At 55.5% G+C, this 102,313-nt stretch carries 93 protein-coding genes, 6 tRNA genes and 1 pseudogene (1 of these 100 only partly in view); 59 read left to right on the top strand and 41 right to left on the bottom strand.

The features are described from left to right. Positions 1-100 precede the first annotated feature (100 nt). Together uraA and hda are read left to right on the top strand one after the other, a co-directional pair. Positions 101-1,390 (top strand): uracil permease, encoded by a 1,290-nt coding sequence (gene uraA / locus WH279_RS21085; RefSeq protein WP_133845901.1) that lies wholly within the window; start codon positions 101-103, stop codon positions 1,388-1,390. A gap of 116 nt (positions 1,391-1,506) precedes the next feature. Further along, the gene (gene hda / locus WH279_RS21080) at positions 1,507-2,214 is read left to right on the top strand and encodes a DnaA inactivator Hda (protein ID WP_133845903.1); all 708 of its coding nucleotides are present in this window, start codon (positions 1,507-1,509) and stop codon (positions 2,212-2,214) included. Between the two features lie 23 nt (positions 2,215-2,237). Here the strand turns inward: hda and arsC are convergent, their stop codons facing one another. Both arsC and WH279_RS21070 read right to left on the bottom strand, forming a co-directional pair. Further along, entirely contained in the window at positions 2,238-2,591 is a 354-nt protein-coding gene (gene arsC / locus WH279_RS21075) for an arsenate reductase (glutaredoxin) (protein WP_339458424.1), read from the bottom strand. Between the two features lie 18 nt (positions 2,592-2,609). Beyond that, positions 2,610-4,073: a beta-barrel assembly-enhancing protease gene (locus WH279_RS21070; RefSeq protein WP_200644207.1), complete on the bottom strand. Its 1,464-nt coding sequence runs from the start codon at positions 4,071-4,073 to the stop codon at positions 2,610-2,612. A 673-nt stretch (positions 4,074-4,746) separates the two neighbouring features. On the opposite strand from WH279_RS21070, the gene WH279_RS21065 reads away from it, so the two are divergent. The 3 genes from WH279_RS21065 (at position 4,747) to WH279_RS21055 (ending at position 8,518) form a co-directional block, all read left to right on the top strand. After that, complete coding sequence (locus WH279_RS21065; protein WP_339458420.1) at positions 4,747-5,349, top strand: DsrE family protein; 603 nt, start codon at positions 4,747-4,749, stop codon at positions 5,347-5,349. A gap of 421 nt (positions 5,350-5,770) precedes the next feature. Beyond that, the gene (locus tag WH279_RS21060) at positions 5,771-7,381 is read left to right on the top strand and encodes a sensor domain-containing diguanylate cyclase (protein WP_339458418.1); all 1,611 of its coding nucleotides are present in this window, start codon (positions 5,771-5,773) and stop codon (positions 7,379-7,381) included. A gap of 81 nt (positions 7,382-7,462) precedes the next feature. Next, entirely contained in the window at positions 7,463-8,518 is a 1,056-nt protein-coding gene (locus WH279_RS21055) for an AI-2E family transporter (protein WP_200643926.1), read from the top strand. Positions 8,519-8,572: 54 nt separating this feature from the next. Here the strand turns inward: WH279_RS21055 and bcp are convergent, their stop codons facing one another. Both bcp and WH279_RS21045 read right to left on the bottom strand, forming a co-directional pair. Then, positions 8,573-9,040, bottom strand: coding sequence for a thioredoxin-dependent thiol peroxidase (bcp, locus tag WH279_RS21050; RefSeq protein WP_133845909.1), 468 nt, complete (start codon positions 9,038-9,040; stop codon positions 8,573-8,575). A 71-nt stretch (positions 9,041-9,111) separates the two neighbouring features. After that, on the bottom strand, positions 9,112-9,663 hold the full coding sequence (locus tag WH279_RS21045; protein WP_200643927.1) for a glycine cleavage system transcriptional repressor: 552 nt from the start codon (positions 9,661-9,663) through the stop codon (positions 9,112-9,114). Between the two features lie 143 nt (positions 9,664-9,806). Here WH279_RS21045 and dapA point away from each other — a divergent pair, with 143 nt between their 5' ends. The 6 genes from dapA (at position 9,807) to ypfH (ending at position 16,404) form a co-directional block, all read left to right on the top strand. Next, positions 9,807-10,685, top strand: a complete 879-nt coding sequence (gene dapA, locus WH279_RS21040) for a 4-hydroxy-tetrahydrodipicolinate synthase (protein WP_339458411.1) — start codon at positions 9,807-9,809, stop codon at positions 10,683-10,685. A 15-nt stretch (positions 10,686-10,700) separates the two neighbouring features. Next, positions 10,701-11,729 (top strand): outer membrane protein assembly factor BamC, encoded by a 1,029-nt coding sequence (gene bamC, locus WH279_RS21035; RefSeq protein ID WP_339458409.1) that lies wholly within the window; start codon positions 10,701-10,703, stop codon positions 11,727-11,729. A 161-nt stretch (positions 11,730-11,890) separates the two neighbouring features. Further along, on the top strand, positions 11,891-12,604 hold the full coding sequence (gene purC, locus WH279_RS21030; protein ID WP_133845913.1) for a phosphoribosylaminoimidazolesuccinocarboxamide synthase: 714 nt from the start codon (positions 11,891-11,893) through the stop codon (positions 12,602-12,604). Positions 12,605-12,771: 167 nt separating this feature from the next. After that, positions 12,772-13,632, top strand: a complete 861-nt coding sequence (ypfJ, locus tag WH279_RS21025; RefSeq protein ID WP_200643930.1) for a KPN_02809 family neutral zinc metallopeptidase — start codon at positions 12,772-12,774, stop codon at positions 13,630-13,632. A gap of 5 nt (positions 13,633-13,637) precedes the next feature. Continuing rightward, positions 13,638-15,635 carry a tRNA(Met) cytidine acetyltransferase TmcA gene (locus WH279_RS21020; RefSeq protein WP_339458405.1) on the top strand — a complete coding sequence of 666 codons (1,998 nt, stop codon included), beginning with the start codon at positions 13,638-13,640 and terminating at the stop codon, positions 15,633-15,635. A gap of 82 nt (positions 15,636-15,717) precedes the next feature. Further along, entirely contained in the window at positions 15,718-16,404 is a 687-nt protein-coding gene (gene ypfH, locus WH279_RS21015; protein ID WP_339458403.1) for an esterase, read from the top strand. A gap of 98 nt (positions 16,405-16,502) precedes the next feature. Here the strand turns inward: ypfH and WH279_RS21010 are convergent, their stop codons facing one another. The 3 genes from WH279_RS21010 to WH279_RS21000 are packed head-to-tail and all read right to left on the bottom strand — an operon-like array spanning position 16,503 to position 18,215. Further along, complete coding sequence (locus WH279_RS21010; RefSeq protein ID WP_062744795.1) at positions 16,503-16,691, bottom strand: YpfN family protein; 189 nt, start codon at positions 16,689-16,691, stop codon at positions 16,503-16,505. Between the two features lie 10 nt (positions 16,692-16,701). Next, a complete protein-coding gene (gene dapE, locus WH279_RS21005; RefSeq protein WP_133845916.1) occupies positions 16,702-17,829 on the bottom strand; it encodes a succinyl-diaminopimelate desuccinylase in 1,128 nt (375 codons plus the stop codon). A gap of 2 nt (positions 17,830-17,831) precedes the next feature. Next, positions 17,832-18,215 (bottom strand): ArsC family reductase, encoded by a 384-nt coding sequence (locus tag WH279_RS21000; protein ID WP_339458400.1) that lies wholly within the window; start codon positions 18,213-18,215, stop codon positions 17,832-17,834. Positions 18,216-18,470: 255 nt separating this feature from the next. Here WH279_RS21000 and WH279_RS20995 point away from each other — a divergent pair, with 255 nt between their 5' ends. Both WH279_RS20995 and ypfM read left to right on the top strand, forming a co-directional pair. Further along, complete coding sequence (locus WH279_RS20995) at positions 18,471-18,665, top strand: hypothetical protein (protein ID WP_133845918.1); 195 nt, start codon at positions 18,471-18,473, stop codon at positions 18,663-18,665. A gap of 285 nt (positions 18,666-18,950) precedes the next feature. Continuing rightward, the gene (gene ypfM, locus WH279_RS20990) at positions 18,951-19,010 is read left to right on the top strand and encodes a protein YpfM (RefSeq protein WP_118665656.1); all 60 of its coding nucleotides are present in this window, start codon (positions 18,951-18,953) and stop codon (positions 19,008-19,010) included. 103 nt (positions 19,011-19,113) lie between these two features. Here the strand turns inward: ypfM and acrD are convergent, their stop codons facing one another. From acrD to narQ, 3 genes are all read right to left on the bottom strand, one after another. Further along, the gene (acrD, locus tag WH279_RS20985; protein ID WP_339458398.1) at positions 19,114-22,227 is read right to left on the bottom strand and encodes a multidrug efflux RND transporter permease AcrD; all 3,114 of its coding nucleotides are present in this window, start codon (positions 22,225-22,227) and stop codon (positions 19,114-19,116) included. A 202-nt stretch (positions 22,228-22,429) separates the two neighbouring features. After that, positions 22,430-23,077, bottom strand: a complete 648-nt coding sequence (locus WH279_RS20980; RefSeq protein ID WP_339458396.1) for a response regulator — start codon at positions 23,075-23,077, stop codon at positions 22,430-22,432. Then, a complete protein-coding gene (gene narQ, locus WH279_RS20975) occupies positions 23,077-24,759 on the bottom strand; it encodes a nitrate/nitrite two-component system sensor histidine kinase NarQ (RefSeq protein WP_339458394.1) in 1,683 nt (560 codons plus the stop codon). Before narQ ends, WH279_RS20980 begins: the two co-directional genes overlap by 1 nt. A 251-nt stretch (positions 24,760-25,010) precedes the next feature. On the opposite strand from narQ, the gene WH279_RS20970 reads away from it, so the two are divergent. From WH279_RS20970 to WH279_RS20955, 4 genes are all read left to right on the top strand, one after another. After that, the gene (locus WH279_RS20970) at positions 25,011-25,286 is read left to right on the top strand and encodes a DUF1471 domain-containing protein (protein WP_200643973.1); all 276 of its coding nucleotides are present in this window, start codon (positions 25,011-25,013) and stop codon (positions 25,284-25,286) included. A gap of 351 nt (positions 25,287-25,637) precedes the next feature. After that, positions 25,638-27,086 carry an L-asparagine permease gene (gene ansP, locus WH279_RS20965; protein ID WP_133845922.1) on the top strand — a complete coding sequence of 483 codons (1,449 nt, stop codon included), beginning with the start codon at positions 25,638-25,640 and terminating at the stop codon, positions 27,084-27,086. 263 nt (positions 27,087-27,349) lie between these two features. Beyond that, positions 27,350-27,931, top strand: a complete 582-nt coding sequence (nudK, locus tag WH279_RS20960) for a GDP-mannose pyrophosphatase NudK (protein WP_339458391.1) — start codon at positions 27,350-27,352, stop codon at positions 27,929-27,931. 143 nt (positions 27,932-28,074) lie between these two features. Then, positions 28,075-29,169: a DUF1176 domain-containing protein gene (locus tag WH279_RS20955; protein ID WP_339458389.1), complete on the top strand. Its 1,095-nt coding sequence runs from the start codon at positions 28,075-28,077 to the stop codon at positions 29,167-29,169. Positions 29,170-29,343: 174 nt separating this feature from the next. Here WH279_RS20955 and WH279_RS20950 read toward each other — a convergent pair whose 3' ends face one another. Continuing rightward, the gene (locus WH279_RS20950) at positions 29,344-30,126 is read right to left on the bottom strand and encodes a MipA/OmpV family protein (protein ID WP_339458387.1); all 783 of its coding nucleotides are present in this window, start codon (positions 30,124-30,126) and stop codon (positions 29,344-29,346) included. Positions 30,127-30,247: 121 nt separating this feature from the next. On the opposite strand from WH279_RS20950, the gene WH279_RS20945 reads away from it, so the two are divergent. The 4 genes from WH279_RS20945 (at position 30,248) to WH279_RS20930 (ending at position 36,421) form a co-directional block, all read left to right on the top strand. Next, entirely contained in the window at positions 30,248-30,943 is a 696-nt protein-coding gene (locus tag WH279_RS20945) for a response regulator (protein WP_339458386.1), read from the top strand. Then, a complete protein-coding gene (locus tag WH279_RS20940; protein WP_339458385.1) occupies positions 30,940-32,136 on the top strand; it encodes a sensor histidine kinase in 1,197 nt (398 codons plus the stop codon). The genes WH279_RS20945 and WH279_RS20940 overlap by 4 nt, the downstream gene beginning before the upstream one ends. Positions 32,137-32,219: 83 nt before the next feature. Next, positions 32,220-33,362 (top strand): efflux RND transporter periplasmic adaptor subunit, encoded by a 1,143-nt coding sequence (locus WH279_RS20935; protein ID WP_339458384.1) that lies wholly within the window; start codon positions 32,220-32,222, stop codon positions 33,360-33,362. Next, a complete protein-coding gene (locus tag WH279_RS20930; RefSeq protein ID WP_339458383.1) occupies positions 33,359-36,421 on the top strand; it encodes an efflux RND transporter permease subunit in 3,063 nt (1,020 codons plus the stop codon). The genes WH279_RS20935 and WH279_RS20930 overlap by 4 nt, the downstream gene beginning before the upstream one ends. 43 nt (positions 36,422-36,464) lie before the next feature. On the opposite strand, the gene tkt is transcribed toward WH279_RS20930, so the two are convergent. From tkt to rpiB, 3 genes are all read right to left on the bottom strand, one after another. Then, complete coding sequence (tkt, locus tag WH279_RS20925) at positions 36,465-38,465, bottom strand: transketolase (RefSeq protein ID WP_339458381.1); 2,001 nt, start codon at positions 38,463-38,465, stop codon at positions 36,465-36,467. Positions 38,466-38,531: 66 nt separating this feature from the next. Continuing rightward, positions 38,532-39,482 carry a transaldolase gene (gene tal, locus WH279_RS20920; RefSeq protein WP_200643943.1) on the bottom strand — a complete coding sequence of 317 codons (951 nt, stop codon included), beginning with the start codon at positions 39,480-39,482 and terminating at the stop codon, positions 38,532-38,534. A 280-nt stretch (positions 39,483-39,762) separates the two neighbouring features. Beyond that, positions 39,763-40,221: a ribose 5-phosphate isomerase B gene (gene rpiB / locus WH279_RS20915; RefSeq protein WP_133845932.1), complete on the bottom strand. Its 459-nt coding sequence runs from the start codon at positions 40,219-40,221 to the stop codon at positions 39,763-39,765. A gap of 421 nt (positions 40,222-40,642) precedes the next feature. Between rpiB and WH279_RS20910 the strand changes: the two genes are divergently transcribed. From WH279_RS20910 to maeB, 7 genes are all read left to right on the top strand, one after another. Then, positions 40,643-41,983: an MFS transporter gene (locus WH279_RS20910; protein ID WP_200643945.1), complete on the top strand. Its 1,341-nt coding sequence runs from the start codon at positions 40,643-40,645 to the stop codon at positions 41,981-41,983. Next, positions 41,980-43,740: a dihydroxyacetone kinase family protein gene (locus tag WH279_RS20905; protein WP_339458374.1), complete on the top strand. Its 1,761-nt coding sequence runs from the start codon at positions 41,980-41,982 to the stop codon at positions 43,738-43,740. The genes WH279_RS20910 and WH279_RS20905 overlap by 4 nt, the downstream gene beginning before the upstream one ends. Beyond that, on the top strand, positions 43,737-44,522 hold the full coding sequence (locus WH279_RS20900; protein ID WP_339458372.1) for a triose-phosphate isomerase family protein: 786 nt from the start codon (positions 43,737-43,739) through the stop codon (positions 44,520-44,522). The genes WH279_RS20905 and WH279_RS20900 overlap by 4 nt, the downstream gene beginning before the upstream one ends. After that, positions 44,523-45,335, top strand: a complete 813-nt coding sequence (locus WH279_RS20895; RefSeq protein WP_339458371.1) for a sugar phosphate isomerase/epimerase family protein — start codon at positions 44,523-44,525, stop codon at positions 45,333-45,335. It abuts the gene before it with no gap. Further along, complete coding sequence (locus WH279_RS20890) at positions 45,332-46,189, top strand: phosphogluconate dehydrogenase C-terminal domain-containing protein (protein ID WP_339458370.1); 858 nt, start codon at positions 45,332-45,334, stop codon at positions 46,187-46,189. Before WH279_RS20895 ends, WH279_RS20890 begins: the two co-directional genes overlap by 4 nt. Positions 46,190-46,290: 101 nt before the next feature. After that, positions 46,291-47,253, top strand: a complete 963-nt coding sequence (locus WH279_RS20885; protein WP_133845937.1) for a sugar-binding transcriptional regulator — start codon at positions 46,291-46,293, stop codon at positions 47,251-47,253. A 240-nt stretch (positions 47,254-47,493) separates the two neighbouring features. After that, positions 47,494-49,773 (top strand): NADP-dependent oxaloacetate-decarboxylating malate dehydrogenase, encoded by a 2,280-nt coding sequence (maeB, locus tag WH279_RS20880; RefSeq protein ID WP_339458369.1) that lies wholly within the window; start codon positions 47,494-47,496, stop codon positions 49,771-49,773. A gap of 741 nt (positions 49,774-50,514) precedes the next feature. Here the strand turns inward: maeB and hemF are convergent. Then, positions 50,515-51,423, bottom strand: a complete 909-nt coding sequence (gene hemF / locus WH279_RS20875) for an oxygen-dependent coproporphyrinogen oxidase (protein ID WP_339458368.1) — start codon at positions 51,421-51,423, stop codon at positions 50,515-50,517. Between the two features lie 38 nt (positions 51,424-51,461). Then, positions 51,462-52,343 carry an N-acetylmuramoyl-L-alanine amidase AmiA gene (gene amiA, locus WH279_RS20870; RefSeq protein ID WP_339458367.1) on the bottom strand — a complete coding sequence of 294 codons (882 nt, stop codon included), beginning with the start codon at positions 52,341-52,343 and terminating at the stop codon, positions 51,462-51,464. A 208-nt stretch (positions 52,344-52,551) separates the two neighbouring features. Between amiA and WH279_RS20865 the strand changes: the two genes are divergently transcribed. The 12 genes from WH279_RS20865 to WH279_RS20810 all read left to right on the top strand — a co-directional run bounded on the left by WH279_RS20865 (position 52,552) and on the right by WH279_RS20810 (position 63,065). Then, positions 52,552-52,977, top strand: coding sequence for a GNAT family acetyltransferase (locus WH279_RS20865; RefSeq protein WP_200643953.1), 426 nt, complete (start codon positions 52,552-52,554; stop codon positions 52,975-52,977). A 9-nt stretch (positions 52,978-52,986) separates the two neighbouring features. Next, positions 52,987-53,433 carry a DUF2919 domain-containing protein gene (locus tag WH279_RS20860; protein ID WP_200643954.1) on the top strand — a complete coding sequence of 149 codons (447 nt, stop codon included), beginning with the start codon at positions 52,987-52,989 and terminating at the stop codon, positions 53,431-53,433. A gap of 69 nt (positions 53,434-53,502) precedes the next feature. Continuing rightward, on the top strand, positions 53,503-54,123 hold the full coding sequence (locus tag WH279_RS20855; protein ID WP_339458364.1) for an RpoE-regulated lipoprotein: 621 nt from the start codon (positions 53,503-53,505) through the stop codon (positions 54,121-54,123). Positions 54,124-54,238: 115 nt separating this feature from the next. After that, entirely contained in the window at positions 54,239-55,135 is an 897-nt protein-coding gene (locus WH279_RS20850) for a Dyp-type peroxidase (RefSeq protein WP_339458362.1), read from the top strand. Between the two features lie 233 nt (positions 55,136-55,368). Continuing rightward, entirely contained in the window at positions 55,369-56,382 is a 1,014-nt protein-coding gene (locus tag WH279_RS20845) for a sulfate ABC transporter substrate-binding protein (protein WP_133845945.1), read from the top strand. 3 nt (positions 56,383-56,385) lie between these two features. Beyond that, positions 56,386-57,219, top strand: a complete 834-nt coding sequence (gene cysT / locus WH279_RS20840) for a sulfate/thiosulfate ABC transporter permease CysT (protein WP_339458359.1) — start codon at positions 56,386-56,388, stop codon at positions 57,217-57,219. Beyond that, entirely contained in the window at positions 57,219-58,094 is an 876-nt protein-coding gene (gene cysW / locus WH279_RS20835; protein ID WP_133845947.1) for a sulfate/thiosulfate ABC transporter permease CysW, read from the top strand. The genes cysT and cysW overlap by 1 nt, the downstream gene beginning before the upstream one ends. After that, positions 58,084-59,172 (top strand): sulfate/thiosulfate ABC transporter ATP-binding protein CysA, encoded by a 1,089-nt coding sequence (gene cysA / locus WH279_RS20830; RefSeq protein ID WP_339458357.1) that lies wholly within the window; start codon positions 58,084-58,086, stop codon positions 59,170-59,172. Before cysW ends, cysA begins: the two co-directional genes overlap by 11 nt. Before the next feature lie 80 nt (positions 59,173-59,252). Continuing rightward, entirely contained in the window at positions 59,253-60,131 is an 879-nt protein-coding gene (cysM, locus tag WH279_RS20825) for a cysteine synthase CysM (RefSeq protein ID WP_200643958.1), read from the top strand. Positions 60,132-60,296: 165 nt separating this feature from the next. Beyond that, the gene (locus WH279_RS20820; RefSeq protein WP_133845950.1) at positions 60,297-60,977 is read left to right on the top strand and encodes a response regulator transcription factor; all 681 of its coding nucleotides are present in this window, start codon (positions 60,297-60,299) and stop codon (positions 60,975-60,977) included. After that, positions 60,974-62,326 (top strand): ATP-binding protein, encoded by a 1,353-nt coding sequence (locus WH279_RS20815; RefSeq protein WP_339458353.1) that lies wholly within the window; start codon positions 60,974-60,976, stop codon positions 62,324-62,326. Before WH279_RS20820 ends, WH279_RS20815 begins: the two co-directional genes overlap by 4 nt. 43 nt (positions 62,327-62,369) lie before the next feature. Then, on the top strand, positions 62,370-63,065 hold the full coding sequence (locus tag WH279_RS20810; protein ID WP_339458351.1) for a GntR family transcriptional regulator: 696 nt from the start codon (positions 62,370-62,372) through the stop codon (positions 63,063-63,065). A gap of 59 nt (positions 63,066-63,124) precedes the next feature. Here the strand turns inward: WH279_RS20810 and crr are convergent, their stop codons facing one another. The 3 genes from crr to ptsH form a co-directional block, all read right to left on the bottom strand. After that, positions 63,125-63,628: a PTS glucose transporter subunit IIA gene (gene crr / locus WH279_RS20805; protein ID WP_200643962.1), complete on the bottom strand. Its 504-nt coding sequence runs from the start codon at positions 63,626-63,628 to the stop codon at positions 63,125-63,127. A gap of 43 nt (positions 63,629-63,671) precedes the next feature. After that, positions 63,672-65,399 carry a phosphoenolpyruvate-protein phosphotransferase PtsI gene (gene ptsI, locus WH279_RS20800; RefSeq protein ID WP_133845954.1) on the bottom strand — a complete coding sequence of 576 codons (1,728 nt, stop codon included), beginning with the start codon at positions 65,397-65,399 and terminating at the stop codon, positions 63,672-63,674. A 216-nt stretch (positions 65,400-65,615) separates the two neighbouring features. After that, positions 65,616-65,873, bottom strand: coding sequence for a phosphocarrier protein Hpr (gene ptsH, locus WH279_RS20795; protein WP_034916267.1), 258 nt, complete (start codon positions 65,871-65,873; stop codon positions 65,616-65,618). A gap of 137 nt (positions 65,874-66,010) precedes the next feature. On the opposite strand from ptsH, the gene WH279_RS20790 reads away from it, so the two are divergent. Next, complete coding sequence (locus WH279_RS20790; protein WP_339458348.1) at positions 66,011-66,292, top strand: hypothetical protein; 282 nt, start codon at positions 66,011-66,013, stop codon at positions 66,290-66,292. Here WH279_RS20790 and cysK read toward each other — a convergent pair. Beyond that, positions 66,267-67,238, bottom strand: a complete 972-nt coding sequence (cysK, locus tag WH279_RS20785; RefSeq protein WP_339458346.1) for a cysteine synthase A — start codon at positions 67,236-67,238, stop codon at positions 66,267-66,269. The two genes, WH279_RS20790 and cysK, sit on opposite strands and share 26 nt — an antisense overlap. 195 nt (positions 67,239-67,433) lie before the next feature. Further along, positions 67,434-68,195, bottom strand: coding sequence for a sulfate transporter CysZ (gene cysZ, locus WH279_RS20780; RefSeq protein ID WP_339458344.1), 762 nt, complete (start codon positions 68,193-68,195; stop codon positions 67,434-67,436). A gap of 220 nt (positions 68,196-68,415) precedes the next feature. Here cysZ and zipA point away from each other — a divergent pair. The 3 genes and pseudogenes from zipA to WH279_RS20765 all read left to right on the top strand — a co-directional run bounded on the left by zipA (position 68,416) and on the right by WH279_RS20765 (position 71,669). Then, a pseudogene (gene zipA / locus WH279_RS20775) lies at positions 68,416-69,356 on the top strand (cell division protein ZipA). Between the two features lie 71 nt (positions 69,357-69,427). Continuing rightward, entirely contained in the window at positions 69,428-71,440 is a 2,013-nt protein-coding gene (gene ligA, locus WH279_RS20770) for an NAD-dependent DNA ligase LigA (protein ID WP_339458342.1), read from the top strand. A gap of 1 nt (position 71,441) precedes the next feature. After that, positions 71,442-71,669 (top strand): DUF3820 family protein, encoded by a 228-nt coding sequence (locus tag WH279_RS20765; protein WP_133845959.1) that lies wholly within the window; start codon positions 71,442-71,444, stop codon positions 71,667-71,669. Between the two features lie 6 nt (positions 71,670-71,675). Here WH279_RS20765 and WH279_RS20760 read toward each other — a convergent pair whose 3' ends face one another. Then, entirely contained in the window at positions 71,676-72,698 is a 1,023-nt protein-coding gene (locus WH279_RS20760) for a bile acid:sodium symporter family protein (RefSeq protein ID WP_339458338.1), read from the bottom strand. Between the two features lie 94 nt (positions 72,699-72,792). On the opposite strand from WH279_RS20760, the gene WH279_RS20755 reads away from it, so the two are divergent. Then, positions 72,793-73,713 carry a LysR family transcriptional regulator gene (locus WH279_RS20755; RefSeq protein ID WP_339458336.1) on the top strand — a complete coding sequence of 307 codons (921 nt, stop codon included), beginning with the start codon at positions 72,793-72,795 and terminating at the stop codon, positions 73,711-73,713. On the opposite strand, the gene WH279_RS20750 is transcribed toward WH279_RS20755, so the two are convergent. The 5 genes from WH279_RS20750 to WH279_RS20730 all read right to left on the bottom strand — a co-directional run bounded on the left by WH279_RS20750 (position 73,710) and on the right by WH279_RS20730 (position 74,619). Then, positions 73,710-74,054: a FlxA-like family protein gene (locus WH279_RS20750; RefSeq protein WP_200643972.1), complete on the bottom strand. Its 345-nt coding sequence runs from the start codon at positions 74,052-74,054 to the stop codon at positions 73,710-73,712. The two genes, WH279_RS20755 and WH279_RS20750, sit on opposite strands and share 4 nt — an antisense overlap. A gap of 157 nt (positions 74,055-74,211) precedes the next feature. Next, a tRNA-Lys gene (locus tag WH279_RS20745) sits at positions 74,212-74,287 on the bottom strand. A 4-nt stretch (positions 74,288-74,291) separates the two neighbouring features. After that, positions 74,292-74,367: transfer RNA gene (locus WH279_RS20740), tRNA-Val, on the bottom strand. Positions 74,368-74,413: 46 nt separating this feature from the next. Further along, positions 74,414-74,489, bottom strand: a tRNA-Val gene (locus WH279_RS20735). A 54-nt stretch (positions 74,490-74,543) separates the two neighbouring features. Then, positions 74,544-74,619 (bottom strand) — tRNA-Val (locus tag WH279_RS20730). Between the two features lie 258 nt (positions 74,620-74,877). Between WH279_RS20730 and gltX the strand changes: the two genes are divergently transcribed. After that, positions 74,878-76,287 (top strand): glutamate--tRNA ligase, encoded by a 1,410-nt coding sequence (gene gltX / locus WH279_RS20725; protein ID WP_339458333.1) that lies wholly within the window; start codon positions 74,878-74,880, stop codon positions 76,285-76,287. Between the two features lie 43 nt (positions 76,288-76,330). Here gltX and WH279_RS20720 read toward each other — a convergent pair whose 3' ends face one another. Together WH279_RS20720 and WH279_RS20715 are read right to left on the bottom strand one after the other, a co-directional pair. Further along, complete coding sequence (locus WH279_RS20720) at positions 76,331-76,681, bottom strand: YfeC-like transcriptional regulator (protein WP_133841218.1); 351 nt, start codon at positions 76,679-76,681, stop codon at positions 76,331-76,333. Between the two features lie 154 nt (positions 76,682-76,835). Continuing rightward, positions 76,836-77,624 carry a formate/nitrite transporter family protein gene (locus WH279_RS20715; RefSeq protein WP_133841219.1) on the bottom strand — a complete coding sequence of 263 codons (789 nt, stop codon included), beginning with the start codon at positions 77,622-77,624 and terminating at the stop codon, positions 76,836-76,838. 350 nt (positions 77,625-77,974) lie between these two features. Between WH279_RS20715 and WH279_RS20710 the strand changes: the two genes are divergently transcribed. Both WH279_RS20710 and WH279_RS20705 read left to right on the top strand, forming a co-directional pair. After that, positions 77,975-78,050: transfer RNA gene (locus tag WH279_RS20710), tRNA-Ala, on the top strand. A gap of 50 nt (positions 78,051-78,100) precedes the next feature. Continuing rightward, positions 78,101-78,176, top strand: a tRNA-Ala gene (locus WH279_RS20705). A gap of 220 nt (positions 78,177-78,396) precedes the next feature. On the opposite strand, the gene WH279_RS20700 is transcribed toward WH279_RS20705, so the two are convergent. Beyond that, on the bottom strand, positions 78,397-79,581 hold the full coding sequence (locus WH279_RS20700; RefSeq protein WP_133841220.1) for a NupC/NupG family nucleoside CNT transporter: 1,185 nt from the start codon (positions 79,579-79,581) through the stop codon (positions 78,397-78,399). Between the two features lie 440 nt (positions 79,582-80,021). Between WH279_RS20700 and WH279_RS20695 the strand changes: the two genes are divergently transcribed. Continuing rightward, the gene (locus tag WH279_RS20695; protein WP_339458330.1) at positions 80,022-81,260 is read left to right on the top strand and encodes an Nramp family divalent metal transporter; all 1,239 of its coding nucleotides are present in this window, start codon (positions 80,022-80,024) and stop codon (positions 81,258-81,260) included. A 111-nt stretch (positions 81,261-81,371) separates the two neighbouring features. Here WH279_RS20695 and WH279_RS20690 read toward each other — a convergent pair whose 3' ends face one another. Both WH279_RS20690 and mgrA read right to left on the bottom strand, forming a co-directional pair. Beyond that, the gene (locus tag WH279_RS20690; protein ID WP_339458328.1) at positions 81,372-81,680 is read right to left on the bottom strand and encodes a DUF2502 domain-containing protein; all 309 of its coding nucleotides are present in this window, start codon (positions 81,678-81,680) and stop codon (positions 81,372-81,374) included. Between the two features lie 193 nt (positions 81,681-81,873). Continuing rightward, a complete protein-coding gene (gene mgrA, locus WH279_RS20685; RefSeq protein ID WP_200642838.1) occupies positions 81,874-82,863 on the bottom strand; it encodes an L-glyceraldehyde 3-phosphate reductase in 990 nt (329 codons plus the stop codon). 206 nt (positions 82,864-83,069) lie between these two features. Between mgrA and WH279_RS20680 the strand changes: the two genes are divergently transcribed. Beyond that, positions 83,070-84,722 carry an alpha-keto acid decarboxylase family protein gene (locus WH279_RS20680; protein WP_339458326.1) on the top strand — a complete coding sequence of 551 codons (1,653 nt, stop codon included), beginning with the start codon at positions 83,070-83,072 and terminating at the stop codon, positions 84,720-84,722. 167 nt (positions 84,723-84,889) lie between these two features. Further along, positions 84,890-85,855: a glucokinase gene (glk, locus tag WH279_RS20675; RefSeq protein ID WP_200642840.1), complete on the top strand. Its 966-nt coding sequence runs from the start codon at positions 84,890-84,892 to the stop codon at positions 85,853-85,855. Positions 85,856-85,888: 33 nt separating this feature from the next. On the opposite strand, the gene WH279_RS20670 is transcribed toward glk, so the two are convergent. From WH279_RS20670 to WH279_RS20660, 3 genes are all read right to left on the bottom strand, one after another. Then, the gene (locus WH279_RS20670; protein ID WP_339458323.1) at positions 85,889-86,617 is read right to left on the bottom strand and encodes a LytR/AlgR family response regulator transcription factor; all 729 of its coding nucleotides are present in this window, start codon (positions 86,615-86,617) and stop codon (positions 85,889-85,891) included. Between the two features lie 14 nt (positions 86,618-86,631). Continuing rightward, positions 86,632-88,314 (bottom strand): sensor histidine kinase, encoded by a 1,683-nt coding sequence (locus WH279_RS20665; protein WP_234472379.1) that lies wholly within the window; start codon positions 88,312-88,314, stop codon positions 86,632-86,634. Positions 88,315-88,499: 185 nt separating this feature from the next. Then, complete coding sequence (locus tag WH279_RS20660; protein WP_339458322.1) at positions 88,500-89,750, bottom strand: DUF1479 domain-containing protein; 1,251 nt, start codon at positions 89,748-89,750, stop codon at positions 88,500-88,502. Between the two features lie 123 nt (positions 89,751-89,873). Here WH279_RS20660 and WH279_RS20655 point away from each other — a divergent pair, with 123 nt between their 5' ends. Beyond that, a complete protein-coding gene (locus WH279_RS20655) occupies positions 89,874-90,401 on the top strand; it encodes a GNAT family N-acetyltransferase (RefSeq protein ID WP_339458320.1) in 528 nt (175 codons plus the stop codon). A 118-nt stretch (positions 90,402-90,519) separates the two neighbouring features. Next, positions 90,520-91,755 (top strand): alanine transaminase, encoded by a 1,236-nt coding sequence (alaC, locus tag WH279_RS20650; RefSeq protein WP_133841229.1) that lies wholly within the window; start codon positions 90,520-90,522, stop codon positions 91,753-91,755. A gap of 43 nt (positions 91,756-91,798) precedes the next feature. On the opposite strand, the gene ypdK is transcribed toward alaC, so the two are convergent. The 3 genes from ypdK to WH279_RS20635 all read right to left on the bottom strand — a co-directional run bounded on the left by ypdK (position 91,799) and on the right by WH279_RS20635 (position 94,608). Then, positions 91,799-91,870 (bottom strand): membrane protein YpdK, encoded by a 72-nt coding sequence (gene ypdK / locus WH279_RS20645; protein WP_156288194.1) that lies wholly within the window; start codon positions 91,868-91,870, stop codon positions 91,799-91,801. A 99-nt stretch (positions 91,871-91,969) separates the two neighbouring features. Next, on the bottom strand, positions 91,970-92,998 hold the full coding sequence (locus WH279_RS20640) for an HlyD family secretion protein (protein ID WP_339458317.1): 1,029 nt from the start codon (positions 92,996-92,998) through the stop codon (positions 91,970-91,972). Positions 92,999-93,000: 2 nt separating this feature from the next. After that, entirely contained in the window at positions 93,001-94,608 is a 1,608-nt protein-coding gene (locus WH279_RS20635) for an MFS transporter (protein ID WP_339458315.1), read from the bottom strand. A gap of 166 nt (positions 94,609-94,774) precedes the next feature. Between WH279_RS20635 and WH279_RS20630 the strand changes: the two genes are divergently transcribed. The 4 genes from WH279_RS20630 (at position 94,775) to WH279_RS20615 (ending at position 97,418) form a co-directional block, all read left to right on the top strand. Further along, positions 94,775-95,560, top strand: a complete 786-nt coding sequence (locus WH279_RS20630) for an IclR family transcriptional regulator (protein ID WP_133841232.1) — start codon at positions 94,775-94,777, stop codon at positions 95,558-95,560. 12 nt (positions 95,561-95,572) lie between these two features. Continuing rightward, a complete protein-coding gene (locus tag WH279_RS20625; protein ID WP_133841233.1) occupies positions 95,573-96,022 on the top strand; it encodes a universal stress protein in 450 nt (149 codons plus the stop codon). Positions 96,023-96,071: 49 nt separating this feature from the next. Then, positions 96,072-96,881, top strand: a complete 810-nt coding sequence (locus WH279_RS20620; RefSeq protein WP_339458312.1) for a hypothetical protein — start codon at positions 96,072-96,074, stop codon at positions 96,879-96,881. 255 nt (positions 96,882-97,136) lie between these two features. Next, positions 97,137-97,418 (top strand): hypothetical protein, encoded by a 282-nt coding sequence (locus WH279_RS20615; protein WP_339458809.1) that lies wholly within the window; start codon positions 97,137-97,139, stop codon positions 97,416-97,418. A 110-nt stretch (positions 97,419-97,528) separates the two neighbouring features. On the opposite strand, the gene WH279_RS20610 is transcribed toward WH279_RS20615, so the two are convergent. After that, positions 97,529-97,684 carry a hypothetical protein gene (locus WH279_RS20610; RefSeq protein ID WP_339458310.1) on the bottom strand — a complete coding sequence of 52 codons (156 nt, stop codon included), beginning with the start codon at positions 97,682-97,684 and terminating at the stop codon, positions 97,529-97,531. Between the two features lie 478 nt (positions 97,685-98,162). Beyond that, complete coding sequence (locus tag WH279_RS20605; protein WP_339458308.1) at positions 98,163-99,386, bottom strand: L-lactate MFS transporter; 1,224 nt, start codon at positions 99,384-99,386, stop codon at positions 98,163-98,165. A gap of 343 nt (positions 99,387-99,729) precedes the next feature. Here WH279_RS20605 and WH279_RS20600 point away from each other — a divergent pair, with 343 nt between their 5' ends. After that, positions 99,730-101,658, top strand: coding sequence for a methyl-accepting chemotaxis protein (locus WH279_RS20600; RefSeq protein WP_339458306.1), 1,929 nt, complete (start codon positions 99,730-99,732; stop codon positions 101,656-101,658). A 45-nt stretch (positions 101,659-101,703) separates the two neighbouring features. Here the strand turns inward: WH279_RS20600 and WH279_RS20595 are convergent, their stop codons facing one another. Then, positions 101,704-101,913 (bottom strand): hypothetical protein, encoded by a 210-nt coding sequence (locus WH279_RS20595; protein WP_133841237.1) that lies wholly within the window; start codon positions 101,911-101,913, stop codon positions 101,704-101,706. Between the two features lie 213 nt (positions 101,914-102,126). Between WH279_RS20595 and WH279_RS20590 the strand changes: the two genes are divergently transcribed. Continuing rightward, positions 102,127-102,313, top strand: the 5' end (the start) of a protein-coding gene (locus WH279_RS20590; protein WP_339458304.1) for a mechanosensitive ion channel family protein. It continues 1,061 nt past the right edge of the window; 187 of the gene's 1,248 nt are visible here — the first part of the coding sequence; the start codon lies at positions 102,127-102,129; the stop codon falls past the right edge of the window.

The following is a 102,313-nucleotide window of genomic DNA, read 5'->3' as shown; positions in this document are numbered from 1 at the left end:
AAACTCCGTGGGGGGGGGCCCCCCCCGCCCCGATAAGCATCAAACCGACCAGAGAGTCGGTTTTTTTATAGCAAAAGCAAACTCAAGGGGTAATAACATCATGACGCGTCGCGCAATTGGCGTACACGAGCGGCCACCGCTGCTGCAAACCATTCCACTCAGCTTCCAGCATCTGTTCGCCATGTTTGGCGCGACGGTCCTGGTACCCATCCTGTTTCATATCAACCCGGCTACGGTGCTGCTGTTCAACGGCATCGGCACGCTGCTGTACCTGTTTATCTGTAAAGGTAAAATCCCGGCTTATCTGGGCTCCAGCTTTGCCTTTATCTCCCCTGTACTGCTGCTGTTACCGCTGGGCTATGAAGTGGCGCTGGGCGGGTTCATCATGTGTGGTGTGCTGTTCTGCCTGGTGGCGCTGATCGTCAAAAAAGCCGGTACGGGCTGGCTGGATGTGATGTTTCCGCCAGCGGCGATGGGCGCGATTGTGGCGGTGATTGGCCTGGAACTGGCGGGCGTGGCGGCGAATATGTCCGGTCTGTTACCTGCCGATGGCAGCATGGCTGACAGCAAAACCATCATTATCTCGATGGTCACCCTGGGCGTAACGGTGTTTGGCTCCGTGCTGTTCCGTGGTTTCCTGGCAATTATCCCGATTCTGATCGGTGTTCTGGTGGGCTACGCACTGTCCTATGGCATGGGCATTGTCGACTGGACGCCGGTGGCGAAAGCCCACTGGTTTGCCCTGCCAACCTTCTACACCCCGCGGTTTGAGTGGTATGCCATTTTCACGATTCTGCCTGCGGCACTGGTGGTGATTGCCGAACATATCGGCCACCTGGTGGTAACGGCGAATATTGTGAAGAAAGACCTGCTGAAAGACCCGGGTCTGCATCGTTCAATGTTTGCCAATGGTATCTCGACCATTTTCTCCGGCTTCTTTGGCTCAACGCCCAATACCACTTACGGCGAAAATATCGGCGTGATGGCGATTACCCGCGTGTACAGCACCTGGGTGATTGGCGGCGCAGCGATTCTGGCCATCATGCTCTCCTGCGTGGGTAAGCTGGCTGCGGCAATCCAGGCCGTGCCGGTCCCGGTGATGGGCGGCGTATCGCTGTTGCTGTACGGTGTGATTGCGGCATCGGGTATTCGCGTACTAATTGAATCGAAAGTGGATTACAACAAAGCGCAGAACCTGATCCTGACCTCCGTGATCCTGATCATCGGCGTCAGTGGGGCGAAAGTACACATTGGTGCCGCTGAGCTGAAAGGCATGGCACTTGCCACCGTGGTGGGTGTGACGCTCAGCCTGATATTCAAAGCGATCAGTCTGTTGAGCAAGGAAGAAGAGGTGATTGAGGTGCAGGACGAACGTCGCGACGCACAGTAAATCGCAGGGGCAGCTCTGGCTGCCCCTGCCTCATTGCATCTCCCGACCTTAGCGTTTCATGATCCTGAACGACTTGTGGTAGAATTTTCCCGTTTTCTGCCTGCTCAAACCCTGAGGTGAATCTGAACACGCCGGCACAGCTCTCACTGCCACTTTACCTGCCCGACGATGAAACCTTTGCCAGCTTCTGGCCGGGGGAAAATCCGTCGCTGCTGGCTGCGCTTCAGGGCGCACTGCATCAGCAACACGGGAGTTACTTCTACTTCTGGTCCCGCGAGGGCGGAGGACGCAGCCACCTGTTGCATGCCGCCTGTGCCGAACTGTCGGCTAAAGGTGAAGCGGTGGGCTATGTTCCTCTCGATAAACGCACCTGGTTTGTGCCTGAAGTGCTCGATGGCATGGAGCAGCTCGCGCTGATCTGCATCGACAATATCGAGTGCATTGCCGGGGATGAACCCTGGGAAATGGCGATCTTCGATCTGTATAATCGCATTCTGGAAACCGGTAAAACGCGACTGCTGATCACCGGAGATCGCCCACCGCGTCAGCTCAACCTGAAGCTGGCGGATCTGGCCTCACGTCTCGACTGGGGGCAGATCTATAAGCTGCAACCGCTTTCCGATGAAGATAAATTGCAGGCCTTACAGCTGCGTGCAAAATTACGCGGTTTTGAACTACCCGAAGATGTGGGCCGCTTCCTGCTGAAACGGCTCGATCGTGAAATGCGTACGTTGTTTGTGACGCTGGATCAGCTCGATCAGGCCTCCATCAGCGCCCAGCGCAAACTGACTATCCCCTTCGTGAAAGAGACACTGGCGCTGTAGTCCCTCTGCGCCAGGCTTTCCCTTTAAAGAATCTCCAGCACCTGTTCCGGTGGTCTGCCGATGCGTGCTTTACCTCCATTGGTAACAATCGGGCGTTCAATCAGCTTCGGCTCAGCGACCAGTGCGGCCAGCAACTGCGCTTCCGTTAACGTTAAATCGTCCAGACCGGCAGCTTTATACTGCGCTTCTTTAGTCCGCATCAACTGACGCGCGCTGGTGAATCCCAACTGCTGCAACAGCGTTTTCAGCGTAGCGACATCGGGTGGGGTCTCCAGATAAAGGATGACCTCAGGCGTTATTCCCTGGCCTGTCAGCAGCGCGAGCGTTTCGCGGCTCTTGGAGCAGCGCGGGTTGTGGTAAATCTGTACCTCTGACATGGTTATCCTCAGGATTTGTTATGATTTCTGGTACTGACGGAAACGTTCCTGCAAATGGCGCAGCTGGTCGATGCGTGCGTCATAACGCGCCTGCTTCAGGCTGCCCAGTTTCACGGCTGCACTGGCGCTGCTCAGGCTGCGGATGGCCTGGTCGAGCTGGCCGCTTAACGCCAGGCCTTCAGCTCGCGCCGCCTCTTCTTCATCCGTCAGCCCCTGAGCCGCCGAGGCCTGAGCCAGCAAGTCCCAGCCGTTGGGGTCGTCCTTGTTCGCCCAGGTGTAGCGGTAGAGCACTTTGCTGGCATTGGCCGGTTGTTTGGCCTCTACATAGGCGTTGGCCAGGTTAATCTGCAATACCGGATTGCTGTTCACCGATTTAACCGCCAGCAGGCGGTTAATCGCCTGTTGAGGCTGCTTCAGCCCGATATCGATGTCGGTCATGATATCGAGGTACCACAGGTTGTCCGGTTGCTTCGCCAGCAGGGGCGCAATGAGGGTACGCGCCTCCGTAAACTTACTTTCCCCCAGCAGCAACACTGCTTTACCGTACAGCGCGGCAGACTGTTCACGGCTGTTACCGTGCGCCAGGGTCGTCAGCAGATCGGTGCCCAACTGGTTCTGTCCGGTTGAGAACATCCCCAGCGCCCTGACTTTGGCCATGTAGTAATCCTGCGAGGACTGTACCACCACCGGTTTCATCTGATTGGCGCGGTTACGCGCATCGGCCAGGCGACTGTCAGGCAGTGGGTGCGTCAGCAACATTTCCGGTGGTTTTGACGCAAAGCGGGAGCCGTCCGCCAGCTTCTGCAAGAAGTTGGGCATCGCTTCCGGGTCAAAACCGGCGCGTTGCAGCACCTGAATGCCGATACGGTCCGCTTCCTGTTCATTTTGCTGGGTAAAACTGATGATGCCCTGTTGAGCCCCTGCCAGGGTGCCGCTCAATGCCGCCATCCCCGCCTGCGGGCTGGCCATTGCCAGCAGAATGGACCCCAGCGCGCCCACCCAGGTCAGTGGCGCATTACGCTGCTGTTCTTCCATCGCGCGCGCCAGGTGACGCTGAGTCACGTGAGAGATTTCATGCGCCATGACGGAGGCCAGCTGGCTTTCATTATCGCTGTAGCGGAACAGGGCGGAATGCAGGACAACGTTGCCGCCAAAGAAAGCAAAGGCGTTAATTTCATCGTTACGGATCAGGTAAAAATGGAACGGGGTTTTTACCGACCAGGCGTGGGTCACCAGGCGCTGCCCTAACTGATTGATATATTGATTCAGCAGCGGGTCGTTGATGATAGGGGCACTGGCACGCAGCTGGCGCACATAAAAATCGCCCATCGCCAGTTCCTGATTAATCGACAGTGTGCCGCCTGCGGTGGTACCGATATCCGGTAGGTTATCGCTGATATCGGCGCGAGCCGGAAGTACGCTACCCGCCAACAGTGTCACCATCAGGGAAGCCAGCAGGCTTTTCTTTAATCGGATGAACATACGTAAACCCTAACAAGGAAGTCCAGTTTTTGACCGGCAACGTGCCGAAATGTTCTGCTTGTACGTAGAAAAAGACGCACTAATTCCACATCTTAAACCACAGCCCGGGGCGAATGAAATGGCTAAAATAGTGACGTCTGTGGGAACGCGTCGATTACGCACACGATGTTGCGGTAAAAAACTGAACAGGGCCGGGTGGGATTGCTCCCCGACAGAGCGCGTGGATGTCGCCATCATGACTGAAATGGGTTGGTTACGACTTTAAAGTTAGGTAAATTTAATCAGTTTTATTGAAAGTGGCATGCTAATTGACCAGGTTAATTCCTAAAAACTCCCTTGTCGGGGGGGAGGGCAACGTAAGACAACATAAGCGAAATTTTCATTGTGCAGGCCGCCCGGTGAACAATGGCGATCCAGTAAAAAACATGACGTTATTCAGGCCGTCACGGTAATAACAATGCTCGGAATGCGAGCGGGACCCGTGACTGTGGTTTGGCATGGACCTGCCTGGTAACGTTTGTTTACGGGGATTGTTAGCTGATGCTGCACAGTGACGTTCCGGCACTGTTTTAGAGGGGGACTATCCAGCCTGTATGATGAAAAACGCCGGTAAGCGTTTGTGATGAGGCTGTGTAATATCGCAGTCACAACGGTGTTTTGCGGAGAGTTTCTTATGCGTTCTGTGGTGTCTTATGTTCTGATTGCGGCTGTGGCCGGTTTTGTTGGGGCCAGTTTTACTAAAGCGCCTGAGCTTATTGATAAGATCAGCAATCGTGTTGCACCGGTCAGCGATCCTGAAGGATTTTGGTCAACGCCGGCCATTGAAGGCTATGGGAAAATACACTACGAGTCAGATGTTGCTTACAAACCCAACATCAATGACAGTAATAAAATTGTTTTCCAGATTACCCGGGCCGAAAACGCACCACAGGATCCGAACCTGGGGCTGGAACGTGTGGCGCGTGTGGTGAATCTGTATGTGGCCTCCGGCGTTCCGGCAGACAAACTGAAGTTTGTGGTGTCAGTAACGGGTGAGGGCACGCCCGCCATGCTGAACAATGAGCAGTATCACCGGATTTATGGCATCGATAATCCTAACCTGAAACTGATTGGTGCCCTGCGTGCCAAAGGGGTGGATGTGTCCGTGTGCGATCAGTCTGTGGCCTTCCATCATTTCCAGAGCAACTGGATTGACCCGTCGGTCACCCATGCACTGTCCAGCCCAACGACCGTATCGACCCTTGAAAACCAGGGATATGCTTTCCTGGCGATGTAAACGGCTGTTCCGTGGGGGGGGGCGGGCCCCCCCCCCCCCCCACCCCCCCCCCCCCCCCCCCCCCCCCCCCCCCCCCCCCCCCCCCCCCCCCCCCCCCCCCCCCCCCCCCCCCCCCCCCCCCCCCCCCCCCCCCCCCCCCCCCCCCCCCCCCCCCCCCACCCCGATTTCCCTGCTCTTCTCCGCGTGGCTGCGCCGTGCGAATACCTCACTTTAAGTAAAATATTATTGGCTCTGTACGCTTCAGAATATTCCCAAATCGGCTGAGAGGTGTACAATTGGCACGTGCTTTACCAGGGCATAACTCGCACTCAAAGACATACTCCGCATTCTTAACACTTAACGTGTGAAGCCGATGGGGTGTATTAACGCGCATAATAAAATATAAGGCGCAAATGATGATGTTTCTCACCAGGGTGAGTCCATGTTGAGGCTATTGCGGCCAAAAACGGACTTGCGCACTCTTATTACGTTGCTGGCTGTCGCCAGTATCGTGATCACTCTCGCTAATTCTCTGTACGCCAGCTGGCGTGTGCAGCGCGATGTGCTGATCGGTAACACACTGGAATCAAACCGGGTTTATGCCACTAAGCTGGCATCTACTACCGAAGTATTTTTCCAGCTGGCTGAGTCACAGCTCTCTTACAGCGCTAAAGTGCTGGGTAATGGCCTGGGTAACGATGCCACTCTGCAGGATGAAGTCGATCGCCTGCGCGAACAAACCAACAGTTTTAATTCTGTGGTGATTGTTGATGCCAACGGCTGGGTGCGCGCGATCTCGCCGGAGTCGTTGATGCTGAAAGGCATGCATCTCAGCTCCAGCGCCTCAAAACAGGCGCTCACAGAGCGCAAGCCGCTGGTCAGCCCGCCAACGATGTCTGCTGCCAATAATCTGCTGGTGTTTATCTCCTGGCCGATCTGGTCGAAAACCGGTAGCTTCCTCGGCTACGTCGGTGGCTCTATTTACCTGAAGAAAAAAAGCATCCTTAACATTCTGCTGGGCGAGCAGTTCTATCGCGACGGTTCGTCATTGTATGTGATCGATGAAAAGAACCAGGTGTTGTATCACCAGGATCGCCAGCTGATCGGGAAAACCATTGATCCGTTAATCGGTAACGAACAGCGTAAAAAATCCAGTAATGGCCACCAGCAGGTGACCGCCGAAAGCGGTGATCCGATGCTGGCGGGCTATGCCAATGTACCGACGGCAGGCTGGACCATCGTGGCGCTTAAACCCACGGAGGCAACGCTGGCCCCGCTCAACAGCCTGTTGCTGAAAGTGCTGAAACATTCGGTGCCGTTTGCTCTGCTGACGCTGATTATTGCGCTGATCCTTGCACAACGCATTGCACTGCCGCTGTGGCAGCTGGCGCGCAAGGCCAGCCAGATGGATACGCAGAATGTCTCTAAAGAGATCAACAGCATCCGTTCCTGGTATTACGAGGCTTCGCAGATCAAACGCGCGTTGCTGGTCGGGATTTCACTGATGCAGGATAAAATTGGCCGCCTGAAAAGTGAAGTACAGACCGACCCGATGACCAGCCTGCTCAATCGCCGTGGCCTGAATGCGGTACTGGACTATTTTCTGGCGACCAGCCAGCCTTTTGCCGTGCTGGCACTGGATATCGACTACTTTAAACGGGTGAACGATACGTTCGGCCATGATGCCGGTGACACGGTGATCAAAACCGTGGCACATCAACTGGAGCAGAGTGCCAGGCAGACCGATGTGATCTGCCGCAATGGCGGTGAAGAGTTCCTGATGATTCTGCCGGGCGCCGATCGCGATGTGGCAATGATGATTGCTGAACGTGTACGTAAGCGCATTGAAGCGCTATCGCTGGATCCTGTCGGCCATATTACCATTTCAGTGGGCGTGGCTTTCTGGTCACCGGAAAGTGGCAATACGATGGATCAGACCTTCAAGCTGGCGGATGATGCCCTGTACCAGGCAAAAAATGCCGGACGTAACCGGGTGATTGTCGCGAAAAATATCAATGAACCGCCTGCCGCTGTGCAGGTGCTACCGCAGTAGTTTTTACGCCCGCTCTTGTCCTCACAAGGGCGGGCCGTATCAGGTACACTCTTTTCTATTCTTTTTCAGGCAAGGACTCCCATGCTGGAACTTCTTACGCAATGGTATCGCCGCCGCTTCAGCGATCCCCAGGCGATTGCGCTGCTGGTGATTTTAATCGCTGCATTTTGCATTCTGTTTTTCTTTAATGGCCTGCTGGCCCCACTCTTAGTGGCGCTGGTGCTGGCTTATCTGCTGGAATGGCCAACGGTGCGGCTGGAGCGGCTTGGCTGTTCGCGCACCTGGGCAGTAACGCTGGTGCTGATCGTTTTCGCAACGCTGCTGCTGGTTCTGATGCTGGTGGTGGCCCCCGTAGCCTGGCAGCAGGGCATTAATCTGACCCATGAGCTGCCCACCATGCTGACCCGCCTGTATCAGTTTGCCATGCGTCTGCCGGAGCGTTTCCCTACGCTGATGGATGTGGGGATTATCGATATCGTGGTGGAAAACCTGCGCAGCCGTCTTAGTGGCGTAGGTGACCAGTTGGTGAAATATTCTCTCGCCTCGCTGGTGGGGTTGATGACACTGGCGATCTATCTGGTGCTGGTGCCGCTGATGGTGTTCTTCCTGCTAAAGGACAAAGAACAAATGCTGAGCGCCATTCGCCGCGTGCTGCCGCGTAACCGTGGGCTGGCCGGTCAGGTATGGGTTGAGATGAACCAGCAGGTGTCTAACTATATTCGCGGAAAAGTGCTGGAGATGGTCGTGGTCGGGGTGGTGAGTTGGCTCGGCTTCCTCGCGATTGGCATGAACTATGCCCTTTTACTGGCCGTGCTGGTCGGTGTTTCCGTGCTGATCCCCTACATTGGTGCGATGGTGGTGACGATTCCTGTCGTGGGGGTTGGGCTGGGGCAGTGGGGATTGTCCGGCGACTTCTGGACCATGATGATTGTGTATCTGGTGATCCAGGCGCTGGATGGCAATATTCTGGTGCCTGTGCTGTTCTCAGAAGCCGTGAACCTGCATCCGCTGGTGATTATCCTCTCGGTGGTTATTTTTGGCGGGTTATGGGGGTTCTGGGGCGTGTTCTTTGCCATCCCGCTGGCGACGCTGGTCAAAGCGGTGGTGCACGCCTGGCCTGATGAGTTGGCCAAATAATCACGGGGTAAATCGTTACGGGTCGACCGGAAAAGGCCGACCCGCACGTTCAAATCATGCTGACTTGAGGTAATCCATCACAATATCGTGGTGGTTGCTGGTTTTGAAATCATCAAAGACTTTCTCGACTTTTCCATCCGCACCGATCAGGAAGCTGGTACGGTGAATCCCATCATAGGTTTTCCCCATAAAGGTTTTCTCGCCCCAGATACCAAACTGTTCAGAAACCTGGTGGTCTTCATCGGAGAGCAGGGTGAAGTTCAGCAGCTCTTTCTCAACGAAGCGCGACAGTTTTTCCGGCTTATCGGTGCTAATGCCCAGGACGTCAACGCCAGCATTTTTCAGCTCATCCATGCTGTCACGCAGACCGCATGCCTGTACGGTGCAGCCTGGTGTCATCGCTTTCGGGTAGAAATACACCAGAACGCGCTGTCCCTGGAAGTCGGCTAAATTTACTTGTTCGCCATCCTGATCGGGCAAGCTAAATTTCGGTGCGGTATCACCGGCTTTCAGTGGATTCATCACAACTCTCCGTTTTTTATCATCATGCTATGGGTAAATGTGCGCACTTTCTCTCTCGCGGTTGGCCAGATTTACGCTCCGTGATGAGAAACCGCCTTAATAGTGCCTTGAGCATTGAGTTCTGTACAGAGTCGGTTAAAAGCTTGCTCAATAAATGAAGCATCCTGACTGGCCGGACTGTGGGCGGTTATCTGAATATAGAGCAGTGGAGGCTGATTTTCATCTGCTGGCTGCGTGCGTGAGACGAGCTCTGCGATATTCATTTGATGCGAATCAAACAGGTCGGTAAAGCGTTCAATGATATGCGGGGAGTCGGTCACATCCACCTGGACCCACACCGTGACGGGCATCGGAGGACGTGTGCTGGCGCTGGTGCGTTTCATCACGATCAGCAGTTCCAGTTCGGCTCCTTTTAATGGCAGAGTCGATTCAATCAGGGTGATCGCATTCCAGCTACCGGATAACAGCATGATAAAGGTGAATTCGTCGCCCAGCATAGCAAGCCGGCTATCTTCAATGTTACATCCGCAACTGCTGACATGACGGGTGATGGCATTGACGATCCCTGGGCGGTCTACCCCAAGGGCAGTGATAACCAAATGGTGTTGCGATGACTGTGGCAAAATCAAGCTTCCTGTCCAAATACTAATAACTATAAGGTAAACATAAAAAAAACTGCTGACAAGCGCTTGAGCCGCCCTGCGCGCTTGCTTTTACTGCTCGTACAAACGTACCATGAAGCACTTGTTTGTCGAGGGGATGGCTAATGTTCACGGGAAGTATTGTTGCACTCGTTACGCCGATGGATGACAAAGGTAATGTCTGCCGTGCGAGTCTGAAAAAACTGATTGATTACCATATTGCCAGCGGCACCGCGGCAATTGTTTCTGTAGGAACGACAGGCGAATCTGCCACCCTCAGCCATGATGAACATGGTGATGTGGTGATGCTGACGCTGGAACTGGCAGATGGCCGTATTCCGATTATTGCCGGGACCGGTGCAAATGCCACGGCTGAAGGCGTCTCTCTGACCAAACGTTTCGAAAATTCCGGCGTTGTCGGTTGCCTGACTGTCACCCCTTATTACAATCGTCCTACTCAGGAAGGGTTGTATCAGCATTTCAAAACCATCGCAGAAAGCACCGATCTTCCGCAGATGCTGTATAACGTACCGTCACGTACCGGCACCGATTTACTGCCGGAAACCGTCGGTCGGCTGGCCAAAATTAAAAATATTATCGGAATCAAAGAGGCCACCGGGAACTTATCGCGGGTAAGTCAGATCCAAGAGCGTGTAAATGAAGATTTTGTTCTGGTGAGCGGCGATGACGCCACCTCGCTGGACTTTATGCACCTGGGCGGGCACGGCGTTATTTCCGTCACGGCGAACATTGCCGCGCGTGAAATGGTAGAACTCTGTGCTCTGGCACAGCAGGGCAACTTTGCTGAAGCACGTCTTCTGAACCAGCGCCTGATGCACCTGCATCAGAAACTGTTTGTTGAACCGAATCCTATCCCGGTGAAATGGGCTGCGAAACGATTAGGATTAATAGCAACCGATACGCTGCGTCTGCCTATGACGCCGCTGACCGATGCCGGTCGTCCGGTTGTTGAGCAGGCACTGAAAAACGCTGGCCTGCTTTAAATTTAGGGAGAATTAATGGCTTACTCAGTACAAAAGTCCACGGTAGCGAAAGTGGTGGGACTGTCGTTGGTGATGCTGCTTGCAGCATGTTCTAACGACCAACGTTACAAGCGTCAGGTGAGCGGTGACGAATCCTACCTGCAGGCAGCCGATCTTAGCGATCTGCGCGCACCTGCTGGCATGATCCTGCCGCTGCAAAATGGCGACTTTGAAATACCAAACGTCAGCAGTAAAGGGCAGGTGGGTAAGCAGTTGGATATTCGTCCACCCGCTCAGACGCTGGCGCTGATGAACGGTACGCGTAGCCAGTTTGCCGGCAATACCGGTACGCTGCTGGTCGATACCCGCAGTGCACTCTGGCCGCAGGTGGTTGATGTGGTGCAGGCCGCCAAGTTCCCGATCGCTGACCGTCAGGATGCTCGTCAGTCGCTGACCACCGATTGGGTGCAGTGGAACCGTGCTGATGAAGACAACCAATATCGTGGTCGTTATCAGTTAAGCGTTCAGCAGCAGGGCGGTCAGCAGGCGCTGACGGTGAAACTGCTGGAATTGCAGCAGCAGGACAACGTTGTGACGTCCCCGGTGCAGATCCAGCGTTACACTGCGCAGATGTTGAACGAGATCAGCACCGGCCTGGATAAGATTGAAACCGGCCGTGAAGATGCCGCCGCCAGCCGCAGCCCAACGCAGATTGATGTGCAGAGTGGGGCGGATGATACCGGCCTGCCTAACCTGATCCTGCGTGCGCCATTCAACGTTGTCTGGCAGCGTCTGCCAGCGACCCTGAACCGCATGGGTATGGAAGTCACGGATAACAACCGTTCACAGGGCAGCCTGAACGTGACGTACAAAGCGCCGGGCAGCAGCACCTTTGATGAACTGGGTGCCAAAGATCCTGAACTGAAAAATGGTGACTACAAACTTCAGGTCGGTGACCTGGATAACCGTAGTAGCCTGCAGTTCCTTGATCCGAAGGGGCATCCGCTCACCCAGTCGCAGAATGATGCGCTGGTGGCGGTGTTCCAGGCCGCATTCAGCAAGTAAGCCAGGAAGGCCAGAGATTCTCTGGCCTTTTTTATTTGGTATTACGTAAACGATTGCTTCGGTTTTTTACCCGTGGAACATATAATTCCGCCAGGAAAAATTTTAACGGGACGGCACCGCCGCCCTGATAGTGTCACTTATATCGTTTGGAGTTAAACAAGATGCAGAAAAAAGCTGAGTTGTATCGCGGCAAAGCGAAAACCGTTTACAGCACCGAAAACCCGGATCTGTTGGTACTCGAATTCCGTAACGATACGTCAGCGCTGGACGGTGAGCGTATCGAACAGTTTGACCGTAAAGGAATGATTAACAACAAGTTCAATTATTTCATTATGACAAAACTGCAGGAAGCCGGGATCCCAACACAGATGGAAGCCCTGCTCTCTGATAACGAAGCGCTGGTGAAGAAGCTGGATATGGTGCCGGTGGAATGCGTAGTGCGTAACCGTGCGGCCGGATCTCTGGTAAAACGTCTGGGCGTGGAAGAGGGCCTGGTGCTCAATCCACCGTTGTTTGACCTGTTCCTGAAAGACGATGCGAAACATGACCCAATGGTCAACGAGTCTTACTGTGAGACCTTCGGCTGGGTCAACAGAGAAAATCTGGCCCGTATGCGTGAGCTGACCTACAAAGCGAACGACGTCCTGACTAAGCTGTTCTCGGATGCTGGTCTGATCCTCGTCGACTTCAAGCTGGAGTTTGGTCTGTTCAAAGGCGAAGTGGTGCTGGGTGATGAGTTCTCCCCGGACGGTGCGCGCCTGTGGGATAAAGAAACCCTGAACAAGATGGATAAAGATCGCTACCGACAGAGCCTGGGTGGTCTGATCGAAGCGTACGAAGAAGTGGCGAATCGTCTGGGTGTGAAGCTGGACTGATTGCCGGGCGCGGTTTATCCGCCCCATGACACTTCATGACTGAAAGGTCAGGCTTGCCTGGCCTTTTTTTGTTATATCCTTCCTGCTCCCCGCGTTTTCTGGTGTTCCCCGCTGCGTCAGACTAAAATCGACTGATATGTTGTTGTGATGATCACGAGGGAAAATCTATGCGCTGGCAAGGGCGTCGCGAAAGCGACAATGTGGAAGATCGCCGTAACGAATCCGGGACGGTTGGCGGTGGGCGTATACGTATTCCCCGTGGCAAAGGGGGCATTGTTCTGCTGATTCTGGTGGCGATCGCCAGCTACTATGGCTACGATCTGACGCCATTGCTAACCGGGGACACCACCTCCATGTCACAAACGACTCAGCAGCAGCGCCGGGTCACGCCGAAAGAAGATGAAGCGGCGCAGTTTACCCGTACCGTTTTCGCGCTGACGGAAGATACCTGGCAGAAGCTGTTCCAGCAAATGAATAAGACCTGGCAGCCGCCCACGCTGGTGATGTATCGCGGCCAGACCTCAACCGCCTGTGGCAGCGGACAGTCGGCAATGGGGCCGTTCTACTGCCCGGCAGACAGCAAAGTGTATATCGACCTCTCTTTCTATGACGAAATGACCAACAAACTGGGTGCTGGCGGAGAGTTTGCTCAGGGCTATGTTATCGCTCATGAAGTGGGCCACCATGTGCAGCACCTGTTGGGCATTGATAAAAACGTTCGTCAGTTGCAACAGAACGCCGGACGCGCCGAAGTGAATCAGCTGTCAGTGAAAATGGAATTGCAGGCCGACTGTTTTGCCGGCGTCTGGGGCCACTACATGCAGCAGGAAAATATCCTGGAAACAGGTGATCTTGAGTCGGCGCTCAATGCTGCCCAGGCCATTGGTGATGACCGTCTGCAACAGCGCAGCCAGGGGAGAGTGGTGCCGGACAGCTTTACGCACGGCACTTCGCAGCAGCGTTACACCTGGTTTAAGAAAGGTTTCGACAGCGGCAATCCTGGCCAGTGTAATACCTTTGCGGGTTAACGCGGGTGTATGACCTGATAACGGCAACGGCGCAGATTGAACGACAGGGCTGGCGCCGTCTGCTGGTGATCAGCGGTGAGCCTGTGTGGTGCGCACAGCAGGCCGCTGATGTGATGGCACAATTGCCCGGCGACTGGCTGTGGGCGGGGAAACCCGAAGGCACCGGGCTTTGCTGTGAGCCGCAGGCCATCCGCACGCTGCTGGGGCGGGAGTTCCACCATGCCGTGTTTGATGCCCGTGACGGCTTTCATGCTGAGGCTTTTGCCGCGCTGGCGGGTACCCTGCGTGCCGGCAGCTGGCTGCTGCTGCTGGTACCCGAATGGGACGGCTGGGCGCAGCGCCAGGATGCCGACTCACTGCGCTGGAGTGAGGGAGACACGCCCTGTGCCAGCACACACTTTGTGCATCATGTTCAACAGTCGATACTGGCCGACCCGCGCGTTGTGCTGTGGCGTCAGCCTTTTCCCCAAACGCTTTCCCCTGTTGCTATCCGGCCCGACTGGCAGGCGGATCATCGCGCGCAGCAGGACATTCTCACCGAGCTTCTCAATGCCACCCCCGGGATTTATGCACTGACCGCTGCCCGCGGGCGTGGAAAATCTGCACTGGCGGGGATGCTGGCGGCTCACTGGCCGGGGCGTTGTCGGGTGACCGCGCCTGGCCGGGTGTCGACGGATGTGCTGGCGCAGTTTGCCGGAGAATGCTTCCAGTTTGTGGCACCAGACCGGCTGCTGGCAGACGCAGAACAGCTTGTACCCGGCGTTGACTGGTTGCTGATTGACGAGGCTGCCGCCATTCCGGCACCGCTGTTGCAGCGGCTGGTGACATTATTCCCCCGGGTGCTGCTGACCACCACCGTGCAGGGCTACGAGGGCACCGGGCGTGGCTTTATGCTGAAGTTCTGCGCCTCACTGCCCGCGGTGACGCACTACCAGCTTGATGAGCCGCTGCGCTGGGCGGCTAACGATCCTCTGGAGCAGATTGTCGCCGGGATGCTGCTGTTCGAGGATGGCAGCGCTGAGCCGCAGCAGGGAGCAATACACTACAGCGCGCTGGAGCAGGATGACTGGTTGCGGCAGCCGGCGCGTATGGCGGCGATCTATCAACTGCTGACCAGTGCCCACTATCGCACTTCGCCGCTGGACCTGCGCCGCATGATGGATGCACCGGGCATGCATTTTCTGGTGGCCACGCAGGCAGAGAGCGTGCAGGGCGCGCTATGGCTGGTCGATGAAGGCGGATTATCCTCGGAGCTGGCGGCGGCGGTATGGGCAGGCAAACGGCGTCCGCGCGGTAATCTTGTTGCTCAGTCGCTGGCAGCCCATGGCGGCTCACTGGTTGCGCCGCAGCTACGTTCACGGCGTATCAGCCGCATTGCCGTCTCAGCGCGGCTGCGCGGACGCGGCATCGGACAGCAGCTGATCGCCCATGCGCTTGAGCATGCACAAGGGCTGGACTATCTCTCCGTCAGCTTTGGTTTTACCGTACCGCTGTGGCGTTTCTGGCAGCGCTGTGGTTTTAAGCTGGTGCGTATTGGCAGCCAGCGTGAAGCCAGCAGCGGCTGTTACGCGGTGATGGCGGTGCTGCCGCTTAGTTCTGCGGGGCAGCGCCTGACCGCCGCTCTGGTACAGCAGCTGGCGCGGGACGGTTACTGGCTGCGCCAGCAGGTCGATGATCAGGACCTGCCGCTGGCAGACCAGAGGGATATGACGCTGACGGAGGATGACTGGCAGGTGTTGTCCGGTTTCGCCTGGGCACAGCGGCCCTTTGAGGCCAGTTTTGCTGCGCTGGGGCGTCTGGTCAGCCAGCATGTCGGTACACTGCCGCTTCTGCATGCTGCATTGCTGGAGGGACAGTCAGCGGCCGACATTTGTGCGCGATTCACTCTGAGCGGACGTAAAGCATTGCTGGTGGCGTGGCGACAGGAGGTACAGCAGGCACTGATCGGGCTGGATGCCTCCCGGGCGCAACAGTGCGAGCAGTGGATCAACTCGTTGCAATAAATCCAACATCATCGTCAAAAATACCCCATTTTCATTATCGTTGAGGGGCGTATGATCGTCTTATCGCATTAAGGAGATCCTGATGAAATATGACCATGTTGTCGTCCAGAACCCCTCGTTACCCCCGAGCCAACTGTTTTTGCTGTATCACGCTGCGGGCGATAATCCGGTCGCCATGAGTGAAATTGGCCGCTGGTTTACCGGCGCATTTCCCCGTGCGTTGGTGGTGAGCATCGGCGGGCCGGAGCAGAATGCGGAAGGGGGATTCCAGTGGTTTGATCCCTCTGCGGCCGAACCCCAGCAGGCGGTGGCGGAGGTGATGGACGGGTTTATCGCTAGCGTTCGCCACTGGCAGCAGCAAAGCGGTGTCAAAGCAGATGCTACGGCGCTGATTGGCTTTTCTCAGGGGGCAACGATGGTGCTGGAAGCGGTGAAGTCACAGAGCGGGCTGGCTGGGCGGGTGGTGGCGTTTAGCGGCCGCTATGTCACGTTGCCACAGCAGGCGGGCACACGCACCACCATCCATCTGATCCACGGCGATAATGATACTGTGCTGCCGTTGACCCATGCGCTGGACGCGGAGGAGCGGTTAACGGCGCTCGGGGGCGATGTCACACTGGATATCGTCCCCGACCTTCCCCATGCCATTGATGACCGCGCGATGCAGTTTGCGCTCGATCGCCTGCAATTTACCGTGCCGCGTCGCTACTTTGATGAAGCGTTTAGCGGCAGTAAACCGGGCGATGAGGATGTTGTGGCGTTGATGTGATGTGAGGGATCTGGGCGGACCGCAAAAGAAAGTCCGCCCCTGCAATGAACGCACAAAGGCCGATCATCTGTTTCGATCGGCCTTTGTGTTTCATGGTGCTATTTCTTTTTCGGCCAGTCGTCTTCGTCATCCCACTTATCGTTGAAATCACGATGCGGAGGCAGTTCAGGTTTGTTATCGAGAAACTTTTTGTGATCGATACGCTTCAGGTCTTTGTAGACGTTCATCAGAATACCAATCATCAGCAGGATCACCAGGATCCACCAGTAATGTTTTATAAATTCCATCATCTCACCTTTATGCGATCAGCTGTTCCATGATCCGCTGGTACATGCGGCTAAGGAGCTGCAGGTCGGCGGCTTTGACGCACTCATTGATTTTATGAATGGTGGCATTCACCGGGCCGAGTTCCACAACCTGTGCGCCCATACGGGCAATAAAGCGTCCGTCAGAGGTGCCGCCAGTGGTTAACAGTTGCGGCTTGATCTCATTATAGTGCTCAACCGCGTTGACCACCGCATCCACCAGTTTCCCGCGTGACGTCAGGAAAGGTTGCCCGGAGAGTGTCCACTCAATGCTGTAACGCAACTGGTGGCGGTCGAGCAGCTCCTGCACTTTCTGCTGAATCAGTACATCGGTCAGCTCGGTACTGAAACGGAAATTGAACTGCACAAAACAGTCGCCGGGAATGACATTGTTGCTCCCGGTGCCAGCCTGGACGTTGGCAATCTGCATGCTGGTCGGCGGGAAGAATTCATTACCGCGATCCCACTCGGTAGCGACCAGCTCGTTCAGCGCAGGCATCGCCCGATGTATCGGGTTATCAGCCAGGTGCGGATAAGCCACATGGCCCTGAACGCCGTGGATAGTCAGATTGGCGGTAATCGAGCCGCGACGACCATTTTTGACCACATCGCCCACCACTTCGGTGCTGGAGGGTTCGCCCACCAGGCAGTAGTCCATACGTTCGTTGCGCGCCATCAGCGCTTCCACCACCTTAACGGTGCCATGAGTCCCGCTGGCCTCTTCATCGGAAGTGATCAGGAAAGCCAGACGCCCTTTATGATTCGGGTGTGCTGTGACAAAGCGTTCAGCGGCAACGGTCATCGCGGCCAGCGACCCTTTCATATCAGCCGCGCCACGGCCAAATAACATGCCGTCGCGGATCGTCGGTTCAAACGGGGGATTGATCCACAGATTTGCATCGCCGGTGGGCACCACGTCAGTGTGGCCGGCAAACGCCAGCGTTTCGCCTTCGCCGCGCCATGCCCAGAAGTTCAGCGTGTCGCCCATATTCATCGGTTCGATAGTGAAACCCAGCGCCTGGAGACGGGCAATCAGAATCGCCTGGCAACCCGCATCGTCAGGGCTGAGGGAAGGGCGACGAATAAGCTGCTGCGTCAGCTCAATGACCGGACAGTGCATAATTATGACTTCTCCTGGATAAACGGCGTATAGGTGGTTTCACTAAAGCCCAGCAGCATAGAGCCGTCTGGCGCACAGAGCAACGGGCGTTTAATGATTGCAGGCTGTACCAGCATCAACTTCAGCGCAGTTGCTGGATTATCCACCGCATTACGCTCCGACTCTTCCAGTTTCCGCCAGGTAGTACCCCGGGTATTGAGCAGCGCCTGCCAGCCGAGCGCATCGATAAATTGCTGAAGCAAAGCGGCATCCAGCCCGTCTGCGCGGTAGTCATGGAACTGATAGTCCACGCCCTGGCTTTCCAGGTATTTTCGGGCTTTTTTGATGGTGTCACAGTTTTTAATGCCATACATCGTTAACGTGTTTTTTGCGGTGTTGTCTGTCATGAAAAAGGGATTCCTGCGCCAGTGAATATGTGTCTGACATTCAGTCTACAGCGGATGGCACCAACAGGCAGCCCTTAGGGTGAGGAAAGGCGGAGACATCTTAAGAACGTTTGATGCGCAGTCAGTAAAAGTCAGACTTCTGTACCCTTCTGTTTTTTGTGGGATTCATCTATATTCGGGAGAGCTCAACGTAGCATCATGGCTATGAGCACCGTTTACCGGGGCAGAAAGCCCGCGATCGAGAGGAGGGGAGCGATGAACTACATGAAAGAGTCTGCCGCACATACGGTAGAAGAGACCCAGTCGACTATTGTGCTGAAGCGTAAAAAGAAAACCCGCTGTGAAGAGTTCGCACATGTTGTTGACGCGGTGATGCGTGAGCATCCCGATGCTAAAACGCATATTGACAGTGAGAGTGGTGGTTATGACAAAGTGATCATTCTCAAGTAATGATGCAGCCGGCCCCGCCAGGGGTCGATGTTTTATCTTGCTGGCAAGGCAGTGACAGGTAGTGCCCCCCGATGGCTGATTTATTTTTGGTCAACAGCGCAAAAGCCCATTCTGTGCTACTGCTAATAATTTCCTGCGAAATCATTACCTACGAACTGTGCGTTGCCGCACAAATCCATCACGTGCCCTTTAAAGGGTTTCCGCCGATAGCAGCAATTGTGATCCCCGTCTTTCTTTTGCTTAGGAATGCTCTTAAAATGAACCTACAAAAAAAGAGAGGATATTATGATTGATTTAGAACTGGGGAACTGGAAAGACTTTATCGAAACGATGTTACGTAAGTAATGAATTTGAGAAAAGAAAAGCACGGCGACCGCATCAAAATGCTTTACCTTCAGTTACCGAAATTATAAAAGGCAGCCCTTCACCGGCTGCCTTTTTACTTTATTTACTGAGACTTATCTTTCAGCGGGAAACGTCGGCGAACCAGCACAAAGAACAGCGGGACGAAGAATATCGCCAGCACAGTAGCCGAGATCATCCCGCCCATTACCCCTGTTCCCACCGCATGCTGGCTGCTGGAACCTGCTCCATTGCTAATCACCATCGGCAGCACACCGAAGATAAAGGCCAGAGAGGTCATCAGAATCGGCCGCAGACGCTGGCGCGAGGCTTCCAGTGTCGCTTCGACCAGATCGCGCCCGCGCGTATTAATCTCATTGGCAAACTCGACAATCAAAATGGCGTTCTTGGCTGACAGGCCGATCACCGTCAGTAAACCAACCTGGAAGTAAACATCGTTTTCCAGCCCGCGTAACCAGGTGGCGACCAGCGCCCCAATCACGCCTAATGGAACTACCAGCATCACCGAGAACGGGATTGACCAGCTCTCGTATAACGCGGCCAGACAAAGGAACACCACCAGTAACGACAGCGCATACAGGGCAGGTGCCTGGGCACCGGTCATACGCTCCTGAAGCGATGCCCCGGTCCACTGCAGGCCAATCCCGGCGGGCAGTTGGCTGACCAGCTTCTCCATCACCTCCATTGCAGCCCCGTTACTGACGCCCGCGGCGGATTCACCCACAATCTCGACCGCAGAATAACCGTTGTAACGTTCCAGACGTGGGGAGCCACTCTCCCAGTGTGAACGGGCAAAGGCGGTAAAGGGCACCATCTGACCGCTGCTGTTGCGTACATACCATTTGCTGATGTCGTCTGGCAGCATACGGAATTTTGCATCGGCCTGAACATAGACCTTTTTCACACGCCCGCGGTCGAGGAAGTCATTCACATAGGTTGAGCCCCAGCCCGTTTGCAGCGTGGCATTAATATCATCAAGCGATACGCCCAGCGCCTGGGCTTTACGCTGGTCAATATCAATACGCAGCTGCGGGCTGTCATCCAGACCGTTGTGGCGTACCCGGGTCAGCTGCGGATTTTTCTGTGTCATCTCCAGCAGCGTATTACGCGCGTTCATTAGAGCGTTATGGCCCAGCCCTGCGTGATCCTGCAACTCCATATCAAACCCGGCGGAGTTACCCAGGCCGGTGATCGCTGGCGGGCTGCTGGCGATCACTTTTGCCTCGTTGATTTTTTCGAAGGCTTTGGTGGCGCGTTCGATAATGGCGAAGGCGGTGTTGTGGCTGTCGGTACGATCCTGCCAGTCTTTCAGTCGCACAAACATACGCGCCACGTTTTGCCCGTTACCGCCCGGCCCGGCACCGACCGTGGCAAACACCGACAGCACGTTGTCTTTCTCTTCTGTCAGATAATATTTCTCCACCTTTTCCACCACTTTCATGGTCTGTTGCAGGGTGGAACCTGGTGGCAGCTGGACCTGAGTCGTGAAGATGCCGCGATCTTCCAGCGGCAGGAATGACGTCGGCAGGCGGAGAAACAGGAAGGCCATAATGCCAATCAGCGCCAGATAGAGCAGCAGCCAGCGGCCGCCTTTGGCGAGAATTTTCCCCACGCCACGCTCGTAGCGATCGGCGCTACGGTTGAACATGCGGTTAAACCAGCCAAAGAAACCGCGCCGCCCGTGATGATGGCCCTTCGCCAGCGGTTTAAGCAGTGTGGCGCAGAGGGCCGGGGTGAGGATCATTGCCACCAGCACCGACAGCACCATGGCGGATACAATGGTCACAGAAAATTGACGATAGATCGCACCGGTGGTGCCGCCAAAGAACGCCATCGGAATAAATACCGCCGACAGTACCAGGGCAATACCCACCAGCGCCCCCTGTATCTGTCCCATCGATTTACGCGTGGCTTCCCGCGGGGATAACCCCTCTTCACTCATTATTCGTTCGACGTTTTCCACCACCACGATGGCATCATCCACCAGCAGGCCGATGGCCAGCACCATCGCAAACATCGTCAGGGTATTAATGCTGTAGCCAAAGGTGTAAAGCACGCCGAAGGTGCCCAGCAGTACCACCGGAACGGCAATCGTCGGGATCAGCGTGGCACGGAAATTTTGCAGGAACAGGTACATGACAAGGAAGACCAGCAGCACCGCTTCAAACAGCGTTTTCACCACATCCTCGATGGAGGCTTTGACAAACGGCGTGGTTTCATAGGCAATTTCGGCTTTGAGTCCGTGCGGGAAGTAGTGGGACAGTTCGTCAAGGCGGGCGCGTACCAGCGTATCCGTCTGCAGCTCGTTGGCACCGGATGCCAGCTTAATCCCCAGCCCTGACGCCGCCATGCCGTTATAGCGGCTGAGGTAGTCATATTTCTCCGCGCCCAGTTCAATCTGCGCCACGTCACCCAGCGTGACGACCGAGCCATCCGAATTGACCTTGAGCGTAATAGCGCGGAACTGTTCCGGTGTCTGCAACAGCGACTGGGAGTTAATGGTGGCATTCAGTGCCTGGCGGTCAACGGAGGGCAGCCCACCGAGCTGGCCCACAGCGACCTGACTGTTTTGTGATTCGATGGCGCTGACGACATCGCCCGTGGTCATGGCATAGTTAATCAGCTTGTCAGGATCGAGCCAGATGCGCATCGCATATTGTGAACCGTAAGCATCGACCTGGCCCACTCCGTCAATCCGGCTGAGAGGATCCTGAATATTACTGGCCACATAGTCAGAAATATCCTGCTTATCCATGCTGCCGTCGGTGGAAACGAAAGCCACCATCAGAATATTGGTGTCGCCGGTTTTATTGACCGTCACCCCCTGAGACTGCACATCCTGCGGCAGTTTACGCAGCGCGGTCTGCAGCTGATTCTGCACCTGCTGGCGCGCTTCGTCAGGGTTAGTCCCGGCTTCGAAGGTCAGCGTGATGGTTGCCTGGCCGGTATTGCTGCTCTGCGACGACATGTACATCAGGTTATCGATGCCCGTCATGTTCTGCTCAATCACCTGGGTCACGGTGTTTTCAAGTGTTTCAGCAGAGGCACCAGGATAATTCGCGGTGATGCGGACGTTGGGGGGAGCCAGGTCAGGATATTGTTCAATGGGCAGGGAAACAATCGCCAGCCCACCCGTCAGGCACATAAGGATCGCCAGTACCCAGGCAAATATCGGGCGGTCGATAAAGAAATTCGCCATCTCAAGCTCCGCAGCATGTTGTCTGAAAAAGAAGAAAAGAATGCCTGTGTTCCCTGCGGCGTTTGAGCGTTCACTGCGGAGCAAATTTCTCTAATTATTCAACGCGCTCCGGCAGTGAATCACTTTACTCGTGGTTGCGCGAACAATCGTGGAGAAATTGAGGAGAATATGTAAATTATCGTGCTGACCCGACGCGTTTTCGTTACACACCGGCGTGATGCGACGCCAGCCACAGCACGGTAGCCGCTACCCTGGAGCGTACATTTAGTTTGCGTGTGACGTTGCGCATATGCACTTTGACCGTTTGATCTGAAATCTCCAGCTTCTCTGCCACCTCTTTATTGGAAAGACCCAACGCCACCGCTTTCATCACATCCCGTTCACGAAGCGTCAGGTTGATGAACGGGTCGGCCTTTCCGTTATCGTGGTAACGCAATGCCTCTAATGGCGCACTGAAGGCGCTACCGCCTTTGGCCACCAAAATAATGTGATGCAGTAACGTTTCCGGTTCGCTGTCTTTCAGGAGGTAACCATTGACGCCAGCCTCCAGCAGGGCGGCAATGTCGCGGCGATGGTCAGAGACGGTCAGCACGATGACACGTGAAAGGATATTCTCGGCTCTCAGTGCATGCAGTGTCTCCAGCCCGGATAACCCCTTCATATTCAGGTCTAACAGGATTAACGCCGGGTGCAGTTCCCGTGCGCTGATCAGGGCGTCTTCACCGTTACTGACGTCAGCCACAATGTTAAAAAGGGGTTCCAGCGCCAGTAGCTGGCGAATGCCCTGACGCATCAACGGATGATCGTCGACAATCATCACACTGATTTTTTTATGCTCTTCCATGATCATTATTCCTTTCCCGGTCCGCTTTCAGTGAGCGGTTTAAAGTGCAAAGACACGCAGGTGCCTCCGTTCGCATGACGCGCAATCGTTAATTCGCCGTTCAGCAGGGCAGCGCGTTCATGCATAATATTCAGGCCGTAATGTCCTTCCGGCTCTTCGATTGTGGCCATACCCACGCCGTTATCGCAGATGGTGAGGGTTATCCCTTCTGTGGGATGGTTATCGCCACTGACACAGATTTCCGTTGCATGAGCATGACGTACCGCATTGAGCAGGGCTTCACGTACGATCTGTAATACATGGATATGCTGTTGGGCCACCAGCTGGACATCCATCTGGCACGCTAGTGTGATGGCGGCCGTGCTTTGTGGGCGCAGTGGGGCGATCACCTGTTCCAGCGCCCGCGCCAGGCTGGCAGGCTCAATGCTCAGACGGAAAGTGGTTAACAACTCACGTAGCTGACGGTTAGCCGTGGATAGCGCCTGCTCAAACTCTTCCACGATAGCCCGCTCGGTTGCTGCATCAGCGTTGAGTGCGCGCTTTAACCTGACCAGTTGAATTCGTAAAAAGGTCAGGGATTGTGCCAGCGAGTCATGCAGTTCACGGGCAATCGCCGCCCGCTCTTGCAGCAGCAGCAGGCTTTGTACCTGCTGCTGGGCCTGCCACAGTTCCAGCGCATGGACCAGCAGCGAAGCCACACTGTTCATCAGCGGCGACTCGTTATGATCGGCCTGCCAGCGCAGTTCTCCGCAGACAGGCTGCTGCGGGTGCCGGCGTAACGGCAGCATTTGCCACTGTCTGTCGGCCAGAATGTGACCGACAGACAGTGAGCCAAACTCGGGCGTAGACAAGGCAATGAAACTGAGCTTTTCATGCTCAGACACCAGCTGCAGCGTCTGCAAAAACGCCTCCTGCCCTTTCATGCTATGGCTGAGCTGCTGCGAACAGGCATACAGCAGGCTGAGACGGCGGTTAGCGCGTGTTAAATCAGCGGTTTTTTCCTCAACGTTCAACGACATTGCCCGCCATGACTTTTCCAGCTCGCCTGACATCCGGGTAAACGCCCGCGCCAGCACGCCAAGCTCATTGGGCAGGTGGGTACTGAGCGGGGGCAGATGAAAATCGGTCTGTTCAATCGCTTCGCTGGCGCTGACCAATTGCTGCAACGGCCCAACCACGCTCTGCCGTATACGGCGCAGAATGAGATACACCAGCAGCGCGATCGCCACAAATCCCAGCAAACAGGTCAGGGCAGCCAGGCGCATCTTGCGTTCCGCCCAGTGCTGCAACGCCAGCACGAACCGATCGATTTGCGCGACCTGATGGATTACCTGACCCGGGTTCCCGGCCATCTGAGAGGCGGGGTGTTGTGCCGCCATCAGCAGTTCCCGATAGCGCTGACGCACGGTAGCAGGCACATAGAAACGATCCAGCGCCGTGAGGGCAGGTGAGTGTAAGGTGCGCTGATAGTCCGCCATATGCTGCGCATAAAGCGGAGAGTGGGCGGTGACGTCCCAGTTCAGTCGCCAGACCTGCATACGCAGTGACCCCGCCAGATTGACCGCTTCCGCATCGCGCAGGCTGCCGGACAGCATTAATAGCGCCAGGCCGCTTGAGATAACGGAGAGCACGACTATCGCAAACAAGGCGCGGGCGAGGCTGGAGGTCAGTGAGCGTGTGAGGGGCAAAGTAATTATCCTTAGTTTAATAAGGGTGATTATAACGTCATGTCATCGTTTACAGAAGGGCCAGGCCGGGCCTGTCATGGGCGGTTACATCCCCGGGGTTTTGACATACTCCTTTACGTTTCTTGGCGCGTAAACGCTCTACGTCAACAATGTTTTAATGCCTTTACTGAATGCTCACTCTGCTTTTCATTGAATCGGTAATAATCAATCCCGTCACTACATCATTAATTAACGCATTGAGGAGCATCATGATGAACAAGACTTTCCCCGCTTTGATTGTGGCGACCTTGCTCGCTGCGACCTCATTTTCTACCCTGGCGGCCACGCAGGTCGATAAAAGCCAGGCGACCAGCTTACAAAGCATTGGCACCGTTTCCGTTTCAGGCGTCAGAGGCTCGCTGGATGATGCCACTCACCAGCTAGCGAAAAAAGCCGATGCGATGGGTGCCAGCAGTTATCGCGTGATTGGTGTTGACACTCCCGGCGACTCCAGCCAGTGGAGCGGAAACGCCGAGATTTATCGTTAAGACCCGTTTTACCCCAGCCCAGTAATCCCTGTGTAGTCCCCTGTATGTCCCTGTGTAGTTCTTAGTGTTTTCACTGACCGACCGCAAATTGTGGTCGGTTTTTTTATGCGCCATCCGACAAAAATTACAAAAGCTCACGATTTCCAGCGTGGATTTTTTGCGTCGATTAATCAGAACGGTTAGGATGCATCGCCACGATTTCCCTGCTTGCGTCATCAATAAAACTACAGCAGGCAGGCGGATCGACCAGCGATGCATCACGCTACGCAATCGTTTGGTTGGCCTATAAGAAAACAGGATACCCGGGACAGGGTGCCGCATCACATTGTGGACAGGACAACAGGATAGAAAATGAACGCTGAAAAAAAATCTGGCGCTGAAAAACGCGCAGCAAAAAGACGTTGGTTAAACTCGCATGATTCTGGCTACCATAAAGCGATGGACAATCGCCACGTTCAGATGATTGCCATCGGTGGTGCGATTGGTACAGGGCTGTTCCTGGGCGCCGGTTCCCGCCTGCAAGCCGCCGGGCCTGCACTGGCCATCGTCTATCTGGTCTGTGGTATTTTCTCTTTCTTCATTCTCCGTGCGCTGGGTGAACTGGTGTTACACCGCCCATCAAGCGGCAGTTTCGTATCTTACTCCCGTGAATTCCTCGGTGAAAAAGCCTCTTATGTTGCGGGCTGGATGTATTTCGTCAACTGGGCAATGACCGGTATTGTCGATATCACCGCCGTTGCACTGTATATGCACTACTGGGGCGCATTTGGTGATGTGCCACAGTGGGTGTTTGCCCTCGGTGCGTTAGCCATTGTGGGTACCATGAACATGATCGGTGTGAAGTGGTTTGCCGAGATGGAGTTCTGGTTTGCGTTGATTAAAGTGCTGGCGATTGTGATCTTCCTGGTCGTCGGTGTGGTGTTCCTCGGCAGCGGTAAGCCGCTGGATGGTAACGCGACCGGTTTCCACCTGATCAGCGATAACGGCGGCTTCTTCCCGAATGGCCTGATGCCGGCACTGGTATTAGTTCAGGGCGTGGTCTTTGCTTTCGCCTCCATTGAACTGGTGGGAACGGCGGCAGGGGAATGTAAAGACCCGAAAACCATGCTGCCAAAAGCGATCAACAGCGTGATCTGGCGTATTGGTTTGTTCTACGTCGGTTCCGTGGTGCTGCTGGTGCTGTTGCTGCCGTGGAATGCCTACCAGGCAGGGCAGAGCCCGTTTGTTACCTTCTTCTCTAAGCTGGGTGTGCCTTACGTAGGCAGCATCATGAATATCGTGGTGCTGAGTGCGGCGCTGTCCAGTCTGAACTCGGGTCTCTATTCAACAGGGCGTATCTTGCGCTCGATGTCGATGGGCGGATCTGCACCGAAGTTCATGTCTAAAATGAGCGGCCAGCAGGTGCCTTATATGGGTATTCTGGTGACCATCGGTGTTTACATCATTGGTGTTTACCTGAACTACGTGGTGCCTTCACGCGTCTTTGAAATCGTGCTGAACGTGGCGGCGCTGGGTATCCTGTCCTCCTGGGCCTTTATCGTGGTGTGTCAGATGCGTCTGCGCAAAGCGATCAAAGAAGGCAAGGCAGAAGATGTCAGCTTCAAGCTGCCGTGGGCACCGTTTACCTCCTGGTTAACGCTGTTGTTCCTGTTCAGCGTGCTGGTGCTGATGGCGTTCGACTACCCGAACGGTACTTACACTATCGCGGCGATCCCCCTGATTGCAGTGGTGTTAGTTCTCGGCTGGTTTGGCGCGCGTAAGCGTGTTCATGCTCTGGCTCAGGAAGAACAAAACCACTAATCTTGACGGGCGCGGCATGCCACCCCCCTTCATTCTCAACGCGCGTAGGGGTCAGGCATGCCACGGCCCCTACAATATCAACGCACGTAGGGGGCAGGCATGCCACGGCCCCTACAATATCAACGCACGTAGGGGGCAGGCATACCACGGCCCCACAATCTCAACGCACGTAGGGGTCAGGCATGCCTGACCCGTTTCAGATAGTTTTCCAGGTTATTGCGATCTAAGATAGCAGGCTCCTGAAGTATCACCACGGAGCCTGTATGTCAGCTAAGATCGACCTCATCAAGAATAAAGTTCTGTCCGAGAACTGGTTCGTTCTGCGTAATTTCACCTACGATCTCACCGCCAAAGATGGCACCACCCTGCGTCACAAACGCGAAGTTTACGATCGCGGTAATGGCGCGACTATCCTGTTGTATAACCGCGATAAAAACAGCGTGGTGCTGACGCGTCAGTTTCGTATTGCCACCTGGGTGAATGGCAATCCCAGCGGGATGCTGATTGAGACCTGTGCGGGATTGCTGGACGATGATTCACCGGAAGACTGCATTCGTCGCGAAGCGATTGAGGAAACCGGCTATGTTGTGGGTGACGTGGAAAAGCTGTTCGAGCTGTATATGTCGCCGGGCGGCGTCACCGAGATGGTGCATTTCTTTGCCGCTGAGTACAGCGAGGCACGGCGCGAAAACGCGGGCGGCGGAATTGATGACGAAGACATTGATGTCCTTGAGGTAACCTTCCCGGAGGCCTGGGCCATGGTGAAAGATGGCCGCATTAAAGACGGGAAAACCGTCACCCTGTTGCAGCATGCGCTGCTGGTGGGCTGGTTACATCTCAATTGAGTCTGCATGCTATCCGACAACGGTGACTGTCCGATAAATCCGATTGAGACGCTGGCAGGATCTGCGCATGATGAATGCTGTACACGGATTGTCCGTGATGGTGTTTATTTTGCTGCATGACCTAACAGGGACCTCATCGATCAATGTCTTACTGGACGAAATGGTTATGGCTACTCTCTCTCTCTTGTACGGCTTCTGTGCAGGCACAGCCGTTACAGAAGACCTTTTCTGACTGGCAGATCACCTGCAATAACCTCAACAGCTGCGAAGTGCGCAGTATTCCGGGAAACAATGGCCTGGCAATGACGCTACAGCGGGATGCGGGCAGCGATGCCCCGGCACAGTTGCGCATTGATTACGGCAACCGTTTCAGCGGCAAGCTGCCCGGCGGCGCATTGCAGGATAACCTGTTGCTGGACGGACAGCGGTTAAAGCTCGACCTCAAACACTGGGAGGTTGAGCCGCACCATCTGCGCACCACCCACAGCATCTCAATTGATGAATTCCTCGCCCAGGTGATGGATGCAGATACCATTCAACTGCTCTACCGGGCGGATGCGACGATTGGGCTTCACGGACTGAAAGCGGCGCTGCTGTTAATGGATGAAGTGCAGGGAAGAATTAACAGCACCAGTGCCTGGATCCAGCGCGGTGACCGTGCGGCCAGCAACGTCCCTCCTGCCCCGATAGTGCCGCAAGTCAGCGCGCCGCCGCATGCACCCCAGGCGTTAACACAGGAAGAGTCCACCGGGCTGATTGATTTTGCGACCTGGCGGATTAACAACGACAGCTGCTCGCTCAACCCACTGCGGCGCGAAGTCAGTGTTTCACCGCTCAGTGATGACAAGGCACTGCTGCTGGTCAGCTGTGAAATGGGGGCTTACAACATTATTGACCTGGCGTTTGAAGTCTCGCGCAGTCAGCCTTATGTGTCGAAAAGCATTACCCTGACGCTGCCGTTTTCTCCGCCGGAACGCACGGATAATCAACTGGAGCTGGTGAATGCCGATTTTGATGCAGCACGCGGTGAACTGCTGACCTTCAGTAAAGATCGTGGACTGGGCGACTGCGGTGTGGCCACGCGCTGGCAGTATAATGGCCGCCAGTTTGTGCTGGCAGAATATGCGCAGGAAAGTACCTGTGATGCCTGGCACAGCAGCGACCAGTGGCCGATACTGTATGAGAGTCAAAGCGTTCCGCCACAGCAGAACGCCTCGGTGGAGATGCAGCAGGAGTGATGACAGAAGCGAACTCCCTGTGCGGCCATTACCTGACACAATAGGCTATCAAGTAATAAACGATGAGATGAACGACAACAATGCCCCCCACAATACACGCCACAAAGCGGATGTCGTAATCGGTCAGAAAATTTTCAAACCGTGAGGGGCTGCGTTTCGTTCTCTTCATCGTCACTAAAACGTGTAAGTTATAGCAGCCGTCGCGGTGGCTTCATTACGGCGGAACACAATCGGGCTGTCGGCGGCATGGTCACTGAGCCAGGTATAGCCCGCCACCAGCGTGGTGCCCCACTGCGGGGTAAACTGGTGTCCCCACGTCAGACTGTTTTGTACGCCATACAGCCCGCCGGGTGCAGCGTAGCGACGGTAACCACTGCGTGAACTCTGCTGTGTATTGACGCCGTAAAACGTATTCATAGAGCGACTGTCGCCAAACAGCGCGGCGGACTGAAAGGCGAGGGTGTCGCTTTCATTTTGCAGCGGGATCAGGTTTACGGATGTCTGATACTGCACGCCCTGACTGTCACTTAACGGCAGCGTTGCTTTGCCTTCCACAGAGAGCCACGGCGCAATCGTCCAGCCGACGGCCAATGCCGTATTCAGCGTGGCGTCAATATTTCCCATCCCTTTGAGTTTGTCAGACCCGTCGCGCCATGAGGCATTTTTATCCGAACGCCCCAGGCTGTAGCCCAGCGTATGCTCCAGATACAGCCCCGAGTCGGCCTGCAGGTCGTAGCCCAGCCCTTTTTGCGAGTCGAAAAACACCGCGCCATCGCGGGCCTGAATCACCGGCACAAACTGCCACTGGCGCTGGTCGGAACCACTGTAACGCGGCGCACTGGTTGCCCCGATACCCAGAGTCAGGCTTTTCGGGTCCGGCTCGGCGGCGCGGGCGATAAGACTGATGTTCATGACGGCAAGACAGCTAATGCACAGGGTAAATTTTCTGGTTATCATCGTCGCTCCTCAGCACCGAATCATCACGGCTCATAAGTGGCCGCACATCTGATACCGAATGATGAACAGGCAGTGTCAATTTACTGCCAGGGTTTTATGAAGAAACAGTCAAGGTGATGTCATGCAGATGAAACGCGTACTGATTATTGAGGATGATGCGGATGCGGCTAACGTGCTGGAAGCCTATTTACGCCGGGAGAATTACCATGTCGCTATCGCCAGCGACGGAGTCACCGGGCTGGATTTGTCGCAGAGCTGGAAGCCGGACCTGATCTTGCTTGATATCATGCTGCCAGGCATGAATGGCACAGAGGTGCTGGCCGCCGTGCGCCGTAAAGGGGATATTCCGGTGATCATGGTCTCCGCGATGGGGGATACGCCGGATAAAATTGGCGCACTGCGCTATGGGGCCGATGACTACGTGGTAAAACCGTATAACCCGGGTGAGGTAGTTGCGCGCGTTCAGGCGGTGCTGCGCCGTACATCAAACCTTACCCCGCGCAAAGAGATCCTGCGCTGGCAGGGGCTGGAGGTTGATGCTGAATCGCTCACCGCCGTTGTCAGAGACGGGGCGGGTAAGGTGACGGGGCTGGAACTTACCCCGACCGAACTCTCATTGCTCACCACACTGATGCAGTCCCAGACCTATCCCTTTTCTCGCCAACTGCTGCTGGAACGCTGTCTTCCCGAGAGCGAAGCACTGGAGCGCGTGGTCGATACGCATATGTATAACCTGCGTAAAAAGCTGGAAAATGCGGGCATTGCGGATGTCCTGCATAACGTGCGCGGCGTGGGTTACCGGTTCAGACAGCCATGAGTCAGCAAAAAAAACAGAGCCTGTGGCGCTGGATTTGCATGAGGATCCTGGCGCTGGCGATGGGATCCGTTGTCTTAATCGCCTTCTGCATGTGGCTGCGTTTTGTTATCCAGAAATACTGGGTGCTCAACCATATGACGGCCTCTCAACGCGCGGAGCTGACCGTCCTGTTGAAACATCCGGAACGGGATATTGCCCGTTTTCACCAACTGATCGATGCCGGCTGGGGCATCGGTTATTCGATGCCCGACATCGCCTCATCCGACTGGCTGACGCTGGCGACGTTAATTGTGATTGCGCTGCCGGTCATTATTATCTTCGGGCTGCGCGCCGCGCGGCCGCTGTCCGAACAGTTCAGTCGCCTGGCGGCCGCAGCACGATCGGTGGCACGCGGTGAGTTTGGTACGCGGGCAGGGACGGTGGAACACGCCCCCGCGGAACTCGCGCAGTTTACCCACGATTTTAATCTTATGTCTCAGCAGCTTGAACGTTACGATCGTGAGTTACGCACCTCCCACGTTGCGATGGCGCACGAGCTGCGTTCGCCGCTGACAGCTGCGATAGGGCGCCTTCAGGGCATGATAGACGGCGTATTTGAGCCGGACCCGGGCCAGTTGAACATGGTGATGAAACAGCTCCAGCACCTGAACCGTCTGACGGATGAGCTGCATCTGTTATCGCTTGCCGATGCCGGACAACTGTCGTTCAGCCTGAGTACCTTCGATTTGACCGAACTGCTGCGCGAGCGCGTGATATGGATGAAACCACAGGCGGAAGCGGCTGGGATGAATATGCCTGTCAGAGCGGCCGCACCTGCGCCTTTTCGCGGAGATCCGTTTCGTCTGGGGCAGGTCTTTACCATTCTGATGGAAAATGCCCTGCGCTATGCGGGCGAAGGCAAGGTGCTGAATATCGATGTTCAGCGCCAGCCAAAGGGCTATCTGATCACCTTCCGCGATCGCGGGCCGGGCGTGGAGGCGGAATTTCTGCCGCTGATGTTCGAACGATTTGCCCGGGCTGACTCGTCGCGTGCACGCCACTCAGGCGGCAGTGGGCTGGGTCTGTCGATAGCCCGGGCAATTTGTGAAGCTTGTGGCGGGCAGCTGGTGGCCTCATTACCAGCGGAAGGCGGGCTGATGATCAGCCTGCATTTGCCCTTTGCCACGCCGGAGGTGGGAATAAAAATCGCCTGAATTGACGATTTCTTGATAATACGTGCAGCAAATCTGGACAGTCGCGCGATTGAATAAGGCGATTACCGTTCAGGAATAGTGCTATGACCGATACCTTCACCGATTACGCCCGTCAGATACTGCATCATCTCAACCTCCCGGGGCGGTTATCCCTCTTCTGGCTGTGGCTCATGGCACTGCCCGTCGTGTTTCTCCTTGTTGCCTGTGGCGACAAGGAGAAAACCCCTGCGCCTCTGGCACGTCCGGTGCGCTATGTGGTGGCACCGGCGTCGCTTTCCGGCAGCGTGCAGTTGCAGACCGGGGAGATCCGCGCGCACGATGAAACGACCCTGGCGTTTCGCCTGGATGGACGCATGTTGTCGCACGCTGTGGATGTGGGGGACAAGGTGAAGGCAGGACAGCTGCTGGCGATGCAGGATAACAGCACGGGTCTGAATCAGCTGGGTAGTGCGCGCGCCGATCTCGCCAGCGCCCAGGCGGCGGAGCGGGTGGCAGCACTGAATGTGCAGCGGATGACCACGCTGACGCGAACCGGGGCTATCGCCCGGGTTCAGCTGGATACGGCGCGTTCAGACTGGCAGGCAGCCTTATCCAAACGTCAGAGCAGCGAAGCGGCGCTTAAAAATGCCCAGGACAGCCTGAGCTGGACGCGCCTGACGGCACCCTCGGACGGCATTATCACCGCGGTCAGCGCCCAGCCGGGGCAGGTCGTCAGTGCCGGACAGGCGGTGTTCACCCTCGCTGCGGGCAATGATCGCGATGCGATCTTTGATGTCAGCGATCCGCATGCGCTGACGCAAAACAGCGCACTGCCTGTACAGATCTCACTGCTTGCCGATCCCGCTGTGACAACCCAGGGACATCTGCGTGATGTCAGCCCACAGGCCGACCCGCAAACGCGTACCTGGCGCGTGCGCGTGACGCTGGTGAATCCACCGGAAAGCATGGCGCTGGGGGCCAGTGTGCAGGCAGCGTGGCGGCAGGAGGGGCAACGCAGCATCGCACTGCCAGCGTCAGCCTTGACCCGTCTGGGGGATAAGCCCGCCGTTTTCGTGGTGGACAGTACCCACCTCCGCGTGCTGCTACGTCCGGTCACCCTGGGGAACTCTGACGTGAACAGCATTGCGGTAACGGCGGGCATCCTGCCGGGAGAACGGGTGGTGACGGCAGGCGTCAGTAAACTGCGTGACGGTGAAAAAGTGACGCTGCTGGAGGAGGGCCAATGATCCCGCACATTCCGACATCGCGTTTCAATCTCTCCACCTGGGCCTTACAGCATCAGCCGCTGATCGTCTTTTTCATGCTACTGGTGATGGCGGCCGGTATCTTCAGCTATGAACAACTGCCGCGCAATGAAGACCCGGCGTTTACCATCAAAACCGCCGTGGTATCGGCGTCCTGGCCGGGTGCGGATGTGAAAGATACGGTCAATCTGGTCACGGATACCCTGGAGAAGAAACTTCAGGAAATTCCTTATCTCGATTATGTCGAGAGTGAAACCCGTGCCGGGCAGTCCGTGATTTTTGTTAACCTGCGCGATGATACGCCCCCTGCCTCAGTGCCTGAGATCTGGTATCAGGTGCGCAAAAAAGTGCAGGATATTACGCCTTCACTTCCCCAGGGCGTGCAGACGCCCCAGGTGAACGACGAGTTTGATGACACGTTTGGCACGATTTACGGTTTCACCGCGGAAGGCTTCTCCCTGCGCGAACTGCGCGACCGGGTTGAAGACATTCGTCGTAACCTGATGTCGCTGCCGGATATCGGCAAAATCACGCTGACGGGTGTGCAGGAAGAGCAAATGGTGATTGCCTTCTCGCCGCGTAAAATGGCGGGGCTGGGGATTGACCTTCAGCAGGTCACCGAGGCCATCCGCGCGCAGAATGCGGTGGTACCCGCCGGGGAAATACGCAGCGACAGGGAGAATATCGCGCTGAGCGTGACGGGGGCACTGGGGTCTGCGCAGAGTCTGCAGGCTGTCGTGCTGCATATCGGCGATCGTTATATTCCCCTTAGCGCGATAGCCACCGTCACCCGACAGGTGGCAGAGCCGCCCGCTGCTGCCTTTCGGGTCAATGGCCAACCTGCCATCGGTCTGGCGATATCCATGGCGGCTACCGGCAACATGATTCGTTTTGGTGAGGCGGTGAACCAGCGTATGGCGGCGATTCAGGCCGGGCTGCCGCACGGGATTGAGATGGTCAGGGTGGCTGACCAGAGCGCCGTGGTACAGCAGGCCGTCAGTGGATTTACCCGGGTGCTGACGGAAGCGGTGGTTATCGTGATGGCGGTTTCTTTTCTCTCGCTCGGTATGCGTGCCGGCCTGGTGGTGGCCGCCGCGATCCCGCTGGTGCTGGCGATGACCTTTGTGGGCATGATGCTGGCGGGGATCGGGTTACAGCGCATTTCACTGGGGGCGCTGATTATCGCGCTCGGCCTGCTGGTGGATGATGCGATGATCACCGTGGAAAGCATGGTGTCGCGGCTGGAAGCGGGAGACAGCCGCTGGAAGGCCGCCAGCTACGCGTTTCAAACTACTGCCTTCCCGATGTTGACGGGTACGCTGGTGATGATTGCCGGTTTTATCCCGGTCGGGTTTGCCGCCTCCAGCGCGGGAGAATACTGTTTTTCTCTGTTCGTTGTGGTGACGATCGCGCTGCTCTCTTCCTGGGTCGTGGCTATCCTGTTTTCTCCGCTGATCGGCACCTGGCTGCTGCCCGCCACCCTTAAGTCACATCAGGCCGGGTCGGGTCGGCTGGCGCGCGGGTATCATCGCTTACTGACGCTGGCACTGGGGCACCGGCTGAAAACCGTGGCCGCCGCGCTGACGTTACTGGTGCTGGCTGCCTGGGGAACCACCTTTATGCAGGGAGAGTTTTTTCCGGCGTCCGACCGTCCTGAGCTGCTGGTGAGCCTGACATTACCCGGCAACGCCTCACAGACAGAAACCGAACGGCAGACCGAGCGGCTTGAGCGTGCGCTGCGCGGCAATCCTCACATCGATCGCCTGTCCAGCTATATCGGCACCGGGGCGATCCGTTTTTATCTGCCAATGGATGTATTACTCGATAATGAAAACACTGCCCAACTGGTGGTGGTGGCGAAGAGTCTCGAAGATCGTGAAGTGCTGCAACAGCAGTTAGAGACGATTCTGTCGGAGGGTTTCAGTGATATCGCCACGCGCGTGTCGCCGCTCGAACTGGGGCCGCCGGTCGGCTGGCCGATAAAATACCGCGTCAGCGGGCCGGATTATCATCAGGTTCAGTCCATTGCCCGGCAGCTGGCGGCGATCCTTGGCGACAGTACGCTCACCCGTGAAGTGAATCTGACCGCCGGGGAACCGGAGCGCGTCATTACTCTGATTATCAATCAGACGGCGGCACGGGCAGCGGGTGTCTCCTCGGAAAGCGTTGCCACGGCACTGAATACCCTCTGGTCAGGTAGCGTGGTGACGACAGTCCGTGACGGTAACCGACAGGTGGATGTGATGCTGCGAGCCAATGACCGGGAACGTCAGGACCTGACAACGCTCTCCTCCCTGCAACTGACCACCAGCGGCGGCATGAAGGTGCCCTTAAGTCAGGTGGCAACGCTTCGCTGGGGCATCCAGGATCCGGTGATCTGGCGCCATCAGCGTATGCCGTTCATCACCGTGCAGACTGACCTGGCACCGGGCCTGCGTGCGGAGGGGGTATCACAACAGTTGGCGCCCTCGGTCACGCAACTGCGGGCGTCGTTACCTCCTGATTACCGGATTGACGAAGGCGGATCGGTGGCTGAATCGGATAAGGGGAACACCTCGGTGTTTGCCGTTTTGCCGGTGACGCTGTTTGTGATGCTGATCCTGCTGATGATTCAGCTACAGCGTTTCTCGCGAATGCTGCTGGCGCTGCTGATGGCGCCCTTTGGGCTGATTGGTATTGTGCTGGCGATGTTACCGACCGGCACGCCGATGGGCTTTGTGGCGCTGCTCGGCATGATTGCGCTGGCCGGGATGATTATCCGTAATGCGGTGATTCTGATCGGTGAGGTGGACAGTAACCTTGGGCGGGGGATGGAAAAACAGCCGGCGATTATTGCTGCTGCGCAGCATCGATCTCGCCCGATCATGCTGACCGCCTGTGCAGCCATTCTGGGGATGATCCCGATAGCCGAACAGGTGTTCTGGGGGCCGATGGCCTATGCCATCATTGGCGGGTTGCTGGTGGCAACGCTGGTCACACTGACGGTGCTGCCCGCCTGTCTCAGCCTGGTGATCAAAGACGATAGGGTGCCGAAAGCATAAAAAAACCGCCTTGCGGCGGTTTTGTCTTTTTGGCTAAAAGGAATTAATGCGGTTTGAGCAGCGCCTCGGCATGGCTGACGATGTTTTCCACCGTAAAGCCAAATTCCGGGAACAGCTTCTCGGCCGGGGCCGATTCACCGAAGCCGGTCATCCCGACGATGGCACCGTTCAGGCCAACATATTTGTACCAGTAATCAGCGATACCGGCTTCAACAGCGACACGCGCCGTGACGCCAGAAGGCAGCACGGATTCGCGGTAGGCCGCATCCTGTGCATCGAACAGATCGGTAGACGGCAGTGATACCACGCGCACCTTGTGGCCGCTGGCGGTCAGCTTGTCGGCTGCGCCCAGGGTGATTTCCACTTCGGAACCGGTGGCAATCAGGATCACCTCCGGCGTGCCGTCACTGTCTTTCAGCACGTAACCGCCGCGTGAAATATTGGCCAACTGCTCTTTAGTACGATCCGGCTGTGCCAGGTTCTGACGCGACAGGATCAGCGCGGTCGGACCATGATGACGCTCGACGGCATGTTTCCACGCCACGGCGGTTTCCACCTGGTCGCACGGACGCCAGACGCTCATGTTCGGCGTCACGCGCAGGCTGGCAATCTGCTCGACAGGCTGGTGCGTCGGGCCATCTTCGCCCAGACCGATGGAGTCATGGGTATAGACCATAATCTGACGCGCCTTCATCAGCGCGGCCATACGCACCGCATTACGCGCATACTCGACGAACATCAGGAAGGTGGCGGTGTAAGGGATAAAGCCACCGTGATGCGCCAGGCCATTAGCAATCGCCGTCATCCCGAATTCGCGTACGCCGTAGTGAATATAGTTTCCGGCTTCATCCTCTTTGATCGACTTCGAGCCGGACCAGATGGTCAGGTTACTCGGCGCGAGGTCAGCAGAACCGCCAAGGAACTCTTTCAGCAGCGGACCGTAGGCTTCCAGCGCGTTTTGCGAGGCTTTACGGCTGGCGATTTTCTGCGGATTAGCCTGTAACTGTTCAATGTATTTCTGGGTTTCGGCCTGCCAGTTTTCCGGCATGCCCCCGGTCATACGGCGGGTATATTCGGCGGCCAGCTCAGGGTGGGCCGCTTTATAGGCAGCAAATTTCTCATCCCAGGCTTTTTCCGCTTTGGCTCCGGCATCTTTCGCATCCCACTGAGCGTAAATCTCTTTCGGAATTTCAAACGGCGGATAATTCCAGCCCAGCGCTTTACGCGTCAGTGCCACTTCTTCATCGCCCAGCGCCGCGCCGTGGGCTTCTTCTTTACCGGCTTTGTTCGGCGAACCGAAACCAATCACGGTTTTACAAATCAGCAGCGACGGTTTGTCGGTGACGCTTTGCGCTTCTTTGATGGCGTTGGCAATCGCAACCGGGTTATGGCCATCGATATCGCGGATCACATGCCAGTGATAGGCTTCAAAGCGTTGTGCGGTATCGTCGGTGAACCAGCCTTCCACTTCACCATCAATCGAAATGCCGTTGTGATCGTAAAAGCCGATCAGTTTACCCAGCCCCAGCGTTCCCGCCAGTGAGCAGACTTCATGGGAGATACCTTCCATCAGGCAGCCATCGCCCATAAACACGTAGGTGTGGTGATCGACAATCTCATGGTCAGGGCGGTTAAACTGTGCGCCCAGCGTCCGTTCCGCAATCGCCAGACCGACCGCATTCGCCAGGCCCTGGCCCAGCGGTCCGGTGGTGGTTTCCACACCTGGCGTGTAGCCCAACTCCGGGTGACCCGGGGTTTTTGAATGCAGCTGGCGGAAGTTTTTCAGCTCGGACATTGGCAGATCGTAGCCGCTGAGGTGCAGCAGGCTGTAAAGCAGCATTGAGGCGTGGCCGTTAGACAAAATAAAGCGGTCGCGGTCAGCCCAGGCCGGGTTGTTCGGGTTGTGATGCAGGAAATCACGCCACAGGACTTCAGCGATATCGGCCATACCCATTGGCGCACCCGGATGACCAGATTTGGCTTTTTGCACCGCATCCATACTGAGCGCGCGGATGGCATTTGCCAGTTCTTTACGTGAAGACATTGCTTCCTCCTGATTGCATGAGGGCGGATCGTCGATCCGCCCGGGGAGACAGAGATAAGAGGGGAATTACAGACGTGCAGCCAGCACGTCTTCCAGTTTCTGCTGGTCAATGGCGAACTGGCGGATACCTTCGGCCAGTTTTTCTACCGCCATCGGATCCTGATTATGTTCCCAGCGGAATTCCGCTTCAGACAGCGGCGCTGGCTGGTGGAAGCCCTGAGTGGACGGCGTCAGTTTACGTTCGACCGGCGCATTGCTGGCCTGAAGTTCTTCCAGCAGATTCGGTGCGATGGTCAGACGATCGCAGCCCGCCAGGGCCAGGATCTGCTCAACTTTACGGAAGCTGGCACCCATGATGACGGTGTTATAGCGATGCTGCTTATAGTAGTCGTAGATATTGCGTACGGATTTCACACCCGGATCTTCATCCACCACATACGGGTCGAGCGGTTTACGGCTGTTGTACCAGTCGTAGATGCGGCCAACAAATGGCGAGATCAGGAACACATCGGCTTCGGCGCAGGCACGAGCCTGGGCGAAGGAGAACAGCAGGGTCAGGTTGCACTGAATACCGTTTTTCTCCAGCTCTTCAGCCGCTTTGATGCCTTCCCAGGTGGAAGCCAGTTTGATGAGGATGCGTGAACGGTCGATACCGTGTTCTTCATACATTCTCACCAGCTTTTCAGCTTTGGTCACGCACATCCCGCGATCGAAAGAGAGGCGTGCATCCACTTCGGTAGACACGCGGCCAGGAACACTTTTCAGGATCTCCAGACCGAGGTTAATCGCCACTTTATCGCTGGCATTAATAATCTGGGTTTCTTTACTGCCGCCCTGTTTTTTGGCGTACTCGATGGCGTCAGTAATCAGATGTTTGTAGGCGTCGAGGCCGGAGGCTTTCAGGATCAGAGACGGGTTGGTTGTGGCATCTTCCGGATGGTAGTTACGGATGGATTCAATATCGCCACTATCAGCCACCACGGTGGTGAATTGTTTCAGTGCGTCTAGCTGGTTCATCTAAAGCTCCTTGATAAGCAATCTGTGATGCAAGTTTAACCGTGACGCAGTGTTGCGGCTGTTTCACACAGGCAAGACGCAACAACTGTACCCGACACGGCTGAGTATACTTAGGCGAAACATTGCATCAGACCCGCGACAATGGGAATGCGTTTTCTCTGATTGTTGCGATGGGTTCGCCCAATGGGCCAGTCTGCTGGCAGCAAAAATAGCACAACGGTTAAGTGTAGCAGCTCAGGGAAAACGCGACGGCGCAGAGGGAGTGCGCCGCACTTAAGGATTACTTTTCGCCGACTTTCTGCTCGTAATAGCTGATTTTCTCGACTTTTTCCGTTGAGCCACCCCCTTCAAATTCAGCATTTAGCCAGCTATTCACAATGCTTCGGGCCAGCTCCGGGCCGATAACGCGTGCGCCCAGTGTCATCACCTGCGCATTGTTACTTTTGCGAGCACGCTCGGCAGAGTAAGTATCGTGACACTGTGCAGCCCGGATGCCCGGCACTTTGTTCGCCACAATGGCCATGCCGATCCCGGTTCCGCAAATCAAAATCCCGCGCTGATGTTTGCCTTCTCGAATGGCGTTGGCCACCGTCCAGGCGACATCCGGATAAAGGGGTCTGCTGGACTGTGCATCGTTGCTGTAGTCGCTGACGTCGATATTTTTTTCCTGCAAAAGCTGCTTGATCAGGTTTTTTAATTCCAGTGCCGCATCGTCGGCGCCAATTGCGATAGAAGACATAGGGTTACTCCCGCTGAGATGACAGGGCCGCCGGATCCACGTGAATCATCAGGATCGCCGGCAACGATTCACTTTTACCCTAACGCACTTTTGTTCATATGTTCAATAGATGTTCTTTTGTTTTATTCAATATACCGACTCCTCCGTTGAATTTTTCCTTACACCGCCTGCTTTTGCCTGTTATTGCCGCTAAATGGCAAAATTAAAGGTTTTGAGATCCATCACAGTTTTCGTTTTGCGTGCTGGGAAATGAACATTAATACGGATAGTGTTCATTTGTTCACGCATTGATGCAATGCACAAGAAGACCCACTGAGGACTCAACCATGCGTCAAATTTGCCATCTGCCTACCCCTGATCTGGTGCGTCATTGCCAGCGTCATTTCACCAGTATTCTGTTCCAGTCTGTCGGAGGTGCCGTATGACTGCCCTTAATCCACAGGCGATTGAAAAATCCGCTATCCGTAAAGTCTCACTGCGCCTGGTGCCCTTTGTGGCACTGATGTTCTTCATCAACTTTCTTGACCGTACGGCGATCTCCTTTGCCGGACCGAACGGCATGACACAGGATCTCGGGCTGAGTGCGGTGCAGTTTGGCCTGGCGTCCGGCATCTTTTTCATTGGTTACATCCTGCTGGAAGTGCCAAGCAACCTGGCTTTACATCGCTATGGCGCACGTAAATGGCTGGCGCGTATCATGGTCAGCTGGGGCATCGTTTCGCTGCTGTTTACCTGGGTGAGCAGTGTGGAAGGGTTGTACACCCTGCGCCTGCTGCTGGGGATTGCCGAAGCGGGTTTCTTCCCGGGGGCGATCCTGTTCCTCAGCATGTGGGTTCCGGCTAAACACCGCAGTAAGGTGTTGTCCCTGTTTTACCTCGCACAGCCGCTGACGGTGGTGCTGGGTGCGCCGCTGGCTGCTGCACTGATTGAACAGCACGGACTGTTTGGCCTCTCCGGCTGGAGGGTGATGTTCCTCGGTGTCTCCATTCCGGCGATTATTATCGGCATCGTGGCCTGGTTCTATCTGGTGGACTCCCCGCGTGATGCAAAATGGCTGAATAAAGAAGAGAAAGAGTGGCTGACTACGGCGCTGGAAAAAGAGCAGCGTGAAAAAGGCTCCACCGCACATGCCAGCCTGCGTAGCGTGATGACCAACGGCCGCGTCTGGCTGCTGTGCCTGATCTACTTCGGCTTTATCTACGGTCTGTATGCGCTGGCTTTCTTCCTGCCGACCATTATTTCTGGCTTCCAGCAGCAGTTCGGCACCTCGTTTAACGTCATCGAGAAGGGGCTGATTACCGGAGCGCCGTATCTGGTGGCGGCCATCGTGATGTTCTTCTGGTCACGCGATGCAACCCGTCGCGGCTGCAAAACCTGGCATATCGCACTGCCTGCGTTGACCGGGGCTATCAGCGTACCGCTGGCGCTCTATATGGACTCTCCGCTGGCCACCATGCTGGTGATTGCAGTGACGGCCAGCTCGATTTTTGCCGCACTGCCGAACTTCTGGACGCTGCCAACGCAGTTCCTGACCGGCGCATCTGCGGCGGCAGCCATCGCGCTGATTAACACCCTCGGTAACGTTGCGGGCTTCTCGGCGGGCTACCTCACCGGAATGCTGCATGACGCCACCGGAGCCTACACCGTTCCCATGATGGTCGTGGGCGGCTTCATGCTGCTCTCTGCACTGCTGATGTTGTTACTTAACGCCAAACGTTCTGGATTTCAGTCTGCCCCCATTACACAGGAGCCTTCCCAATGACCTATCTGTTTAATCAACCCTCTGCTTTCGCCAGTGAGCTGATTGAGGGTTTCGTCGCGGCCAATGCCGATAAAGTCCGCCAGGTTCCGGGGGGTGTGGTGCGCAGCACCCGCAGCCCTGCGGGATGTGTGGCGGTGGTGATTGGCGGCGGGTCCGGCCACTATCCGGCGGTTTCCGGCCTGGTCGGGCAGGGCATGGCGCACGGGGCGGCGATGGGTAACCTGTTTGCTTCCCCGTCCGCCCAGCAGATCTACAGCGTGGCGCGTGCGGCGGACAATGGCGGGGGCGTTCTGCTGGCCTTTGGTAACTATGCCGGGGACGTGCTGCATTTTGGTCAGGCCAGCGAACGTCTGAAAGCCGAAGGCATTGATTGCGAACTGCTGGCAGTGACAGACGATATTTCCAGTGCGGCGCTGTCCGAGCGCGAAAAACGTCGTGGTGTGGCGGGCGATCTGGCGGTGTTTAAGGCCGCAGCCGCGGCGGCTGAGGCAGGATACTCGCTTGCCGAGGTCACGCGTCTGGCACGCCATGCGAATCATCGCACGCGCTCTCTGGGTGTGGCGTTCTCTGGTTGTACCCTGCCGGGGGCCACACAGCCACTGTTCAGCGTGGCGCACGGCACCATGGCGCTGGGAATGGGGATACACGGTGAGCCGGGCATCCGCGAATGCGATATTCCTGCGGCAGATACGCTGGCAGAACTGTTTGTCAGCAGTCTGCTGAAGGAGTGCCCGGAAGAGATTACGCAGCGTAAAGGGCAGCGGGTGGCGGCGATCCTCAACGGTCTCGGCTCGGTAAAATATGAAGAGCTGTTTGTCGTTTATCGCCGCGTGGCACAACTGCTGGCGGCGGAAGGGTTGCAGGTGGTGGAGCCGGAAGTGGGTGAGTTTGTGACCAGCTTTAATATGGCCGGTGCTTCACTGACGCTGATGTGGCTGGACGATGAACTGGAAACCTTGTGGCGTGCCCCGGCCAATGCGCCGGCGTTCCGTAAAGGCAGTGTGCTGATGGCGGAACCGCTGGATGCTGCTGAGCAGATCCTCGCCGAGGTAGATGTGGTGCCCACTGCCAGCGCGGCCTCGCAGCAGGCGGCCACCTGTGTCCTGTCGGTGGTCACTACGATAGCTGAAGTGATTGAAGAACATGCCACTGAACTGGGGCGTATTGATGCGGTTGCCGGAGACGGTGACCACGGGATCGGTATGGAACGCGGATCGCGGGGGGCGCTGGAAAAAGCACGTGAGATGCAGCAGCGCCAGGCGGGTGCCGGAACGCTGCTGTGCCGCGCCGCCGATGCCTGGGCGGACAAAGCCGGAGGCACTTCAGGTGCGCTCTGGGGCGTGCTGCTGACGGCGATTGGCACGGCGCTGGGGGATGTTAAAACCCCGAATGCCCGGCGCGTTGCGTTGGGGGTGCAGCATGCCAAAGAGGGGATTATGCACTTTGGTAAAGCGAAGCCGGGCGATAAAACCATGGTCGATGTGCTGGTGCCTTTCAGCGAGTGCCTGAGTGCCCGCGTTGCCGCAGGTGACACGCTGATTGATGCCTGGGCGGCGGCAGCACAGCAGGCAACCAAAAGCGCCAAAGAGACGGCGCAGCTGTTACCGAAAATGGGCCGCGCCCGTCCACTGGCTGAGAAGAGCCTGGGCACGCCAGATGCCGGGGCCGTTTCGCTGGCGCTGATCGTCAATAAAGTGCTGGTGCAGCTACAGGCCAGTGCCCCTGCGACACTCTCCCTTCAGGAGGTCAGCCAGTGAGCGCGCGCATCACACTGGGCGTCAGCCTGAAAATGTATTTCAGCTATCAACAAACCCTGACCTGGAGCCAGCAGGTGGCAGAGCTGGCTCGTCAGCATCCGGCGATCGTCAGCGGCGAGGTGGGGCTGTTCGTTCTGCCTGCATTCCCTGCGATCCCGGCGGTGAAGCAGATTTTTGCTGACACGGCTGTCAGCGTGGGGGCACAGGATCTGGCCTGGGAAGACAGCGGGGCCTGGACCGGTGAGGTCAGTGGCCCAATGCTGGCTGAAATCGGCTGTCGCTATGTGGAAGTGGGCCATGCGGAACGTCGTCACCATTTTGCCGAAGATGACCGTCAGGTGGCGGGAAAACTGGCGGCGGCGCTGCGTAACGGGTTAACCCCGGTATTGTGCCTGGGGGAAGAACAACGTCTGAGCAGTGAGCAGGCGATAGCGTTCTGCCGTCATCAGTTAAACGCGGCACTGAGTCAGGCGCGTCAGCAACAGCTGAGCGGAGATGTGGTACTGGCCTGGGAACCGCAGTGGGCAATTGGTGCGCCTGCGCCTGCACCGGATGCCTTTATCGGTGAGGTGTGTACCGGGTTGCGCCAGCATGATCTGGCGGGCGATATCAACATTCGCGTGATTTACGGTGGCAGCGCCGGGCCGGGGCTGTTGAGTCGTCTTGGCCATCAGGTCAGCGGACTGTTTCTCGGGCGCTTCGCCCACAAACCCGATGCGCTGGCACAGATTATTGATGAAGCCGCCGCACTGGCCCACAGCGCTCAGCGGCAGGAGGCATAAATGGCGATTGGCCTGAGTACCTATGCCTTTTTCTGGCGTGCCTCGGCGCGCGTATCGGTTCCGATGACGCTGGCGCAGATGCTGGAAAAGACCGCCGATATGGGCGTGACGCTGTTTCAAATCTGTGATTATCCGCAGATCGAAAGCTGGAGCGATGCCGAGCTGGTCACACTGCGTCAGCAGGCCGATACGCTGGGCATCCAGCTGGAGCTGGGAACGCGCGGTCTGCAAACCGCCCACTTACAGCGTTATCTGCACCTGGCACGGGTGTTACAGGTGACGGTGATCCGTTCGATGTTTAACAGTGCCAGCCATCGTCCAACGCTGCCGGAAGCCGCCGCGCTGATTGAAAGCATTCTGCCCGCGTTTGAACGCCAGCAGGTTCGGCTGTGTCTGGAGACTTACGAGCAGGTCAACAGCGCGCAGATGATGTCGGTGATCGATCGTTTCCTTTCCGATTACCTGGGCGTGTGCCTGGACCCGGCAAACTGCGTCGCCGCTCTCGAACTCCCCCAGCAGGTGGTGGCAAACACCGCGCACCGGGTGCTCAATCTGCATATTAAAGATTTTGCTTTCAGCCGCCAGGAGGGCTGGGTCGGTTTTACGCTGACCGGCTGCCCGCTGGGCGAAGGGCTGCTTGATTACGATCGGCTGATAGACCAGGTGCGTCCGGCAGAGCGTGGCATTAATCAGATCGTCGAACACTGGCTGCCGTGGCAGCAGGATGCGGAAAGCACCTGCCAGCGGGAAGCCGAGTGGACGCAACAGAGCGTTGATTTTTTACGTCACAAACAACTTCAGGAGTCAGTATGAGCACACAATTAACCACCATCACCGTGATTGGCGCGGGCGGCAAAATGGGCATGCGCATTTCGGCGAATTTGCAGCGCAGCGACTATCAGGTGTTTTACTGTGAGAGTGCGCCGAAGGCCCAGGAGCAGGTCACCGGGCAGGGACGTGAGCTGTCCAGCGCGGAATCCGTGGTGCCGCACAGTGATGTGGTGATCCTCGCGGTGCCGGATATTGTGCTGGGCAAAGTCTCTGAAGGCGTGGTGCCGTTGATGAAAAACGGTGCGACGCTGTTAACGCTGGACCCGGCAGCGGCTTATGCCAATCTGATTGCGCTGCGCGAGGGCATTCACTACGCCGTGGCTCATCCGTGCCATCCTTCCGTATTCCTTGACCGTTATACCAAACAAGAACACGCCGATGCCTTCGGTGGCGTGGCTGCCATTCAGCATGTGGCGGCGTCGTTTGAAAGCGGCAGCGATGCGCAGAAAAGTGAACTGAGCAAGGTGATCAGCGTGATGTATGGCCCGGTTGAGCAGGTGCACTGGGTGACGGTTAAACAGCTGGCTTATCTTGAGCCCACGCTGGTGGAAACCGTGGCCTGTATGGTCGGTGCTTTTATGAAAGAGGCGCTGGATGAGACGGTTAAACATTCCGGCGTGCCGGAAGAGGCGGCAAAGGCAATGCTGTACGGCCATATTCAGATTGCGCTGGCAGTGGCATTCCGCGCCACCAACCCGTTCTCTGATGCCTGCATGATTGCGATGGAGTATGGCCGCGAGAAGATCGTTAAACCGGACTGGAAACAGATTTTCGAGGAGAAAGAACTGGATATCGTGATTGCGCGCATGCTCAAAATTGACGCGATCCGTCGTTAATCCTCTGTCGGATAGCGTAAAATGGTATAAATTGTTGCCTGAGGCGCGGCACTGGCTGCCGCGCTCGCTACCGAAACCGATGAGAAGAGACGACTGCCCGGATGGAAAAAAACACGCTATCTCAGGACACTGAACTGCTGACGGAAATTGCCGTTGCATACTATCAGGACGAAATTACCCAGGAAGAGATTGCGCGTAAATTTGGTATCTCCCGCATTAAAGTGGGGCGCTTGTTAAAGCGAGCCAAAGAAGAGGGCATTGTTGAAATCAACGTGCGCTATCACCCGGTCTTCAGTACCCGGCTGGAGCAGCAGTTACTGGAACGTTTCCCATTACAACGTGCGCTGATTGCCCTCGATCATCATGACGAGGATGAGCAGCGCCGTCAGGTGGCGGCGCTGGTCGCGATGCACCTGTCACAGTCACTGAAAGATAATGCGGTGGTGGCGGTCGGGCAGGGGCGTAACGTGGCAGCGGTTGCTGACCATCCCGGCAGTGTTCCCACGCGTAACTGCCACTTTATTAGCGGTATTGGCGGGACGCACCGCCCCGGTGATGCCATCAATGCTGACCACATCAGTCGCCGTCTGGCGAAAAAGTTCGGCGGTATCAGTGAAACGCTCTATGCCCCGGCCTATGTTGAAGACCGTGCGCTGAAAGAGGCATTCATGCAGAACGGCACCATCAAAGAGACGCTGGATCGCGCGCGTAAAGCCGATGTAGCGCTGGTGGGGATCGGTGACATGAATGAAAACAGTTATATGGTCAAACTCGGCTGGTTTACCCCCCATGAGATTATCGATGCCAGCCTGAATCAGGGCGTGATTGGTGATGTGGCGGGTTATGATTTCTTTAACGCTCAGGGGCTGCATGTGGATACGGTGATGAATGACCGGGTCATCGGTCTCAGCATCGAAGAGCTGCGTAAAATCCCCTGTGTGATAGCTATCGCATCGGAGAACACCAAAGCGATGGCGTTGCTGGGTGCACTGCGTACCGGGGCGATTGATATTATTGCCACTACAGCGCAGAACATTCGCACATTGTTGAATATGACGAAATAGTTTTCCACGGGTCAGGCATGCCTGACCCCTACGACCGGCTGGAATATTTGACCATTGCGGCGGGTTGGAATACCTGACCCCTGCGCCGGGCATCGTAGGGGCGAGGCATGCCGCGCCCGGTCCTACAAATGCCTCGCCCGATCCGTTGAATGCCAATTCTATGCACTCCCTCAAGTTTTTCTCCCGTCCGGCACTCCTATACTGAGCAGTTGTACCCCACCATAAAAAAGGATCCTGCTAATGGACGATCAGTTAAAACAGAGTGCCCTCGATTTTCACCAATTCCCGGTTCCCGGAAAAATTCAGGTTTCCCCGACCAAGCCCCTTGCCACGCAGCGTGATCTGGCGCTGGCCTACTCACCGGGTGTGGCCGCGCCATGCCTGGCGATCGCCGCCGATCCTGAGGCGGCAGACAAGTACACTGCCCGCGCTAACCTGGTGGCGGTGATTTCTAACGGCACAGCAGTGCTGGGCTTAGGGAATATCGGCGCGCTGGCCAGCAAGCCGGTGATGGAAGGGAAAGGCGTACTGTTCAAGAAATTTGCCGGTATCGATGTTTTTGATATCGAAGTGGACGAGCTGGACCCGGACAGACTGATTGATGTGATCGCTGCGCTGGAACCCACCTTTGGTGGCATCAACCTTGAAGACATTAAAGCACCCGAGTGCTTCTACATTGAAAAGAAACTGCGCGAGCGCATGAACATCCCGGTGTTCCACGACGATCAGCACGGGACGGCGATCATCTGTACGGCAGCGGTGCTGAACGGCCTGCGGGTAGTGAAAAAGAATATTTCGGACGTGCGGCTGGTGGTCTCCGGGGCGGGGGCATCTGCCATTGCCTGCCTTAACCTGCTGGTGGCACTGGGGATGCAGAAACACAATATTGTGGTCTGCGACTCAAAAGGGGTGATCTACCAAGGGCGCGAAACGCCGATGGCGGAAACCAAAGCGGCGTATGCCGTGGCGGACAGCGGCAAACGCACGCTGCTGGAGGTGATTGACGGTGCGGATATTTTCCTTGGCTGCTCCGGCCCAAAAGTGATGACCCAGGAGATGGTCAAAGGGATGGCGCGTGACCCGCTGATCCTCGCGCTGGCCAACCCGGAACCGGAAATCCTGCCACCGCTGGCGAAAGCCGTGCGCCCGGACGCTATCATCTGTACTGGCCGCTCGGACTTCCCCAATCAGGTGAACAACGTCCTGTGCTTCCCGTTTATCTTCCGTGGGGCGCTGGATGTGGGCGCGACCGCCATCAACGAAGAGATGAAGCTGGCGGCGGTGCATGCCATTGCCGAACTGGCGCTGGCAGAGCAGAGCGATGTGGTGGCCTCCGCTTACGGCGACCAGGAGCTGTCGTTTGGCCCGGAGTATCTGATCCCGAAACCCTTCGACCCGCGCCTGATTGTGCAGATCGCCCCGGCGGTGGCAAAAGCGGCGATGGATTCCGGCGTGGCGCGGCGGCCGATTGCTGACTTTGATGCCTACCGCGAAAAGCTGATGGAGTTTGTCTACAAAACCAATCTGTTTATGAAACCGGTGTTCTCACAGGCGCGTAAAGATCCAAAACGCGTGGTGCTGGCCGAAGGGGAAGAGGCGCGGGTACTGCATGCGACCCAGGAGCTGGTCACCCTCGGACTGGCGAAACCGATCCTGATTGGCCGACCGAGCGTGATCGAGATGCGCCTGCAAAAGCTGGGGCTGAAAATCGAAGCGGGCAAAGATTTCGACGTGGTGAACAACGAATCCGATCCACGCTTTAAGGAGTACTGGAACGAGTATTATCAGATCATGAAGCGCCGTGGCGTGTCGCCGCAGCAGGCGCAACGTGATGTGATCGGTAATCCAACGCTGATCGGTGCCATTATGGTTCACCGGGGGGAAGCCGATGCGCTGATCTGCGGCACCGTGGGGGATTACCGGCAGCATTACGACATCGTCGAGAAGCTGTTTGGCTTCCGTCCTGACGTGAAAGTGGCCGGGGCGATGAATGCGCTGGAGCTGCCGAGCGGTAATACCTTTATTGCCGATACGTACGTTAATGAAGACCCGACGCCGGAACAGCTGGCTGAGCTGACGCTGATGGCGGCGGAAACGGTGCGTCGCTTTGGTATCGAACCGAAGGTGGCGCTGCTGTCACACTCCAGCTTTGGGGCCTCGGATGCGCCTGCCGCGCGTAAGATGCGTGACACGCTGGCGCTGGTAAAAGCCCGTGCGCCTGAGCTGGAAATTGATGGCGAAATGCACGGCGATGCGGCACTGGTAGAGAGCATTCGTCAGGATCTGATGCCGGACAGCCCGCTAAAAGGCTCAGCGAATATCCTGATTATGCCGAATGTTGAAGCGGCGCGTATCAGCTATAACCTGCTGCGTGTTTCCTGCTCTGACGGCGTTACGGTGGGGCCGGTGCTGATGGGGATGGCGAAACCGGTCCATGTGTTGACGCCGATTTCATCGGTGCGGCGCATTGTGAATATGGTGGCGCTGGCGGTGGTGGAGGCGCAGACCGCGCCGCTATAACGCGCAGGCCCGCCTGGGCCAGGTCAACGTCTACGGCCAGGTCAAGGTCTCAAGGTCAAGGCCAGGTCAAGGGCGTTTCGCTTTCCCGCTGCGCGGGCTGAGCGACCCAGGGCGGCCAGTCGCCGCCGCCCTGGGGACCCGGGCTTGCGGCAGGCGCATCGCCCGCTAAAGCGGGTTCCCTCAGTCGGTCGGTTTTCCCGCCGGACCGGGCGTGACGGGACATCCCTGTCCCGGCACACCCTCTCGCCGACGTCCTGTCGGCTCGTCCTGGAAATCCGCTCTCCTTCGGCGAGGCTTAATTGCCGCTCAAAAGGTCAACATCCACGTCAAAAGAACAATCAAAGACAGGTCAGACAGACCAGATACAAAAAGCCTTTCTGGGCTTTTGGTCATTTTGGTTTTTTAATATTTGGGGTTTGACCTGGGTTTTGATGTTAAGGCGGCAATTAAGCTGCGCTGAGTAAGTGATGTGAACCAGGATGAACCGCCAGGACGGCGGTGAAAGCTCGGGCCGGCACAGGGAAGTGCCGTCACGAGTGGTCCGTCGGTGAGCAACGCTTGCGAAGGTACCCGCTGAAAGCGGGCGCGGCGCCTGCCGCAAGCCCGGGGTCAAGGGGCGGCGGCGACTGGCCGCCCCTTGTCGCTTCGCCCGCGCAGCGGGAAAGCGAAACGCCCTTGACCTTAAGACGTTGACCTTGACCTTAAGCCGTTGACCTTAGCCCTGCAACAGCATGAAAAAAATCAAATCCACGCCTTAACCGGCAGAAAATCACTGTACAGCGCCGCCTCCGGGCTGCCTGCTTCCGGTTGATAATCATATTCCCAGCGCACCAGCGGCGGCATCGACATCAGAATTGATTCCGTACGGCCGCCCGTTTGCAGGCCAAACAGCGTGCCGCGATCCCACACCAGATTAAACTCCACGTAGCGCCCACGGCGGTAGAGCTGGAAATCGCGTTCGCGCTCGCCCCACGGCAGCGTTTTACGGCGTTCAACAATCGGTAAATAGGCATCGGTAAAACCGTTACCCACCGCCTGCATAAAGCGGAAGCTCTGATCGAAATCCGGGGTGTTCAGATCGTCAAAGAACAGCCCGCCAATGCCGCGCTGCTCGTTACGGTGCTTCAGATGGAAGTAGTCATCGCACCACTTTTTATAGCGCGGGTAGACCTCTTCACCAAACGGCTGACACAGGTTGGCAGCGGTCTGATGCCAGTGCACGGCATCTTCCTCGAAGCCGTAGAACGGCGTCATATCGAAGCCACCGCCAAACCACCAGACCGGATCGGCACCCGGTTTTTCGGCGATAAAGAAACGCACGTTAGCATGACTGGTCGGCACATAGGGGTTCTCCGGGTGGATCACCAGTGACACGCCCAGCGCCTCGAAGCTGCGCCCGGCCAGTTCAGGACGGTGCGCGGTGGCAGAGGCGGGCATCGCATCACCGTGGACATGGGAGAAGTTGACGCCCGCCTGTTCGAACACCCGGCCCTGACGCAGAACGCGGCTGCGCCCGCCACCGCCACCGGGACGCTGCCAGCTGTCTTCGGCAAACCGGGCTTCGCCATCTGCCTGTGCCAGCTTGCGACAAATTTCATCCTGAAGGTTGAGCAAAAACTGTTTTACCTGGGCAATATCCGGAGTGTTCATAACAAATCCTGTGCAAAAAAAGACGCGTGGATTATACGTCAGCCTGTGCGCCTGGTCGCCTCATACTCGTCAAAAAAGCTGACGATGCCGTTAGCGATGGCCCCGGCAATTTTCTGACGAAATGCGGTGGTGCCCAGTAATTTCTCCTCGTCAGGGTTGGTGATAAAGGAGGTTTCGACCAGCACGGACGGAATAGAGGGCGACTTGAGCACGGCAAACGCCGCCTGCTCGGTATGCTGGCTGTGCAGGTGATGGACCGGGCGGATTTGCCCCAGAACGTGTTTGCCGAGGATCAGACTGTTCTTGATGGTATCCGTCTGCACCAGATCAAACAGCACCTGCTGGAGGTAGTGATCTTTATCCGCTGCTTTCACGCCACCGACGTCATCAGCCGCATTCTCTCGCTGAGAAAGATAGCGTGCCATGGTGCTGCTGGCACCGCGATTCGACAGGGCGAAGACCGACGCGCCGTTTGCGGACGGGCTGGTGAAACCGTCGGCATGGACAGACATAAACAGATCGGCACCGTGCTGATGGGCGATTTCAACCCGCTCACCGAGGGGAATAAAGTGGTCGCTTTCGCGCGTCAGGCGCACCTCGATATGAGGATGTTCACTCAGCAGATGGCGGATATGCTGGGCAATCTCCAGTACCACATGCTTCTCTTCAGAACCTTCATGCCCCACCGCACCAGAATCGATGCCGCCGTGGCCCGGATCAATCATCACAATGCGTTTGCTGTTTGCCGGGCGTGCAGGGGGTGGTGAGCTGACCACGTTGTGCGCGCGTGGGCTGACGCGCAGGGTCGCCTCTTCCTGTGCAGCACGAACGGGACGGCGGGCCAGCAGAGCCAATGCCAGGCCGGAGAGGAGCAGCTGGCGGCGGGTGGTGAGCGGCGTCAACAGGTTTATCTTTTTCATGGTACATCCTGGAGCAAAAAGTGCTTATTGTTATATCGTAACAATGAGGTCGCGGCGAGAAGGGAACTATTTCAGGCTTTTGCTATATATTTCAGACGCTGGGTTCGCCGGGGGGGGCTTTTTTTTACATGTGTCGGACCAACACACTTGCACCGACAGAAGAATACGTGATAATCAGCAAATTATGCTTAACCACAGGCCAAATCTCATGGAAATCCGCGCATTCCGGCAAGATGATTTTGAAGAAGTAATTACCCTCTGGGAGCGTTGCGATCTGTTACGTCCCTGGAACGATCCTGAGATGGATATTGAGCGTAAGCTGAACCACGACCCGGATCTGTTTATGGTCGCGGTGGTGGGCGGTGAAATTGTCGGTACGCTGATGGGTGGCTACGACGGGCATCGCGGCTCGGCCTATTATCTTGGTGTTCATCCTGATTATCAGGGACGCGGCTTTGCCAACGCGCTGATTAATCGCCTGGAGAAAAAGCTGATTGCCCGCGGCTGCCCGAAAATCAATGTGATGGTCCGTGAAGAGAACGATGCCGTGACCGGGTTTTATGAAAAGCTGGACTACGAAACGGTGGACAGCCTGCTGTTGGGCAAACGTCTGATTGAAGATCGCGAGTATTGATTCACTATTTTGAAATATTCCCCCGACGATTACGACACGAAAGGTCAGCTCCGTCTGCCCCTCTCTTTCTGGGCGATTTTGCTGTTGCAGGCACGCACATGGGTGTTGTTTGTGGCGGCCGGTGCGTCACGCCAGCAGGGCGAGAGCCTGCTTGAGCTGTTTTATCCGGATAACCACGTCTTCTGGCTGGGGCTGGCGTCAGGCGTTCCTGCTGCCCTCGGGCTGCTGCTGACCGGTTATCGCCAGCGTTTGCCGCGCCTGTGGCAGGCATGGCGTTGGGTGCTGGTGCTGACGCTGGTTTTAACGCTCGGTGTTCAGCTGGTGGCGCTGTGGCAGAACGATGAAGCGGCATCCTCACTGGTGCTGATGGTCACGCTGCTGGATGGCCTCGCCATTCTGGCACTGCTGGGATATCGGCGGTTACGTGACTGCTTTGACCCGGCTGAAAATCACTGAATTAAACTTTTAGGTCAATTCACACTCCAAGCAGTACGGAAGCCCCTGACAATGAATACTGGAGTTGCAATGAAAACTTTTCGCCCGGCGATACTGCTGGCTGCCCTGATACTGGCGGGCTGCGCAGGCTCATCTTCTCAGCCCGATAGCGCGTCTTCGTCCACCTGGTGGAATCCCGTCTCCTGGTCTTGGTCCAGCCTGTCACCGATGCACTGGTTTGGTTCCTCGTTGAAGGTGACCGAGCAGGGGCTGGGTGAGGTGAAGAGCAGCACGCTGATGCAGCGTGACGTGCTGAATGATGCCCTGAACGGCAACTATCATCTGCGCCAGGGGATGCGCACCACCGATGGGAATATCGTTCACTTCTGGCAGGGCGTCGACAGCGATAAGCAGGTCAAAGTGGAGCTGGTCGGTGATACCACGGTCAACCGCATTGATATCATGGATCACGACGTGACTACCGAAAGCGGTGTGAAGTTTGGCACGGCATTCAGCGATCTCTACAGCAAAGCCTATGGAGCCTGCCAGAAAGCCAGCGGCGTGGACAGCGCCAGCGTCGAGTGTAAAGCCCCTGGCAGCCAGCATATCAGCTATGTTTTCAGCGGCGACTGGCATGGCCCGGAAGGTCTGATGCCTTCTGACGATACGCTGAAAAACTGGACCTTAAGCAAAATTATCTGGCGCCGTTAATGCGGTTGGCATAAAGACCCCATAAATATTGCGTTTGAACACTCTCCTGGCATGCACTTGGGTTATCATATTCTGAAAAACTGACCAGAATTAACCTGAGAGCCAGGAGAGCAACATGTCCCATTTTCAGAGCGGCATTTTATTAGAGCATCGCCGTTTTGCTATTTATCTTGAAGCGATGGTGGAAGGCGATGTTGACGCTGTTCGCCGTGGCAGCCAGCAGTTTCTTCAGCAGCTATCCCTGCTGCAACAACGCTATCCCGATGCCGGGCTGGGGGCAGTCATTGCCTTTGGCAACGGTCTGTGGAGCGATCTCTGCGCGGGTAACAGCAGCGCTGAACTCAAAGACTTCCAGCCGCTGGGGAAAGGTATGGCACCGGCCACCCAGCGTGATATGTTGATCCATATTCAGTCCCTGCGTCACGATGTGAATTTCAGTCTGGCACAAGCGGCGCTGGCGGCATTTGGCAGTGCTATTCGCATCGCCGAAGAGACACACGGGTTCCGCTGGACGGAAGATCGCGATCTCAGCGGGTTTGTCGACGGTACTGAAAACCCACAGGGTGAACAGCGCGAAGCGGTAGCGATTATTCGCCAGGGGGACAATGCGGGCGGGAGCTACGTCTTCAGCCAGCGCTGGCAGCATAATTTGCCGATGTTTCATCGCCTGGCGGTGAATAAGCAGGAGCAGATTATGGGCCGCACCAAAGAGAGTAACGAAGAGCTGGAGGGCGATGCGCGCCCGGCCACGTCTCATGTGGCGCGTGTGGACCTGAAAGAAAACGGCAAAGGACTGAAAATCTTACGTCAGAGCCTGCCATACGGCACGGCCAGCGGGACCCATGGCCTGTTCTTCCTGGCCTACTGCGCTACGCTGTATAACATTGAGCAGCAGCTGTTAAGCATGTTTGGTGAAACCGATGGCAAGTTCGATGCGATGCTACGTTTCACCAAACCGGTCAGTGGCAGCTATTTCTATGCGCCGTCTCTTGAGCAGTTGGCAGCATTGTAGGGGCCAGGCATGCCAGGACCGGGCGGGTCATGACCCGCCCCTCGTTTATCCACCAACTATCCACCAACGTCGTTTTCATTCCCACTCGCTGCATAATCAATTCCACACGCTTATAGCGTTTTCTGCTTGCAAAGCACTAAACGGTATATAAAACCGTTACAGCTTTTACCCTGGTTATAAATAAACTGAATGCACTTCAGGTCGGTCGACCGGTGAATCTCACAGGGTGCATAATGACGTTACCAACGGTAAAAAAATACGTAACAGCCTCCGCGCTGGCGTTATTGCTGAGTACGGGCGCACAGGCGACCGAGCTGCTCAACAGCTCTTATGATGTCTCGCGTGAGTTGTTCAGCGCCCTGAACGCACCGTTTGAAAAACAGTGGGCGCAGCAGCATCCTGGCGACACGCTGACCATCAAACAATCTCATGCGGGTTCTTCCAAGCAGGCGCTGGCGATTTTGCAGGGCCTGAAAGCCGATGTGGTGACCTACAATCAGGTGACCGATGTGCAGATCCTGCACGACAAAGGCAAACTGATCCCCGCTGACTGGCAGCAGCGTTTACCGAATGCCAGCTCGCCGTTCTACTCCACCATGGCGTTTCTGGTGCGCAAGGGTAACCCGAAGCATATCCGCGACTGGAACGACCTGGTGCGTAACGATGTAAAACTGATTTTCCCGAATCCAAAAACCTCCGGCAACGCCCGTTACACCTATCTGGCTGCCTGGGGCGCTTTTGATCGCACCGACGGTAAAGATAAAGCGAAGACGGAAGCGTTAATGACGCAGTTTCTGAAAAACGTCGAAGTGTTTGATACCGGCGGGCGTGGCGCCACCACCACCTTTGTGGAGCGCGGTCTGGGCGATGTGCTGATCAGTTTCGAATCGGAGGTGAACACTATCCGCAATCAGTACGCCAAAGATGGCTATGAAGTCATCGTGCCGAAAACCAATATTCTGGCTGAATTCCCGGTCGCGTGGGTCGATAAAAATGTCGAACATAACCACACAGAAGCGGCAGCCAAAGCCTATCTGAACTATCTGTATACCCCGGCGGCCCAGCAAATTATTACGCAGTTTTATTATCGCGTGAATAATCCTCAGTTGATGGCGCAACAAAAAGATCGTTTCCCACAGACGGATTTATTCCGCGTGGCCGATGATTTTGGTAGCTGGGATCAGGTGATGAAAACCCATTTCGTCAGTGGTGGCGAACTGGATAAGTTGTTAGCGGCGGGGCGGTAGTCAATGTTTTCAGCAAGCAGTAAACGCGTCCTGCCCGGGTTTGGTATCAGCCTGGGCAGTAGCCTTTTTTTCACCTGTCTGATTCTGCTGCTACCGATCAGCGCACTGCTGATGCAGTTGTCGCAAATGACGCTGGCGCAGTACTGGGAAGTGATTACCAACCCGCAGGTCATGGCAGCCTATGAAGTCACGCTGCTGGCCGCCGGGGTGGCTTCTATTTTTAACGCGGTCTTTGGCATGCTGATGGCGTGGATCCTGACCCGTTACCGTTTCCCCGGGCGTGCGCTGCTGGATGGTCTGATGGACCTGCCGTTTGCGCTGCCGACGGCAGTGGCCGGTCTGACGCTGGCCGGGCTGTTCTCCGTCAATGGCTGGTACGGCGAGTGGCTGGCGCAGTTTGACATCAAAGTGTCCTATACCTGGCTCGGCATCGCCGTGGCGATGGCTTTTACCAGCATCCCGTTTGTGGTGCGTACCGTTCAGCCGGTGTTGGAAGAGCTGGGGCCGGAATATGAAGAGGCGGCGGAAACACTCGGCGCGACGCCGTGGCAAAGTTTTCGCCGCGTGGTGCTGCCGGAAGTCGGCCCGGCGCTGCTGGCCGGTACGGCACTGTCATTCACCCGCAGCCTGGGCGAGTTTGGCGCGGTGATTTTTATTGCCGGCAACATTGCGTGGAAAACCGAAGTGACCTCGCTGATTATCTTTGTGCGTTTACAGGAGTTTGACTATCCGGCTGCCAGCGCCATCGCCTCGGTGATTCTGGCGGCGTCATTGCTGCTTCTGTTTGCGATTAACACCTTACAGAGCCGCTTTGGCCGTCGTATTGGAGGTCACTAATGGCTGACGTTACCGATTTTAAGGGCGTGGGGCGCGCACGCATTCAGTGGGGAAAATGGGTGCTGATTGGCCTTGGCATGCTGATCTCGCTGATGCTGTTGGTGATCCCGCTGGTGGCGATTTTTACCGCCGCGTTGTCAGAGGGCCTGATGGCCTCTCTCGACAACCTTAGTGATTCCGACATGCTGCACTCCATCTGGCTGACGGTGCTGATTGCGCTGATTACCGTCCCGGTGAATCTGGTGTTTGGCACGCTGCTGGCCTGGCTGGTGACGCGCTTTACCTTCCCGGGCCGCCAGCTGTTGCTGACATTATTTGATATTCCATTTGCCGTATCACCGGTGGTGGCAGGGCTGATGTACCTGCTGTTCTGGGGCGTCAACGGGTCGGCGGGCGGCTGGCTGGATGCGCATAATATCCAGCTGATGTTCTCCTGGCAGGGGATGGCGATGGTGACCATTTTCGTTACCTGCCCGTTTGTGGTACGTGAACTGGTGCCGGTGATGTTGAGCCAGGGCAGTCATGAAGATGAAGCCGCCGTGTTACTGGGCGCATCGGGCTGGAAGATGTTCTGGCGCGTGACCTTACCGAATATTCGCTGGGCGCTGCTGTACGGTGTGGTGCTGACCAACGCCCGCGCCATCGGTGAGTTTGGTGCCGTATCGGTGGTCTCCGGCTCGATTCGCGGTGAGACCTATACTCTGCCACTACAGGTTGAATTACTGCATCAGGATTACAACACCGTCGGGGCCTTTACCGCCGCCGCGCTGCTGACCCTGATGGCGATAGTGACGTTGTTTTTAAAAAGCGCGGTGCAGTGGCGGTTAGAAAGCCAGAGCAAGCGTCTGGAACTGGAGGGGAAGCATGAGCATTGAAATCGATAGCATTAATAAATACTTCGGCAAGACGAAAGTCCTGAACGATATTTCGCTGGATATCCCTTCCGGTCAAATGGTGGCATTGCTGGGGCCTTCTGGCTCCGGGAAAACCACGCTCCTGCGTATTATCGCCGGGCTGGAAAACCAGAACAGCGGGCGCCTGAGCTTCCACGGTAAAGACGTCAGCCGGGTCCATGCCCGCGACCGTCAGGTGGGCTTTGTGTTCCAGCACTATGCACTGTTCCGTCATATGACCGTGTTCGAGAATATTGCGTTTGGCCTGACGGTACTGCCGCGTCGTGAGCGCCCCTCGGCCGCGGACATTAAGCAGAAAGTCACTCGCTTACTGGAGATGGTTCAGCTTGGGCATCTTGCTGGCCGTTTCCCGGCACAGCTTTCCGGTGGTCAGAAGCAGCGTGTCGCCCTGGCGCGTGCGCTGGCAGTGGAACCTCAAATCCTGCTGTTGGATGAACCTTTCGGTGCGCTGGACGCTCAGGTGCGTAAAGAACTGCGCCGCTGGATGCGTCAGCTGCATGAAGAGCTGAAATTCACCAGCGTGTTCGTGACCCACGATCAGGAAGAAGCCATGGAAGTGGCCGATCGCGTGGTGGTGATGAGCCAGGGTAACATTGAGCAGGTTGGCACACCGGATGATGTCTGGCGTGATCCGGCCACCCGCTTTGTGCTGGAGTTCCTCGGCGAAGTGAACCGCTTCGATGGGGCGGTGCAGGGTTCTCAGTTCCATGTTGGCGCCCATCACTGGCCGCTGGGCTATGCGCCTGCGCACCAGGGTCCGGTAGAACTGTTCCTGCGCCCGTGGGAAATTGACGTCAGCCGTCAGAGCAGCCTGGAAACACCGTTGCCGGCCCAGGTGCTGGAAGTCAGCCCACGCGGACACTTCTGGCAGCTGGTCGTGGTGCCTGCTGACTGGAGCGGTGAACCGATTACCGTGGTGATGGACGGTGACCAGGTGGCTCCTGTTCGCGGTGAACGTCTGTTCGTTGGCTTGCAACACGCACGCCTGTACCACGGTGATACCGCGTTACGGCCTGTTGCCTTTGCACAAAGCGCCTGATATTTTTCTCTGATGTCATTTTAAGTACAGAGGGTCGGTTTTTCCGGCCCTTTGCCATTTCATGCGGGAACCCACAGACCTTGACCACACTCGAACATACCATCGGCAATACGCCGCTGATTCAACTCCAGCGCCTGACGCCCATGAACGGCAGTGAAATCTGGCTCAAGCTGGAGGGGAATAATCCCGCCGGTTCGGTGAAAGATCGCGCCGCATTCTCGATGATTCACCACGCGGAACGGCGCGGTGAAATTCACCCCGGTGATGTGCTGATTGAAGCCACCAGTGGCAATACCGGGATTGCGCTGGCGATGATCGCCGCGATGAAAGGTTACCGCTTAAAATTGCTGATGCCGGACAATATGAGCGTTGAGCGGCAGGCGGCAATGCGCGCTTACGGGGCTGAACTGATTCTGGTGAGCCGCGAACAGGGGATGGAAGGGGCGCGTGATCTTGCTGATGCAATGGCGGCACGCGGTGAAGGCAAGGTGCTGGACCAGTTTAACAATCCGGATAACCCCCTCGGGCATTATCTCACCACCGGGCCGGAGATCTGGCAACAGACGGCGGGGCGCTTAACTCACTTTGTGTCCAGCATGGGCACCACCGGCACCATTACCGGCGTGGGGCGTTATCTGAAAGAGCAGAGCCAGAGCGTAGAAATCGTCGGCCTGCAACCTTCTGAAGGCAGCAGCATTCCGGGTATTCGCCGCTGGCCTGCCGCATATCTGCCGGGGATTTTCCGCCCGGAGCTGGTGGATCGCGTCATGGATATGTCGCAACAGGAAGCCGAAGAGACGATGCGCCTGCTGGCACAGCGTGAAGGGGTATTCTGTGGTGTCAGTTCCGGCGGCGCCGTTGCGGGTGCAATACGCCTCGCCCACGCCCATCCTGGTAGCGTGATTGTGGCGATCGTCTGCGATCGCGGCGATCGCTATCTCTCCACCGGCGTTTACTAACCTGCCATTATTTCTTCGCAGCGGCCGAACCTTCTGCCGCTGCGCGCATCAAATCCTTCCTGACACTTCCCCCACCTTTGATTAGACTGTAAGGATTGGGTAAAAGCGGCTGCGAAGCCGTCGATAACAGGCGAAAATAGCGGCTGTATCATTGAGAGATCCCGTATGAAAATTTTACTGGTTGATGACGACCTTGAACTGGGCACCATGCTCAGTCAGTACCTGATTGCCGAAGGTTTTGATGCTTCGCTGGTGTTAACGGGGAAAGCCGGTGTGGAAGGCGCGCTCTCCGGCGACTACAGCGCTATGATCCTCGATATTATGCTGCCTGATATGAGCGGTATCGATGTGCTGCGCCAGGTGCGTCAGAATGGCCGCCTGCCGGTGATTATGCTGACCGCTAAGGGCGACAACATCGACCGGGTGATTGGCCTGGAGATGGGGGCGGATGATTATATGCCGAAGCCGTGCTACCCGCGTGAGCTGGTGGCGCGTCTGCGTGCAGTGCTGCGGCGCGTAGAAGAGCAGCCCGTGGTGCTGGAAAACAAAGAGGTGATTGGCTGGGGGGAGTTGACGCTGAACCCGGCAACGCGAATTAGCGAGTGGCAGAAAAAGCCGTTCGACCTGACCGCCTCAGAATTCAACCTGTTAGATTTGCTGCTGCGCTCCCCCGATCGCGTGGTATCAAAGGACGAGCTGTCTGAAAAAGGGCTGGGACGTCCGCGTGAAGCCTACGACCGCAGCGTGGATGTGCATATCAGCAATATCCGCCAGAAGCTGGCGGCACTGACGCAAGACACTATCAATATCGAAACGGTGCGCAGCATCGGTTACCGTATCCGATGAAATCCTGGTTCCGTGGTTTTCTGTTCTGGAAAATCCTGCTGGGCTTCTGGCTAACCTATATTGCGATTACCCAGCTGCTTTGGCTGGGTTTTAGTCTGTATGGCAAACATCATGAACCCCCGGAAAACATGGCCACCAAGCGTATCGTCAATTTGCAGATGACCTCTGCGGTGTCGGTGCTGCAACGGGGTGGGCTGGAAGCGCTGAACGACATGATGGTTGACTGGCCGCCCAACGATCGACGTTTTTTCTCCGTGCGGCTGATGGATAAACCGCCACAGCAGGTGATACCGCGTGATGAGTTAAACCGCGATCTTGCCCCTGGCGAATTCCCGAAAGAGGTGACGGAATGGGTCACCGGGGCTGACGGCCGCCAGTATCAGCTAAGGTATGATGTGGCAGGCCTGCGTGCCGACAGTACGATGGGCAGACGTCCGCGCAGTATTCTCAATATGCCAGAGCCGCTATTTATTGTCGGCGGCATCTGCGGGTTGCTGTTCAGCCTGTTCCTGGCATGGAACCTGACGCGCCCGATGCGCCAGCTGCGTGCGGGATTTGGCCGCGTCTCGAAAGGCGATCTGTCGGTCCGTCTGTTCCCTCAGATGCGCCGTCGCCACGATGAGTTTTCGGTTGTGGCACAGGACTTCGATGCGATGGTTGAGCGCCTGTCGGTGCTGGTCAGAGCGCGTGAGGAGCTGCTGCACGATGTCTCTCACGAACTGCGTTCGCCACTGGCACGCTTGCAGCTGGCAACCGGGCTGGCAAGGCAGACGCCGGAAAGTGTTAATGCCTCGCTCGATCGTATTGATGAAGAGGCGCGTCGTCTGGATAAAATGATTGGTGAACTGCTGACGTTGTCGCGGGCAGAACATCAGAGCCTGCCCGATGAGCAGTATTTTGATCTACTGGGGTTACTGAACGCCGTCACCAACGATGCGCGCTATGAAGCGCAGATCCCCGGTGTCGAGATTCTGTTGAATGCGGATGAGCAACAGGATTATACGGTCAAAGGGGATGCGAACCTGATCCGTTCGGCAGTCGAAAATGTGGTGCGCAACGCGCTGCGTTTTTCCCTGCACGGCCAGCAGGTGATCATTAGCCTGCACAAGGAACATGACTGGCTGGTGATCAGCGTACGCGATCGCGGGCCCGGGGTGGAGGCTGACAAGCTTTCGAGTATTTTTGACCCCTTTGTACGTGTTAATTCACCCTTATCAGGTAAAGGCTATGGGCTTGGGCTGTCAATTGTGCGTAAAGTGGTGATTGCCCATCAAGGGGAAGTCAGTGCGGTGAACGCCCGTGATGGCGGACTGGAACTCACTATTCGCTTGCCGCATTGGGCAGTGTAGCAACGGCTATCAGCGCCATTTTTTTATTTCGTTGAGGTAAGACATGAGCGTTGTGGCCAGCGCCAGACAGCAGGAAGTACAGCGCATCGTCGATTCTCTGTCGATGGCTATCGCGCAGCATCGGTTAAAGCCCGGTATGCGGCTGGTAGAAGCACAAATCGTTGACGTGCTGTCAGCCAATCGCAATCACGTGCAGGCGGCCTTACAGAGGCTGGCGTTGCAGCATATCGTCACGATTGCCCCGAATCGCGGAGCGAAGGTCGCACAGCCCGAAGCCCGTGAGGCGCGGGAAGTGTTTATCGCCCGCCGGGCGATTGAGCATGCCGTGCTTGCCGGGATTAGCACCGGGAAAATGGCGTTGCATTATGATGAGATAGAAGCTCATTTACAGGCGGGGGAAGCGGCGGCTGCCCGTGAAGACCGCCGCGATATTATCCGTGAACTGAGCCAGTTTCATTTGCTGCTGGCGAAAATCAGTGATAACCAGGTGCTGAGTGAGATGCTCTCTACTCTGATGGTGCGTAGCTCGCTGATTGTCGCGTTATATCAGCGTATTGACACACCTGATTGCCAGTGCCGGGAACACCGCGAGGTGATTACTGCTCTGCGGGCAGGGGAGGTGGCTCGGGCGCAGAGCATTATGGATGAACATCTTCACCATATTGAGCAGCAGCTGGAGCTGGACGATGTTCCCGTACCGTCCCTCACCCTGCGAGATGCGTTGCTGACCAGTTGGTAATTTCCCCAATAAAAAAGCCCCCTGACCGAAATCAGGGGGCTTATCTACGATGACCGCTGTTATTTTCTGATGCGGATAACCGGGGTTTCACCCACGACAACGTTACCCGTCAGCTTAACCAGTTCTTTGATCTCATCCATATTAGAGATCACCACTGGGGTCAGCGTTGATTTTGCTTTTTCTTCCAGCAGCGCCAGATCAAACTCGATCACCACGTCGCCTTTTTTAACCTTCTGACCTTCTTCAGCGATGCGTTTGAAGCCTTCGCCTTTCAGTTCAACCGTATCAATCCCGAAGTGGACAAACAGCTCAATGCCGTTGTCTGATTCGATGGAAAAAGCATGATTGGTTTCGAAGATTTTACCGATGGTGCCATCGACCGGCGCAACCATTTTATTGCCAGTCGGTTTGATAGCGATGCCGTCGCCAACAATCTTCTCCGCAAACACCACGTCTGGAACGTCTTCGATATTGACGATTTCACCCGACAGAGGCGCTACGATCTCGATGGTGCCCGATGCGGAATCAGACTTATCGCCAAAAAGTTTTGAAAACAAACCCATGTTCTTCTCCTAAGCAGTAATATTGGGCCAGCGTGTCCAGGTCTCAGCAGAGTGTTTTTTCTTCAATGAACTTGTTGACCAGGTTCATCAACTCGTCCGCTGTAGGTTGAGCCAGAGCCTGCTCTGCCAATGCCTTCGCATCTTCAAAATTCGTATTACGAATAATTTTCTTAATGCGTGGAATAGAAATGGCACTCATGCTGAATTCGTCCAGCCCCATTCCCAATAACAGTAGTGTAGCACGTTCGTCGCCTGCCAGCTCACCACACATGCCAGTCCATTTACCTTCGGCATGAGAAGCGTCAATAACCTGCTTAATCAGCGTCAGAACAGAAGGAGACATTGGGTTGTAGAGATGGGAGATCAGGTCGTTACCACGATCCACTGCCAGAGTATACTGCGTCAGGTCGTTTGTCCCAATACTGAAGAAATCGACTTCTTTTGCCAGATGATGAGCAATGACGGCTGAAGCAGGAGTTTCCACCATAATACCCACTTCAATACTTTCGTCGAAGGCTTTGCCTTCTTCGCGCAGCTGAGCTTTCAGGGTTTCCAGTTCAGCTTTCAGGAAGCGAACTTCCTCAACGGCGATGATCATGGGGAACATGATACGCAGTTTGCCAAACGCAGAGGCACGCAGGATAGCGCGCAGCTGAGCATGCAGAATTTCAGGACGGTCCATCGCGATGCGAATCGCACGCCAGCCGAGGAAGGGGTTGTCTTCTTTCGGCAGGTTCATGTACGGCAGGTCTTTATCCCCGCCGATGTCCATGGTACGTACAATCACAGCCTGAGCACCGACGGCTTCAGCAACGGCTTTATATGCCTGGAACTGTTCGTCTTCCGTTGGCAGTGATTCACGGTCCATAAACAGGAATTCGGTGCGGTACAAGCCAACACCTTCTGCGCCATTACGTTCAGCACCGGCGACATCACGCACAGTACCGATGTTAGCGCACACTTCTACCTGATGGCCATCAAGCGTAATTGCCGGCAGATCTTTCAGTTTCGCCAGCTCGGTTTTCTCGCTGAGGTACTGATGGGCTACAGCTTTCAGCTCTTCGATTTTTTCAGATGTCGGGTTAACGTACACCTGATTGTTGACGCCATCGAGGATCAGGAAATCGTCATTTTTTACCTGGCTGGTCACATTACCGGTGCCGACGATGGCGGGAAGTTCCAGAGAACGCGCCATGATCGAGGTGTGTGACGTGCGGCCACCGATATCGGTGATAAAGCCCAGCACTTTGTTCAGGTTGAGCTGTGCAGTTTCTGACGGGGTCAGATCTTTCGCGATCAGCAGCACTTCTTCATTGATGGCGCTGAGGTCAACGATATGCAGGCCAAGAATATTTTGCAGCAGGCGTTTACCGATGTCACGAACGTCGGCAGCACGTTCTTTCAGATACTCGTCATCGAGCTCTTCCAGTGCTTTCGCCTGGCCTTCAATCACAGAAAAGGCAGCAGCATCCGCAGTGGCGTGCTCGTCTTTAATCAGGGCGATGATTTCTTGCTCAAGTTCTTCATCTTCGAGCAGCATGATGTGCCCTTCGAAGATCGCTTCTTTCTCTTCACCGAAGGTTTCCCCGGCTTTGATTTTGATCGCTTCCAGCTGCACGGCAGCTTTTTTACGACCATCAAGAAAACGTTGAATTTCCTGGTCGACCTGGTCGGCAGAAATCTTTTTCCGGTTGATGATAATCTCATCTTCTTTCAGCAGAAGCGCCTTGCCGAAAGCGATACCCGGTGATGCTAAAATGCCTGAAATCATAACCCTACCTTTTCTTTCTCTGATAATCATCTGAGGCGGAGAACCGCGGATGACTGCACATCGGTTAATCCACTCAGCGAGCCAGACCGAGAACACAACCTGTTTCGTCAGCTTTGGGTAACTTTACGGAAACAATATCGCGAACGTACTGTTCGCGATCAATATTGCATAACTCAGTCTGGAAACACTTCGCTATCGAAGCTGAAAGCGAACGGATTACTCCAGTTCTGCCATCAGTTTAACCAGGTGCTCAACGGCTTTCTGCTCATCTTCGCCTTCCGCTGACAGGGTAACCACGGTGCCCTGAGTCAGACCCAGAGTCTGTAACTTGAACAGGCTTTTCGCGCTGGCAGACTTACCGTTAGAGGTCACGGTGATTTCTGAAGCGAAAGCTTTAGCTTCTTTAACGAACTGAGCTGCTGGACGAGTGTGCAGGCCGTTTGGTGCGGTGATGGTAACTTCTTGCTGGAACATTATATTTCCCCAACTTAATTTGGTTTGGTGTTGTTGATCTAAAGTCTAGCCTGGTGGCTGAACTTTAGCCTGTAGTGAGTCGCGCTGGCATGGTACAAAGACTGGCCAAAAAATGCGCTGGTAAGGTGGAGTGAAGAGTGAGAAAGAACGCGGTGTTTCCCAGTACTTTTCCATTTACCATTATGCCGCTATTTCGCTTTGTGCGCCAAACCAGTAAATCGATTCAGCTTGATCCAGTTCACGCGGCGATTAATTTTACGGATCGAAATAATTGGCAGCTTAAATACCAGACACTGGTGGGTAAAATCAATCTGCAGGGTGGTAAAAGTTTGATGTACTCCACAAAAAAGCACCCGATCGGGTGCTTTTTCAGACAATATCGCTCTTCTGGTACTACTGTTGCAGTTCTTTCTCTGTAAAGAGATCGGCAAACAGGGCAGTTGACAGGTAGCGTTCGCCAGAAGAGGGTAGAATCACCACGATATTTTTGTTGGCGAACGCTTCTTCTTGCTGCAGTTTCAGTGCAGCAGCGACGGCAGCGCCGGAGGAGATGCCCGCCAGAATACCTTCTTCTTCCATCAGGAGTCGTGCCGTCGAGATAGCTTCTTCGTTGGAGATGGAAATCACGCGGTCAACCAGATTCAGATCGAGGTTGCCCGGAATGAAACCGGCACCGATACCCTGAATTTTGTGGGGGCCTGGTTTAATTTCTTCGCCTGCGATGGCCTGAGCAATCACCGGAGAGTCCGTGGGTTCAACGGCGACGGTAATCAGCTCTTTTTTGCCTTTGGTGTTTTTAATGTAGCGGCTGACACCCGTCAGCGTACCGCCGGTACCAACGCCGGCAATAAACACGTCAACTTCGCCATCGGTGTCTTCCCAGATTTCCGGGCCGGTCGTTTTTTCATGAATTTCCGGGTTAGCCGGGTTGCTGAACTGCTGTAACAGAACAAATTTGTCCGGGTCGGCAGCCACAATCTCTTCCGCTTTGCTAATGGCACCTTTCATGCCCTTCGCGCCTTCGGTCAGCACCAGATTCGCACCCAGCGCTTTCAGCAGTTTACGGCGCTCAACGCTCATGGTTTCCGGCATGGTCAGCGTCAGTTTGTAACCGCGGGCGGCGGCAACATACGCCAGGGCAATACCGGTATTACCACTGGTCGGTTCAACCAGTTCAATGCCTGGCTTCAGAATTCCGCGTTTCTCTGCGTCCCAAATCATATTGGCACCGATACGGCATTTGACACTGAAGCTAGGGTTACGCGACTCTACTTTTGCCAGAATGCGTCCATTACCGATGCGGTTCAGTCGAACCAGCGGCGTATGACCGATTGTTAAAGAGTTGTCTTCATAGATCTTACTCATAGCCCGTCCTTAACTGTATGAAATATTGGGAACGCTTAGAGCATACCTTGTTCATTTAGCCAGTGAAGTGAAGAAATCGAATATAGATATGTTCTGCAGAAATAAGCCCTACAAAAATGGCATAAGTCGCTTTTTTTGCTTAAGCCACCTCGTTGGGCAAGGGCCGAGCACGCGTTGCGGCCGGCCCGTGATGGTCTATCGATTCAGTGCCAGATGTGGGCGATATTTATCCACCCACATGGCGGTGGCCCCGCAGACCGCTACCGGCATAATCACCAGATTCAGTAGTGGGATCATGGTGAATAAACTCACCAGTGCCCCGAACTGCATATTCTCCGTTTTATTCTGCCGCAGCGCGGAACGCATCTGGCGGAAGCTCACTTTGTGATTATCGAAGGGAAAATCGCAGTACTGAATAGACAGCATCCAGGCGCTGAACAGGAACCACAATACCGGGGCGGCGGTCTGACCGAATACCGGTACAAAATAAAGCAAAAACAGTACCAGGGCGCGGGGCAGATAATAAGCCAGTTTTTGCCATTCACGCTTCATGATGCGCGGCAGATCTTTCACCAGTCCGCTCCAGCCATTGTCCGGCAAGGGTTTACCGGTCAGGCGACCTTCCAGTTGTTCGGCAAGCAGGCCACAGAAAGGGGCGGCAATCCAGTTGGCGATGGTGGAGAAAAAGTAACTAAAGACTAAAATAATCGACAGGACAATGAGCGGCCAGAGCAGGTAGCTTAACCACTGCAACCAACTGGGGATCATCGCCATCAATTCAGGGATCCAGTGGCCGAGACGACCAAACAACCAGACGAAAGCGCCCCCCATTAACAGGATGTTGACCAGCAGTGGAAGAATGACGAAACGACGGATACCCGGCAGAAGGATCAGCTTCCACCCCTGGGCAAAATAGTGGACGCCACTGTGTGTCGGGTCAGAATTGTGAGGTGACATGTACTGCTTTTCTCCTTTCAATGGGCAGGCGACGGTTATCATAACTCAGCTTTTTTCCCTTTACAGAGGGACTTTGAGCGAAAAATCAGCAAAAAAGCGACCTCAGACTGGGATATTTGTCAGAAAATACTGCACAGACTTGCACTTGTGTACCTGGGCAAATACAGTTAGAGGATAAAGTTTGCCGCGGTGGCAAGGTATTGGAACAACAGAGAATACAATGATGCAGGATTTGCGTCTGATATTAATCGTTGTTGGCGCGATCGCCATAATAGCGCTTCTCCTTCACGGCCTGTGGACCAGCCGTAAAGAGCGCTCATCCGTTTTTCGTGATCGCCCACATAAACGTTTAAAGCAGGATAGAGAAGAAGCGTTCGAAGACGAAGATGAGAGCGTGGGCGAAGTGCGGGTACAACGCAGCCAGCCTGAGCCGTCGGAGCCTTCCCTGAGTGGCTTTACTGCCGGGGATGAGCCGCCGCGTCAACCCAAACCTCGTCCGCAACCTGAACCGGTTCCTCATCAGCCGGTGGTTAATGAACAACCTGAGTCGGATCCGCTGTTCGGTGGTGCGCTCCAGCATGCCCCTGAACCAGACCGGGAAACCGCTGAACCTGTGCGTCAACCTGAGCCGATCCGTCAGGTGGCGCCTGCCGCTCCTGTGCAACCTCAGCCTGAACCCGAGGCCGTGCCGCCATCAGCCGCAGAGATTGCCGAAGCGAAGCGCGAAGAAGCACGTCGGAAAGAGACGGTGCTGGTGCTGCATGTTTCTGCCCACGCGGGTGGCAGCATCAACGGTGAAGCCCTGTTACAGGGTGTGCTGCAAGCCGGTTTCCAGTTTGGTGAAATGAATATCTTCCATCGTCATCTGAACCCGGCGGGCAGCGGCCCGGTCCTGTTCAGTCTGGCGAATATGGTAAAACCGGGGTCGTTTAATCCAGACAACATGTCTGATTTACCACGCCGGGCGTGTCGATCTTTATGATGGTGCCGTCCTACGGCGATGCGCATCAGAACTTTAAGCTGATGCTGCAATCTGCCCAGCGTATCGCCGACGATGTCGGTGGGGTTGTACTGGATGATGAACGCCGCATGATGACACCGCAAAAGCTGGAAACCTATAAAGCACGCATTCGCGATGTGATTGACGCTAACAGCAACTAATTCTATCTTTATCCGCAATCTCTTCCTGAACCCCCGGTCTCCGGGGGTTTTTTATCTCTGATGGTGCCGCTATGGAATCCGTACAAGACAACATTAACCATTTGCGAACCCTGCTTCGCCACCATGAACATCAGTATCACGTACTGGATGCACCGGAAGTGCCGGATGCGGAGTACGATCGCCTGATGGGTGAACTGCGTGAGCTGGAAACGGCTCATCCGGAACTGATAACCGCTGATTCACCCACCCAGCGCGTTGGCGCTGCACCGCTGGCGGCTTTTGATCAGGTGCGCCACGAAGTGCCGATGTTGTCGCTGGATAATGCCTTCGATGAAGAGAGCTACCTGGCGTTTAACAAACGTGTTCAGGACCGTCTGAAAAACAGCGATGACATCACCTTCTGCTGTGAGCTGAAACTGGATGGGCTGGCGGTCAGCCTGTTGTATGAAAACGGTGAGCTGGTGCGTGCAGCAACGCGAGGCGATGGCACCACGGGTGAAAATATCACGGCTAACGTGCGCACTATTCGCGCCATCCCGTTGCGTCTGAGCGGGGACAATATACCGGCGCGTATGGAAGTGCGCGGTGAAGTGTTTATGCCGCTGCCCGGTTTTGAAAAAATGAACGACGAAGCGCGCCGTACCGGGAGCAAGGTATTTGCTAATCCGCGTAACGCTGCTGCGGGCTCTCTGCGTCAGCTCGATCCACGCATCACCGCCAAACGACCGCTGACGTTCTTCTGTTACGGCCTGGGGCTGCTGGAAGGGGGCGAGATGCCGCGCAGTCATATGGGGCGCCTGCAACAGTTTAAAGCCTGGGGCTTACCGGTCAGTGACCGCGTGCGGCTGTGTCATAACGCCGATGAAGTGCTGGCCTTTTACCGTGAAGTAGAAACCGCTCGCCCGACGTTGGGTTTTGATATTGATGGCGTGGTGATCAAAGTGGATTCGCTGGATCTCCAGGAACAGCTGGGCTTTGTTGCCCGCGCACCTCGCTGGGCGATCGCGTTTAAATTCCCGGCCCAGGAGCAGATGACGGTCGTGCGTGACGTTGAGTTCCAGGTGGGGCGTACCGGCGCGATAACCCCGGTAGCACGGCTGGAGCCGGTGCTGGTGGCCGGGGTTATCGTCAGCAATGCCACGTTGCACAACGCCGACGAGATTGAACGGCTGGGGCTGAAGATCGGCGATCGCGTAGTGATCCGCCGCGCGGGCGATGTCATCCCGAAAGTGGTCAGCGTGGTCGATCACGCGGAAGATGCCCGTGACGTGGTGTTTCCTACCCAATGTCCGGTTTGTGGTTCCGACGTTGAACGCGTGGAGGGCGAGGTGGTTGCTCGCTGCACGGGCGGCCTGATCTGTGGCGCACAGCGCAAAGGCGCGTTAAAACACTTTGTCTCGCGTCGGGCACTGGATATCGACGGGATGGGCGAAAAGATTATCGACCAGCTGGTAGATAAAGAGTACGTCCTGAATCCGGCCGACCTGTTCGATCTGACGGCGGGTAAATTGACCGGGCTGGATCGTATGGGGCCGAAATCGGCACAGAATGTGGTGGATGCGCTGGCGAAAGCGAAGCAGACCACCTTTGCCCGTTTCCTGTATGCCCTGGGCATTAGTGAAGTCGGTGAGGCGACGGCGGCTAACCTGGCGGCGCATTTCGGTACGCTGGAGGCACTGATGGCGGCGGATCTGGAGTCACTGATTGCCGTACCGGATGTCGGCAAAGTGGTGGCCAGCCATGTGCGGAACTTCCTGGATGAAGAAAGTAACCGTGAAGTGATCCGCCTGCTGGTAGAAAAGGCCGGTATTCACTGGCCTGACGTCGTGGTCGTGAAAGCGGAAGAGATTGATAGCCCGTTTGCCGGGAAAACCGTGGTACTGACCGGTTCACTGACCGTTCTCTCGCGTGATGAAGCCAAAGACCGGCTGGCGGCGCTCGGCGCGAAAGTGAGTGGCAGCGTGTCGAAGAAGACGGATCTGGTGATTGCCGGAGAGGCTGCAGGTTCCAAGCTGGCTAAAGCGCAGGAACTGGGTATCCCGGTGATCGACGAAGCGGAAATGATACGTTTACTGGGTGAATGACATGGAAAAACAGCACCTGATTGAGATCGCCAATACCGAAATGCCGTTTGGCAAATACAAAGGCCGGGCGTTGATTGACCTGCCGGAAGAGTATTTGCTGTGGTTTGCCCGCAAAGATGAGTTTCCTCAGGGCCACCTGGGGGAGCTGATGCAGATCACGCTGGCCATCAAAATAGAAGGGCTGGAAGGCCTGGTGAAACCACTAAAACGGGGCCACCAGGCCCCGTAATCTCATTTACTTCTGCGACTCCATCACGGCAGGTTTCGAATGGCTCGCCTTATGCTGCGCAGCCAGTTTTTCGCCTGCTTTTTTGTAGCGCTGGGCCAGCATTGAACACACCATTAACTGTACCTGATGGAAGATCATCAGCGGCAGCACGATAATCCCAACGGCGGCTGATGGGAACAGAATATTGGCCATCGGTACGCCGTTTGCCAGGCTCTTTTTCGATCCGCAGAACAGAATGGTGATCTCATCCGCACGGTTAAAGCCAAACAGCCGCGCGGCCGCGAGGTTAATCGCCAGCACCACGAACAACAGACCCAGGCTACCCACCACAATCCACACCAGCGTCATCACGCCGACACGGTGCCAGATGCCGTTCACCACTGCTTCACTGAAGGCCGAGTAAACCACCAGCAGGATTGAGGCCTGATCGGTTTTGCCAATCAGACCACGATTTCTTTCCACCCAGTCAGCAATCCAGCGACGGCAAAGGTGCCCGACAACAAACGGCACCAGCAGTTGCAGCATGATTTTACCAATCTGCTCCAGGCTGCCGCCCACGGCATCACTGTGGACATTCATCAGCAGGCTGACCAGCAAGGGTGAAATAAAGACTCCAAGCAGGCTCGATGCCGAGGCGCTACACACCGCAGCGGCTACGTTACCGCCCGCCAGTGAGGTCAGGGCAATGGATGACTGCACGGTGGCAGGCAAAATAGACAGATAAAGGAACCCGGTATAAATCTCCGTGCTGAGATTCAACGGATGCCACCAGACAAACAGCATGCCCAGTGCCGGGAACAGCACAAAGGTGCTGAACATCACCCACAGATGCAGGCGCCAGTGGCCGCCGCCTGCAATAATTTTCTCCCGCGACAGCTTGGCGCCATGCATAAAGAACAGCAGGGCGATAGCGGCCGTTGTCAGCCATTCAAAAAAATCGACAAAATGACCACGCGCAGGCAGGAACGACGCCAGCAGTACGGTGATAATCAGTTTCAACATCAGTGGATCGATACGAAAAATACCCATTGTTAATGCCTGGTTAAAAAATCATGCGGCTATTGTGCGCTGGCAGGGTTTAGAAATAAAATTGATTTATTGAATTCATATATGAGTAAAATCGATGAATTACACATTACGCCAGCTGCGGGTGTTCGTTGCCGTTGCTCAGCAGGGGAGTTTCAGCCAGGCGGGCCAGCTGATTGGCCTTAGTCAGTCTGCTGTAAGCCACAGCATTAAAGAGTTGGAAAGTGAAATGGGTATCCGCCTGCTTGACCGGACGACGCGGGAAGTCCTGCTGACGGAAGCCGGGGAGCAGCTCGCCAGCCGCCGTGAGCGGCTGCTGGAGGAGCTGAATACCACACTACTGGATGTGCGTAGCTATGGGCAACAGCGCAGCGGTACGGTGCGCGTGGCGGCCAGTCAGACCATTTCTGCGCATCTGATGCCGCAGTGTCTGGCGGCGGGGCAGTTGCATTACCCGGAGATCAAAGTGATGCTGCGCGATCGCCCGCAACAATGGGTGCTGCAAAGCATCCGCAATGCGGAAGTGGATTTCGGCATTGTGGTCGGGCCGCTACAGGCGGATGACCTTGAGTGTGAAGCGATTCTGGATGAGCCGTTTCTGCTACTGTGCCGGCAGGACGATCCGCTGGCACAGCAAAAGACGATCCACTGGCATATGCTCAATCAGCGCACGCTGGTATTGCAGGACTATGCGTCTGGCAGTCGGGTGCTGATTGATGAAGCGCTGCGTGTGCAGCAGGTGCAGGCTGAGATAGCTCAGGAGATCGGCCATCCGGCCACGCTGTATCCGATGGTGGAGGCCGGGATTGGCATCAGTATTCTACCGGCGCTGGCGCTGCCATTGCCGCAGGGCCGGCCGCTGCTGGTACGGCGCATTGTCCCGGAGATTAACCGCACCATTATGCTGGTCAGGCGTAAAAACCGCTCGCTGACGCCCGCCGCAGAAGCCATATGGCAGGAAGTGCGTCAGCAGGCAGAGCTGCTGACGCAACAGCGTGCTAGCGCATCGCCATTTTAGATATAGACATTCAGCTTATTATTTTCAGTTGGGCGGTTAACGCCGTCAGCGATTTTGCTGCTGCCGGTATCGTCTGCTTTACTGGCTTCCTGCTGTTCAGCGGCCTTTTCTGCCTGCTGCTGCTGGATTTGCGCTAACTGCGCTTCCAGCATCATGATCTGGTTTTCAATCATCTGCTGTTGCTTCGCTTTCTGATCTTCATCCAGAGTCGTATCACCGGCCATGCTTTTCAGCTGTTCCTGCAGTCTGGCAATCTGCTTGCTGATGCTGGCGGTTTGTGAGGCTGAATCGCCGCTCCCTGAACCGCCCGATACGCTGGAACTGGTATTGATGGTTGTCATCTCTGTCTCCTTTGTAATTAACCAATACGGGTTATCGGACCAAAGCGCTGTAGACTTGAGTGCATAATGCGTAAAAGGTGTGATAAGAAAGTGAAAGGAAAACCAGAAGGGTAAATCGCAGACAGCAAAAAGGCGCCTTTAGGGCGCCTTCTTACATTGGTGGGTCGTGCAGGATTCGAACCTGCGACCAATTGATTAAAAGTCAACTGCTCTACCAACTGAGCTAACGACCCGATATGGTGGGTGATGACGGGCTCGAACCGCCGACCCCCTCCGTGTAAAGGAGATGCTCTACCAACTGAGCTAATCACCCATATCGTTACTGCTTACCGAAACTTTACCGAAACTTTACCGAGATATGGTGGGTGATGACGGGCTCGAACCGCCGACCCCCTCCGTGTAAAGGAGATGCTCTACCAACTGAGCTAATCACCCACATCTCAAATCTCTGGGTACTGCTTACTACGCGGGCATCATTCATATCATGAATGGTGGGTGATGACGGGCTCGAACCGCCGACCCCCTCCGTGTAAAGGAGATGCTCTACCAACTGAGCTAATCACCCCCGCTGTGTGGAGTCGCATTATAGGGATCCGCGGAAATGAGTCAACGCTTTTTCAGCGTAAAATGTGTGTTCGTCGTAAAAATAATCAGGATGTTCTCATTTCAGGCAAAAACAGTGGCTTGCTGAGCACCATGGGGGCGAATCCCTGGCTGCAAACAGGGATTCGCGTTGAGGATTCGCTCGCAGGTGATAGAATGTGGCCCACGAAAAAACTGTTCTGACTCTGGCCAAAGCCTCCGCGTAATAAGGCATTCATTAATGAAAATCAAAACCCGCTTCGCTCCCAGCCCAACTGGTTACCTGCATGTTGGCGGCGCTCGTACCGCACTTTACTCCTGGCTGTTTGCCCGCAATCACGGCGGTGAGTTTGTGCTGCGTATCGAAGATACCGACCTGGAGCGTTCAACTCAGCAGGCGATCGATGCCATTATGGATGGCATGAACTGGCTGAATCTCGACTGGGATGAAGGCCCGTACTACCAGACCAAACGTTTTGATCGCTATAACGCGGTGATCGATCAGATGCTGGAAGCAGGCAGCGCTTATAAGTGCTACTGCTCGAAAGAGCGTCTGGAAGCGCTGCGTGAAAACCAGATGGCTAACAACGAGAAGCCACGTTATGACGGCCGCTGCCGCGACAGCCATGAGCATCACGCCGATGATGAACCTTGCGTGGTGCGTTTCCGCAACCCGCAGGAAGGTTCTGTGATCTTTGACGATCAGATCCGTGGTCCCATCGAGTTCAGCAATCAGGAGCTCGACGATCTGATTATTCGTCGTACCGACGGTGCGCCAACGTACAATTTCTGTGTTGTGATCGATGACTGGGACATGGAAATCACCCATGTTATCCGTGGTGAAGATCATATCAACAACACCCCGCGCCAGATTAACATCCTGAAAGCGATTGGTGCGCAGGTACCGGTTTACGCGCACGTCTCCATGATCCTGGGTGATGACGGCAAGAAGCTGTCTAAGCGCCACGGTGCTGTGGGTGTGATGCAGTATCGTGATGACGGCTACCTGCCTGAAGCCCTGCTTAACTATCTGGTGCGTCTGGGCTGGTCTCATGGCGATCAGGAGATCTTCACGATTGATGAGATGACATCGCTATTTGACCTTGATGTGGTCAGCAAATCTGCCAGCGCCTTTAATACTGAAAAGCTGATGTGGCTGAATCATCACTATATCAACACCCTGGCACCGGAATACGTTGCGACCCATCTGCAATGGCATATCGAGCAGGAAAACATCGATACCCGCACCGGTCCTGAGCTGGCTCAACTGGTTACCCTGCTGGGTGAGCGTTGTAAGACGCTGAAAGAGATGGCCGCGTCATGTCGTTACTTCTATGAAGAATTTGACGAATTTGATGCCGATGCAGCGAAGAAACACCTGCGCCCGGTCGCGCGTCAGCCGCTGGAAGTGGTGCGTGACAAGCTGGCTGCCATCACCGACTGGACAGCTGAAAAAGTCCATCACGCCATTCAGGCGACGGCTGATGAGCTGGAAGTCGGTATGGGTAAAGTCGGTATGCCGTTACGCGTTGCGGTTACAGGAGCAGGGCAGTCGCCTGCGCTTGATGTGACCGTGCATGCTATTGGGCGTTCGCGCAGTGTGGCACGCATTGAAAAAGCGCTGGCGTTTATCGCCACCCGCGAAGCCTGACAGACAGCATAAAAAAACCCCGGCGTGTTGCCGGGGTTTTTAATCAGTCATTAATGCCCAGTCGTTGCAAAATCCCCTGAATACCCTCGCGCAGCAGCATGGCTGCCAGTTTGTCCTGTTCTTCACCGCTCAATTGCTGCAGAGAAGTGATTAACAGTGAAGGAAGCGAATTTTGATTTACACGATATTGAGCATTCGGTTCTGCTGCATGACGTGTGGATTTAAGAAAGACTTTCACGCGTTCATCAATATGAATCATGCGCGCTTTCCCACCTTGAACGCCGGGTTTCGGTGCGGTCGTCCAGTTTTCTTTCTTAACCCACTTATTGATAGTCTGTCTGCTAAAACCTGTTTGCTGTGCCAGTTCTTCCGGCGTTAACCAATCCTTTTTCACGCTCTTGTCCCTTTTGCCGAATAAAAGTCATAAGCATCTTACAACAATTCATCACGTGAACAACTAACACAAATTACTAACCTTGGCAGGGCAAAGTGTAAAAAAGTGGTGCTGGATCGAGAAATATCCCCTAAAACAGCAGGGGATACTCATATTAGCGGGAAACAGAGCTTTCAGGTTGTGGGGCGCGGTAAGCGACAAAATAGGCCAGACCGACAAAAATAGCGCCACCAACCGCATTGCCAAGAAACACCGCAACAAAGTTAGGCAGGTATTCGGCCCAGCTCAGGTAGCCCGCGAAAATGGCAGCAGGAACGATAAACATATTGGCGACCACGTGCTGGAAGCCAATGGCAACGAACGCCATGATCGGGAACCACATCCCGAAGATTTTGCCCACCACATCTTTACTGGCAAACGCAATCCATGTGGCAAGACACACCAGCCAGTTACATCCGACACCAGAAATAAAGGCGTGCAGGAAATCGGCATTCACTTTCGCGCTGGCAACGGCGACCGTTTTCTTCAGGTAATCCCCTTCCGTCATTCCCAGCATATGGCCGAAGAACCAGGCGATGGTGACGCTGCCAATAAAGTTAGCGAGGGTGACCCAGAACCAGTTACGCATGACACTCAGCGCAGAAATCTGGCGGGCAAACCATGCAACGGGCAGCAGCATCATATTCCCTGTCAGCAGTTCTCCGCCCGCCAGCACGGTCAGGATAATCCCTACCGGGAAAACCGCGGCGCCCAGCAGCGTGCCAAATGAACCCCAGCCAACGGGCAGTTGGGTGACGACGTGAATATAGAGAAGAAAACCAAAGGCGATAAAAGAGCCGGCGAGAAAACCCAGGATCAATAAAGAGGAAATCGGGGTACGACTTTTGATCACGCCTGCCTGAACGACGACAGCCGAAATCTCTTTTGGAGTGTGCAAGGACATAATAGCTCTGGTGTTGTGAGTTGCTGGTAAAGTGCCAGATTTCGCCGCTCTCTGAAAATAGGTGATCATCCGTTACGGAGTAGGCCTGGCATTCAAAATCCGGCGCAGTCTTGCATGGTCAATTAACAAAAACAAGTGGCTTTTAGGCTCATTATTAACGTGTGATTAACACAATACACGGCCGTCAGCGTGCATCAGGCAACAGGTGTGATAAAAACAGAGGGTTAGCGCTTTTCGGGGCGCTTTGACGGCTTTTTCAGCGATCGATCTCAGATTGTTATTTTGCCGTTGACACCAACCCCACTGTTTCATATTATCCCCGCCGTCAACACGACAGAGTTTTTCGGCTTGGGGGTATAGCTCAGCTGGGAGAGCGCTTGCATGGCATGCAAGAGGTCAGCGGTTCGATCCCGCTTATCTCCACCACATCTTCACCAGCAGATGGGGTGGCACCGAAAAACGCAGAGTTTAGTAGTGGGGGTATAGCTCAGCTGGGAGAGCGCTTGCATGGCATGCAAGAGGTCAGCGGTTCGATCCCGCTTATCTCCACCAAATTCTCAATACATTCGATGATGTCCCCATAATCTGCTTCGGCGGATTTTTTTTCGTTTCTATTTCCCCCCTCCGAATATTTTTTCAGCGACAGGATCGTTGATGGTCACTCCTGGGCTTTGTTTAAGCGTCTGTGAGGCGATTGAGGCGTGGGAAGGCTTAGCGTAGACGGGAAAGGCAGGGGAGGGAAGAAAGCGGGGCCAGAGGCCCCGCCAGGTGATTAGAGCACCAGACCGGCAATGGATGCCGACAGCACACTCACCAGCGTTGAGCCGTACAGCAGTTTCAGACCGAAGCGGGATACCACGTTACCCTGTTCTTCATGCAGCCCTTTGATCGCCCCGGCAACGATACCGATAGACGAGAAGTTAGCAAAGGAGACCAGGAACACGGACAGGATGCCTTCCGCGCGTGGTGACAGTGTGGAGGCAATCTTCTGCAAATCCATCATTGCCACGAACTCGTTAGACACCAGTTTGGTGGCCATGATGCTACCGACCTGCAACGCTTCATTGCTCGGCACGCCCATCACCCAGGCAAACGGGAAGAACACGTAGCCGAGGATACCCTGGAAGCTGATACCGAAAATGGTATCAAACAGGGCGTTGATGGCAGAGATCAGGGCGATAAAGCCGATCAGCATCGCAGCAACAATCACCGCCACTTTGAAACCGGCTAAAATGTATTCGCCCAGCATTTCAAAGAAGCTCTGGCCTTCATGGGTGTTACCCAGTTTCAGGTCTTCTTCACTGTCCACGCGGTACGGGTTAATCAGCGACAACACAATAAAGGTACTGAACATGTTCAGCACCAGCGCGGCCACCACATACTTCGGCTGAAGCATGGTCATGTAGGCACCCACAATTGACATCGACACCGTGGACATCGCGGTAGCGGCCATAGTGTACATGCGGCGCTCTGACATCTTGCCGAGGATATCTTTATAGGCAATAAAGTTTTCTGACTGTCCCAAAATCAGTGAACTTACGGCGTTGAAAGATTCCAGTTTACCCATGCCGTTGACCTTCGACAGCACGGTACCGATGGCGCGGATGATGATGGGCAGGATGCGGAAATGCTGCAAAATACCGATCAGCGCAGAGATAAACACGATAGGGCAGAGGACGTTGAGCCAGAAGAAGGCCAGGCCTTTATCACTCATATTGCCAAAGACGAAGTTGGTCCCTTCCGCCGCGTACTTCAGCAATTTTTCGAACATATCGGAGAAACCTTTAACGAACCCAAGGCCCGCTTCAGAGTTCAGGAAGAACCAGGCCAGCAGAACTTCGATCACTAAAAGCTGTACAACAAAACGGATACGGATGTTTTTACGATCGCGGCTGACCAACAAGGCCAACAGGGCGACCATCGCCAGTGCCAAAGCAAAGTGCAGAATGCGGGACATATTTGCTCCAAATTAGAGGGCTGTTATATTTCGTTGCACATTCTATGTAACAAGAACCGGAAAAACGAGATCTATACCGCAATATAACAATTCCCTATTGCATCAGATTTCAGAAAAGCTTGAGCCGTCACATGTTTTCAACGGATTTGAACCCATTACGTTACGTTCAGGCACTTTAATGCTCGATTCTCTAACGCTTTGCAACACTCTTTTGCTGAAAAAATGACCCCTTCGCTGGCAAGTGATTTCCGAATACCCTACAGTGAAAATGGTTGCTGATTTTTTGGCTATGCCGTAATTTATTCTAAAGTATAGCCAGTGCTATACTTCATAGTGCTGGCTATCACTGCAATCAGAATAACCGTTCTAAATGCACTTGATAATCATTATCAAATAAAGGCACTATCGTTGCCGGGTGAATCGTCTCAGGGGTAACAACTATGTTCGGAAGCCGCACTGCGGAGCAGAACATTCGCAATAGTCGTAAAATCAAATTTGCCTTAATGGGGCCAGCCTTTATTGCGGCAATTGGCTACATTGACCCCGGCAACTTCGCGACCAATATCCAGGCAGGGGCTTCCTACGGCTATACCCTGCTGTGGGTGGTGGTGTGGGCGAATATCATGGCGATGGTCATTCAGCTGATGTCAGCCAAGCTGGGCATCGCCACGGGCAAAAACCTGGCCGAGCATATCCGCGACCGCTTCCCCCGTCCCGCCGTCTGGTTTTACTGGGTGCAGGCAGAAATTATAGCGATGGCGACCGATCTGGCAGAATTTATTGGTGCGGCGATCGGTTTCAAACTGGTGTTCGGCGTCAGTTTGTTACAGGGTGCGATGCTCACCGGGGTCGCCACCTTCCTGATCCTGATGCTGCAAAGTCGCGGCCAGAAGCCACTGGAGCTGGTGATCGGGGGGCTGCTGCTGTTTGTTGCTGCGGCTTATGTGATCGAGCTGTTCTTCTCTCAGCCCAAAGTGGTCGATTTGCTCCAGGGAATGGCCGTGCCTTCACTGCCCACGGCGGATGCTGTATTGCTGGCGGCTGGCGTGCTGGGGGCGACAATTATGCCTCATGTCATTTATCTGCACTCGTCGCTGACGCAAAAAGGCGATGGCGCCACGCGGAGTGAGCGTTACGCGTCCACCAAGCTGGATGTGGCGATTGCGATGACAATTGCGGGTTTTGTTAACCTGGCGATGATGGCAACGGCGGCGGCGACGTTTCACTTTAGCGGTCACAGCGGTATTGCTGACCTTGACCAGGCGTACCTGACCCTTGACCCGCTGCTGGGTAAAGCTGCCGCCATGGTGTTCGGTCTGAGCCTGCTGGCTGCCGGTTTATCATCTACGGTGGTGGGGACCATGGCGGGTCAGGTGGTGATGCAGGGCTTCATCCGCTTCCATATTCCCCTGCTGGTGCGCCGCGTGGTCACCATGCTGCCTTCCTTTATCGTGATTATGGCGGGCTGGGAGCCAACACGCATTCTGGTGATGAGTCAGGTGCTGTTAAGCTTTGGTATTGCGCTGGCGCTGGTGCCGCTGCTGGCCTTTACCGGCAATCGTGAGCTGATGGGCGATATGGTGAACTCGCGACTGATGCAGAATGTCGGCCGCGCCATTGTTGTCGTGGTCGTGGTGCTGAATGGTTATCTGCTTATCGCGATGGCGATGAATCTGTAGGGGCCAGGCATGCCTGGCCCATTTATCTCGGGCCGGGCATGCGACATGCTGTTACCAGCGGTCGTGACGGTCGCGTTCATGATGACGTCGCTCATTCTCATGATGGCGCCATTAGCGGCGACGATCATGGTCGCGCCAGCGACGTTCCCGCTCCCACTCCTGATGACGGCGCATTTCTTCATGACGGCGCCACTGCTCGTGTCGCCACCAGCGGCCCTCGTCGTAACGATAGTTATTACGCCACCAGTGGTTGTCGCGCCAGCGGCCGCCATCCCAGTAACGTCCACGATCGTCGCGATCGCCTAAATGCAGTGTAATGCCAGGTGCCAGTGTAATACGGGCGCTGTCGGCGTGAGCTGTGTGCATCGCCAACGGGGATAAACTTGCCAGCAATGTGGCAACAAGCAATAAGCGTTTCATATTATCTCCTTTATCAGTGGTCTGACTTCTCCACCGTAGGAGCACAATATAAACACTTCATCGCCGTTACGCCTGGCGAACTCTGAAAAAACAGGTAACAGGATGATTTGGGATTTATCTGGAGGGGAGAAACGTGGTTAACGGCAGGGCCGATCTTTTTTCGATCGGCCCTGATAGCGGGCGTACTGAAATATCAACCGAGAATGGCTTCTATCTCAGCCAGTTCATCTGCGCTAAAGTTGCGGTTACCCAGCATCTGTACTGCATCATCAATCTGGCTGGTTTTACTGGCACCGATCAGCACAGAGGTGACACGGTCGCCACGCAGCACCCAGGCCAGCGCCATCTGCGACAGTTTCTGCCCACGGCGCTGCGCCAGCGCATTCAGACGCTGAACTTTATCCATCTTCTCTGGCGTCAGTTGATCACCGCTCAGGAAGCGACTGCCACTGGCGGCGCGGGAATCCTCAGGGATACCGTTAAGATAGCGGTCGGTCAGCATGCCACCCGCCAGCGGTGAGAAAGCGATGCTGCCAACCCCCTGCTCTGCCAGTACATCCAGCAGTCCTGTTTCCGGGGCGCGTTCAAACATCGAATACTTCGGCTGATGAATGAGGCAAGGGGTTCCGAGTGCTTTCAGCAGGGTGATCGCCTGCGCTGCCAACTCTGCCGGATAGTTGGATAACCCAACGTACAGCGCCTTACCCTGGCGTACCAGATGGTCAAGGGCGGTCATGGTCTCTTCCAGCGGTGTTTCCGGGTCCGGGCGGTGATGATAGAAAATATCGACGTACTCCACGCCCATACGCTTCAGGCTCTGGTCGAGGCTGGAAATCAGATACTTGCGCGATCCCCAGTCGCCGTAAGGGCCATCCCACATGGTGTAACCGGCTTTGCTGGAAAGCACCAGTTCATCACGCAAGGCGCGGAAATCCTCACGCAGGATGCGGCCAAAATTTTCTTCAGCCGAACCCGGAGGCGGGCCATAGTTATTGGCCAGATCGAAATGAGTGATACCGTTATCAAAAGCATGACGCAGCAGGTCACGACTGTTATCTACGCGGGTACTGTCACCAAAGTTATGCCACAAACCGAGGGAGATGGCCGGGAGCTTCAGGCCGCTGCGCCCGCAGCGGTGATAGGTCATTGTCTCGTACCGCTGGGCATCTGCTTGATAAACCATGAATAAATCCTGTTGTTAAAACGTTGGGGTCGTTGAACAGCATAGTAGTGTATACGGTTACACTAAATGAAATCGCGCGGCGGATCCCAACTTAAGGATAATTCCTGGCCCGTAACGATCTGTTGCCATTTCTCCCGGCATCTTTCCGATAACAGAGTGAAAATAATCGCCAATACTGAGAGCAGAGGCCACAGAGGAGCAGGGCGATGAACAGTTATACGGTGGGTGACTATCTGCTTGCGCGGTTAAATGAAATCGGTATTGATCACCTGTTTGGGGTGCCCGGTGACTACAACCTGCAATTTCTTGACCATGTGATTGATCATCCCCGGCTGGCCTGGGTCGGCTGTGCCAATGAACTGAATGCAGCCTATGCCGCTGATGGCTACGCCCGCTGTCGTGGCGTTGCCGCACTGCTGACGACTTTTGGCGTCGGTGAGTTAAGCGCTCTTAATGGCGTGGCGGGCAGTTACGCTGAATATCTGCCGGTGATTCATATCGTCGGCGCCCCGTCGCAAACCTCGCAGAACAACGGCGAACTGCTGCATCACACGCTGGGTGATGGCGATTTCGGTCACTTCCTGCGCATGCATCAGGAAATCGCGGTGGCCACTACGGTGCTTACCGCCGACAACGCGGCGGCAGAGATTGATCGTGTTCTGTTGTGTGCATTAACCAAGCGCCGCCCGGTCTATCTGCTGCTGGCAACCAATGTGGCGGAAAGCCCGTTGTCACCGCCCCTTGATCCTCTGACGCTGGCCCCGGAGACCGATCGGGAACAGCTCGCCGCCTTTGCGGATGCGGCTGAACCCCTGCTGGCCGCAGCGGGCAGTGTGGCGATGCTGGCGGATTTTCTCGCTGACCGCGCCGGGCAACAGCCCCTTTTACAGCGCTGGCTGACGGATATTCCGATGCCTTTTGCCACGCTGCTGATGGGCAAAAGTGTGCTGCCGGAAACCCAGTATGGCTTTGCCGGCACCTATGCCGGATCGCCCAGCGCAGAAAGTACCCGCGCTGTTATTGAGCAGAGCGATGTGCTGATTGCGATTGGCGTGAAATATACCGACACCATTACCGCCGGGTTTACGCAAAACATCACCCGTAGCCGCACCATTGATGTTGGCCTGCACGGCTGCCGGATAGCCGAACGCGAGTTTCCGCGCATACCGATGGCGGCGGCGCTGGCGGTGTTACATCAACTGGCACGCCAGCATGGTCGCGGCTGGCAGCGGGGGATTGTGGCACCGCCGGAAATGGACAGCGTGAGCTCGGACAATCTGATACAAAGCACGTTCTGGCTGGCGATACAGGACTTTCTGCGGCCTGGCGATATCGTGCTGGCCGATCAGGGGACGGCGGCATTTGGCGCTGCCGCGCTGCGTTTACCTGAAGGGGCACGTTTGCTGGTGCAGCCGCTGTGGGGATCGATTGGCTACACGCTGCCGGCCGCTTTCGGTGCCCAGACCGCGCAGCCGCAGCAGCGTGTGGTGCTGATCATCGGTGACGGATCGGCGCAGCTGACGGTGCAGGAGTTGGGTACCATGCTACGTGACGGGCAAAACCCGGTGATCTTCCTGCTGAACAACGACGGGTATACTGTTGAACGCGCCATCCACGGTGCACAGCAGCGCTATAACGATATTGCCCCCTGGGACTGGACGCGTCTGCCGCAGGCATTGAACGTCGACAGTCAGGCGCAGAGCTGGCGTGTGACGCAAACGGTACAGCTGCGGGAGGTGATGGCGCTGCTTGAAGAGCCATCACGCCTGTCGCTGGTGGAAGTGGTGCTGCCACAGCAGGATATTCCGCCGCTGCTGGCGTCTGTCACGCAGGCACTGCATCAGCGTAACAGCAGATAACCGCCGTTTGACTCGCAATTCAGACTGTTGCCCGTGGGAAAGGGACACTAATCCCGTTAAGGTAGCCATTATCAGATTTAACGCTCACCTTTTTCCCGGTGAGCGTTGTTGTTTTAGCGGGGGAAATTTATAGTGTGTCTAATTGACTTGAGCGGAGCAAAACAATAATGACCAGCTATGCCTTGGTGGGTGATGTCGGCGGCACAAATGCGCGTCTGGCACTGTGTGAAGTTGAGAGCGGTGCTATTTCACAAGCCAAAACGTTTTCCACAGCAGAGTATGACAATCTGGAAGCGGTGATCCGCGCTTATCTCGATGAGCAGCAGCAGGACATCAAACATGGCTGTATCGCCATTGCCTGCCCGATCACTGAAGACTGGGTTGAAATGACCAACCACGACTGGGCGTTCTCTACCAGCAAGATGAAAGCCAGCCTGGGCTTTGAAACGCTGGAAATCATCAACGATTTCACTGCGGTATCCATGGCCATCCCGATGCTTAAGGAAGACCATGTGTTGCAGTTCGGCGGTAAATCGCCGGTGCAGGACAAACCGGTGGCCGTGTATGGCGCGGGAACGGGCCTGGGCGTGGCACATCTGGTCCATGTTGATAAGCGCTGGGTCAGCCTGCCGGGGGAAGGGGGGCATGTTGATTTCGCCGCGAACAGCGAAGAAGAAGATCAGATCCTCGAAGTGCTACGCGAAGAGTTGGGCCATGTGTCTGCCGAGCGTATTCTCTCCGGTGGCGGGCTGGTGAACCTCTATCGGGCGATTGTTAAATCAGATGACCGGGTGCCAGAAAATCTGAAACCGCGTGATGTGACCGAACGCGCCTTGCAGGACAGCTGCACTGACTGCCGTCGCGCCCTGTCCATGTTCTGCGTGATTATGGGGCGTTTCGGCGGCAACCTGGCGCTGAATCTGGGCACGTTCGGCGGCGTATATATTGCCGGGGGCATTGTTCCGCGTTTCCTGGAGTTCTTCAAAGCCTCCGGTTTCCGTGCCGCATTTGAAGATAAAGGCCGTTTTAAAGACTACGTCTCCGACATTCCGGTTTACCTGATCACCCACGATCAGCCAGGCCTTCTGGGCGCGGGTGCTCACCTGCGTCAGAAGCTCGGTCTGGTACTGTAATTCCCGCCTGTACAAGGCAACGGATGCGGATAATTACAGCCGCATCAGTTGCCGAAACTCTTTCACCTTACTGCGGCTCACCGGCACCTGGAACTCAAGATCGCGCAGCTTGAGAATATAGGTGTTGTTAAACCAGGGTTCGATCTCACGAATTTTGCTGAGATTGACGCAGTAGGATCGGTGGCAACGGAAGAAATATTCATCCGGCAGCCGCTGGCAAAACTCCGTCATGTTCATTGACATCACATACTCTTCGCGCCGCGTATATACAAACGTCAGCTTTTCATGGGCCTCCGCGTAGTAGATATCATTAATATCGGTGACGATAATGCGTTCGTCTTTCACCAGATTAATGGTGTGCGGCGCAGGGCGCGTGGCCGCCGGACTGAGCGAGGCGCTGTTCTGCACGTGATTTTCCAGCTTACGCAGTAAGGTAATGAGGCGCATTTCGGACCAGGGCTTCAGAATGTAGTCGAATGCCTCCAGCTCAAAGGCTTCTACCGCATGCTCTTTGTAGGCCGTAATAAACACGATCAGCGGTTTATTGGCGAACTTACTGATATTTTGCGCCAGCAGCATGCCATCAAGTGACGGGATATTAATATCCAGAAAAATCACGTCGACCTGATGGGTTTGCAGATACTTCAGCACGTCCAGCCCGTCATCAAACGTCGCTTCAATGGTGATCTGGCTATGCTCGCGGATCAGCCAGCTCAACTCCTGTTGGGCCAGAAACTCGTCTTCCACAATGATTGCTTTCACGTCATACCTCGGGTTCAGGCCAATGAAATACTGGGTTTTTCTGGCAAACCTGCACCATTTTTACTGATATAGAAGGCAATCTCCGTGCCGGGGTTCAGGCGGTGAATGTGCAGTCCTTCTCCGTACAGCAACTTCACCCGGTGATGGACATTCAGCAGACCGATTTTATTCCCCGGCATCTCATTACGTTCCACCCGGGCAATCACATCTTCACTGATCCCCTGACCGGTATCCCGCACCGCGATGCGCACGCGATCGCCCAGATCGTGGATACTCAGCGTCACCACGCCTTTCCCGCGGAAGGGATGAATGCCGTGCATGATGGCATTCTCCACCAGTGGCTGAATGAGCAGGCTGGGCAGTGAGCAGTTGACGTCCTCTTCGATATCGTAGATGACCGTCAGCTTATCCCCGAAGCGGGCCTGCTCGATGGCAATGTAGTCCTTAACCTGGTACAGCTCTTTCTTGATATCGATGATCTCGTCATCGTTCAATTCCAGGTTATAGCGCAGATAACGGGACAGATTGGTAATGAGCTGGCGCGCGGTGTCCGGATTGATGCGGATGGAAGAGGAGATCGCATTCAGGGCGTTAAACAGGAAATGCGGGTTAATTTTGCTCTGTAATGCCCGCAGTTCAGCCTTGTTGGCCATTTCACGCAGCTGTTCCGCGCGCGAGACTTCCAGCTGGGTCGAGATAATCTGCGACAGGCCCACCGCCATCTCCTTCAACGACCAGGTGATGCGGTGAGCATGGCGGTAGTAAATTTTCAGCGTGCCGGTGACTTCGCCTTTTTCCCACAGCGGAATGACGATCATCGAATGAATTTCAGGGGTGCGGTGGGCTTCATCATTGTTTTTGATGATAATTTTCCCTTCCGAAATCGCTGCCGCCGTGGTCGGGCTGATGCCATCATCACCGTCGCGGTAGTTTTCTTCTCCCACGCCAACATAGGCAAGGATCTGGGTGTTGTTGGTCATTGCCACCGCATCGGCATTGATGTCATCACGAATAATGTGGCACACCTGGCTAAGAGACTGGCTGTTAACCTGGCGGAACAGCGGCAGGGTCTTATTGGCAATATCCAGCGCCAGCTTGGCCTGGCGGGCGGCAATGGCTTCTTTTTCTCCCTCCACGCTCTGCACCAGCAGAACGATCAGCCCGATGCTGGCCGCACCGAGGATCATAGGAATGGCGATTTCCGAGACAATATCCAGCCCCAGCGCCGTGGGGGAAGCCCAGGCGACAATCAGCAGCATGGTCAGTGATTCGCAGGCCATCCCGCCAATAATGCCAATGCTCCAGCGCTTCTCTTTGACCACTTTCAGATTGATCCAGCCGGAGACTATCCCGGCGACAATGCTGGTGATCAGGCAGGGCACCGAAGTGACGCCATCAATGTCGATCAGGAAGCGGTGCGTCCCGGCAATCACCCCGGTCGCAATGCCCACCCAGGGGCCGAACAGGATCCCGCCGGACATAATCGCAATGGTGCGAACGTTAACCAGTGAGCCTTCAACGTTGATCCCGGTCCAGGTACTGAACAGCGCAAACAGTGAAAAAATGGTGGTGACGGCGATCAGTTCCTGGCGCGAATGCTCATCTTTTTGCAATAGCTGGCGGAAATGGCGGGTACGGGTAATGAAGAACAGGCAGATTAACATCAGCGCTGCGCGGTCAAACACGGCGAGCAACATCTCAAACATCGAATGCACGGGCGTCTCGGCTGGTGGGGATAATGCGCCTATGATAGGGAATGTGGGGGGGATGTGCCAGGCATCAACGTGGTGCAATGCGCAAATCCCCGTGCGTAGGGGTCAGGCATGCCTGACCCGGGGTGATCCAGGACGAGGCGTGCCTCGCCCCTACGCCACAATAAATGTTAACCGTCCTGGGATAGCATCTGTTTCCTGCCTGATGGCGTCAAATCGTCTTCCGTCGCCCGGCCAGAAAAATCGATCTCAAAATTATCCGCAGCGAAATCCGGTGGCGAACGCCCGTCGACAAAGGCGGGCCACTGGCGTTGCAAATAGGCGGCATTCTTTTCGCACCAAGGGGCCGCAGCGATATACATCACATTGCTGTCAAACTCACCCAGATGTTCATTCTCCACCGCATGCACCACGTCGCAGTGCCAGAACACCGTGTCACCCGGTTCCATATCAGGAATAGAGGAAAAACCTTCAAGTAAAAGAGGATGGAATTTTTCACTGACCGATAAGGCACGCCCTGGCGCGGCACCGCACAGATCATCGTCTGCTACATCATCCTGTAGTGCGCGCAGTAAAATCCACGCCATCGCATTGGCAATTGGCAGCAGTTTCAACGTACCGCCGTGTTTGCGCTGCGGTGTCAGCGCTGTCCAGCCCTGGAACGTACGGAACATTGAGCAGACGGCGGGAGAGGGGAACTCTCGCACCTCGGTGCGCCCTTCGGCATCAAATGGATTATATTGCTGCCAGTGGCCGCTAAAGACATGGCGGTAAACGTGACGGAAATTCTCATCCAGCCAGCGTTCCAGCGAACCGCCGTCAACGTGTGGCGACAGGCCCAGCGAGCCAGAATGAGGGGGACGGCGGCGAATACGGTCGGCGTAGCTGACACTACGCGTGGGATCAAAATGCTGTTTGCCCGCGCTTTCGGTCTGCCAGAGGGAATTGAGGAACACCTGTACCGCCTGCATCCGTGCATCCTGACGCGCCTGCACCTGCGGCTGTGACCAGTAAACGCCATAAATCTGCGGTTTTCCCTGCTTCAGATCGCCAAAGTAATTATCCTCCGCCGCATTTTTCAGCTTCTCAACAAACTGATTGTCATCAAGATAGCGGCCAATATCCGTGTTCCACTCCGTGGCCTGCGCGCGGGGGAAGACGCCACGCACCGTGCAGCAGCCGCGCTGGCGGATGCGGTTTTTTTGTTGTTCTGTGACGCGATGGTTCAGGATATCGTTGGCATCAAGTTCCGGCACCGGATGTTCGCCGCGCTGCTGCTCTGCCTTAAGGGCATGGATCTGGAGGCGCATCTCGTCATCCAGCTCGGCAAAGACCTCGCGGTAATGGGGAAGCTGCTGGCGTAGCTGGTGTTTTATCGTGCGAATCGCATCCGGGATATTGTCAATTTTGAGATGGGACATTGTCGTTCTCCTGTGACAAATTCATTATCATGGCGTTACTGCTGCGGATCATTACACGGCGAAAAAGCGGCAGATAAAAGAGATGTGTTCTTTGTGGTTTTTCCCCTTTTAGCGAGATGGCTTATGCAACTGACGACTGAGCGACTGATCCTGACCCGGCTACAGCCGGAAGACTGGCAGCTGTTCCTGGCGGTACACAGCGATGAAACCTGCATGAAATTTATCAGCGCGGTGCCGCAGCTGGCCGATATCCGCCAGCGTTTTCATGACCGTCTGGCTCCCTGGCAGATCACCAGTTTTCATATGCTGTGTCTGGTGGTGCGGCGTAAGGAGGATGGCCGGGCTGTGGGGCTGATGGGGGCTAACCCGGAGTGGGCACCGCATCGTCAGGCGGAAGTCGGTTACTCGCTGTTGAACGACTGTTTTGGTCAGGGGTACGGCAGCGAAGCGCTGGGCGCGCTGTGTGATTTTCTCTTCGACGAGTGTGAGTTTCACAAGTTGAAAGCGCTGGTGGTGGAGGGGAACCATGCTTCGCGCCGCGTGCTGGAAAAAAACGGCTTCACGCTGGAAGGGACACTACGGGATAATTACCTGTTACGTGGCAAATGGGTGAATGACTGGCTGTTTGGGCGCATAAACCCGGCCCAGTAAAAAATTTTATTCTGCCTATCGACAGGTTACGGAAAGGTAAGATATGTTGATTCCTCGACCACTGCAGTGGTCAGCGTCGCTCGGATGGTCCGGGCGCTTACGTGAATCAGAGGTTGCTATGACTGACAATAATTCCCCACGCCGTTTTTCCCGTATTGAACGTCTTCCCCCGTATGTTTTTAACATTACCTCCGAACTGAAGATGGCGGCCCGCCGTCGCGGTGAAGATATTATCGACTTCAGTATGGGTAACCCGGACGGCCCGACGCCGCCGCATATCGTGGAAAAACTCTGCACCGTAGCGCAGCGTGAAGATACACATGGTTACTCCACCTCACGCGGTATTCCCCGTCTGCGTCGTGCGATTTCACGCTGGTATGCCGACCGCTACCAGGTGGACATTGACCCCGAATCGGAAGCGATTGTCACCATTGGCTCCAAAGAGGGGCTGGCGCATCTGATGCTGGCCACGCTCGATCACGGCGATACCGTGCTGGTGCCGAACCCCAGCTATCCGATCCATATCTACGGGGCGGTGATCGCCGGGGCGCAGGTGCGCTCTGTGCCGCTGGTGGCGGGCGTCGACTTCTTTAACGAGCTGGAACGCGCCATTCGCGAAAGCTATCCGAAGCCGAAGATGATGGTCCTCGGCTTCCCGTCAAACCCGACCGCGCAGTGTGTGGAGCTGGACTTCTTTGAGCGGGTGATTGCGCTGGCCAAACAGTACAACGTGCTGGTGATCCACGATCTCGCCTACGCCGATATTGTCTACGACGGCTGGAAAGCCCCGTCTATCATGGAAGTTCCGGGCGCACGTGATGTGGCGGTGGAGTTCTTTACGCTGTCCAAAAGTTACAATATGGCGGGCTGGCGTATCGGCTTTATGGTGGGTAACAAAGAGCTGGTGTCTGCGCTGGCGCGTATCAAAAGCTACCATGATTACGGCACCTTCACCCCGTTGCAGGTGGCGGCGATTGCGGCGCTGGAAGGCGATCAGCAGTGCGTACGCGATATTGCCGAGCAGTATAAACGCCGCCGTGACGTGCTGGTGAAAGGTCTGCATGAGGCGGGCTGGATGGTGGATAACCCGAAAGCATCGATGTACGTCTGGGCGAAAATCCCCGATCACTATGCGCACCTGGGATCGCTTGAGTTTGCCAAACTGCTGTTACAGGAAGCGAAGGTGTGTGTGTCGCCGGGTATCGGCTTTGGGGATTACGGTGATACGCACGTGCGCTTTGCCCTGATTGAAAACAGCGACCGTATTCGTCAGGCAGTCAGAGGCATTAAAGCCATGTTTCGGGCTGAGGGTATTTTAGCGAGTGCCACAAAAAGCGGCGAAGACGACGTCTGAAAACAGTAAGGGTCAGGTTGTCCTGACCCCTTCACTTTTATCCCTACAGCATCAGATAGAAAGTGCCAACCCAGATTAACAGGATAAAAGAGATTCCCATCAAAGCATATTTCACAAACAATTCCTCTAAACGCCTCAAACAGGCAGGATTGGACGCTAATTTACCCGCATTCCCTTGCAAAATAAAGGTGATTGTTCTGAGACCTTTCTCACATTAATGCATTTCTAATTCCGGAACGACGGACATGCCCACGCGCAGTCGTGGCAGATCTGACTGACCCGGTTCCAGCACGATTTTTACCGGCAGGCGCTGTACGACTTTGGTGTAGTTTCCGGTCGCGTTATCCGCGGTAATCGCCGCAAAGGTTGAACCTGTGGCAGGGGCAATGCTGTCAACATGGCCGCGCAGCGTCACGCCCGGCAGGGCATCCACCGTCACTGAAACCGCTTGCCCCTGGGTCACATGGGCCAGCTGGGTTTCAAGAAAGTTGGCCACCACATAGCTTTGCTGCAGGGGGACGACTGCCAGCAGACGTGTTCCCGCCGCGACCCACGCACCCTGACGCACGGCCCGCTGGCCAACGCTGCCTGAAATCGGTGCGGTAATCTGCGTATAGGAAAGGTTGAGCTGCGCCTGATCGACGCTGGCCTGCATCGCCGCAATGTCCGCATCTGCCTGCTTCACGCTCGCCTGCAAGACGGCGACTTCTTTGCGTGCGGCCAGTACGGCAGCCTGACTCTGCTTAACCTGCGCTGCCGCACTTAACATGGTTGAACTGGATTTCTGTTGCTCATCGGCGGTCGCCGTGCCGCTTTTCAGCAGGCGGCGATAGCGGTCGGCATTTTGTCCGGCGTAGCTCAGCGTGGCCTGGCTCGCGCTAACGGCTGCTTCGGTCTGAGCGATGGTCGCTTTCTGTTGTTCCAGCTGGGCTTCAATGCTGCTGCGTTTCGCTTCGCTGACCTGAAGATTGGCGTTGGCGGTTTCCAGCGCCACACGATAGTCGCGGTCATCAATGGTGGCCAGCACATCACCCGCTTGCACCTGCTGGTTGTCGGTCACATTGACCGTGCGGATATAGCCGGACACTTTGGGGGCCACCAGCGTGTAGTCAGCGGCGATCACGGCATCATCGGTCCGCAGATGATGGCGATTGATCGCTGACCAGATGAAAAAGGCGACGGTCAAAAGTACCAGCAGCAGCAGTACCAGCAAAGAGGTGCGTTTAGCAGGTGTGAAACTCATTGTTATGATCTCGATGTTTGCGGAGCTGAAGTTAACAGTGTTTGTGGCGGCCAGACGCGTTTTGGTAGCCAGGCGGTCAGAAGGATCAGCAGCAGTGCGAAGCCAATAATCATCAGATAGCTGTCGCTGAGGCTGAGGATCACAGCCTGGTGTTTCACCAGCGTGCTGAAATGGCTGAGATTCTCAACCGAGCTGGCCGATCCATCCGGCAGCAGCGGCATCATGCTGCTGGCCGTATCGCTACTGGTGGCGGTCATCAGCCACGGGCGGTTGCCCAACTGATCGACCAGCGTATGGGAGTGAAACTTTTCCCGATGCGTCAGGAAATTTTCCACCAGCACGCCAGCGGCGACGCTGGAAAAACCCCGGACGGTATTAAACATGGCGGAAGCAAAGGGGCCCTCCGGTGGCAGCACCACGCTGGTGGCGCTCATCAGCACGGGCAGGATCATCATTGGCTGACCAAACGCCTGGAGTACCTGAATTAACCAGAAATTCTGTCGCGCCCACTCCGAGGTGATCTGCATTCCCAGCACACAGGAGAGGATCATCAGCCCGGCACCTGCTGTCAGCATCCAGCGGCAGTCAATCCAGCGCAGATTCAGTAAGGTCGCGATCAGGGGGGCAATCACCAGCTGTGGCAGCCCAATGGTCAGCGCCAGCGGAGCAAACTGCGCGGTGCGGAACCCTTCTATCTGACCAAAATACGCCGAGGGCAGGGCCGACCCCGACAGCGCAACCATCAGCACGCCCGCGAGGACCAACAGTCCATGCGTCAGATTCTTACGTTGTAGCATTTGCAGCCGGAACAGCGGCAGCGGATGGAACCATTCATTAATGAAGAACACGACCAGCAGTGCGGCGGCGCTCAGTAACATGCCGCTGATGAGCGGTGACTGGAACCAGTCCAGCCGTTCGCCCTGCGTCAGTGCCAGCACCAGCAGCGCGATACCGCTACAGCCAGTCAGCATCCCCAGTGCGTCAATCTGGCGGAAACGTTCGAGGCGCAGTGGGTCCTGCGGCAGGCCGCGGCTAATCAGCAGTGTGGCGATCAGACACGGCGGGATCACCTGCCAGAAGGTAAACTGCCAGCAGACGGAATCGGTCCAGAAAGCGGCAAGTGACGCCGCCATATTCGGGCCAAACGTTGCCGTCATGGCATAAGCGGCCAGTCCGTAAAGCTTGATGCCGGGGGGCAGAAAGCGCAGGGCAACCGTCATCAGCATGGGGGGCAGCGCCCCCCCAAAAATCCCCTGAATCACCCTGAGAGCGATAAAGCCTGAGGCATCGGTCACTAGCGGTTGGACTGCCGCAATCAGGCAGAATCCGAGGGTGACTGACAGCGTAAAACGGCGCAGTGAGAAGGTGACCGCAAACCAGGGGGCGATCATCATGGCGGCCACTTCTGCGGCCTGGTAAGCGGAGGTGATCCAGCTGCCGGTATCAAAATCGATCCCCAGCGCAGTGCGAATATCGGCCAACGCCAGGTCGGTCACGCGATCGTTAAGACCGGAGCTAAGTGCCGCGATCAGTACACCCACCAGGCCCAGCGCCAGGCGAAGAGTAAAAGGGTGCGGAGACGGTGGCATTGCCGCTGGCTGGCCATTCATAGCAGGTATCCCGGACGAGAATTATTATTATCGATGCAGTGTATTGCATCGTGATACATTCGGCGAGATATTACATGGTGATGCGCTGTATTGCAATGTGATACAGCGTGTCCACTAAGCCAAATAGTGCTACAGTATTTGCCGATGACAAGGAAAGAGAATCCCTATGTTTGAGTCCGCAACCTGCCGTGATGACGAACGTATCGGCGGCATTCAGGTGATCACGCGCGCCGCGAAAATTCTTGATGCGTTGGGCGCAAAACCGAATGGAATGAGCCTCGGTGAAATCGCTCTGGCGGTCGATTTGCCGCGTTCCACCGTGCAGCGCATTGTTAACGCGCTGGATTCAGTGCAACTGGTGCGCAGCCACGGCGCGGCCGGTGGCGTACGGCTTGGCCCGGCTCTGCTGCGGCTGATCGCCAACGTGCATACCGATGTGGTGGCTATTGCTCAGCCGTGGCTTCAGGCATTATGCGACACCACCGGAGAAACCGTGTCGCTGGCGCGCGCCAGCGGTCTGCAACTGGCAATTGTGCATTATGTGGTGGCTGACCGGGAACTGCGGGTGGTGCCACGCATTGGCATGAACCTGCCGCTCTACAGCACTTCCGGTGGCCGTGCGCTGCTGGCGCTGGAGAGCGATGACGCCGCCAGAGAATTGGTGGGTGAGGCTTATCAGGCCATCACCGAGCTGACCGTGCGCGACTTTCCCGCATTGCTGGCACATTTAACCGAAATCCGCCGTACCGGTCTGGCGTATGACCGGGGCGAAACGCTGGAAGGGATTTCCACGATGGCCGTGGCAATCGACACGATTCTGGGACGCTTTTCCATCAGTCTGCTGATCCCTGGCGCCCGTTTCCAGCGGCATGAAGCGCGTAATCGTGAGGCGATCCTCAAATGCAAAGAGGCGCTGATCGATGAAATTGGAAAAGTTGCATTACGAGACTGACAGGAGAAGGGTATGAAAACGCTTTTGGTCGCTGTTGATAATTCGGTGATTGCCCGCAAAGTGATTCAGCTTGCGACCGAACAGGCACTGGCCTTGCAGGCTGAGGTGGTGGTGCTGTGCTGTGTGGATGCCAGCTATGCGGCATCCGGTCCGTTTGATATTGAGGCGGGCGAAGACCCCGGCGACTTTGGTCTGGCGCTGGATGAGCAAAATACCGCAGAAGGCGTGGTGCGCCAGGCGTTAGCCGAGCTGCATCGTGCGGGCGTGGCCGCGCGTGGGCGCGTCGCCGCCGGGGAATCGGCAGAAACCATTGTGGCCCAGGCAAACAGCCTGAACGCAGCGATGATCATCATGGGGCGCCGTCATCTCTCCTCCTTTAACCGTTTGCTGAAAGGCTCATGCAGTGCTGCGGTGATTGAACGTGCCAGTTGCCCGGTATTACTTGACGTGCGCGTCGACTAACATTTCTCACGGGCCGGTAATCCGGCCTGATAAACTTCAGGGTTCTGTTTTGATTTCTCACGCTATTCTTGCCTCGCTGTTCTCCGCTCTGGTCTGGCTGGTCGTTATTGGTGCTCTTTTCAAACGTAAAAAGATGGCCTCTGCCGTGGCGATCCTGCTGTTTTCGGTTCCGCTGCTGGTGGGTAATCTTTATTACTATGGCTGGGTCAGCCCGGCACGGGAAAAGCAGGCGGAAATTGATGCCGCCGCTGCCCATCTGGCACAGCTTCCGGTCTGGCGTACGGTTAAAACCCAGCAACCCCTGCTATATCAGCAGGCGCATGATGAACTGATCGCTCAGCTGGAAGCCGGGATACCACTGCAACAGGCGGTTGAGCATCTGCGCCCGCTGGTGGCCGATCTGTTGAATCAGCGCATCAACGCGGCGCGTGACCAGGATCTGATTAGCTATATGCAGGTTTCCCTGGAGCAAATGAGACAGATCCGCCAGCGCGGCCCGGAGCAGTGCTTTCGCTTCCTGTTTCCCCAGGTGAAAGGCGGGGTGAATGTCAGTGAACTGGTCCCGAAAACCCTGACGGAGCGGGAGCTACAGGCGATGGATGTGCTGCTTAAGCACAGCAATGGCGTTGAGCAACCCATTGATCTCAAACAGGGAAGAGTGCAGTTGCAGGCGGTGGTGCGTCAGTTGTATGCGCGTTGGGGAAGCGATCTGCAAACCTTAAACACGCCTGCGGAAGCCGGGGTGAATGAAGCGAAGCTCTGCGACATGACCATTGACCTTTATCAGTCGGTTCTGGCACTTACTGGTAAGGATTCGGCTAACGTTCTGCGTATAATTATTAGCGGAACAGGTAATTAAATCCAAAAAAAGCCCGCTCGCCGCGGGCATAAGTCATTCTAATTATAGCAAAAAATTTCCTGGTGTTGCGCAGACATCTTGCGATGTCTGGGTGCATAGTCGCACTGAAATCGCTCTGACGCTATTCATCTCCCTGAATCGATTCAATCGGTAAAACATTGCATAACTTAAGTAAAATTATGCAAATGCGCCGGCGTCTGATCGCGCCGGGGGGCGGGGCAGCTCATGATGCGGCACTGGAAGAAGGGAGCCATGATGAAATCAAAAATAATCGGCGCACTAGCGCTACTGTTGCTGGCAGGTTGTACTTCCGGCAAACCCGGTGCCTATGAAAAGGTGGATGAAGATCCGGCGGTGAATACCGTTCAATACCGTTTTAACCCCATCCGCGTGGATAAAACCGCGATGGAAAAAGACGTTGAGCGTTATTGTAGTGAACGCGGCTTTGATAAAGTTGAAGCGTTACGACCACAGGAAAGTCATTTACCTGGCCTGGTGAAAGCCTGGTATCAATGTAACTACAGTATTAAAAGCTAAAAAATAAGGGCGGGAAAATTCCCGCCCAATGTACTTATTTACCATTTATTTTATTTACCGACTTACGGCTTATTGCTGTGTGCAGGCTTTGCCCACCCTTCTAAAAATTCCTATCTGCTGTGTCGTGGGCCACCACCATGATGATAGCCGCCATGATAACCCCCACCGCCACCGTGATATCCGCCGCCGCCACCGCCGTGATGGGGAGGGGCAATAATACAGCCGCTCAGTATAACAATCAGAGACACCACAGAGGTTGCTTTCATTATTGTTTTCATTGCTGTCTTCATGTTGTTCTCCTGCTCTTTTCAATGACTACAACTTTACGAAAGAAAAGTGGAGGAATAATGCGGTGAGTGTAGATTTATTCAGGAAGTTATTTCAAAATAATTCATTATATCTCTCGAATGAATGAGAAGGTTTTAATGAAATAAGATAAGGATGAAAAAGGCAGTTTATTGGTGGGAATCGTCTGAATATACCCGTCATACTTCAAGCTGCATGTGCGTTGGCTACGTTTGCTCACCCGAATCACTTACTCGAGTAAGCTCATCGGGATTATGAGCTTCATTTCTGAAGCTCACCCTGTGGGCCAGCGTAAACGCTGTTCAAAATGGCCGTCGGCCAATTTGTCACTCACTTGCCGCCTTCCTGCAGCTCGAATTATTTTGGGTATAGTGAGAAATTAATGAAAACGCCCGCTGTCGTTATCGATAGCGGGCGTTAATTGACTGACGGGTGTTATCAGGCGTGTTGCAGTTCTTTCTTCGCTTCTGCCTGTTTATGCGGCATCCGGATGGTGGCGGACATCAGCAGTGAAATCACCAGCAGCGCCATAATCAGGCTGAAGGTCACCGTAAAGCCACCAAACAGTGAGGCAATCAGCGATCCCATCACGCTACCAATCCCGAAGCCCAGGTAAATCACGCCGTAGTTTTTGGTCAGGTTGTTCAGGCCGAAGAAATCGCTGACCAGTGACGGATAAACCGTGATAGTGCCGCCGAAGCTGAAGGCGACGCAGGCAATGGCAATAAAGAAGCTGTTTTCATTCATGTGGCTGAACAGCAGGATGCTCATGCCGACCAGTGACACCACCTGTGCCAGGGTAATAACCCGGATACGTGCCACCTTATCGGACAGGACACCCAGTACCAGACGACCGCTCAGGTTGGCAATGGCAATGATGGTGACGGCATTGGCGGCGGTCTGCGCGCTCAGGTGTACCATGCTTTCGCCGATATCCTTCGCCACGCCAATCACATACAGGCCGCTCATGCAGGCGGTCAGGAACATCAGTGCCAGCATCCAGTACTGCGGCAGACGCATGGATTCCGCCAGCGAATAATCGCGTTTCTCTGCGGATTTGCTGCCGGATGGCTGCTGTGCAGGCGCATCTTTCATCAACAGTGCGCCAATGATGATCATACTCATCGCCAGCCCGCCCCAAATCATAAAGGTGGTTTCCAGGCTGTAGACGCTCAACAGATAGCTACAGATAAACTTGAAGCCAAGGCTGCCCAGGCCGTAGGCGCCAATGGCACAGGCTGAAATCACCCCTTTGCGTTCCGGGAACCATTTCACGCAGTTTGATAACGTCATCAGATAACCTGCACCATCGGCCAGGCCGACCAGCAGGCCCGCGCTGAGATAGAGCATAAACAGGTTATCGGCTTGCGAGGTCAGCATCAAACCGACCGCCATCAGCAGCCCGGCGGCGATGGTGACGTGACGAACGCCAAAACGTTCCTGTAATTTTCCGGCAACGGATGAAGCCAGTGCCAGACCAAGACTCAGCAAACCGAACGAGAAAGCCACCTGACTGATTGTGGTATCCAGTTTCAGGGAGAGCTGCCCGTTAAACAGACTCCAGGTATAGACCGATCCCAGTGCAAACTGGGTAATGATGGTACCGATCAGGGTTAACCAGCGGGTGCGGTTAACGCTGCTGCCTGCAGTAGGTGTGTTCATGGATATCTCCCGATGGGAATGCTAAGAATCTTGAATTAGCACAATGATAAATTCACCCCTGTGGGAGCGGGGGAAAAAAGGCATGAACTGCCATGAACAGGGAATGAAATGCCTTCAGGGCGACATGAATGGCGGATATCGGGCATGGGCGCGGAATAAACGGCAGGCTTAGAACTTGATATATATCAAGTTATTAAGTGGAATTAAAGTTTTATCAGCGCGCGGCCGATGATAGTCATTGATGGTATGTCGATAGAACCTACCCGCATAACAATAAAAATCACTCTTCCTTTGGCTTATCTCTGATTGTCGATTTTCAATTTTATTTTCCGAGGAAATCATTATGTCGTGGGTTCCCGTTCGTTTATCAGGGAAATTGACGTTAGGTGGCGTGTTTATGTTGTTGCTTACCTGCGTCATCGTCTACCTGGCGATTTCACTGCGCGGTCAGCCGCGCGTGATCGATGCCAGCAACAGCTTAATTCAGCAAACCGGTGAGAATATCGTCGGTCAGCTTAACCAGCAGCTTATCCGCATTGAAGGGGAAGGTGTCAGCCTGGCCCGCCTGGCCGAAGTGCTGCCACATGATGACGCGCTGGTGAAACAGGTCTTGCCGCAGATCATCGACAGCAAAGGGGATAAAAGTATCGCCGGGGGCGGCATCTGGCCGGAGCCCAACGCATTCAGTGAGGGGGTGGCACGCCGCAGTTTCTTCTGGTCGCGTAACGCCAGCGGTGGGCTGGATTACTCGGACGGTTACAACGACCCGGCCGGGGCGGGCTATCACAATGAAAGCTGGTATACCTCAAGCCGCACGGCGTCTGCCAACAAGTGCAACTGGTCCGAAGTTTACCAGGATCCGGTTTCCAACGTGAATATGGTCACCTGTAGCGTACCTTACAGCCACGGCGGCGCTTTTGCCGGGGTCGCGACCTTTGATGTGCTGCTGGATAATCTTTCCGGCTTTATGCAACGTAACGGCAGCAGTACCGGCGGCTATGCTTTCGCCCTCGACCAGGCCGGTAACGTGCTGTATTTCCCTGGTATGAAAGATAAGGCGCTGAAAAAATTCAGCGATCTGGCGCAGCAGCAACCCTGGCTTGCCCCGATGGTTGCCGGGGTGAAAACGGCAGGGTTGGCCAGCGGCAGCACCACACTCAGTGCCATCAGCGATGAATGGCTGCACCAGGAGGCACAGGTCACCCTGTTCCGCATGGCAGATACCGGCTGGATCATTGGTCTGGTCACGCCTCAGGCCGCCGTTACCGCACTGGCGCACAACATCATGCAGGATATCTTTGTGCTGCTGATCCCGTCATTGTTCGTGCTGCTGATTGCCTCGTGGTTTCTCTCGCGTAAGATCTCAGGGCGGCTGGAGTCGACCCGCAAAGCGCTGGATGATATCGCGCACGGTGATGGCGATCTGACCCGACGCCTGGATACCTCAGGCCGTGATGAGATCGCCGACATTGCCGTATCGTTCAACCAGTTTGTCGACAAGATTGCCGGCGTGATCACCAACGTGCAGTCGAGCGGCGTGCATGTGGCACACAACGCCAGCGGGCTGGAGCAGAGCAACCAGGAGCTGACCGATAAGATCAGCGAACAGGCGGCAGCGGTGGAAGAGAGTGCGGCAGCGATGGAGCAGTTAAATGCGACCGTGCAGCAGAATGCCGAGAATACCCGCCTGGCCGATTCCTTCACCGAGCAGACGGCGCAGATTGCCCGCAGCAGCAGTCATGTGATGCGACAGCTGATCGATACGATGGAGACCATCAAAGTCTCTTCCAGCCGTGTGGGTGAGATCCTCAGCGTGATTGATGGCATTGCGTTCCAGACCAATATCCTGGCGCTGAACGCGGCGGTTGAAGCGGCCCGCGCCGGGGAGCAGGGACGCGGTTTTGCCGTGGTCGCTGCTGAAGTCCGTGCGCTGGCACAGCGCAGTGCAACGGCTGCGCAGGAGATCAAAACGCTGATCGGTCAGTCGGACAGCAATGTGCTGACCGGAAGTAAGCTGGTGGAAGGTGCAGGCCGTCAGTTAGAGGAACTGGTGAAAGATGTGCTGAAAGTGAAAGAAGTGGTGGGGGAAATCCGCGTAGCCGGTGATGAGCAGAGCAAAGGTATTGCCGAAGTGACGCTCGCCGTATCGCAGATGGAGCGTACCATTCAGCAAAATCTGGCACTGGTTCATCAGACAGCGGAAAATACTCACGCCCTGCATGCAGAAGCCTCGCAGCTGGCGGAAGATATTTCGGTGTTTAAAGTCGTGTAATCCCTTCCTGCCGCCCCGGTATCAGCCGGGGCGGCAGGATATCGCTTAACGAATATAACCGCGTATGACATCCGCAATGGCTTTATTCGCTTCACGTCCATCGCGGTGTTCCACTTCTTCCGCAATTTTCTCCAGGTACTTATTCAGCTTACCGCCGGTCGGGACATTGCCGTAAGCGATGAGCATCTGGACAATATTTCTCAGGGCAAGAACCTCTAAAGAGAGGCGTTCAACAACGGGGTCTTTATCTGGCATAGGATGCTCCGGGACAACGGTCGACAACAATCCTTTTAGATTACCCGCTATCCGCTCGAATCAATCGGCAGAGTATCGCTGTTTTTCGCACCGGTTTGTCACGTAAACCCCCTTTTTCTGTGCCATTGTAAATGTCGGCACCACGGACCGCTAAAGGTTGAACCTGGCATCTTCAGAGGGCATGATCGCCCCTCGTTTTACAAAGGAGGCTTTATGCAGCAGTTGGCTACATTTCTGAAGCAATATGGAATAGAACCAGACCACCCCACCTCACTGATTGTGATTGTTGGCATCATTTTTCTTACCGCATTAATCGTGCATTTTATTCTGCACCGCATTGTGCTGCGGGCATTTGAACGGCGTGCGCAGGGCAGCAGCCGCCTGTGGCTGCAAATCATTA

It is taken from the genome of Erwinia sp. MYb375 (assembly GCF_037479175.1).
In the GTDB taxonomy this organism is placed as follows: Bacteria; Pseudomonadota; Gammaproteobacteria; order Enterobacterales; family Enterobacteriaceae; genus Erwinia; species Erwinia rhapontici.
Note: the sequence above shows the minus strand (reverse complement) of the source record. Positions and strands in the feature narration are given on the sequence as shown.

Bases quoted from the DNA above. Each gene is read 5' to 3' on its own strand.
- WH279_RS20610 (WP_339458310.1), bottom strand. From the start codon at position 97,684: ATGAAAGCAACCTCTGTGGTGTCTCTGATTGTTATACTGAGCGGCTGT.
- WH279_RS20810 (WP_339458351.1), top strand. From the start codon at position 62,370: ATGAGCGTTGTGGCCAGCGCCAGACAGCAGGAAGTACAGCGCATCGTC.
- WH279_RS20845 (WP_133845945.1), top strand. From the start codon at position 55,369: ATGACGTTACCAACGGTAAAAAAATACGTAACAGCCTCCGCGCTGGCG.
- WH279_RS20815 (WP_339458353.1), top strand. From the start codon at position 60,974: ATGAAATCCTGGTTCCGTGGTTTTCTGTTCTGGAAAATCCTGCTGGGC.
- WH279_RS20630 (WP_133841232.1), top strand. From the start codon at position 94,775: ATGTTTGAGTCCGCAACCTGCCGTGATGACGAACGTATCGGCGGCATT.
- WH279_RS20760 (WP_339458338.1), bottom strand. From the start codon at position 72,698: ATGGGTATTTTTCGTATCGATCCACTGATGTTGAAACTGATTATCACC.
- crr (WP_200643962.1), bottom strand. From the start codon at position 63,628: ATGGGTTTGTTTTCAAAACTTTTTGGCGATAAGTCTGATTCCGCATCG.
- cysA (WP_339458357.1), top strand. From the start codon at position 58,084: ATGAGCATTGAAATCGATAGCATTAATAAATACTTCGGCAAGACGAAA.
- ligA (WP_339458342.1), top strand. From the start codon at position 69,428: ATGGAATCCGTACAAGACAACATTAACCATTTGCGAACCCTGCTTCGC.
- WH279_RS20895 (WP_339458371.1), top strand. From the start codon at position 44,523: ATGGCGATTGGCCTGAGTACCTATGCCTTTTTCTGGCGTGCCTCGGCG.
- cysW (WP_133845947.1), top strand. From the start codon at position 57,219: ATGGCTGACGTTACCGATTTTAAGGGCGTGGGGCGCGCACGCATTCAG.
- WH279_RS20615 (WP_339458809.1), top strand. From the start codon at position 97,137: ATGAAATCAAAAATAATCGGCGCACTAGCGCTACTGTTGCTGGCAGGT.
- WH279_RS20600 (WP_339458306.1), top strand. From the start codon at position 99,730: ATGTCGTGGGTTCCCGTTCGTTTATCAGGGAAATTGACGTTAGGTGGC.
- acrD (WP_339458398.1), bottom strand. From the start codon at position 22,227: ATGGCGAATTTCTTTATCGACCGCCCGATATTTGCCTGGGTACTGGCG.
- WH279_RS20970 (WP_200643973.1), top strand. From the start codon at position 25,011: ATGAACAAGACTTTCCCCGCTTTGATTGTGGCGACCTTGCTCGCTGCG.
- WH279_RS20820 (WP_133845950.1), top strand. From the start codon at position 60,297: ATGAAAATTTTACTGGTTGATGACGACCTTGAACTGGGCACCATGCTC.
- gltX (WP_339458333.1), top strand. From the start codon at position 74,878: ATGAAAATCAAAACCCGCTTCGCTCCCAGCCCAACTGGTTACCTGCAT.
- WH279_RS20595 (WP_133841237.1), bottom strand. From the start codon at position 101,913: ATGCCAGATAAAGACCCCGTTGTTGAACGCCTCTCTTTAGAGGTTCTT.
- WH279_RS20635 (WP_339458315.1), bottom strand. From the start codon at position 94,608: ATGAATGGCCAGCCAGCGGCAATGCCACCGTCTCCGCACCCTTTTACT.
- WH279_RS20855 (WP_339458364.1), top strand. From the start codon at position 53,503: ATGAAAACTTTTCGCCCGGCGATACTGCTGGCTGCCCTGATACTGGCG.
- WH279_RS20950 (WP_339458387.1), bottom strand. From the start codon at position 30,126: ATGATAACCAGAAAATTTACCCTGTGCATTAGCTGTCTTGCCGTCATG.
- WH279_RS20980 (WP_339458396.1), bottom strand. From the start codon at position 23,077: ATGATCATGGAAGAGCATAAAAAAATCAGTGTGATGATTGTCGACGAT.
- tal (WP_200643943.1), bottom strand. From the start codon at position 39,482: ATGAACCAGCTAGACGCACTGAAACAATTCACCACCGTGGTGGCTGAT.
- WH279_RS21060 (WP_339458418.1), top strand. From the start codon at position 5,771: ATGTTGAGGCTATTGCGGCCAAAAACGGACTTGCGCACTCTTATTACG.
- purC (WP_133845913.1), top strand. From the start codon at position 11,891: ATGCAGAAAAAAGCTGAGTTGTATCGCGGCAAAGCGAAAACCGTTTAC.
- cysK (WP_339458346.1), bottom strand. From the start codon at position 67,238: ATGAGTAAGATCTATGAAGACAACTCTTTAACAATCGGTCATACGCCG.
- WH279_RS20715 (WP_133841219.1), bottom strand. From the start codon at position 77,624: ATGTCCTTGCACACTCCAAAAGAGATTTCGGCTGTCGTCGTTCAGGCA.
- amiA (WP_339458367.1), bottom strand. From the start codon at position 52,343: ATGAAAAAGATAAACCTGTTGACGCCGCTCACCACCCGCCGCCAGCTG.
- WH279_RS20940 (WP_339458385.1), top strand. From the start codon at position 30,940: ATGAGTCAGCAAAAAAAACAGAGCCTGTGGCGCTGGATTTGCATGAGG.
- hemF (WP_339458368.1), bottom strand. From the start codon at position 51,423: ATGAACACTCCGGATATTGCCCAGGTAAAACAGTTTTTGCTCAACCTT.
- WH279_RS20865 (WP_200643953.1), top strand. From the start codon at position 52,552: ATGGAAATCCGCGCATTCCGGCAAGATGATTTTGAAGAAGTAATTACC.
- WH279_RS20680 (WP_339458326.1), top strand. From the start codon at position 83,070: ATGAACAGTTATACGGTGGGTGACTATCTGCTTGCGCGGTTAAATGAA.
- cysT (WP_339458359.1), top strand. From the start codon at position 56,386: ATGTTTTCAGCAAGCAGTAAACGCGTCCTGCCCGGGTTTGGTATCAGC.
- WH279_RS20700 (WP_133841220.1), bottom strand. From the start codon at position 79,581: ATGTCCCGCATTCTGCACTTTGCTTTGGCACTGGCGATGGTCGCCCTG.
- arsC (WP_339458424.1), bottom strand. From the start codon at position 2,591: ATGTCAGAGGTACAGATTTACCACAACCCGCGCTGCTCCAAGAGCCGC.
- WH279_RS20765 (WP_133845959.1), top strand. From the start codon at position 71,442: ATGGAAAAACAGCACCTGATTGAGATCGCCAATACCGAAATGCCGTTT.
- tkt (WP_339458381.1), bottom strand. From the start codon at position 38,465: ATGTCTTCACGTAAAGAACTGGCAAATGCCATCCGCGCGCTCAGTATG.
- rpiB (WP_133845932.1), bottom strand. From the start codon at position 40,221: ATGTCTTCTATCGCAATTGGCGCCGACGATGCGGCACTGGAATTAAAA.
- bamC (WP_339458409.1), top strand. From the start codon at position 10,701: ATGGCTTACTCAGTACAAAAGTCCACGGTAGCGAAAGTGGTGGGACTG.
- ptsH (WP_034916267.1), bottom strand. From the start codon at position 65,873: ATGTTCCAGCAAGAAGTTACCATCACCGCACCAAACGGCCTGCACACT.
- WH279_RS21055 (WP_200643926.1), top strand. From the start codon at position 7,463: ATGCTGGAACTTCTTACGCAATGGTATCGCCGCCGCTTCAGCGATCCC.
- WH279_RS21010 (WP_062744795.1), bottom strand. From the start codon at position 16,691: ATGGAATTTATAAAACATTACTGGTGGATCCTGGTGATCCTGCTGATG.
- WH279_RS20750 (WP_200643972.1), bottom strand. From the start codon at position 74,054: ATGACAACCATCAATACCAGTTCCAGCGTATCGGGCGGTTCAGGGAGC.
- WH279_RS20640 (WP_339458317.1), bottom strand. From the start codon at position 92,998: ATGAGTTTCACACCTGCTAAACGCACCTCTTTGCTGGTACTGCTGCTG.
- WH279_RS20690 (WP_339458328.1), bottom strand. From the start codon at position 81,680: ATGAAACGCTTATTGCTTGTTGCCACATTGCTGGCAAGTTTATCCCCG.
- maeB (WP_339458369.1), top strand. From the start codon at position 47,494: ATGGACGATCAGTTAAAACAGAGTGCCCTCGATTTTCACCAATTCCCG.
- dapE (WP_133845916.1), bottom strand. From the start codon at position 17,829: ATGCACTGTCCGGTCATTGAGCTGACGCAGCAGCTTATTCGTCGCCCT.
- WH279_RS20695 (WP_339458330.1), top strand. From the start codon at position 80,022: ATGTTCGGAAGCCGCACTGCGGAGCAGAACATTCGCAATAGTCGTAAA.
- WH279_RS21070 (WP_200644207.1), bottom strand. From the start codon at position 4,073: ATGTTCATCCGATTAAAGAAAAGCCTGCTGGCTTCCCTGATGGTGACA.
- WH279_RS20755 (WP_339458336.1), top strand. From the start codon at position 72,793: ATGAATTACACATTACGCCAGCTGCGGGTGTTCGTTGCCGTTGCTCAG.
- uraA (WP_133845901.1), top strand. From the start codon at position 101: ATGACGCGTCGCGCAATTGGCGTACACGAGCGGCCACCGCTGCTGCAA.
- bcp (WP_133845909.1), bottom strand. From the start codon at position 9,040: ATGAATCCACTGAAAGCCGGTGATACCGCACCGAAATTTAGCTTGCCC.
- WH279_RS20955 (WP_339458389.1), top strand. From the start codon at position 28,075: ATGTCTTACTGGACGAAATGGTTATGGCTACTCTCTCTCTCTTGTACG.
- mgrA (WP_200642838.1), bottom strand. From the start codon at position 82,863: ATGGTTTATCAAGCAGATGCCCAGCGGTACGAGACAATGACCTATCAC.
- WH279_RS20885 (WP_133845937.1), top strand. From the start codon at position 46,291: ATGGAAAAAAACACGCTATCTCAGGACACTGAACTGCTGACGGAAATT.
- WH279_RS20935 (WP_339458384.1), top strand. From the start codon at position 32,220: ATGACCGATACCTTCACCGATTACGCCCGTCAGATACTGCATCATCTC.
- ptsI (WP_133845954.1), bottom strand. From the start codon at position 65,399: ATGATTTCAGGCATTTTAGCATCACCGGGTATCGCTTTCGGCAAGGCG.
- WH279_RS20665 (WP_234472379.1), bottom strand. From the start codon at position 88,314: ATGTTGCTCGCCGTGTTTGACCGCGCAGCGCTGATGTTAATCTGCCTG.
- WH279_RS20930 (WP_339458383.1), top strand. From the start codon at position 33,359: ATGATCCCGCACATTCCGACATCGCGTTTCAATCTCTCCACCTGGGCC.
- ypfH (WP_339458403.1), top strand. From the start codon at position 15,718: ATGAAATATGACCATGTTGTCGTCCAGAACCCCTCGTTACCCCCGAGC.
- cysZ (WP_339458344.1), bottom strand. From the start codon at position 68,195: ATGTCACCTCACAATTCTGACCCGACACACAGTGGCGTCCACTATTTT.
- WH279_RS21000 (WP_339458400.1), bottom strand. From the start codon at position 18,215: ATGACAGACAACACCGCAAAAAACACGTTAACGATGTATGGCATTAAA.
- WH279_RS20910 (WP_200643945.1), top strand. From the start codon at position 40,643: ATGACTGCCCTTAATCCACAGGCGATTGAAAAATCCGCTATCCGTAAA.
- WH279_RS20605 (WP_339458308.1), bottom strand. From the start codon at position 99,386: ATGAACACACCTACTGCAGGCAGCAGCGTTAACCGCACCCGCTGGTTA.
- WH279_RS20995 (WP_133845918.1), top strand. From the start codon at position 18,471: ATGAACTACATGAAAGAGTCTGCCGCACATACGGTAGAAGAGACCCAG.
- WH279_RS20655 (WP_339458320.1), top strand. From the start codon at position 89,874: ATGCAACTGACGACTGAGCGACTGATCCTGACCCGGCTACAGCCGGAA.
- WH279_RS20850 (WP_339458362.1), top strand. From the start codon at position 54,239: ATGTCCCATTTTCAGAGCGGCATTTTATTAGAGCATCGCCGTTTTGCT.
- ypfJ (WP_200643930.1), top strand. From the start codon at position 12,772: ATGCGCTGGCAAGGGCGTCGCGAAAGCGACAATGTGGAAGATCGCCGT.
- nudK (WP_339458391.1), top strand. From the start codon at position 27,350: ATGTCAGCTAAGATCGACCTCATCAAGAATAAAGTTCTGTCCGAGAAC.
- WH279_RS20945 (WP_339458386.1), top strand. From the start codon at position 30,248: ATGCAGATGAAACGCGTACTGATTATTGAGGATGATGCGGATGCGGCT.
- WH279_RS20890 (WP_339458370.1), top strand. From the start codon at position 45,332: ATGAGCACACAATTAACCACCATCACCGTGATTGGCGCGGGCGGCAAA.
- ansP (WP_133845922.1), top strand. From the start codon at position 25,638: ATGAACGCTGAAAAAAAATCTGGCGCTGAAAAACGCGCAGCAAAAAGA.
- glk (WP_200642840.1), top strand. From the start codon at position 84,890: ATGACCAGCTATGCCTTGGTGGGTGATGTCGGCGGCACAAATGCGCGT.
- dapA (WP_339458411.1), top strand. From the start codon at position 9,807: ATGTTCACGGGAAGTATTGTTGCACTCGTTACGCCGATGGATGACAAA.
- WH279_RS20660 (WP_339458322.1), bottom strand. From the start codon at position 89,750: ATGTCCCATCTCAAAATTGACAATATCCCGGATGCGATTCGCACGATA.
- alaC (WP_133841229.1), top strand. From the start codon at position 90,520: ATGACTGACAATAATTCCCCACGCCGTTTTTCCCGTATTGAACGTCTT.
- WH279_RS20905 (WP_339458374.1), top strand. From the start codon at position 41,980: ATGACCTATCTGTTTAATCAACCCTCTGCTTTCGCCAGTGAGCTGATT.
- WH279_RS21065 (WP_339458420.1), top strand. From the start codon at position 4,747: ATGCGTTCTGTGGTGTCTTATGTTCTGATTGCGGCTGTGGCCGGTTTT.
- WH279_RS20625 (WP_133841233.1), top strand. From the start codon at position 95,573: ATGAAAACGCTTTTGGTCGCTGTTGATAATTCGGTGATTGCCCGCAAA.